This is a genomic window from uncultured Porphyromonas sp. (genome assembly GCF_938023125.1).
Taxonomy (GTDB): Bacteria; Bacteroidota; Bacteroidia; order Bacteroidales; family Porphyromonadaceae; genus Porphyromonas.
This window is the reverse complement of sequence record NZ_CALHDW010000018.1, coordinates 173014-288356: the sequence shown is the minus strand read 5'-3', so window position 1 is coordinate 288356 and position 115343 is coordinate 173014. Positions and strand designations below refer to the sequence as shown.

Here is a 115343-nt window from a genome sequence, read left to right as displayed (position 1 = left end):
AATATCTCAACAAGGTAGCCCGCGAGGGGGCCGAGCGTGCTCGAGAGAGCGCCCGCAAGACCTTGGAGGAGGTTCGTCACATCATTGGCTTCATGCCAACAATTCGCTAAAATTCATACAAATAAGATACAGAACATGGATCTAAAAATTCAAGGTCGCATTATAGCCGTCCTCCCCGAAGTTGGGGGCATAAGCAAGGCCGGCAAGGAATGGAAAAAGCAGGAATATGTATTGGAGACCTTTGACCAATACCCCAAAAAGATCTGCTTCAACGCTTTCGGAACCAAGGTGGATGAGTTCGCCATCCAGGAGGGCGAAACTCTCACCGTCTCTATAGATATTGAGAGCCGTGAGTTCAATGGCCGCTGGTACACAGACATCCGTGCATGGCGTGTAGAGCGTGGTGTAGAACCCACGATGGGCTCCATGGATGGATATGGCGCAGCCCAAGGAATTGCCGGAGGTGCCCCCTCATTCCCCCAAGCTCAGCAAGCTGTTCCTCAAGCTCAGAGTGAGTTTAATGCTCCTGCTGAGGGCGACGACCTTCCTTTCTAACCCTCCCCAACCCCAACAAGGGAGACAAAAGAATCCCCTTCTCCGGAGGGAGAAGAAAGTAGAAACGTCATCAGAAGGCATGCCCTTACTCAGCACGAGGCGGGGCATTGCCTATTTTGACTTAGAGTAGTACTAGAGAGAGACTATATGCAAGTGCGCCTCCTCGTTGTGGGCCCCACAGAAGATCGCCTTCTCACCACTCTCATAGAGGGGTATTGCGGGCGCATCTCTCATTACATCTCCTTCGAAATAGAGGTGATTCCCAATATATCGGGAGGGCAAACTCGGTATGATTTGGCACGACTCAAACAGCTAGAGGGCGAGCAAATCTTACGGCGGATAAAACCCAGTGACGAGGTGGTTTTACTCGATGAGAAGGGCAAAGAGCCCACGAGCCAAGAGCTCGCCACCCTGCTCGAGAAGAAGATGCTCTCGGGCGCCAAGCGCTGGACGTGGGTGGTAGGCGGGCCGTTTGGGTTTTCGCAAGAGGTGTACAATGCCGTCCCTCAGCGTCTCTCTCTTAGTCGCCTCACCTTCACACACAATATGATTCGACTCCTGGCCGTGGAGCAACTCTACCGCGCCCTCACCATACTAAACAACGAACCCTACCATCACAACTAAAACAAAACCCTAGAGAGCCATCGTAGCCTTATGATAGATTTTCTAAAAGAAGCAGACATCGCTATGACTGTATGCGACCGAGAAGGACGCATCATCTACATGAATAATCAAAGCAAAGAGGTAAACCAAAAGCCCGGAATGGACTTGATGGGAAAGAACATTCTCGACTGCCATCCCGAGCCCGCACGCTCTCTCCTCGTACACATGATGGAGAACGGCGAAAAGCACGTTTACACCATCGAAAAGAAGGGAAAGAAAAAGCTTATCTACCAAATTCCTTGGTACCAAGAGGGCGAATACATGGGCTTTGTGGAGCTATCCATGATCATTCCCTTCGAGATGGACCACAAGGTGCGTAGCTAAACCCTTTAGCATCCAGAGTTATGGTCAAATCTTCTCTATCCTCCAAAAAACGAACGCTCCTACTCGTTGTAGGATTGGAGCTTTGGGTAGTAGGGATTGCCCTCTATGCCCTATTCAAAGAGAAGATCGTCCCCTCTTGGGATTTTTACCTGCTCCTCGGGGGGGCGCTAGTCCTCCCCATCATACTTTACTTTGTGCTACGCAAGCGCGATGCCATTAGAGCCCAAAATCGTACTGGTGGCACCAACGCCCCTCACGAAAACCATCTATAAAGAGGGTCTCCAGTGACTAAATCCCCTATTTGACAGGATGAATACCCCGCTCTATCCTCTGCGCTTTGCGCCTATCTTCCGCCCGGTACTATGGGGTGGGTACCGCATTGCGCCCTACAAAGGCATCCTAAGTGATCCGAGAGCGATAGGAGAGAGTTGGGAGCTATCACCCATGGAGGGCAACACCTCTGTGGTACTCGAGGGACCTTTGGCAGGAGTTGCCCTCACCGAACTAATGCAACAAGCCGGGCGCTCCATCCTCGGAGACAAGCATTACGAGCGCTACGGCACACACTTCCCCCTCCTCATCAAATTTATTGATGCCCGAGAAGACCTCTCAGTGCAGGTACACCCATCGGACGCTTTAGCCCCCTCTCTTGGGCTCCCCCATGGAAAAAGCGAGATGTGGTACATTGTAGATGCCACCAAAGGCGCTCGCCTCTCGGCAGGATTTGCCGCTTCCACCACTCGGGAGCAGTACCAACAAGCGATTAAAAACGGCTGCATTACAGATCTTCTCCGCTACGACACAATCTCTCGTGGCAACCTCTTTTACATCCCGGCAGGGCGCATTCACACCATCGGAGCCGGCTCTTTTATCTTAGAGGTACAGCAAGCCTTGGATGTAACATACCGCATATTCGATTATGATCGACTCGACAGTGCCGGAGAGACACGTCCCCTACACCTCGATGCAGCAGAGGGTGCTCTCGACTTTGAAGCCACTCCGCCCTATCGTATCGACTACTGCGAGGAGCGCAATCAAGTAAATGTACTACTAAAGACCCCCTACTTCGTATTCTCCACGCTTCCGCTCACTCAACCTCTACGCTACATGCCTCCCTCGGGAGATAACGAGTGCGTAGTCTTTGTGGCTCTTGAGGGAAGTCTCTCGATAAAAGACAGCTCCGGCTACGATGTAGAGTTGCCATGTGGGCACACTCTTTTGTTCCCGGCCTCATGTCTTCCCGCCCATATTACCCCTCGAAAGAAAGCACGTCTTGCCGCCATCACCATTAGTAGCACCACGCCTTCTACACTCTAAACAACATTATATATGCCTACCATTCCTCCCATTATAGACACAACTGCTACAACGCCCCCTCCCATTACCGAAGTACTCGCTCCCGACAAATGGGGGCACATCGACTACAAGGGTCTTCTCTCAGACTGGCTAGAGAAGGGGATCAACTTTGGCGTTCGAGTCCTTATTGCGATCATTATATTCTATGTAGGACGCCTCGTTGTAAAGTGGCTACTTCGGATAGCCGATCGTGCCATGGAACGCCGCAAATTCGAAGTTGCGGTACGTGGGTTTCTGCATTCCATCCTCAGGGTAATCCTACTCATTGCCGTAGTGGTTGCTGCCATTAACTCCCTAGGGGTAGCGCCCGTATCATTCGCCGCTCTTATGGCCGCTGCGGGGATCACTATCGGAGCTTCGCTCGGCGGACAACTGCAAAACCTAGCCGGCGGTGTTATCATCCTGCTCACACACCCCTTCCGGGTAGGCGACTACATCTCCACGGGTACGACAGAGGGGATTGTAAGCCGTGTGGCTATCTTCTTTACCTCACTCACCACCGTAGACAACAAAGCCATCTATATCCCCAACGCAAAGATCACCAGCGAGGCCCTCATCAATTACACCGAAATGAAGTTGAGGCGCTGCGAGTGGTTGGTAACTGTAGATTACGACACCGACTACGAGCAAGTACGGGCCCTTCTCGAGCAGATTGCCAACAACGAGAGTCGCATCCTACCCGAGCCTGCCCATCAGGTGGCTCTTAGCCAACTGAGTGCCAGCTCCGTAGATATATTCTTACGAGGATGGTGCCACACCGAAGAGTATTGGCAGTTGTATTGGGACATCAATCGGGAAATTTACACGCGCTTCAACAAAGAGGGCATTGGCTTTGCATTCCCTCAGCTACGCGTCCATACGTCTTGATCTTTCGAATCTTATTTACTACCTTTGTCTAGTTATTTTAGGGGAAATTTATAGGGATGGATAAAGAAAATCCGAATAGAGAAGAGAATTCGATCACGGGGGATTCTAAAGAGGCTCCCTATGGAGAAACTAAATCCGCCCCCGAGAGAGCCACTCATTTTCGCGATAGTTATTTTATAGACGAAGACGAGGAAGAGACCCTCGAGACCTCTTTTTCGGAGAGCGAAGTAGCTCCGGAAGAAAAGAGAACGCAAGAGAGAGAGTCACAGCCTTCTACCCCTTTTACTCGTGAGAGTATGGGCACCTCTGTAGCATCGTCTGAGCCCCAAGCAAAAGCCGCCTCTACCGCAAAAGAGGAGACTCCCCGGCCTTCCACCTCATCCCAACAGAAGAAAAAAACGTCACAAGACTCTGTGGCAAAGACCATCGGACGCCTTCTTGGTCGCTCCCTCATGGGCTTCAAGGGGGATCGTTTTGTAGCTATCCTGACGGGGCCTTATCGTCTGGTGTTTGTCACCATATTGATCAGTCTTATTTTCAACATCACGCTGCACTACATTCTTGCCGGGCAGCTCAAGGAGGAAGAACGGCTCCAAACCGAGATGGACGACTACACAAAGCGTCAGCAATTTATCTCATCGGAGCTTACACATGCCCTCACACAAGAAGACCTTTTGGAGCGACTTCGCCAGCAGGGCATCACGCTAGCCCCCGCAGACTCTGCCCCCTATATTATTTACGTTCCCATCCCCAATGATCTAAGAGAGGAGTAATTTATCTCGACTACCCTTGTTTATGGCACAGACACACCCCAGCGACAAAGAAAGCACCTCTAAGGCCAGGCGAGAGCCACGCTCTGTGCAGGAGCGTCGGGAGCATCAAGCTCAAGAGAAGAGCAAACGCTCCTCTATGCGTATTTGGCATACCCTCTTTGTTGTTTTTTCTTTGGCCTCCCTCATTGCGATTGTTATCAGCGCTACAAAAACGGGGTGCGTAGAAGGGGATAAGTGGGTTGCCCTGAGCAAAACCCTAGATGGGCCTCGCGAAAAAAAGGAGATAGCGCTACGAGGCAACATCTACGCCTCCACGGGAGAACCGCTGCGCGTAACCGTGGCCTACTACAAGATTGATCTGGACTTAAAAGCCGAGGGACTTAAGAAGTTGTACGAGCAATGCGGCGAGCGAAAAGTACTCGACACCCTTGCCGATGTCGTACTGCGTCACTTCCCCGACATTAAGGAGAGAAAATCGCATAATCAGCTCGTCAACGAGTGGACCCAGAAGATCCAAAAAACGAGAAACACCAAGGTTCATCCTATCGTAGACCCTATTGGCCGTCTCATCACCTACTACGAGTACAATGCATTCTTCACCGATTCGCTTGTAATGTACCGCTACGATAGGAAAGGGAACAAGAAGAGAAGTCCCTACTACCGAGGCTTTAAGTCTCAAAATCGCTACGTGCGAGCTTGTCCCTACAACCACCTAGCCGATGCGACCATAGGCTCAATAAACAAGGAAACCGGGGTTGGAAATAGTGGGCTCGAAGCCTATTACGACGATGTGCTCTCCGGAGCCGACGGACGCTCCCAAGTGGCCTATGCCTCACGTAAGGGTACTCGTATCATCACCACAGCCCCTATTCACGGCTACGATCTCTACACAACCATAGATCCGGAGCTGCAGCGTGTGGCCACCAACGCCCTCCGCGAGGTGCTAGAGGCCAGCAGTGCTCTCTACGGCACCGCCATCTTGATGGAGTCTTCCACAGGGCGCATTGTGGCTATCAGCAACCTCAAACGACTCGCCGAAGACCCCGTCTACAAAGAGCGAGACAACTCGGCTTGCATCGACTTTGTAGAGCCCGGGAGTACCATTAAGCCGGTAAGTATGATGATTGCCTTAGACAGAGGCATCGTCACTCCGGAGCAAACGGTAGATGTTGGCAACGGAGTTTGGGAGTATGGCAAGAGGTTTGTTCGCGACCATAATGCCAACAAAGGGGGCTATGGGGTCATCACCTACGAAGAGGTTATGAAGTACTCTTCGAATGTGGGTATCGCCAAAATGATTGTGGGCGGCTTCCATGATTCGCCCAACGACTTCCGCAAGGCGTTCTTAGATCTTGGTTTCGATGAACTTTGCTGCCAAGAGATTCCCGGAGCGCAAAAGAGCGGAATCAAGCCGGTAGATACATGGGATGCTACGACTTTGGCGTGGCTCTCCTTCGGATATGTATCCCGCCATCCACCCATCAACATCCTGGCATTCTATAACGCTATCGCCAACGGAGGGAAAATGCTTAACCCCTATCTGGTAGATCGTATCGTGGATAAGTCGGGGAGAGTGATTCATTCGGCTCAACCCAAAGTGCTACGCGACTCGATCTGTAGCGATAGAACCATCGAACAACTACGCCATATGCTCCGAGGGGTAGTCGTAGACGGAACCGGTAAGGCCGTTAATTCGCCCCTTGTCTCCATTAGTGGCAAGACGGGTACAGCCCAAACCCTCAATCCTAAGACACGGACCTACGAGCACTGTGGCCACTATGTTTCTTTCTGTGGTTACTTCCCTAGCGACAACCCTCGCTACTCTGTAATTTCTACCGTGATGCTACCTCCCGGAGTCCCCTACTCGGCCGGACACCAACCCGGAGCGGTAGTTCGTGCCATTGCTGAGGCAGTTGCCAGCCGTGGGACCGCCCGCAGTGTAACCGAGATACCCCCGAAGCAGGACAAACTCAAAGGGGTACATATCACCTCCGGCAGACTTGGAGCCATCTCCAAATTTGCCGCACAAGAGAAGGCCGACTTAGAGGTAGGCAAGGGCATACAGCACGACACTCCGGTGGCGGTAGAAGAGGTATCCGAAGGCAAGTGGAGGGTACGAGCCTACAGCAACGTACCCAAGAATGTAATGCCCAACCTTATAGGATTCTCTGTAAGCGAGGCCCTATACCAACTCCAGATCCGTGGGGTAAAAGTGCACTTAGTAGGGCAAGGGCATGTAATCGCCCAATCTCACGCTTATGGCACGGAGCTCAAAAAGGGAGAGGTTATCGTGCTCACCCTAGGTTATCGCTCAGCATCTCAACCCAAGCCCGCCACCCCCGAAGTAAAGGAGGAAACCCCACAAAAACGTTAGAACAACTCCTCTTAGGCAGCTATGCCCAAAGAATGATCTTTGCTAAACTATTCCCTCATGAAATCTGATCATCCCCTCAATACAGCTCTGCAACCCGCCTCTCTATCCCGGGAGATACTGCTCCAGACCATTGCAGCCTGGCACCTCCCTCAACAAGATTTTGAGGCAAAAACGTCTCCTTCGGTAACGCATATTACCAACGACTCTCGCAAGGTAACCTCGGGCAGTCTCTTTGTTGCCATACCGGGCGCCGAGCTGGATGGTTGGCAATTCGTACCCAAAGCCCTAACGGCAGGAGCCAAATACATTGTTGGGGAGCACGTGCTCTCACAAGAGGAGCAAGCCCTATTCGAGCAGGCAGATGCCTCGTATATTGCCGTATCTTCGGCACACGAGGCCCTTGCCGCCCTAGCCCAAGCCCTCTGGCACTACCCGAGCAAGCACCTTCGCTTGGTGGGGGTAACGGGGACCAACGGCAAGACCTCTACAGCCACCATGCTCCATCGTCTTTTTGAGCGTCTCGGCTATAAGTCGGGGTTGATAGGTACGGTAGAAAACCGAATAGGCAACGAGGTTGTCCCCGCCACGCACACAACGCCGGATCCGATAGCCTTGGCGCAGTTGCTCTACCAGATGCAACAAGCGGGGTGTAGCCACGTTTTTATGGAGGTTTCGTCTCACGCAGCCCATCAGCGGCGCATAGGTTCGCTTGACTTCGCAGGGGGGCTATTTACCAACCTCACCCGCGATCATCTCGACTATCACGGCACCATGCAGGAGTACATACGTGCGAAGAAAATGTTTTTCGACCAACTCTCGCCCAACGCCTTTGCCCTTGTGAATGCAGACGACCGCAACGGCTCCGTAATGTTGCAGAACACCTCCGCCAAGAAGTACACCTACGGGCTCAAGAGCTTTGCCGACTTCAAAGCCAAAGTAGTAGAGGGAGACTTCCGAGGCACAGAGCTACTGCTTAACGATCGCCCCGTATGGATCCCTCTGGTAGGGGCGTTCAATGCCTACAACATCACCCTAGTATATGCTGCGGCACGGCTCCTATTGCCGGATCTCGAGCAAGAGGTTTTACTCCAAGCCCTCAGCACCATCGAAACGGCAGAAGGCCGATTTGAAGTCATCTCCGAAGGAGGGAGAATCGGCATTGTAGACTATGCGCATACCCCCGATGCTCTTATCAAAGTATTAGAGACCATTCGTCCTTTGGTACCCCGGGGCGGACGAATTATCACCGTAGTAGGAGCCGGGGGCAATCGAGACCGAGGGAAACGCCCCATCATGGCACAGGAGGCCTTCCGCAGAAGCGACCTGCTGATCCTCACAAGCGACAACCCCCGAGGCGAAGATCCCCAAGCCATCATAGACGAAATGATGACCGGCCTCACTCCCGAGGAGCAGGCACAATGCCTTACCAATGTGGATAGACGCAGCGCCATTGCCACCGCTTGCCGCCTCGCTACCCCATGCGATGTAATCCTCGTTGCCGGCAAAGGACACGAAACATATCAAGAGATTCAGGGGGTGCGTCATCACTTCGACGACCGTGAGGAGCTACGCCTTGCTCTCTGCCACTCCACACCCCAAACCCACTAAATACAGCCTCTATTTATATGATTTACTACCTAGCCGATTTAATGCAAGACTGGCACCTCTCAGGGGGTCGCCTGCTCCATTATGTCTCCTTTCGAGCCGTACTTGCCTTCGTCTTTTCGCTCCTTATTGCCACTCTGGTAGGGAGTAAGATTATCGACAAATTGCGTCAGAAACAAATCGGAGAGACCATACGATCCTTGGGTTTGGAAGGCGAAGACTCCAAAAAGAACACGCCCACCATGGGGGGGATCATCATAATAATCTCGATACTCGTACCTACCCTTCTGTTTGCCCGCCTCGATAATATCTATGTTATCTTGATGCTTATCACCACAGTAATGATGGGGCTTCTCGGCTTTATCGATGACTATATCAAGGTCTTTAAGCACAACAAAAAAGGGCTATCCGGCAAATACAAACTCATCTGGCAGGCTCTCTTCGGGATCATTTTGGGACTTGTCCTCTACCTTAACCCCGAGACTTCGATCCGTGAGAATAGGGAGGTGCGATACGAAGGAAAGATCACCAATGTGACCTATTCCTATGCAGAAACCAAAAGCACCAAGACAACGATCCCCTTTGTCAAGAACAACAACTTCGACTATGCAGACCTTCTCCCCGTCAAGCCGGAGCACAAAGAGGTCGTGGGATGGATCCTATTCATCGTTGTTGCCACCCTCATTGTGACCTTTATCAGCAACTGCGTCAATCTCACGGATGGGCTGGATGGACTGGCGGCAGGCTCCTCGGCTCCGGTGGGCGTTGTGCTGCTTATCTTTGCTTACGTATCCAGTCATATCAATATGGCTAGCTACCTCAATATTATGTACATACCGGGGGCAGAAGAGTTGGTGATCTTTGCGGCAGCCTTTGTTGGTGCTACCATTGGGTTCCTTTGGTACAATGCCAATCCGGCACAGGTCTTTATGGGCGACACCGGGAGCCTCACGCTGGGCGGGATCATTGCGGTATTTGCCATCTTGGTGCGCAAAGAACTCCTCTTACCCATCCTCTGTGGGCTCTTCGTCGTAGAAGGGCTCTCTGTAATGCTCCAGACCGCTTACTACAAACATACCAAGCGAAGAGCGGGCGGACCGGTACGTATCTTTAGAATGGCCCCCCTGCACCACCACTTCCAGAAGGCCGTGCAAAATGTAGATACAAGGGTGCTTATTGATGTACCCAAGAAGCTCGTAAAGGAGAATAAGTTAGTGGTTCGCTTTTGGATTATAGCCCTCCTACTTGCCGCATTCTCTTTGGCTACGCTCAAGATGCGCTAAGCGATACGCCCCCCTCTCAGCCTCCCATAGGCTCAGATATAGTAAACGCCCTCTATCTCCATTGCATTCGGAGCTAGAGGGCGTTGCTCTACCATTGGATGGGCTGTTGCCCATGGCGGCGGAGGTACTCGTTGGCTTTGCTAAAGTGGCGGCAGCCTAAGAAGCCGCGATGTGCCGAGAGGGGTGAAGGATGAGGCGCCTCTAGTACAAAGTGCCTCCCCGGGGGTATCATGGCAGCCTTACGCCGTGCAGAGCTTCCCCAGAGCATAAAGACAAGCCCCTCACGCTGCTTGGCAAGCGCCTCTATCGCCGCATCGGTAAAAGTCTCCCAGCCATGCCCCTGGTGCGAAGCCGCTTTGTGCGCCTCCACCGTAAGGGTAGCATTGAGGAGTAATACCCCCTGCTCTACCCAAGGCATGAGGTGACCGCCCCGTATGATGGAGGGGCGCCCCAAGTCGCTTGCAATCTCTTGCAGAATATTGCGTAGACTAGGAGGCGGAGTAATCCCCTCGGGGACAGAAAATGCCAGCCCCTCGGCTTGGCCGGGTTCGTGGTAGGGATCTTGCCCCAATATCACGACGCGTACCCGATCGAAAGGGCAGCAATCAAAAGCCCTAAAGATCAGGCCGGCGGGGGGATAGGCCGCTCCTTGCTGATATTGCTTGCGCACAAAGTCGGTCAGCGTCTCGAAGTAAAACTTATCAAACTCAGGGGCAAGCACCTTTTTCCACCCCTCTTCGATACGTACATTCATAGGCATGTTCTATTTCTCCGGCTACTAATAAAGAAGCAGCACCCCTCCCACCCTAAGGGGAGAAGAGTGCTGCCACTATGGATGGGGAGAGCAGTCTCTCTCCTTAAATTAGCTTATGCTTCTTCCGTAGACTCTTCGTTTAGGTTCTGGAAGAGCTTTTCGAACTCTTCGGAAGTAACCTCTTTCTTTTCGAGAGTCACCTTATTTTGAGCATCAAGAGCCACAAGACGGATCGTAGCATTTAGCTCGGTCTCAGCACGCTTGTTTTCGTCTTCGAGGTGCGACTTTACAAGTGTTTCGAAGATAGAATCGGGTAGACCGCTATAGCCATAAGCAGCCATTTGCTGACGAATTTCAGCAAGAGCTTCTTGACGGATAATCTCGTCCGTAACCTCTACGCCCTGTGCTTTTGCCATCTGACGAAGGGCTGTAGTAAAGAATACATAGTCTATGATAGACTGGAAGCTTTCCTCTGTGAGCTCTTCGTTATTCTTCTTCTGAATGTTAGCAACGAAGGGGCGGAAGGTTTCCTTATCAAACTCGGGAGTACCGATATTTGCCTTTACATACTCAATAAGCTTATTGGCGAATAGGTTGTTAGAACCCGAAGCATACTCCATCTCACGACGCTTTGCCAACTCAGCACGGTAGGCAGCTTCGTCTTTGATCTCAGTATCTTCGCCAAAGGCCTTCTTATAGAGCTCTTCGCCGGGTGTAGCCTCTACAAAGTGATTGATCTTCTCTACTTCGAAGTTAAAGTCGCCCTTGTGATCTGCCACTTCTTCGGGCTTGATACCCAAGAGATTGCTGGTAATAGCATCCGTTTCGCCATCGGCCTTGTAGGGGTTGAAACGTACTACCGAGTGGAGAGCCACCCCGTTGAACTTAGCCTTTTCGGCCTCATCCTTGAAGCTCTTGGGCAAAAGGAGGCAATTTTCTTTACGAAGACCGTTTTCTTTAGGATTACCCTCTTCGTCTAGCTCTACGAGGAGTCCATAGAGAGAGTCGTCCTCTCCCATTACCTCAGCTTGTTGCATGCTACCATAAGCTCTACGCATGTAGCTATCTGCCTCATCGATATCTTTTTCTCCCACTTTTACGGTGTAATAGGGAAGTTTCACATCCGCAGAGAGGGGTATATTGAAGTCGGGAGTAAGGGCAAGATGGAAAGAAAAAGTGAAGTCTGACCCCTTCTCTAGATCTTGATCGTTGGGTTGAATCATGGGCTGACCGAGGAATTCCACATTGTTTTCTCGGAGGGTTTCAAAGAGCTTGTCGCCCACCATTTTGTTGATTTCTTCGATCTTTACAGAAGCTCCGTACTTCTTTGTTACAATATCCTGGGGTACCATGCCCTTACGGAAACCGGGCATATCCATACGCTGACGGAGGTTGCGGAGTTGTTCTTTCACTGCCTTTTCGTAGTCGGCAGCTTCGATAGAGACGGTTACGATGCCTCTGCGAGGAGCTTCTGTGGTAAACGTACTGTTCATTTGTATCTCTTGTCTATTTCTATTTCACTTATAATCTATGACCACGCAAAAGTAGCACAAATCCCGCTATCGGGCAAATCTTAGCCTAACCCCTCCCCAACGTATGCAGGCAGAAATGGGATTTTACGTGAGAGTAAAAACCTACAAAAAGACGGACAATAATCCCTTCTCGGATAAAATGTTACGAAGAAGTCACTCAATTGGAGGCATTACTTCTATCCGAATCCAGCGGAAGAAGTTACCGCCCCCTTGGGCATAAAGCTAGGAGCGATGGAGACTCCACGAGACGCCCCCCCAGGGAGGCCGAGGGGCAACCAAGGCTTTTCCGGCTACACGCCTCCCCAAAAGCAGGCAAAAGGCGATGTTTATCCAGCCAAAGTGACTACTTTTGTAGGAGGCAAGCCCATACGGCGAAGGCTCTCTTCTCCGTGCAAGGGCGAGTGCGAATAGAATCAACGAGTTAGTCAGTAGTCTACAGAAATATGGGTATAAGAATAGCAATTGTAGGAGCCTCGGGAGCCGTAGGTACGGAATTCATGCGCCTGATTGAGCAGCGCAACTTCCCGGCAGCAGAGATTCGTCTTTTCGGGTCCTCTCGCAGTGCCGGCAAAGAATACAAGGTGGCAGGGAAGTTGTGCAAGGTCGAAGAATTGCAAGACAACGATGCCTTCCGCGATATCGATATAGTCTTCGTCTCCGCAGGTGGGGATACCTCTCGCAAGTATGCCGAGGTGATCACTCGTCATGGAGCGCTTATGATTGATAATTCGAGTGCCTTTCGCATGGCAGAGGATGTACCTCTCGTTGTACCCGAGGTGAACCCAACCGACGCCCTCGTTACTCCTAGAAATATCATTGCCAACCCCAATTGTTCTACGATACAAATGGTGGTGGCCCTACATGCCCTCAACAAGATAACCCCTCTGCGGCAGGTGCATGTAGCTACCTACCAAGCAGCCAGTGGAGCAGGCAACCTAGCCATGGAAGAGCTACGCCAGCAGGTACGAGACGAGGCCGAAAACAGACCTCTTGAGGTTAATAAATTTGCCCATCAGCTTCTATACAATGTGATCCCTCATATTGATATTTTTGCCGATGAAGACTATACCAAAGAGGAGCTCAAGATGTACCACGAGACGCAAAAAATCCTCCACAGCTCAGTGGCCGTAAGCGCAACGTGTGTGCGAGTACCGGTCCTCAGGGCACACAGCGAAGCTATCTGGGTAGAGGGCGAGCGTGCCATCACACCCGAGGAGGCTCGTCGAGCATTTGAGACTCAAGAGGGTATCGTGGTTGTGGACGATCCCAAACAACTCCGCTATCCGATGCCCCTTTTTGCGGCCGATCAAGACCCCGTATATGTAGGGCGTATCCGACAAGACATTGCCCATCCCGGAGGTATCACCTTCTGGTGCGTTGCCGACCAAATCCGCAAGGGTGCAGCACTCAATGCCGTGCAAATTGCCGAGTGGCTTATCGCCCAGGGCCGGTTTGCCAAATAACCCATTCCCTCTCTTCTGATGAAACAATCTCAAACTGCACTCACGCCGGAGGTCCTCGAATTTGCCACGGTAGCCGTGCCCTTTTGCACCCTCTTGCACGAGGCCGCTCAGATGGCTCCGGCCGAGCTTACCGACAAATTACTGAGGATTCTTCCCCTGCTCTATATCAAGACGCTGCCCCTACTCTCCTCGGGCGGTGACGATGCCGTGCCCTTCGAACAAGAGGAGGAGTACTTCCTCCCGGAGTATGTAAGCGAGAGGGAATACACCCTTGTGGAGCGAGGTCTGGAGCAACAATTTGGCCGAGGCGACCTCTTCCTTGAGGCGCTATCGCCCGAGATGCAATACAGCGACCGCCCTCTTACGGCACGCCTCTCGGAGACCCTTACGGACATTTATCAACCTATCGGCAACTTCGTAGGGCTCCTGCGCGACGAAGTCTTTGACCTTATTCCGCTCGCTCTCCACGACCTTTCTGAGCAATTTGGCGCCTACTGGGGCGATCGTATCTTGGCCGCCTTACGTGCCCTGCATCACCTCAAGTTCACCGAGAGTCTTGAGCCCAACGAAGAGGCCTCGCCAGAGGAAGAAAGAGAGGATTTTTAATCAAACACAAATGGAATCCCTACAAGAGCATATCACAAAAGAGGAGATCGCAGCTCTCCCTCACACCGCATTTTTCCCGGGGAAAATACACCTTATCGAAACGGAAGAAGAGGCCGAAGCCATCTTTGACCAGCTGGAGCAGCACTCCGTTGTGGGCTTCGACACCGAGTCTAAGCCCTGCTTCACTCGAGGCGAAATAGCAGAGGTAGCCTTGGTGCAGATCTCTACACTCGAGGATGCTTACCTCATCCGTGTAAATAAAACAGACTTTCCACCCCGCCTCAAAGCCTTCCTTGCCAACCCCAACATACTAAAAGTAGGGCTGAGCCTGCGCGATGATTACAAAGTAATGCGCCGCCGAGCCGAGGTGCAACCCGAGGGTTTTGTAGAGCTACAAAGCCTATGCCCCGCCTACGGCATACGAGATGCCGGATTGCAAAACATCTATGCCATCATTTTTGGGGAGCGCATTAGTAAATCTCAGAGAGTGACCAATTGGGAAAGCCCCACTCTCACCTTCAAACAACAACTATACGCCGCCCTCGATGCCTATGCCTGCCTGCGCATTTACAACGCACTGATGGCCCGCCCCATTCCGCACCCCTCCCGTTTTGCTTTACTTTATATCCCGGGGAATACAAAAGCGAACTAAAATGGCTACCTTTGTCCTCAAACAAAGGGCGCACAAACAGAGAATTATAAATACAATACTATAAATAAGCGTACTCGAACATGAATACCGACTCTAAATTCCGCCTAGAGAGCGACCTTTTGGGCGAACGCCAAATCCCCGCAGACAAGCTCTATGGGGTACAAACGCTACGCGGTATCGAAAACTTTCAGATCAGCCGTTTCCGTCTAGATCAGTATCCTCTATTCATCAATGGTCTAGCCTACACAAAGTGGGGCGCTGCCATTGCCAACCATGCTCACGGCTTGCTCACCGATGAGCAGTACAAGGCTATCGTTGCTACCTGCAAAGAAATCCTCGAAGGTAAGCACCACGATCAATTCCCCGTGGATATGATCCAAGGCGGTGCCGGCACTACTACCAATATGAATGCCAATGAGGTGATCTGCAACCGCGCCCTACAAATCATGGGACACGAGGCCGGGGAGTACAAATACCTACAACCCAACGATCACGTTAATTGCAGTCAATCGACCAACGACGCTTACCCCACGGCTATTCACCTTGGGCTCTACGCCACACACCTCACACTACGTCCCCACCTCGAAGAACTCATCGCATCTCTACGCAAGAAGAGCGCAGAGTTTGCTCACATTCTTAAGATGGGTCGTACCCAACTTGAGGACGCTGTGCCCATGTCTCTAGGACAAACATTCGGTGGCTTTGCCGCTATCCTAGAAGAAGAATTGGCATACCTAGACTTCGCCGCCAAGCAATTCCTCACCATCAATATGGGGGCTACGGCTATCGGTACAGGTATCTGCTCCGAGCCGGGCTACGCAGAAGCCTGCATCAAGGCTACGGCCGAAATCACCGGTTGGGACATCAAACTCACAGAAGACCTCGTGGGAGCAACCAGTGACACCTCAGTAATGATCGGTTACTCTAGCGCCCTCAAGCGTATTGCTGTAAAACTCAATAAGATTGGCAACGACATCCGTCTTCTTGCTTCGGGTCCTCGATGCGGTCTTCGCGAAATCAACGTACCCGCCATGCAACCCGGCTCTTCGATCATGCCCGGTAAGGTTAACCCCGTAATCCCCGAAGTGCTCAGCCAAGTTTGCTACAAGGTGATCGGTAACGACCTCACCGTGACTATGGCCGGTGACGCTGCCCAGATGGAGCTTAACGCAATGGAGCCCGTAATGGCTCAATGCTGCTTCGAAAGCTGCGACCTCCTCATGAATGGTATGGATACCTTCCGCACACTTTGTGTTGATGGCATCACCGCCAACGAAGATGTTTGCCGCGACTATATCCGCAACAGCATCGGCATCGTAACCGCTCTTAACCCCGTAATTGGGTATAAGAACTCGACCAAGATTGCCAAGGAAGCTATGGAGACCGGTCGTGGCGTTTACGACCTCGTACTCGAGCATGGCATCCTATCGAAGGAAGACCTCGACACCATCTTGAGTCCCGAAAATATGATCAAACCCGTAAATCTCCAGCACATCAAACCGCTGAAGTAATACCCAAAGGCACTTGAAGGGGGGCGGAGCATTGCGTGTGCTTAACGCCTCTCTTCAAGACTTTTTACACCTCAAGGCCAAGCCCCTCACACCCCTTTACGACAACCCATCCACTAGAAGAGTTGCCGAAAACAAGAGCAGGGACTTTTTTTATTTACCCCCTATTCACGTTAGAAACAGAGATGTCCATGAAAACAAAAAACCTCTTATTCGCTCTGTTATGCGTATCACTTGCCGTTCTCTCTTGCGGCACAAAAAGTTCGTCGCAGCAGGATGACAAGGAGAGAGAAGCCCTAATGGCAGATACCCTCCAACTCTCTTTTCTCACCTTACACGAAGAGCATCCCTACGAAGTATTCCTAAATGATGGCAAAGTGTCCCTACGCCTCCCCTTGGCGACACGTCAAATGCTGACCCTCGGTGATAAGATATACCTCCCCGAAGAGGGCCAAGATGCCAACTCCGGCGACCTATTCGATGTGACACGCCTCGCAGCTCCGTGCGTCAAGATCTTTGTTGGCGACATCGGACAAGACACAAGTCCCATGCTCTGCATGCTACTAAACGATGGGCGAGTGCAGCTACTCAGCATCATCGAAGCGGTGCGATACAAAGATTTTAATGCCAGTGCCCCAATCAAGCAACTCCAAAACATAAAAAGCTTTCAGTCTAAAGTGGTGGACAACTCCTACGTAACCATTTTTGCCAAAGACGCTGCGGGCAAAGAGTTTGAGATCCGCCCCTTTATGGTAAAGCACGAGTTGGAATACCCCGTATTGGACGAAGAGGGTAACCCTCGTCTCGTAATTATACTCACCCCCGACTATAAAATACAACTCCTCATGGATCGTTACGAAGGCTCTTGGGGCCAAATCTATCAAGGTACCTTCGAGGGGCCCGATTGGCTTGATGAGGGAGAAACGGGCAATTACAACTTCAAATTGTACTCTGCCAGGTTCGAAGATGACATGGGGATTGAGACGCAAGAGATTGACGAGATCGGGGGCTTCTCACTCACGCCTAAGGGAGAGATCCAGAGTCCCATTGAGCTAACCTCCGCCAAAATTGCAGCTTGGTGCAACGTCGATACAACTCAAACATATAAATAAGATAGGTACTATGAAACTCACAAACAGTCTTATCATCACAGCCCTTTTGGGACTTTTTATCCTACCCGCCTGCGGTAGCAATCACTCAAGCAATGAAAAAGACTCTGCCAATGCAGAGCAATCTGTAGCCTCCGGCAAAGAGGATGTCCAACAGTGCGCATTGGGCCTCATTCGCATTGAGGAGGAGATCGCTTTCGAAGCCATCCTAAGAGACGGAAAGGTATGGCTGCGTTTCCCCCGCTCCCTTCGTGAGAAGATCTGGGACGCCTACCCTATCGAAGAAGCTCCCGTGCCCCCCTTCCACTACTCTGCCAACGACGAGTACGAGGTTTCCGGGCTTACCGATTGCGCCAAGATCGTCTTTATCAATAGGGGTCAGCACCAGGATAACCCGATGCTTTACTTCATCCAAAAGGATGGTACCGTCAAGGTGCTTTCCTTCTTGCGTGCTATTTGGTTCGGCGACTTCGAGGCTCTTCGGCACCCCACGCCCCAAAGCGAAGTGGCAGACGTGGTAAGTCGTGACGAGGGGGAGACCGGTTATCGCTCCGCTTTTGCCATCCTAAAGAATGGCGAAGAGGTGGAATTGGATACGTCTCACTTCATAACAACCCTTGCCGAAGGACAGAAAAACTCCGATGGCTCGCCCAAAAGCGTGCTTGTAGGCACCGACGACTTTCGCATTTTCTTCGTAACGAAGAGCAAAAACGGGCTCTGGCAAGAGGCTCTTGCAGGTAGCTTCGTTGCTGATACTGAGAGCCAAGAAGCCGAAGATGTGCTAAACTATCACTTCTCACAGCGCAAGACCTACAGCTCCGATGCTATAAAGGATGCTCCAATTGACATGCGTGGCATCCTGCTTGGCAAGTGGAACGAGACGACTTATATCGTTAAATCCAAAGGCAATACAGCGCCCTTTGATCGCCCCCTTCACTACCCCATGGAGCTCTAAGGGCGCAACACACATACAATATCAACCATAATAACTACTAAATGAAACGACTTTTTCTGATCACAGCTGCCCTCGTGGCAAGCCTTTTTACACTACAAGCCCAAACGTGGGTACGCTTTGGGACTGACAATACCTCCTCGGGGCTTCCTAGCGACGAAGTCTACGACTTGGAGTTCGATGGCCAAGGAACCCTATGGGCAGCCACCAACAAGGGGGTTGCACTTCTCCAGGGTGGTGTCTGGACAATGCTCCAAGGGATGCAGGCTCTGGAGGGAAAGGCTGTAAACCAACTCTTCCTAGACAAGAACAAAAACATGTGGCTCGCAGCCAACGAAGAAGGGATTGCCATGCGTTCACCACAAGGAGAATGGACTTTCTATACCACGGAGAGCGGAGACCTGGAAGGAGGCTTATCTCAAGATATCCTAGAGGACGATAAGGGTGGCTACTGGGTGGCCGACGGAGCTACTCTCACCTACATCAAAGGAACGGAGCGCACTCATTACCACCCCTCTCCTAACCCCTTTACCACCTTCACTACCCTTGCAATAGGCACGGATGGTAAAGTGTGGGCAGGCTGTGAGAGCGGCGTTTACTACTTCGAAGGCGAGGAGTGGAAGCTGCTAGAGGAGTCTAATACATTTGGATCTATCCAAGACATTACCACCCGCGAAGGGCACGTGTGGATTGCTTCGCAGAATGGTCTGCAACACTTCGATGGCATCCGTTGGGAGACCCAAACAACCGAAAACGGATTGCCCGACAACTTCCTTACCACGGTAATGTTTGATACAAAAGGTAGACTTTGGGTCGGCACCGATGGCTCCGGAGTATGCTACAAAGATGGGATAAAATGGCTCCTTATCGGTGAAAACGAAGGGCTGCTGGCCAAAGACATCTTTGACATTACATTCTCTCCCGAGGGCAAGGCCTATCTCGCCACGCACAAGACGGGCGTAGCCTACCAGACAGAAAGCAATACCTGGGCACTCTACTCGGGCGATGGACTCGTGGGCAACGTCTGCAAAGACATTCTGCTCTCCAAGGGCGGAAGCTTCTGGGTGGCAACTACCTCGGGCATCAGTCACTACGATGCCGACGGCAAGAAATGGAAAAGCTTTACCCAAGCAAACGGCGGATTGATCGGTCTAAACGCTCGCCGTCTCTCACTCGACGGCAAGGGGCAACTCTGGGCAGCCTTCTACGATGGAGGCGTCTCGGTTTACAACCCAACTATGGAGATGTGGACCAACCATGGCGTAGGAGAGGGCAAACTACCGGTACCCACCGTCACCGATATATGGGTAGATACAGAAGGGGTAGCATGGGCCTCCACCTTCGCTGGCGGGCTGGCCAAATATGCCAACAACAAGTGGGAAAGAATAACAGAGGCGCAGGGTTTGCCTAGCAAATCGCTCTTGGGCCTCACCCCCGGTGCCGATGGATCGCTCTGGATCTCCTCGGTAGCCGGAGCCATTCAGTACAAGGAGGGTAAGTTCACTACCCTTACCAAGAGTGCGCATAAGCTCCCCGACGACAACGTGCGCAACGTACTCTTCGCCCCCGATGGCTCTATGTATATCTGCACGAATTCGGGGCTACAGGTGCGCAATCTAACTACCAACGAATACACCAACTACGGTACTTCCAATGGCTTTATCTCTAGCTACGTCAATCATGTTGCCTTTGATGCGGAGGGAAATCGCTGGATCTCTTGCTGGACAGAAGGATTCTATTTGATGACTAAGGAGGGAACATTTTACAAGATCGAAGAGAGCGAAGGCTTTACGCCCTCAGATGTATATACGGCTCGCTTTAACGAGCAAGGAGAGCTCTACGTCTGCACCAATGATGGTATTTTCATTCTCAAAGATCCTGAGACTTTGGTGCAAAAGCTAACGGCTACAGAGCCTACTCTCCCCGCTCATTTGCTTGTTGTTGCGCCCAACCCTGCCACCAAGCACACCGAGGTGCAAGGAGCCAATGCCCATGCTGAAGTGCGCCTAACCACGCTCGATGGGGTACTATTGCGCAAGATGCAGTGCGATGCTCAAGGCTCTCTACACATTGCTCTAGAGGGAATAGCACCCGGCACTTATATCCTCGTTGTAGACGCTAAAGCCTATCGCCTACTCGTAAGCGAATAAAATCATCCGCTTTAGGCAATCTAGTCTAGGGGGAGGGAGTGGATCCGGTCTACTCTCTCCCTTTTTGTTTTGGAGAGGATCGGCTCCCGCCCCTCGTTGGATCGTCCATTCCCCCCTCCCCTATCCTCTCGGGAGCCAGGGGGAGAACAAGTTGCACAAAAAGGGTGCTATTGCGCTGGTTTGCGCTACCTTTGTGGGCAGAATAGCTTTGTCAAAATAAAATAAGAGATGAATCAATCAAACGAATTGACCCCTCTAAAAAAGGGTATTGTAGGTGTACAGTATCTTTTTGTAGCCTTTGGGGCAACGGTATTAGTACCCTTATTGGTGGGGCTAGACCCCTCTACGGCCCTATTTTCAGCAGGTATCGGAACACTGCTTTTTCACCTTGTAACAAAGGGTAAGGTACCCATCTTCTTGGGGAGTAGCTTTGCCTTTATTGCCCCCATTGTCAAGGCAACAGAGTTATACGGATTGGAGGGAGCTCTTTTCGGTTTGATGGGTGTATCGGCCGTCTACTTTGTGATGGCAGCATTGGTTCGCTGGCAGGGCACTAAGCTACTCAATAGGCTTTTCCCGCCCATCGTGATAGGGCCTGTAATCATGCTCATTGGGCTATCGCTCTCCCCAAGTGCTGTTAATATGGCATCGACCAATTGGTGGCTGGCTGCGGCATCGCTCGCTACGGCCATTATCGTAACCCTCTACACCCGCGGTCTTATCAAGCTCATCCCAATCTTTTGCGGTATTGTCGTGGGATATATCTTAGCTCTCATATTCTTCCCCAGCGAGGTCGATCTCACCAAAGTAGCTGAGGCAGATTGGTTCGCTCTTCCGAAGCTAATCTTCCCTTCCAAGATCTCTTGGGAACCGATTCTCTTCATGATTCCGGTAGCCATTGCACCGGTTATTGAGCACATTGGAGACGTGTACGTGGTTAATAGTGTTACGGGGAAAAACTTCGTCAAAGACCCGGGGCTACACCGCACCATGCTCGGGGATGGGCTTGCCTGCCTCGTGGCAAGCGTGATCGGGGCACCTCCTGTTACCACCTATAGCGAGGTGACGGGGGCTATGTCTCTGACCAAGGTGAGCAACCCTTCGGTCTTCCGCATTGCAGCCATTACGGGTATTGTCTTTTCGCTCGTGGGCAAGGTGAGCGCTCTTCTTAGCAGTATTCCACAGGCCGTACTAGGCGGTATTATGCTTCTTCTCTTCGGAACGATTGCCGGAGCCGGCATCTCCAACCTCCTCAACAGCAAGGTAGATTTTGGCTCGTCTCGCAATATTGTCATCATTTCTGTGACGCTTACCACCGGCATTGGGGGGGCCATCATGCAATTCGGCAACTTCTCTCTAGCAGGGATTGGGCTCTCGGCCCTCATTGCGGTTGTCCTCAACCTGATCCTGCCCGAACCCAAGAAATCAAACGAAACAACAGAAACAAAAACTAATAAGGAATGAAAAAGCTTCTACTCTTTGTGGCAACGGCTGTTGCCCTTTGTGCCGTGCCTCAACTAGCCAAGGCGCAAAACGTTCAGTTGCATTACGACTTTGGTCGCCATATCTACAGCAAGGAGGCTCCTAGTCGCCCTCGTCTTACCACTACGGTAGAGATGTTCCGCCCCGACAAGTGGGGTAATACCTTCTTCTTTATTGATATGAATTACGGCGCTAGTGGCGTACGCGATGCTTATTGGGAGATTGCGCGTGAGTTTAAGTTCTGGCAAGCCCCCTTTGCTATCCACGCTGAGTACAACGGAGGGCTCACCAACAAGTTCTCATTCCACAGTGCTTTTCTCCTCGGGGGCACGTATGCTCTCAATGCTTCCGACTTCTCGTATGGGTTTACCGTTACCCCTATGTATAAATACATCCGCGGCAATAAGAGCCCCCATTCGGCACAACTAACCGGTACTTGGTACTACCACTTCGCAGAGGGACTCTGCTCCTTCAATGGGTTTATGGATCTCTGGTATGATGGGGACATCACAGAAAAAGCTCCTATTGTATTCCTATCCGAACCCCAATTCTGGCTCAACCTAAACAAGATCGAAGGCGTGGACGACGACTTCCGTCTGAGCGTAGGTACAGAGTGGGAGTTGAGCTACAACTTTGCAGGAAATCGCTTCTTCCTAATGCCGACCCTAGGTCTTAAGTGGACCTTCTAAAGGATCGGGATTCTTTGTTTTCCCCTCTTTTTGTCTTTCTTCTCCCTGCCCATCGGAGTAAGGAAGTGCAGAAAGAGGGGTTTCTTTTGCCTCTACTCCAAGCGCCCCACTCTCCGGGTGAAATAGGATCCTCGGGAAAGGTGCTCCGGATTCTAGGGTGATATTTTTCCCGATTTAGGGCAGAAATGCCTCGTGCTATTGGCTGAAAAATAAAAAAGAATAGCCCAAAACTTACTATCGTTTTAGGCTATTTTCTGATGGGAAATTAGGGAAGAAAAAGTGCTCCCTTACTCTACTTTGCTTTTCCCTTTGCAGGAGAGGAGCCCTTTGGAGGAGCCAGAAGACTCTTGTAACGAGCGGGATTGCCCAGCACCTCGCAAGCGGCTTTCACCTGAGAATCTCCGGGCATGATGAAGGCGAAATAGCCCTTTCTATGATAGCGACGCAGCATGATCTGCGACTCAATATACTCCTTAATATCTCGCTTAAACCGCGCACCATCCCTCTTGATATTCGGCTCAAGTACTTTGCGCAACGCCTCCAGCTCCTTAGCGGCATTCTCGGGCACTTGCTCGTAGGATATTAGCTCCTGCATCTGCTCGAGATACTTAAGGCTTCGGGGTTGATAGGTAAAGCCGTGGCTTGAGAGATAGGTAATAAAATCGTTGTACTCGGCCTCGGTCAAGTGGAACTGCTCGGGCGAAGCGAGGTTTTTGTGGGTTGCCTCGTAGCGTGTTAGGTAGTCGAAAACAAGAGTATCCACACTCATGTAGGCAAGCATGCTCGCCATAGTATCGGCCTCCACCTTGAGGTCGGGCATAATCCCTCCGGCATCGTACACGGTGCGTCCTCCCAGGGTAGAGAAGGCTGCGCCTAGGCTATCATTTTCGGCAATCTGAGTGCGGTCTCCGAGGTGGTTGTAGGCAATCTTTTGGATACAACGCCCACTGGGGATATAGTAGCGAGCCGTGGTAAGTTTGAGCAAGCCATCGCCCGGAGTTTGTATCGTGCTCTGCACAAGCCCTTTCCCATAGCTCTTCTCGCCTATAATTACGGCCCTATCGAGGTCTTGCAACGCACCGGCTACGATCTCAGAAGAGGATGCACTCTCTTCGTTGATAAGCACAGCAAGCGGGAGGTCCAAGGCAATAGGCGCAGACATGGTGCGGTAGGTGTCGTTGGCCGAGGCATCACGGCCTTTCACGTGCAGCACCTCCGTATTATGCGGAACAAAGAGACTTACAACCTCGATGGCAGACTGCATCACCCCCCCGCCGTTGCTACGGAGGTCAATGATAAGGCCTTTGAGAGGAGCAACCTCCGTAAGAGAGGTAAGCGCCTCACGGATATCCTTGCCCGAGTCTTGGGTAAACTGTGAGAGGCGGATAATACCGATATCGCCGGCCAATCGCCCGGCATAAGCAACCGAATTGATCGAAATCTTTTTTCGCATAAAGCGGAACTCCCGGGGCGCAGGCTCTCCGGCACGTTGTACCACGAGGTGAATCTCCGTACCCTCTTTGCCCCTTAGGGCATTGCTAACCTCGGGTGTAGTGGAGCGGGCGTAGCTCTTGCCATCAATCCGCAAGATACGGTCTCCGGGCTTGAGCCCTGCCCTCTGGGCAGGCTGTCCCTCGAAGGGCTCGTTTATAATTACCGTGCTATCGGGGCGCTGACTGATGATGGCTCCGATACCGGCATAGACCCCGGTAGTAGCCTCACGAAAGGCTTGTGCCTCCTTCGGTGTCATATACTCGGTATAGGGATCGAGGCGAGATAGCATCGCATTCATACCCAGAGCGTGGATGGTGGGCAGGTCTATCGTATCCACAAAATAACGCTGCACACTCGAGAGGATAGTACCCGTTGTTTGTAGGGCATCGAAGTAGATTTGCTTGTCGTTTCGAGACTGGGCATAACTAGAGAGTCCCCCCTCAGCAAAAAGACAAAAGGCGAGAAAGGGGAGGAGAATAAGTCGTTTCATAGACATATTTCGAAGGAGATTAGAAGTTTTCTTCAAGAGCCAGACGAAGCTCTTCTGTGGTTATATCTTGATGTATCTCACCACGATAAGCATAGGATATTTTGCCACGCTCTTCGCTTACGATAATCACCATGGCATCAGTTTCTTGGGAGAGCCCGAGGGCGGACCGGTGACGCAAGCCCAAGTCTTTATTGAGATCGTCCACCCCCGATACGGGCAAGATACATCCTGCTGCACGGATACTGCCTTCGGCTATAATCACCGCTCCATCGTGCAGGGGGCTGTTTTTGAAAAAGATATTTTCGAGCAGTCGAGCATTGACCTCGGCGCGAAACATTTCGCCCGTATGGATGTAGTTGGAGAGATCCATGGCGTGCTGAATGGCAATAAGGGCTCCTGTTTTCTTTTTGGCAAGGTTAAGGCACGCCAAAACCACCGGAGCAATATATTTTTTCTCCTCCACCTCGGCGGCGCGCGCCTCCTTATTGAACCAACGGCGTACCGTACGCCATCGGCGGGTAGAGCCCATCCCCACAAGGAACTTTCGGATCTCGTCTTGGAAAATGATGATGAGCGTCAAGGCTCCTACACTCACAATTTTATCGAGGATAGCCCCCATGAGGCGCATCTCGAGTATCTGAGAGACCAAAACCCAAATGGCCACAAAGGTAAACAGACCCACGAAGATCGCTTTGGAGCCGGAGCTTTTGAGGATGCGATAGGTGTAGTACAAAAAGACGGCAACAAGCAGCACGTCTATGCCGTCTTTGAAGGAGAAGGTGAGCCAGAGTAGAGGCATGGGCATTGTCTTTAGTAGGGAATTATCTCTAGGGGGAACGCTAAGAGGGTCATAAGGTGAGGTAGGGTCGCATCCGCTCTACAAGGCGGATCGCCTCCACAGCGGCGCGCACATCATGCACGCGTAGGATATCTGCCCCCCCTTGCAATAGAGCGATGGTGTGAAGTACAGTAGTGCCGTTGAGGGCCTCCGCAGCGGAGGATTCGAGTAACTGCCAGACCATGCGCTTACGAGAGACGCCTATAAGAATGGGCAGTTGTAGGGGCGCAAGGGCTTCTGCACAGCGTGCCAAAAGGCGGTAATTATCATCGGGGGACTTAGAGAAGCCGAAGCCGGGATCGAGGATAATGTCCTTGGCTCCGAGTTGCCTGAGGGCATCTACCTTACGCACGAAGTAGTCGAGAACAGCCGTCTCCACATCGGGTTGGTAAGTCGCCTCGTGGTGCATCCCCGCAACACGCCCCTCTAGATGCATCAGGATATAGGGCACGCCCAAACGAGCTACCGTAGAAAACATCTTGTCGTCTTCGCTCCCTCCGGCAATATCGTTAATGAGGTTGGCACCATATTCCTCCACAGCCATGGCAGCTACATCGGCACGAAAGGTATCGACCGAGAGGGGAATGTCGCTATACTCATCGCGCCAGAGCTTGAGGGCAGGACGCAGCCTATCCATCTCCTCCTGGCTACTCGGCATCGTGCATCCCGGGCGTGTGGAGCAGCCACCTAGGTCAATCATCGTACCCCCTTCGCGCACAATCTCCTCAAAGCGAGCGCGCAGAGCGTCTTCTCCCGAGACGCGGCTCCCCGAATAGAAGGAGTCGGGAGTTACATTAACGATACCCATTACTTGGGGCTGAGCGAGGGAGAATAATCGTCCCCCGAGGTTAAGGGTAGTCTGCTTCATTGGCTGTTACCTCCGGCAAAGAGGGTTGTATTCTTTATCCGAACCCAAAGGTAACAACTTTTTTGGGGAGGGGCGCGAAGGCAGCAACCCAGCTACCCAAATAATCCTCTCTACCTAAGCATCTTCGCACATCTCCTCTCCTTCCCAAAATTCAACAGAGGAAAACCCAACGAGAGTCCCCTACCAATCATTTTCTCCTTGGGGGGGGGTACCCAAAAAGATTGACACCCGAAGAGGTCATACTTTTATCTTCTCAGGATGCTCTAGCTCTTCTACAAGGATATCAACCATCGTGCAGGGATTATGTTCTGCATAGTTGTCATCACCATATAATGCACGTAATTTTTTAGCATGAGCCTTGGCAGAATCCTCATTACCATAAGCCTTAAGCATCTGGTAAATATCAGGGCTACCCTTCTTGTACTTAAAGTTATTATCCCCCTTTCCCTTACTAAAAAAACCTTCAAGTTTTTTGATGTAATCAGATCGACCTATAGGTGTATGGAGATACTCAAAATGCAGACAAAACCAGAGCTCAAAAGACTCATTTGACCAAGCACTTTTAAACTTCAACTTATTAGCTTTCTTAATAGCCTCATTAAAATCCCCTCTGTCATCCTTGTCAAAAACAACCCAGACGTGGTCAAAAGACATGTCATTCTTTCGTTCCAAATCCTTCTTTATTCTTGACGCTTTATCGACCAAATCCGACGCCCCCTGGCCTTCTCCCCTTATCTCTACAGCAATAACCGTAGACGTGTTATTCCTAAGAAGGGCTCTAAAATAGTTCGGTTCTGTCTTGGTGCCTTCACAGACAATTAAAAAACGTACCTGTCTCTCACGAACATTCTTCTTGCGCCTTTGGGGGCTCTTACCTCTCCCTCGTTTTTGCTTTACCTTTTCTAATTCGTCTTTTCCCGTAGCTCCCATACAAAACCTCTATTTCCCGATAAATGGTATCGCCCCGTAACGTCCACGAATGTAATCACGCTTGATGTCTCGGTCATTACGAACCTTTTTCCCATCTTCATCTTTAAATTCTACAAGAGAGTAGATATCGGTAGACTCTACCTTATCCTTCTCTGCAAACCAAATTTGGTCACGACGGATAATTTCCAAGTCAAGCAGATTGGTATCGTGCGTGGCGAATATAAGCTGTGCTCCATTCTTATTCTTCTCCGGATCCATAAATAGAAGTACGATATTCCGAGTCAAAAGAGGATGAAGCTTTGCATCTAGTTCATCTATAATGAGCGTCTCACCTTCTCTCAGTACGGTAAAAATCGGTCCGGAAATCTCTATCACTTTTTTTGTTCCCTCCGACTCCATTCGACCCTTATTGAAATCGCGTTCCCCAATCACCAAGCCACTCTCATCGTAAATCTTGTGGGTGGTTATTGATTCAATAACCTTGCCTTCTGCCTGAGCTTGTTCTAGTTTAGCTTTTATCGACTCCGGAGCTTTATCCAAAACTTCTTTAGGTATATCACTCCTCTCAACAGAGAAATGAGAAAAGCCTAATTGCAATGTCTTGAAGAACTCCTGAGCCTCATCCGCCCCATCCAAATGTTCCAAAAACATCTTGTCCGTAAAGCCCCCGTAAACGTCAGTATCAATACCCGAAAGCACATTACATCGTCTGAACCAAGCCAGTATTAAGTTAGACTTCTCCCCTTTTAACTGAGCCACAAGGGAAAGGAACAATCGATTTGAGTTGGTCAAACTCTCCTTTTCCTTGCCCTCTGGGAATCTTGTTGATGACACCTCTATTCCATCTTGAGAACGTACAAATAGTTCATACTCTCTCTCTCCAAAGCGCTTCTCGTATAACCACTCTGAAATAATTTCGGTTTTATTGTATTCGAAGCCATAGCGATAAAGAGCCTTATCAATTATAAACTGCATCTCAAACGACGTAGGCAATGAATCGGAGTTCTCGTCCAACGCAAAAGGGTCGTAAGATAGAGCTTCACCCTCATTTAGGCGCACAGAACCCATGATGATACGCAACATAGTGGCAATAGCTTGAATAAGATTGCTCTTGCCACTAGAGTTCGCCCCATACAAAATAGCCAATGGGAGCAAGTTATACTTACCCTTGCTGATCACAGACTCTTTGTGCTCCTTTATCGAACATGCCTCCATACTAAAGGTTCGTTCCTCTTTAAAAGAGCGATAATTCTCGACCGTGAAGTTTACTAGCATATCTTATGTTTTTGTTTTTCGCAAAGATACAACAACCTTTAGACATGCTATGTCAAAAACGTGATTTTCTCTCATTTAAACACACAGACAAAAACGCCCCGGATCCCGACGGCCGAAGCCGAAGGGAGCAGGGGCAAGAAGGGGACAGGGCTCGCCCTAAAAGGAGAGGCGGCAACCTAGGTAGAGCGTCCGAGGGAGGGTAGGCCCGTAGATATAAGCACTATCCCGACCGGCACCTTGGTCGTAATCCTTTTGGCGCGCATCTAGGAAGTTATTGATACCGCCGTACAACTCAATCTCGCTGTGGCGAAAAATATCGAAGTGGTAAGAGACTTTCGCACCCAACTCCACGAAGGTGGGCGTAGTCGTCAGCTCGTCAATACGTACAATCCGATCTTCGGGCGCAACGCCATGGCTCTTGAAATGCTCGGTAAATATGCCGGCATCGTGCTTGGCCTCCCTATCGCTTTGGGCGCTACCGGCTCCATACTCTATCGTATGGGGTGCAAGCATCGGTCCCGTTATAGTACCTGTGAAGGAGAAAGAGAGGGCATGAATCGGCTCGTAGCCAAGGGTAAAATAACCATATGCATTGGGTGTTCGCATCATCCGGCGGTCGGTCAATTTACGGTTCTGCACCTTCTTATCCGCGTCAATTATCGGCATTCCCGAGGCATCGAACTCGGTATACTCTCCGTATTCCACGGCCTTGTCGTAGAGGTTCTGGGTATAGGTAAAGCCTGCCTGCAACTGGAGATTGCGCCATGCTAGCTTGCCCTCTATATTGCATCCATATACACGCGCTCCTTGACTATTGGTACGCAAGAGGCGCATCACGCCATCGTTTTGCGAAGGTTGCTCCTCATTCACAAAGACGTCAATAATGCGATTGTAAAAGCCCTCTATAAGAAGATTTCCGCTAATTCCCTTCCAACGGTGGTAGAGATCGGCACTCATATTGAAAGAATGGCTGGTTTCGGGTCTTAACCCCTCTCCATTGATTACCCTTTTGGCTTCCCCCCCTACGATGCTCACGTGTAGGTCTTCGTCAAAAACTTGAGGAGCACGGAAACCCTTAGCGTACGAAGCACGTAGATTGACCTCCTTAGTCGGGTTGTAACGCAAAGTGGCTCTCGGGCTTAAAATCGGCTTACCCACAATCGAATGCTCATCAAGGCGTGTACCCAAGAGGATGGAGAGGTGCTGATTTTTCCATTCTACCTGAGCAAACTGACTCGCATTGTGCACATGCTGATGAATACCGGGGAATGCCGAGAGGAGTTTGCCCCCTTCGAGGATGTCGTTTCCCTTGTCGTCTTTCCGTTGCTGCCACGAGCGGATGGGCATTTTGTCATCGAGGAAGTCATACACATACTCCGCACCCAACAGGATCTCAGCAGGCATAAAGAGCAGACGATCTGCACTATAATTGTACTGCACTCCTCCCATGTAGGTACGTCCGCGAGTAACTCCGTAATTATCGCCATACAGTTCTTTAGGTACGGGAGCTCCGAGTTTGCCGAACTCCTTCCCTAGCTCATCCGCACGATCTGCGAGCCCCCCATAGTAACTATTACGGTCCACAGATTGCCCCGAGGCAAAAGCCTGAAAGTGGTGTTTGAGGTTGCGTGAGAAAAGGTCGTACTTGAGGTTGCCACTGTAGATGCTGTGGTCGAGATGCTCCGAAACGGCAGCGACATGATCGGGCAAATCGAAGTGATCTCCCCCACGGCGATACTCTTGAATGGTATGAATATCTGCCGAAATCTTGCTGTAATCATCGGGCTTGAGGTAGAAGTGGGCTCCCACGGTGCGCGCATTAAGTTTGCCAAGTTCGCTAAAGCCGTCGCCATTGGCATCCCAAGGCGTTCGGTAGCGAGCCTGACCATAGAGCATGGCTCCCATTCTATTGTCGGGGGAGACGAGAGAGGCATTCATACCAAGGTTATTGTCGGGGCGGTTCATACCGGTAAACGATACGGACTCATTGATGGAAAAACTATTGCCATTAGGCTCCTTGGTAATAATATTGACCACACCGCCAATAGCCGAAGAGCCAAAAAGAGCCGAACCACCACCGCGTACCACCTCCACGCGGTCTACCATGTTCGTTGGTATCTGCTCAATACCGTACACGCCGGCTAGGGCACTAAAGATAGGGCGGCTATCGATAAGGATCTGCGAGTAACGCCCATCCAAACCATTGATACGCACCTGATTGAATCCACAGTTCTGGCAATTGTTCTCCACGCGCACCCCGGGCTGAAACACGAGACCCTGGAGTAGATTATTCGCGTTCACTTTACCAAAAACCTTCTCGTCCACAATCGTTACAACAGTAGGAGCCAAACGGCGGAGCGTAGTTTGGCGGTTAGCAGAGACTACCACTTCGTCAATGGCTACAGCATCTTCCTGAGCTTCGAAATTGACCTCCGCAATTTTATTGCGCACCACGGTTACCTTTTTTTCTTGCGTGAGGTACCCCACACCTCGCATTACAAGGGTAACCTCCCCGGGGCGTAGGTGGCGAAGGAAATAGTGCCCCGAGGCATCCGTGGCGGCACCTATATTCGTTCCTTTTACAAAGACGGAGATACCGGGCAGGTGCTCTCCGGTTGCTTGATCCACAACATGCCCGATGATATTCGCATCACTGGGCGGAGGGGTAATAGCCGATGCTCTAAAGCATACGAGCAACGAAATCAAAAATAAAATGTACTTATTCATATTATGCGTTCTATATATCTGTGTACAACAGAGGAAGGCGGCGTTGGGTTCCCTACTCCCCAAGAGAGCCCTTCTCATGCACTCTTTTTCTTGGCAGCAAAGGTACTCTCCGGGGCATTCCCATGCAATCCCCAGTTATTAGGAGGGCATCCCTAGGTTTCCATCCCGATTTGTAGTCCCCCAAGAAATAGGGAGAAAGGCATACATAAAGGGCTACTTTTCTCAGACTTTGTGGGTAAAAATTAGGCACTATGATGTATAATGTATAACTTTGTGGGGTATGAAGACGCCGAGTAAGAACAAGATAAGGCAATCGAGCCTACGCACTCGCGAGTTGCTTATTGACGCAGCTCGCCAGCTCTTCGCGCGTTTTGGAGTCGAAAAAACCACCATGAACGATATTGCCGAGGCCTCCAAGCGGGGCAGGCGTACCGTCTATATGTACTTCAACAGCAAGAGTGATGTCTTCTATGCTGTAGTAGGGCGAGAGTTGGATCTACTCTGCAAGCGACTCGAGGCTGTGGCAGAGTCTGACAAATCTGCCCCGGAGAAATTGATGAGCCTCATCTACACCCACATGGATACCATCTTGCAAGTGGTCATGCGCAACGGCTCTCTCAAGGCCCAATTCTTCAACGATATTGGCCGTGTGGAGCGAGTTCGCTACAAATTCGACCTCCGCGAGCAGGATATTATTGCCTCCATCCTAGAGGAGGGCAACCGGGATGGTGTTTTCTCGGTGCGTGACGTCAGTATGACTTCCAATATCCTACAACATGCCTTCAAGGGGCTGGAGGTGCCCTATATACACCGACAAACGCGCCGTATGGGGAGCCAAGAGTTCGACTCCTTACGCCGAGCCGCCGAGTATTTAGTATTCCGAGGCGTTGGCTACAGAGGTGAGATACACCACATCCCCGCACAAAAACAAGATCAAAACAACAATAATACAGAGAAATCATGAACTTATTAGCAGGAAAAACTGCCCTTATAACGGGTGCCGGTCGTGGTATCGGTCGTGCTATTGCACTCCGCTTTGCCCAAGAGGGAGCAAACGTTGCCATTACAGATATTCGGATCACAGACGAGGTAGAAGAGTTCATCGCTCAACTCAATGCCATGGGCGTAAAAGCCAAGGCATATACCTCCAATGCTGCCGATTTTGACGATGCTCACAAGACGGTAGAAGCCGTAGCTGCTGATTTTGGCGCTATCGATATTCTGGTAAACAATGCAGGGATTACTCGCGATGGGCTACTCATGCGCATGACCGAGGAGCAATGGGATATGGTGATTAACGTCAATCTCAAATCCGCATTCAACCTAACCCACGCCGTAACTCCCATTATGATGCGCCAACGTAGCGGCAGCATTATCAACATGGCATCAGTAGTAGGGGTGAGCGGTAATGCAGGGCAAGCCAACTACTCCGCCTCCAAGGCCGGTATGATTGGTCTCGCCAAAAGTACCGCTAAGGAACTCGGGTCTCGTGGCATCCGTGCCAACGCCATTGCCCCCGGTTTCATCATCACCGATATGACCAACGCACTCTCAGAAGATGTAAAGAAGCAGTGGGCTGCCCAGATCCCTCTACGCCGCGGTGGTACGCCGGAAGACGTGGCCGGGGTGGCAACATTCCTTGCTAGCGACCTCTCCGCCTACGTTTCGGGGCAAGTTATTCATTGCTGTGGCGGCATGAATTGCTAATGAAAGTCGTATACGAAGACAATCACCTTCTCGTCGTAAGCAAACTGCCGGGCGAGATTGTTCACGCAGATAAGACGGGCGACCCTTCCCTAGAGGATATGGTCGCCCTCTACCTTAAAAAGAAATACAATAAGCCGGGGAATGTATTCGTAGGCGTGGTACACCGGCTCGACAGACCTGTGGGCGGATTGGTTCTTTTTGCCAAAACCAGCAAGGCTCTGGCTCGCATGAATAAACTCTTTGCCGAGGGCGGAGTACACAAAACCTACCGTGCTGTGGTGCAAAACAGCCCCAAAGGCACACAAGGAGAGTGTATAGATTGGCTCTGGCGCAATGCTAAACAAAACAAAACCTACATCGTAAAAGAGAATCACCCCGATGCCAAGCGAGCACACCTCCGCTGGCGACGAATTGCCACGGCAGAGCGCTACCAAATGCTGGAGATAGAGCTACTGACGGGGAGACACCACCAAATACGAGCACAACTTGCAGGGATGGGATGCCCGATCAAAGGCGACCTAAAATACGGAGCTCCACGCTCCAACCCCGACGGAAGCATCTCCCTCCTAAGCTACTCCATGGTCTTTGAGCACCCCGTAAGCCACGAAAAGATAGAGCTGCATGCCACTCCGCCCCACGACAAGCTCTGGCAACTCCTCTTCTCCCTTGCCGAGAAGGACTCCAAGGGGGCTACTCGCCTTTAGACTACCGAAGAGCACCGCTCTCCACCCCTCTCAAGAGACCTCAAAAAAAAATTAGCCCTACACTCCCAAAAGTGCAGGGCTAAAACAAAATATTTTTCAGGCAGAAGCACTCTCCCTTTCTGGGTGAAAAATGGAGAAAAATCAGCTGATTTCCAAGAGAAAACTAGGCAAGGAAATTCTTCTCTCTCCCTACCAAGTGGCTCCGGCCCGATTGTGACAGACGACTCCTACATTCTCTATTCCCCCTATCGAAGGGCGCTCACTGCAGGGCTCTAACGTAAGTGTATATATACCCGAGGTGGGGAATTTCACCCCTTGTAGATAGGGAAACGAGAGTTCCGTAAGGGCCACCCCCGATCCCCGCCATAGGCCTACTTGCTCCGAGAGCAGGAGATGCAACGTATCCCTCCGCTCATAGGATGCGCTATCGCTAAGCGTGGCCAGCACATCAAAACCACAATACTCTACATTGTTATTATGCCGAATAAGAAGGTCGAAATAGTAGGGACGGTGCGCTTCCGTTACCAAGAAGCGATACGAAAGCTGTTGCCCACGATTCCACTTCGCATTGGGCACCTTTTCGTACTCAATACAGGCTTCGCGCGTAGGACGGCAACCCACGACAGCAATAGGCAGGGCAACGGAAAAGAGGCAAAGTAGAGCCAGAATCCCCCGATAGAACCTTCGAGACATAGTACGCAGAGCCCCTCGCTAGTCTAATTACTCCGGAGCCGAATCACCCTCTTTACTCGCGGGGCGGGCTTCGCCTCCGGAGCGGGCAAAACGCCTATCACGCTGCGGGCGATGCTCACGGCGAGCTGTTGGTTCACCCTCGGCACTTACAGCGCCATCTCCCATAGGGCGGTTGCTATTCACCCTCGGTGTACGTCTCTCACGGCGAGCGCCTCCCTCAGACTCGGGCTGCGAGCCCTCTCCGCCTTCGAGCACCCCCTGTGGTGCACGGCGGCGATTATTGGAATAACGATCCCCCGATGGGCGACGGCGATTATTCGGACGAGTCTCTTCGGCCCCCTCTTCTCTAGAGAGATTCTGCTCAGGAGCAGCTCCCTCAACAGGCTCTTTTGCCCCCGCATTACGAGAGCGACCGGCACGGTCTCCCCGGTTATTGTTGCCGTTGCCCTTGCGACGCTTACGCCCCTTATCATCGAAGCGGGTAAGGAGATTTTCGTCTAGAATATCTAGCGAGACAGGCTTCTGTATGTAGCGTTCCTCGAGCAGGGTTGCGGGCTTCTCGCCTCGGCGATTCATCTCAATCACCTCTCGAGCACGTCGGGTAGTAATGGTACATGCATTGGTAGAGCGATTCTTCTCCGCAGTGTACGTCACCTCCCCTTTGAGGAGATCCCACTTGAAGAAATAGAAGCTTCCCTCCTCCGTCTCTAGCACCAGATCACGAGGCGGCATACGCTTTTGAGCCTCCACGTAGGTATTTACCTCAAAGTTGGTGCAGCACTTGAGCTTGGCACATTGCCCCGTAAGTTTCTCGGGATTCAGGGTAAGATCTTGGAAACGAGCCGCAGCCGTATTCACACTCTTGAAGGTAGTCATCCACTGAGCACAACAGAGCGGACGACCACATGGGCCAATCCCCCCGATACGCCCGGCCTCCTGACGTGCTCCAATCTGCTTCATTTCGATGCGCACATGGAAGGTATCAGCCAACACTCGGATGAGTTTACGGAAGTCTACACGCCCATCGGCTATATAGTAGAAGATGGCTTTGCTCCCATCTCCTTGATACTCTACATCGCCTATCTTCATCTCCAAACCCAGCGCCTCAGCTATCTGACGCGCCTCAATCATGGTACCATGCTCCCGGCGCTTCGCCTCTTCGCAACGATCGAGGTCACTCTGGGTAGCTAGGCGGAAAAGCTGACGGATGGGCTCTCGACTATGGGCTTCTTGGCGACGAAATCGGAGAGCAGCCAATGTTCCTGTGAGTACCACTCGCCCTATATCCACACCGGGAGAACCCTCCACCGCCACTATGTCATCTTTGTGTACCTCTATCCCTAGAGGGTTCGTAAAGACTACTTTGCGGGTATTCTTAAACTGAACCTCTACGTATTTATTACGGTCTATATCATCGGCATAGCCCGAGAGCCAGTCGTAGCTATTAAGGGGCTGTTTGCCACACCCTTTGCAACCCGCTGAGTCTATCTGAGCCGCTCCAATGTACTTTATATCGTCTTTATGCATTATCTAATCTCTTTGTTATCAGTCGGTAAAGGTACAAGTTTCTCGTTGAATAGGCGATAAAACAGCCTTCGAAGCCGGTATAAAAGACTCCGCCACCCTCTCAACTAGAGAGAAGGTAGCGGAGCCATAATATAGAGTTGTGGTATTTCTTTTCCTTAGCGAGCCGGGAGCTTGCGGGTGAGTGTAGAGCCATCCGACAAGCGAACACTCAGGAGCGTCATGGCCTGACAATAAGCTCGATCTACAACAAACTCAAGAGCATTAACCCCTTCACCCATCGTAAGTTGCTTCCCATCTACGCCATAGAGAGTATAACTCTCAATCCCTACAAGACTCTCCACTCGATAGCCGACCTCTACGGGGATCACTCGAAGAATTTCACCATCCGTATGAGGTGAGGTCACAGACTTCACCCCGGGGTACTCCATACGAAGCTCAAAGCGGGTGCCCTCATTCGCCCCATTCTGATAGGTGTAGCGAGGATTCGCCAAAAGGTCATGCTCCTGACGAGTAGCTCGGTCGTAGAGAGCAATGCGGGTAAAGTGGTGACTCGTAAGCGATGAGAAGTCCAATTCGATCGGACCTATCAGCGAGCTATGTACCCCCATAGGCACCACTGCAAGTGAGGAGCCCGACTGGATTACATTGGGCGATCCCGCATCCGCATCCACAAAGAAGACCGTAGGCACTTCGTCAATCGTAGGATAGAAGAGTGCCGGAGCCGATACAAGTTCCGTATCGGGGAAGAGAATGGACTCGCCACTCTTACCTGCACTATTCGTAGCCACCACGGAAACTTTGCGCATGGGGTCACTCATGTTTATCGTACGGCTCTGGAGGCTCCAATCCTTGTTGGGTGCAAGAAGCACATTATTGGAGCCCTCCGTGGGAAAGAGTAGCGGACCGCTAGCCTTCTTCTTGATCACAATAGCTTGGAGCGGAAGGATCTCCTTCTGAAGCGTGCTAGCGGGAGAACTCACTCCTGAGTAGTAAACCTTCCAGGTATTGTTCGTAAAGATATAGTAATAGGGCTCGATAAGTGTGCTATTTACATTTACCAACTTATCGAAGTCAATGGCACTCATAAAGGGATTACCCACCATCCGCAACTCGGTGCTCGTATCCCCCGCTAGTTGGAAGGCATAACCCTCTACGGGAGCTCCAGATAGCGTGATCGCACCAATCGCTTTAGAAGCCGTTGTCTCGAAGGCAAAGCGGAAGTCCTCCTCCGGCTTACGCACATAGCTATCAACCTTGCCCATAGGCGCAAGCGTAGCCATATCGTAGTAACGGAAGAGAGAAGTATTATTAGCCGCCGTATATCTATGTAGAGGATAGTAGGGATCTACATCTCTATTGAGATAGAAAGGAAGGCGGATAATACCCTTCAGACCATCAAGGTTCTTGTGGTCTTTGTACCCGACCTTGCTTGCATTACGACCTGCCACCTTGAGAGCAATCGCATGGTTGAATGAATCCATATTGTCCACCAGCGTATTCACCGGCTTATCAAAAGAGGCATCGGTAAGAGTCGCTGCATTCCTAATGCCCGACTTGAAATAACGCTGATAGGTCATGGGATAGCCCGCCAAACCAAAGTCGCCCGAGAGGATATTCTTAAGCGGAGTGGCAAGCATGTACCAGCGGTCACGCTCCATCATTCGCTTATCGCTCTTGGGGAAGTGAGCCTCCGCATGAGCCTGGAGCGTACCATCGGACTGCATCTTACCGAAGTTGTAATCCACATACGCACGCTCATAGCGGAGAAGCTGGGGGCGCCCCAACTGACTGCCGTAGTGGAAGTAGATATCCTGACACTCGGCGGCGCCATAGGTACCCTGCACCGAAACCGAAGGGTCTAGGTCGGGGAAGAAATTATCCACCTCGGAGGGGATATGCACCGTAGTACAAGCTGCAGGGATGGCATTGACTGCAACCCCATTAGTATTGCGCCAGTTGCTCTTGTCGAACCAGTTCGCATTGGTCGCATCAGACGCCCACCAAAGAACAGGAGGAGCCACCGACAAATCGAAGGGAATCTCTACAGAAGTGGGAGCTCCCTCACAAACTACATTGATGGCCTCCAACTTGTATCGTCCGGAGTGCTTTGTGGCTTCGCTATGGGCAATCTCCACTACGCGTCCATCCAACGTGGAGCCATCCGGCAAATGCCATTTATAGAGAATGTTCCCACCCAAGGAGACCGCCTCGAGGGTAATAGGTTCCCCTTCGCAATACTTGCTCTTGAGGCGCGTGGTACGAACAATGCTCGTAGAACTCAAGTCGTAGAGCGAAATAGGGGTACCGGCCTTATTATCGTTCCGGCATTGTCTATCCTTGAGATAGAGCAAATAACGATCCTCCGTGATAGGGGTTCCCGGTGTCAATTCTATGGTAATGGAGCCGCCATTAGCTACCACATCCACATCCGATAGGGTCTTTATAGCCGCGCCTCCATTAGCGGGACGGAGCTCCACATCAAGATGCCCTATATAGTTGGTAGGCTCGAAATTGATGTAAGCATAGGACCCCGATGGGCACTTATAGCCCACATAGGTATCTCGCTCATAGGAGAGGTTTAGATCATTCAGATCGATGGAAACGGTAGGAAGGCAAATTATATTATCATTACTATAATAGCTACTAGAAGTCCAAGAGACTCTCAAGCCTAGTTTCCCTTGAGCCAAAGGCATATCAAAGTAAATCTTCTTAGGATCTACACCCGAACTGGCAACCACATAGGAGCCACGAGAGAGTGTACTGCCATTAAAGACTTCTATATCGTTTTCGCTTAACCCATTAGGATACTCTTGAATTTGGACGTATGGAGTATCAAATGAAACTCCATCCTTAAGTAAAATATCTGTATGACCGCCGGCAAATGGATAGATGCGCATGCGCCCACATTCCTTAACAACCGCTTTGGGCTGTAGTGTCTTCGGCCCCGGAGTATATTTGGGGATAACGCTATTGATAGGCATCTTGAGCTCTTTCGTACGCCCACAAGGGTCTGTCACCTCAAAGATATATTCACCCGAAGGGAGCACCCAATACTGATCGCAGTAGTTAGGGAAGGCATGCCCATTTAGAGTCTCACAAGAGAAGGGATAGAAACGTTTATTTCCATAGCCCGTAGGTACCACATAGGGAACCCCCACTTGCAAAGCATTAGGAGAGGGAGGCGTATAGGTCGCGGGCGCCTGCTTCAGCGTAACGGTATAACCATCAAATACGACATTGTTATAATACGCTCCGGTACGTTGTCGCGCTTGGATGTAAACAGTATACGACTTGAGCCCCTCACAATTATTGTCTCTTGTATTTCCATACGAGATATAGGGGTCTGGAATCAATTGTTGAACTTCATATTTAACGACATCTCCATTACCATCCCTATAGGTAAAGAGGTAGCTCTTAGATCGAGAGAAGGACGTATTCAGTGCCACGGCCGTCCTAGACTCCATGTTATCTGTCGTAAGGACTACCGACTCTAGAGGTACCGTGGGGTTATCTGCCTCTGCAACCGACACAGTAACAGGGGGACAAAAATCATTTCGATAAGTGCTATATAAGTAGACCTTACGCTTGTAGTCGGCACAGACTCCACCCGGCTCTTCAACTATCTGACTCACCCAGTTCTGATCAATAAAATAGTCTAAGTAATAGGCTTGGAATTGAGTCGTATTCTTCAGACGATAGGCAAGCCAAAGCTTTTCATTCGTGCTTCTTCTTCCCAGTTTAAACCAAGAATCACCTCCCGGATCCCTAAACATAATACGAAAGGCCCCTGGTTTACGAGCTATAACATGAGCTGGATCCGGTGCCGGAGCAACCGTCTTGAGGTCGTACCAAGTGACCCCCGCTGCATTGGCATCAAGGTCGCTCTTCTTTGCGAAGGTAACATCGTAATATTTAGCAATGGTATCGAGATCCTTATAGTAGGGGAAGCTACTATTCCTTGGTTCCCAAACCTCATACCATCCGCAATGCTCTCGTATGGGGATAAGGTCGTTATCGCCAATAGCAGTAACAAAACTTGAAGATGTGGTCTTCACCTCCACCTCCTCGGCAGGATAGGAGATACAATCGTCCGAAACCTGCACCTTATACTTACCGGCAGGGAGATTGTAGAAAAACTGCCAATAGGGAGTAGATGCAAATGTAAACTCGGTGTAGCCCGTATAGCCGGCCGGCTTATCGATAAGCCTTACCGTATAATTCTGTGCACTCCCACTCGTCACTCGCACTCCAATCATACCCGTAGGATCGGGATACCCTTTGAGCGTAGGGCGCTCCTCCTTTATTGAGATGACCGGTCTACGATAACTGGTCGTAACCGTAATCCCCGGCACTCTCTTCTCTACCGTAACCCCATTGGTAAAGAGCACCTTTACCTTGAGCGTGTACTTACCGGCACGAAGGCCCGTAACGGTTGGGAGAGTGTTATTTTGACTCGTCACAAGGGCGTGCGTAGTCTCATTTTCGTAGGTATAGACGCAGCTCTGTATAGTGTAAAGCGGATTCTGAGAAGTAACCGTACTCGTAATCTCTCCATCACTTTCGCACCGACCATTAGTGACCGTGGGCACCACATTTATATCAGAGGCTTGTTGCGCCCGAAGCGAGAAGGTCGAGAACAGACAGAGGAGGGTGAACAGTCCTAAAGAGGCCGTCCCTCTCTTAGAAAGGAATGATAATATAGACTTCATGTGTAGACTTATAATTGAGGGATTACTCCTTAAAGCGAACTGTAATACGATAGCAACTATTGCGGTAAACACTATAATCGCCGGTGGCAACCAGAGAGCCGCCTCGCAGGGCGACTACCTCCTGCAGATACTTACGGGCATCTGCAACATTCGGGTTCTGCATCGGATTCTTAGAGACCTTCTCCACAAGAGACGTGGGGTCCCAAACATCGCTCATATACTTATAGGTGAACTGGAGGAAGGGCTGATCGCCTACTGCAAGAGCCGGCGCCGCAAGATACTCCGGAATATAGAAGGCGAGTTTGTAATCGGCCGTAGCTACACCTCCGATACTCAAATCCTCAAACGTGGTAGGGTCTATCACGCACTTGGGGTTGGGGGCCGTAGGGAGCGGAATGTCGTTGAAGAGTACTCCCGAGGCCACCTCGCTCGCCGGGGTCAAAAGATTCTGCGGCATAAGAGTGAAAGACTTGGACATATTAAGACTCTTGATCGTGTAGAGACGATCGAACGGGCCAATACCAATCCAGGCATAACGCTTCTGGTTGTTCCCCTGAAGCTGCACCTCCACCATATCTTTGAGCAAAAGCTCCACCTTGGCCATCCCACGGAGCAACTCTACCCCATGGGTAGGCGTCGGGAGCAGGATCGCATGGGGCGTTGCCTGCGTCCCTGCTTGCGTCATATCCACATTCGAATACTCCGCCGTCATCGGGCTACGAAGCTTGATCGTAGGCAGTGCGCCCTCCTTATACAGATCGGGCATAGCCACTCGAATATTATTGAGATCGCTGCGCTGCGTTACCGCATTCAAGGCCGTGGTAATAGTGGGGCCCTGCGTTGCATCCACACGCTCATTGGCGATCACGACCATATCATAGATACCCGGCTTGGGCACGCGAAAGACGGCTCGGCGAACCGTAGGATTGCCATCAAAAGCAAACGTAGTACTACTCCCGCCCGGCACGTTATAGCACAAATTGTACTTAAGCGTCCCGCTCTGGAAGAGCATGATACGCAACTCATGAACCTTGTCCTCTTCATCCAATAGGTCAGCATTGAGCGTATTCTGACCATCCGCCTGAGCCCTGAGCGTCAAGTCTACCGAGAGATAATTATCCCTCTCGCCACCCGAGGGGGTGGGCGTAGAGCAGCCACTAAGCCCACCCCACAACAGCGTGAGGAGGAGCAACAGTCTGCCCGAGGATATATAGTGCGATAAAACTTTTGATATCATGCGTTCGATAGAGACGTCTATATGTGTGTATATATGTGTTGGAGTGTATGGAGTGGGGCTTAAAACTCTATATCGTAGCTATGGACTACCCAGCCATTGATAGAGATCTCTACCGCCATAGAGGGGGAGAACTTAAGATCTATGGTAAAGAGGTGGTCGCACTCCGGCCTATAACCCGGTAGCTTCTCGAGAAGATCTTTCTTCAGATCGAACCGGAGAAGATCGGCCCCCGTATCCGTGCGAACCAGAACCAACTCGGGATGCGTCGAGGCATCATCGAGGCGGAGCGTTCGGAACGTTGTCTCACGCTGTGCTCCTCCCGTTGGAACATCGCCGGCATATACAACCGGAACTTGAGGAATGGAGAGACGCCCATCCATTTGGTAGCGCGCAGTATTGTCGCGAATCTCCACTCGGCAAGGCATCGCCCCAGATAGCCCTGTCAGGCGCACTATAAATTCATTGGAGTATTCGGTAAGGAGCGGCTTACTATAAAGCACTGTTGAGGCTCCGGCTATGTGACCACTCGGTGGGGTTATGGCGACCTCTCCATGATAGAGAGTGTGAAAGACGGGGCGATCAGGCCGATTGTCCGCCGTGAGCCGTAGCCCAAAGGTCCCCTCCAAGAATCTCGGAAGAGCCATGAGCTCGGGAGCATACGAGTAATCCTCTGCTACATCGCCCGCCCAAAAGTAACAGCGATACGTCTGCTCCTTATTATCCGAAAGGGCTATCTCAAACTCACTCCCTTCGGAAAGTACAACATCCTTGAAGCTCTTATAGCCAAGAAGTTTTCCCTCCTTATTAAAAACCACTACGGTCATGCGATCTACCCCCTCCGGGTAAGTCGGGCCATCCATACAGGGAGTCTGCACGTAAGGGGTAAAGCGAAGCAAGGTGGGACAATCGTCGCCCTGTTCAAAAATCAATCCACTGCAGCTCGTCAGTACGAGCGACAAAAACAGTAGCGGGATGATGCGCTGTAGGAACTTCGTCATTCAGAGGAAATTGTTTGTTTACATGGAAGGGATAATCTCCCCTATTCAACGCTCTCAGCATTGATGGCAAGAGAGAATATGTGCCCCCGAGGGAGCCCCTACATGCCTCAAGAGATAAGGTAAGAGGCATGTGGAGCTACCCAAGGAGCGGTTGTTTAGTCACTAAAAACAGAGAAACTTAGAGAGAGAGCTCAATATCGTAAGTATGGACTGTCCAAGCGAGCACTGACATCTCAACGCTCATCCAAGTTTCCTTTGGAGTATTAGGATCTTGAGGATCGAAGGGGTTGGGATTTACAGGATCGTCATTGGGTTTGGGGTCAGGGTTGTTAGGACCACCGGGGTTAGGATTGCTGGGATCTTCGGGGAAGAGGGGATTCCAGTTTGTACCGATAGTCTTGAAGCCTGTGATATTGATGCGGTAGATATTGTTACGGAATACAGGAGCATCGAGTGTATTGGGTACGCGATCGGGGTTTACAAATGCATAGTAAAGAACCTTACCATTCTCATAAGTGCGGAACCTCTGGCCGGCAACACCACCCTTAGTAGGATCGGTTACGTTAGCCTTCGTAGTGTAGAACTTGTTGTTTGCACCGAGGTAGAAAGTTTGACCTTCGTGATAGTTACCACCCTCACCATCAGCAAAAGCAGTTGCTTCGGGCACGAAGAGAGCGCGAACAAGTACATAGGGAGTGTTACCACGACGGAAGTCCCCATCGTAGCTATTTACATCTGTATTCGTAGAAACAGTTTGGTACTTGTGCGAAGCTTCGAACATAAAGAGGCTGTGCTTGAGAGACTCTTCACCGATCTTCTTTGCATCAACAGGACCTGCAATCGTCGTAACAGAACGAGGATTCGTGGTAAAGGTGTGAGCCAAGAGGTCGCTATAGTCGTAGTGCGTGCTACCTGTCCCCCAGATATCTGCAATTGCCGTGGGCACATAACCATACGCAGGGGTCTGGATGAGATTAGAAACTACCTTCTGACCGATATAGAACTTCTTCTCACCTTGAGCACCGGCATAAGAGATGTTCTTTACAGTACCCATCTTGGTTACGCCATCGCTATACTTTACTTCATAAGTATCTGCGTTGGAGGTTACAAGTACGCGGGCAACTACACGCTTCATCTCTACCGAAGCACGGTTTGTACCGGCAAGAGCCTGAGCCTCAGTTACGCCGGCAGCAACGTAGATAGTGCATTCCTTAGCGTTAGAAGCCATGATAACATCCTTGCCCGCAGTGTGCGTTGCTACAGAGGTAACAGCCAGCTCGTGAGCTACCGTATTGTAAGCACTCTCGAAGGCTGCAGCAGTTGCCTGAGAAAGAGCGAGGGTTACATCTGCCGAAGCATTAACAACGGCATATACCTTCTTCGGGCCGGGATTAGTACGGATAGCAGTTTGGGGCACGATCGAAATAGAAGCGGCACCATCTGTCTGCGTAATCGTAAAGTTACTCTTATTGTACGCACCGGTAGACACAACACCAGAGGCCACATCTACAATATATACATCGATTGTTTTGATCTCGTCTTTTCCGTTCCAAGTACCTACTTTGCTGTAGTTATCGTCTTCGGCACGAAAATCGTTTGCCCCCATATTGAGGGTAACGCCTACATACGTAGACCCCTCCTTATTGGGGTCTTGTACTTCTCTCCCAGACTTTGCACATGAGGCAAAGAGGCCGAGGGTTGCGAGCATAAGGCCCGCCATCATCTTCATTTTCATTGTAATTCTTGTTGATTTAATAATGTAATTGATATGTTGTTTTCTATGCTTGAGCCATATTCTTCATGCAACATCCTCTCTCCAGTCGAAAGCCACACAAGGCGTTCAGGAAAGACAAAGCAATGTCAACCAGCTTCAAGCGAGCAAAAAATCGATGCGCCCCGAACAGTAGGTATAGAGAGCAGATAAGACTCATCCTGGAGAACTAAATCTATTATACGCCTACCATAGACTAGCACACATACTATCCATGATACAAAGAAATAGAAAAAAACGAGACAAGGGAAAAAGACAAGATTGTTTACATTTTATTCCAAACAAAAAACACTTGGCTCAGATAGCCAGATACAAGCGAACTTGCTGAAAATACCAACTATCCGTCAACAATAGGGGTATAGCGAGGAAAAGTAAAATTGTAAAGAAGTCTTTATTAAAAAACAACCCTCCCGCACCAAAAAAAGGAGATGCCCCTCCACTTGGAGCATCTCCTGAGATCGCGATCTCCTCTCAACTAACAAGAGGAGGATAGATCCCTCTCTCTCAAGAAGAGATTAGTCTTAGAAACGGTAGGTTACACCCAAGTTTAAGGGAGAGTAACCCAAACCTACCTCACCACCAAGAGCAAGAGTAGGAGTCACATAGTAGCGAGCACCTACAAAACCTTGATAGATGAAGGCTCCGGCAGTCCCACTGTAGGCATTACCTCCATAGAAACCCCAACCTAGACCAAACCCGGCATAGGTATCCAATTTGGATACGAGCTCATAGTGCAAGGCACCACGAGCACCTACGAAGATGCTGCTAGCATGGGTTTCGGGAGCAGTACGGATAAGCTGATACCCGCCTTGAGCACCAACACCGATAGTACCCTTACCGTTGCCAAAGAGGTTGCTTACAATACCTCTCTCATACACGGCTGTAAGAGGGGGTACGACAATGCCAGAGAATGCCCCTGAGCCGGGCAAGCCAACCATAAGGCTTGCAATCTGCGTTCCTTTTTCAAACGTCTTTTGGGCGTTAGCCTCTCCCAAAGAGGCAAATCCGGCGAAAGCTACGGCTAGCCCGAGAATCAAATTTCTTACTTTCATAATCAGTTTTTTTAGATCGTTAATATTATTGGTCCCTCCTCCAAAGTGGACAGGAGGGAAGAGAACCCTTACTAATCTTCACTACGAGAGCGACGCTTTCGCTCTAGTTCGTCGAGAATAATCTTGCGCATACGCATACTATTGGGAGTAACCTCTACGTACTCGTCTGCCTTGATATACTCCAAAGCATCCTCAAGGCTAAAGACAACGGGAGGGGCCAGAGCCACCTTATCATCGCTACCCGAGGCGCGCATATTGGTCAGTTTTTTGCTTTTGCACACGTTCACTACGAGATCGTTGTCTTTGGTATGCTCCCCAATCACTTGGCCTGCATACACCTCGTCTTGCGGTGCAATGAAAAATCGGCCTCGGCTCTGGAGGTTGTTGAGGGCATAGGCAAAAGCCGTCCCACTCTCCATCGCTATAATAGAGCCATTGAGGCGCCGTTGTATCTCACCTCGCCAGGGTGCAAACTCGATAAATCGGTGCGCCATTACCGCCTCCCCTGCCGAAGCCGTGAGTACGGAGTTGTTGAGCCCGATAATACCTCGAGAGGGGATGGTGAACTCCAGCATGATGCGATCGCCCTTACTCTCCATAGAGGTCATCTCTCCACGACGGCGGGTAATTAGGTCGATTACACGGCTCGAATACTCTTCGGGCAGATTGACCGTAAGCTGCTCTATCGGCTCACATTTGACCCCATCTATCTCCTTTATGATTACTTGGGGCTGCCCCACTTGGAGCTCATACCCCTCGCGGCGCATCGTCTCGATAAGCACACTAAGGTGCAGAATGCCTCGCCCATAGACGAGCCACGAATCTGCCGAGTCGGTAGGCTCTACACGTAGCGCAAGGTTCTTATCCAGCTCTTTGACCAAACGGTCGTGGATATGACGGCTGGTGACAAACTTGCCATCTTTGCCAAAGAAGGGGGAGTTATTGATGGTAAAGAGCATACTCATCGTAGGCTCATCCACACGGATACTCGTAAGAGGTTCGGGAGCAGAAGCATCGGCCACCGTCTCCCCAATCTCAAAGGACTCCAACCCGATAATGGCGCAAATATCGCCTGAGGAGACCGATTCGGCCTTAGCACGCCCCAACCCCTCAAAGGTGTTGAGCTCCTTTATTTTCTGACGTACTACGGAGCCATCGCGGCGACAAAGTACAATATCGCTATTCTCGGAGATCGTACCTCTGTGCACGCGCCCCACGGCAATTCGCCCCACGTAAGAGGAGTAGTCGAGCGAAGTGATAAGCATCTGCGCCGGCCCCTCCAGCATGGGAGGTGGGGGTATATGATCTACAATCGCATCCAATAGGGGGGTAATGGTGTCGGTGGGATTGTTGTAGTCCTCACTCATCCAGCTCTGTTTTGCCGAACCAAAGAGGGTGGGGAAATCCAACTGCTCATCACTGGCATCGAGGCTTGCCATCAGGTCGAAGACCATGTCTTGTACCTCACCGGGGCGGCAATTGGGTTTGTCTACTTTATTGATTACCACAATGGGCTTGAGCCCTAGGTTTAGAGCTTTTTGGAGCACAAAGCGCGTCTGTGGCATGGGGCCCTCGAAGGCATCCACCAAGAGAAGGCATCCATCTGCCATATTAAGTACACGCTCTACCTCGCCTCCAAAGTCCGCGTGCCCCGGGGTATCTATAATATTGATCTTAACACCGCGATAGCGAATACTCACGTTTTTGCTCACAATGGTAATCCCACGCTCTCGCTCGATAGCGTTGTTATCTAGATAGGTATCTACCTCGGTAGCTTTGTCGTCTCGGAAAAGTTTGCCCGCCAGTAGCATCTTATCAACAAGTGTTGTCTTGCCGTGGTCTACGTGGGCGATAATCGCGATATTGCGTATTTCTTGCATACTGCTCTATAATAACCGGCTACAAAGGTAATGAAAAAGCATCGCCCCCTCTACCTAAGTAGTACAGTTTAAGTAAAAAAGCGGGGAATTACCCCTCATAAGAGCGGCGAATAGCCCCAAAAGAGGAGCAAATAAGGAAGTAAAGGAGAGCCCCTTACAACGAGCTAGAGCCAAGGAAAGAGAGGGCCTTCCCCTCTGCTTGGGATGGAGAAAGGGGAGGAAGGGAATAAAAAAGGCCTCCAAAACCCTAGATGAATTTTGGAGACCTTTAATGCGTAGTATAGAGTTGCGGGGAGAGGACTCGAACCTCTGACCTTCGGGTTATGAGCCCGACGAGCTACCACTGCTCCACCCCGCGATATTATCTCAATTGCCCTGCAAAGGTACAGATTCTTTTTGAATTAGCCAAATGCCTGCCTCGCTCCACCTAGAGAGTAGCCCCCATGATAGTCCTTCTCTTATCGGCTCTCGCAGAACAAACGCTCACAAAAGGCTCTCTCACGAGCACCAGACATGGATATTCAGTCCACGAAAATAGCGCAAGAACTCCCCTTTAGATTCAAAGGGGGCTCCTCACCTCTCCTCCTTAGAGAGGGGGAGAGGGAGGTGCAACTTCATTTCTCAGAGGGCTTGATCGGGCGTTTGGGGAGAAGATCTTCCGTTACCCTTTGGCGTTTGAAGACTATCCTCCTAAAGGAACTTTGTGGTCCTAGATAGAGAGTATCCCCCTTCACCTCGTACTCCTCTACAATATGAGAGGGAGCACTCCAGCTGAGACCTGCAGAAACGCTGTACAATCCACTACCCTTGGTGTAGTAAACTCCTGTATACTCCCTCGTGAGCTTTGGTATTTCACTTCCGTCTTCATACTTGGCATACACACCAACATCATCCCCATTTGCAAGAAAAGCGACTCCCACACAAAAATCAGAATGCGTCCGAATCGTATTTTCAAAATATTCGGCATCGGTATGCATCCTTTCTATTTCATCAATGTCTATCCACTCCCCAAAAAGAGCAGGGTCTCTATACTCCTTACGGTAGGACTGTGGACCTCGATAGCAAGAGGTGAACCAGAACAGCCCCACTAGAAACAGAACAAGAGAAGCTGTAAACGTACGGCACTTCATAATAAGCTAACAATTCAAATATTGGGTAGCACCAGCCCGTGCAACATCTCTCCTTGAGGTGCAAAACCAGATGTCTGACGGCATTCCAATGCCACCCTTCTTGGCGTCAAAGATACTTGTTTTTTCTAATTATACAACACAAATCAATACATATCCCTTAATAGCATAGCAACAAAAACGGAAGACACGCAAGTTTTAAAAGAAACTGCGTGCATAAAACAGAGAAAAAAATACCAGGTGAAAAGCATTTCCCCTCTTGGGTGAAAATAAAATATTTCTTGCCCAAAATATGAGGGTAAAACCAGCTGAAATAAAAATATTTCTAGGGTAGTTTTCTCCGCGATTTTAGCCAACGACCCACACGCTGCTCCCCCGAGGGCGAAAACGGCACCAAAAACAAGCTGAGAGAGAGCTATACCCGAATCCCCTCGTCCCCTCCCTCCTCTCGAAGAACATCCCTCAAGAGGGCTCTTTTATCCTCAGCCAAATCGGAAAGAGGAAAATATCTACGAAAAAATCGTTGATTATCTACGAAAAGTTCGTACATTGCGCTCGATAAGCAATACAAAGAGCTATGAACAAGACAAAACTCGCCCCATTAACCCCTCAAGAAGAGAGTGTTATGCAGATCATTTGGGAGCTAGGGGATGGAGCAGCCATACGGCAGATATTAGACAAAATGCCCGAACCCAAGCCCCCCTACACCACCCTGGCAAGCATTGTAAAGAACCTGCACACCAAAGAATACATTCACCCCGAAAAAAGCGGAAAGACCATGCTGTACAGGATCGAAGTAACGCAAGAGCAATACTCCGCCTCCTCTCTCCAGCACATCGTACGAAACTTCTTTGGAGGAGATTACAGGCAAGTCGTGCAGTTTTTTGCACGCAAAGAGAGCATCTCACCTCGGGACCTCAAAGAGATAATAGACTTGATTGAGCAGAAGAAGTAACCTCACCTCTTAGCCACCTTTACCCCATGGAAGTACTACTCTACTACCTACTCATCAGCGGAGCATCCCTCGCCCTCGGAGCCTTGCTCGGGCGGTGGCTCTTCCTCCCCCTTACGTGGCATAAGGCAACTCGCGCCTTTTACCTTATCATCCTCGTCTCGGCGTGGGTGATACCGCTCGTTGGCATTGTAGTTCCCTATATCGACTGGTCAATACTCTTCTCACCCTCCCAAGAGGGAGTGGCACTCGCCCCATTCCCCCTAGAGTTATCGCCCATGACGGAAGAGGTCTCACCCTCCATTTGGGGATTGCTACTGCCCCTAGCTTTGAGCTGCATTTGGGGGATAGGAGCACTCGCTCGAGGGATTCGCCTCTTGGTCGCCCTGCGAGCTCTGGTCAAACTCAAACGGCACTGCACCCCCTATCTTCTCCCCAATGGACGGAAAATACAGCTTCTCCCCCAAGGGTATACCGCGTTTAGTGCCTTTGGAGAGATATACATCTCCCAAAAGATGCTAGAGGAGGGTGAGTGGACTATGGTCTACACACACGAAGAGGAGCACACCCGGCAGCGACACTACATTGACCTCCTACTCGCAGAAGTATCCCTTATCCTCTCGTGGTGGAACCCCGCCATGTGGCTACTGCGTAGAGACCTCAGCCTAAACCTTGAGCACCTAGCCGACGACGCCGTGCTAGCCCAAGGCATTGAGGGCAAACCCTATCAATACCAACTCCTAAGATGCGCTACAGACGGCTCTGTAAGCCCTCTATACAACCCCTACAATGGATCTAACAACTTAAAAGAAAGGATCAAAATGATGAACAAGAAAAACTCACCCAAGCGAGCTATCCAACGCCTATGGCTCGCCCTACCCATGGCTGCCCTTACCCTCTTAGGCGGTAATTACCTACTGGCTCGCCCGGTTGCGGAGCGTCTCCCCCTCCTACAAAACATAGGGGACGAAGACCCCGTCTACGAAATGTGCGAGGTACTCCCCCAATTCCCCGGAGGGAATGACAAACTCTTCCTCTGGCTCGCCAAGGAGGTACGCTACCCCAAAGAGGCAGAAGAAAAGGGTATCGAAGGCAGAGTACTTGTACACTTCATTGTGGAAAAAGATGGCAGCGTAAGCAGCCCCACCATCATGCAAAGTGTAGACCCTCTGCTCGACGCCGAAGCCCTACGTGTAGTGGGCAAGATGCCCAAGTGGACACCCGGGAAGCTCAAAGGAAAAGTCGCACGCGTCTCTCTCACCCTCCCCGTCCACTTCAAACTAAGTGCAGATAACGCCAAATCTTCCTCAGCAAAAAGCTCGGACGCGCCTAAAGTCCTCTATGTATTGGACGGCAAGGTAGTAAGTGACGTAAGCAACCTGCCTAGCGAGAAGATCGCAGAAATGCGCGTAGACAAATCTCAAACGGAAGTAGTAACCATCGGAGGGAAGAAGTACGACCTCAAAGCCCTCGGATTAGAAGGAGTTGTCTACATTACGACGAAGTAACGCCGCCCCCTTATAGCGGAATACAACTATTTTTCATCTCTTACAGCCCTCGTCTCTTACAGGAGTCGGGGGCTCTTCGTTTGTATGCAAAGAGGGCGCATGGGAAGAGGAGAGGGCTCCTCCCCAAAGAAAGAGGCGTAGTATTAGAGAGAGAGGAGCCCCTCTTTTTGCAGAGAGTGCTCCCTGTATAGAGAATCCGTAGTACCTTCGTGGTCGGAATGAACAAAGTGCATCTATTGGTGGCAGATAGCCACGATTCGTTTGTCTACAATCTCGTAGAGATCCTTAGGAAATGCCCTAATTGCACCTTCGATGTTGTGTCGACAGAGCATTGCCCCACCCTTCCCCTAGAGAACTACCGAGGGATACTGCTTTCCCCGGGGCCGGGGCATCCTGAGGAGGTGAAAGGGCTCATGCCCCTCATTGCTCGCACTGTGCATACACACTCTCTTTTGGGGGTTTGTCTCGGGCATCAAGCTCTTGCCCTACACTTTGGCGGGCGACTATTGCAAATGCCCCACCCCCTACATGGGCACGCCGAAAGACTAACGATAAAAGAGATAGAGGGGCACACCCTCCTCGAGCAGCTCCCCGCCGATAGCTCGGTAGGGCGTTATCACTCGTGGTGCGTGGCAGAAGAGCCTTTCCCCGACGTATTAGAGATTACGGCAACGGCACTAAGCGATGGGGCTATCATGGCATTCCGTCACAAAACACTCCCCCTATTTGGGGTACAATTTCACCCCGAGAGCTACCTATCGCCCCACGGTGCAAGCATCGTACAAAGTTGGCTATCCGGACTCTAGAGTAGACGCACGCTCTTGTAGCGCACCTCTTTGTTTTTGTTTTTCTTGAGGGGGAGGAGGTAAGAGACCGCCAGCTCGTGGCTACCCCAATTCCCCTTAGCCATTTGATTGATAGGCATCTCAAAGGCATACCCTACCGCTACACTCCCAAACTTCATCCCGAGGGAAAAGCCTGCGGCATTCATCGGCCGGAACATTACCCCTGCCCTGAAACGCTCGGCATACTCCAGTTGCAAATTGGCATCAATGCGCCATGCCTTAAGGTCCGTAAGCACCAAGAGAGAAGGCTTCCAAGTAAGCAACGAGGTCTCCGAAGAGAACTTATAAGAGGTATGAAAGGTATAATTCCGCTTTAGCTCAATAGAGTAATTATTACTGAGCCGAACACGTGGAGCTAAAAGATGATGCGACGCCACGCCTATATACATGCGCTTATTGCGCCACGAAAGCCCCACAGCAGAATCAAACGACTTACCGGACACTCGCGTAAGGGGTAAAGCAGGGTCATTAGGGGTAATGCCCTCACCATCGGGCAGAAAAAGCTTCGTTCCATCAAAGGCACTATTGAACAAACCGGCTTGCAACCCTATGCCCAATTGCCCCTTAAACAAGGGCAAAAAGAATGTATATTGTCCGGCCAAGTCGGTATTGACAAAAAGCCCTTTCTTCTGCGTAAGGAAGGCTATTCCCACCCCATGCTTTCGCTCTAAAAAATCGACCTGCGTATTGGCAAGAAGGGAGATATTGGCAGGTGCCCCCGGGATACCTACCCATTGCTGATGGTATATGGCGGTTATATCCAGCTCCTCTTGCCCTCCGGCGGCGGCAGGGTTATAGAAAGTGGCCGCCCTATCGTACAGCGAAAAAACGGCGTCGTATTGCCCCATCAGCGGTAAAGCCTTTACCCCTAACAGCAACAAAAACGCCCCTTTGAGGAGCCACCACGAGGTCGCTCTACGCCTCAATCCTTTCTCGTACATACTACAGAAACGAATAGAGAGGGGCGATTAGTATGTAGGGGGAGCCTTTGACCGCTAGGATTTGGCGATACAGAAAGAGGCAAGGGAGGAACGGGAGTCGGGGCTATTGGTCCCAAGAGATCGCATCGGGTAAGGCACGTAAAGGGCGAGAGCGAGGTGGGGGCTCCCCCTGAAGCGGTACAAACCTTCACCTCTCAGCAAACAAAAAGTCCTACCCCAACACATCCGTGGGGTAGGACCTTAGTATTTGAAAGAATGGAGGTTCTATATCATTCGAGGCTCCTCATTACAAGGGTCCTTCTCATGCCACCTCCCTTCTTCGAAGCTCTACAGAAAAGCGATTAAGCTTCTGCAGGAGCTGCAGTTTCTGCTTGAGTAGCCGAAGACTTGCGCGAACGGCGAGTACGCTTCTGAGGAGCAGCCTTCTTGCTTTCGCCAAGCATAGCCTCGTTGAAGTCTACAAGCTCGATAATGCACATAGCAGCGTTGTCTCCAAGACGGTAGCCCGTACGAAGAATACGAGTATACCCACCGGGGCGATTGGCAACCTTATCTGATACTACACCGAAAAGCTCCTTCACAGCCTCTTTGTTTTGAAGCTCAGAGAAAACCATACGGCGTGAGTGAAGATTGTCATTCTTAGAGCGTGTGATGATAGGCTCTACATACACACGCAACGCCTTTGCCTTAGCCACCGTAGTAGCGATACGCTTATGCATAATAAGCGAAGTGGCCATGTTAGAAAGCATAGCCTCGCGGTGTGCCTTCGTGCGACCTAAATGATTGAATTTCTTATTGTGTCTCATCTTTTACTCTTTATCTAGGTTATACTTACTCAAGTCGGTAGCAAACTCCAAGCCAACCTCTGCGAGGAATCCCTCAAGTTCTTCAAACGTCTTCTTACCGAAGTTGCGGAACTTAAGGAGCTCTTGGCGATTGTGCTTCACGAGATCGGCTAGAGTGAAGACATTGTTGGAGCGAAGACAATTGCGAGCACGCACCGAGAGATTGAAAGAGTCAAGCTCTTGTCTTAGCATCTGACGTATGCGGAGCGTTTCTTCGTCCATTACATCCCCCGTCTCGTCGCCGGCTTCTTCCATATGCATCTCCCCATCACTAAAGAGAGAGAAGAGATCGATAAGGATCTTTGCAGCCTCGCGAAGAGCCATCTCCGGCTCGATAGTACCATCGGTAACTACCTCCAAGATAAGCTTCTCGTAATCGGTCTTCTGCTCCACACGGAAAGACTCTTCCTTGGGCATTACCCGACGAATAGGGGTGTAAATAGAGTCGATAGCAATCGTATTGAGCGGATCACCCTCACGAGTATTCTCGTCGCTGGGTACATAACCACGCCCCTTATTGATGCGGAACTCTATCTTGACATTGCTAGCTACCTGAGGGTCGAAACTACAGATATGTTGATCTAAGTTCGTTATCTCGAAGTTGCTAAGAGCGGCATTAAGATCCTCTGCGGTAAAGACATCTTTATTCGCAGGGAAAGCTACTGTTACCACCTCTTCGTCTGCATTGTCAACCTTTTGCTTGAAGCGAATCTTCTTGAGATTGAGTATAATGTTTGTAACATCTTCCGTTACACCAGGAATAGTAGCAAATTCGTGCTCTACACCATCAATGCGAATAGAGGCGATGGCATACCCCTCAAGAGAGGACAACAAGATCCGACGCAGGGCATTACCAATCGTCTTGGCATAGCCGGGTTCTAGAGGTTTGAACTCAAAACGACCGACAAGTTCGTACGGTTCGCATTCGTCAAGGACATACTGAGGCACCTCTACCTTTACTACGTTCTCGGGTTTTTGAAATGCTAATATTGCCATGATGTTAGGGATTATTTAGAGTACAATTCAACGATAAGTTGTTCCTTAATGTTCTCGGGGATATCAGCACGCTGAGGTATGTTGAGGAACTTACCGGACATTGAGCTGTTGTCCCACTCGATCCAAGAATACTTACCGTGGTTGAAGCCTGCCAGTGAGTTGGCTATTACTTCCATGCTCTTATCGCGCTCACGAACAGCAATAATCTGCCCGGGCTTTACAGAGTAAGAAGGAATATTTACCACATTGCCATCCACCGTAATGTGACGATGCGACACAATCTGACGAGCTGCAGCACGCGTAGGAGCAATACCAAGACGGTAAACGATGTTGTCGAGACGGCACTCCAAAAGCTGGAGAAGCACCTCACCCGTTACCCCTTTAGAGCGTTGAGCTGCCTTAAAGAGATTGCGGAACTGACGTTCCAACACCCCGTAGGTATACTTTGCTTTTTGCTTTTCTGCGAGCTGAATACCATATTCGCTCGACTTACGACGGCGACCTTCACCATGCTGCCCCGGGGGGTAGTTCTTTTTGCTAAGTACCTTATCGGGGCCAAAGATAGGCTCGCCAAAGCGACGAGCGACTTTTGATTTAGGACCTGTATATCTTGCCATAATATTTAATGAGTAATGGGACTTTTACCCTGCATCCTCTACTTCAAGAGAAATGGGTCTCTGTGCTATAATAATAATCTCTTTGCTTGCAAAGCCGTGTATTTTCTTGTCTCCGAATCTCTTTCTCTTCTTCCCCACACCTTGGAGAGTAGACAGCCGCAGTCCTATTCGTAAGAGAGGGAAAAGTGAATAGGTCAAAAACCTCCAAACGAGGATGAAAGAAACGATATGGGAGTTGCTAATGCACGCTTGCACTACACAAGAGAAATACCACAGGGCATCCGAGATGCAGTCAGTATCCCTATTCTTATCTTTATGCCGTAAAACTTATACTTTGCGCTTCTTGGGAGGACGACAACCATTGTGTGGCAATGGCGTAACGTCGATAATCTCTGTTACCTCGATCCCGGCACCATGGATAGTACGAATAGCCGATTCACGACCATTACCCGGCCCCTTTACATACACCTTAACGCGACGGAGACCAAGATCATAAGCCACTTTGGCACAATCTTGAGCTGCCATCTGAGCTGCATAGGGAGTGTTCTTCTTAGAACTTCTGAACCCCATCTTACCAGCACTAGACCAGCTGATAACCTGCCCCTCGTTGTTGGTGATAGACACAATGATGTTGTTGAAAGAAGAGTGGATGTGTGCCTGACCGGTAGCCTCTACCTTTACCACCCTCTTCTTGGCTGTTACTTTCTTTGCCATATCTTATCTATGATAATCGCCTTATTACTTAGTAGCCTTCTTCTTGTTTGCAACGGTCTTCTTCTTACCCTTGCGTGTACGGGCATTGTTTTTGGTGCTTTGCCCTCTTACAGGAAGACCAGCACGATGACGAATACCACGATAGCAACCAATATCCATTAGACGCTTGATATTGAGCTGAACTTCGCTGCGGAGGTCTCCCTCTACCTTAAACTCAGAACCAATAATCTCACGGATTTGGGCAGCTTGGTCGTCTGACCAATCTTTTACCTTGATGTTTCTGTCGATACCCGCCTTATCAAGGATGTAAGCGGCTCGGCTGCGGCCTATACCAAAAATATAGGTCAAGGCAATTTCACCTCTCTTGTTTTGCGGCAAGTCAACGCCGACAATTCTTATAGCCATAGTCTATATTTGTATTATTCTTTGGTTGCGGATCACCCTTGGCGTTGCTTAAACTTAGGGTTCTTTTTGTTGATCACGTACAGACGCCCCTTGCGACGTACTATTTGACAATCGGGCGTACGCTTCTTTAAAGATGCTCTTACTTTCATATCTCTTGAAGTCTCTATTTACTTATAACGATAACTGATACGCCCCTTAGTTAGATCGTAGGGCGACATTTCTACTTTTACCTTATCTCCGGGGAGAATACGGATGAAGTGCATACGCATCTTCCCCGAGATATGAGCCGTAATAACGTGCCCATTCTGCAATTCGACCTTAAACATGGCGTTGGAGAGGGCCTCCAAAATTACGCCATCTTGCTCTATCGCTGTTTGTTTTGCCATATTAAAACTCTCGATCTCCCAAAACCTCTTTTATAAAATCAAATGAAGAAAGAATCTGCGCCTTCCCCTGTACGATAGCAATGCAGTGCTCAAAATGAGCAGAAGGCTTTCCGTCTCTCGTACGTACCGTCCAACCATCATCTTCGAATACTACATTCTTGCTTCCCATATTGATCATGGGCTCGATGCAGATACACATACCATTGCGCAACAATGCGCCCGTGCCTCGGCGTCCATAATTGGGCACCTCGGGAGACTCGTGCATGTCATGACCAATGCCATGCCCCACAAGCTCTCTCACAACGCCATAACCAAGGCTTTCTGTATATCGCTGTACAGCCTCGCCAATATGCCCTACTCGATTACCGGCTACCGCCTGCTCTATACCCTTGTAAAGAGAGGTCTTTGTAGCCACAAGTAGAGCGCGCTTCTCCTCCGAGATCTCCCCTACAGCAAATGTATAGGCGGAGTCTCCGGTGAAGCCATTGAGCTTGGTACCACAATCCACAGAGATGATATCTCCTTCTTGCAGGAGCACATCAGCACGGGGGATACCATGCACTACATGATCGTTTATCGAAGTACAAATACTCCCAGGGAAACCTCCGTATCCTAGGAAGGCCGGCGTTGCTCCGTTGTCGCAAATAAAGTCGTGCGCTACCTTATCTAGTTGCAAGGTAGATACACCCGGAGCAATATGCTTAGCAACCTCAGCCAAGGTGCGACCAACCAATTGATTGGCCGCCCTCATGAGGCTAATTTCTTCTTCTGTTTTGAGAGTAATCATTCTCTAAATTAATATGCCGAAACGCTCCCCGAACGCCCTTTGATTCGACCACTCTTGAGCAAACCGTCATAGTGACGCATCAAGAGGTGGCTCTCCAATTGCTGCAACGTATCAAGCACTACACCCACAAGGATGAGCAACGAAGTTCCCCCAAAGAATTGAGCAAAACCTGCGCTAATACCAAGCAACTCAGCAAAAGCAGGAAGGATGGCAACAATGGCAAGGAAGAATGCCCCGGGGAGGGTAATTCTATCCATGATCGTGTCAATGTAGTCACGAGTCTGCTTGCCAGGCTTTATCCCTGGGATAAAACCATTATTGCGCTTGAGGTCTTCTGCCATCTGCGTTGGGTTAATAGTAATTGCAGTATAGAAGTAGGTAAAGAGCAAGATCAAGACGGCAAACGTAAAGTTGTACCAGAAGCTTGTGTTATCCGTAAAGGCACGCACAAAGGCACTTCCCTCTCCTACTCGAGCCATGTTCATCACAGAGATAGGGATAAACATGATAGCCTGAGCAAAGATGATAGGCATTACGTTCGCAGCATTCACCTTAAGAGGAATATACTGACGAGCGCCTCCAAATTGTTTGTTACCTACAATGCGCTTTGCATATTGTACAGGCACCTTGCGAGTACCTTGTACCAATAGGATAGCACCTGCAGAAACAAAAAGGAGGAAAACAATCTCGGCCAAAAAAGCAACCATACCGCCGGCAGCACTATTCAAACGGAATAGGAACTCCGCAGATAGAGCTTGAGGCAAACGTGCGATAATACCTACAAGGATGATGAATGAAATACCATTACCAATACCCTTGTCTGTAATGCGCTCTCCCAGCCAAAGCACGAACATACTACCACCGGCAAGGATGATTGTAGCATATGCTTGGAACCAGAATCCGGCAGGGAGTTGAGCCCCCGTTGCGGCAAGTTGCGAACTAAGGTTCATGAGGTAAGCAGGAGCCTGAAGCAACAAGATTAAGACCGTAAGGTAACGTGTCCACTGGTTTATCTTACGACGTCCACTCTCTCCCTCACGCTGCAATTTCTGCATAGAAGGGATAATGATGGCAGCAAGCTGCATTACAATCGATGCGGATATATAGGGCATGATACCCAACGCAAAGATTGAAGCATGCGAGAATGCTCCACCAGAGAACATATCCACTAGAGCCAATAGACCACCCTCAGTCTGAGTCCGGAGTGCGCTCAATGCTTCGGGATCGATCCCAGGGATCACCACAAAGGATCCTAAGCGGTAAATAACCACATACAATATGGTGACAAGAAGCTTCTTGCGAAGATCCTCAATCTTCCATATGTTCTTCAATGTCTCTACTAACCTCATAAAGTTTACAGTTTTACAGCAGAACCGCCAGCAGCCGTGATAGCTTCTTCTGCCTTCTTAGAGAAAGCATCAGCTTCTACAGTAAGAGCGGCACGCACTTCTCCACATCCAAGGATCTTAACCAAATCCTTAGCAGAAGCATAACCTGTCTCTACAAGTAGCTCCTTGTTGATGGTAGTGCAACCCAGCTTGTCTGCGAGATCTTGTACCACTTCCAAGTTTACCGGACGATATTCTACACGATTGATATTCTTGAATCCGAACTTCGGGAGACGACGCTGTATAGGCATCTGACCTCCTTCGAAGCCGACCTTATGCTTATAGCCAGAGCGCGATTTAGCCCCCTTATGACCGCGAGTAGAGGTACCGCCAAGCCCCGAACCGGGACCGCGACCAATACGTTTGCGAGCATGAACAGAACCAGCAGCTGGCTTCAAACTAGACAAATTCATAGTTCTCTATTCTCTTATGCTTATTACTCTACTACTTCCACCAAATGGCTAACCTTGGCGACCATACCCCTAATCTGAGGAGTATCTTCATGCTCTACGACCTGATTGAGCTTCTTAAGCCCAAGGGCATCAAGGGTTAGCTTTTGGTTCTTGGGGCGACGGATACGACTCCGTACTTGTTTGATTTTGATTGTAGACATAGTCTATCTTCTCCTTTCCTATTAACCTCTAAAAACCTTTTCTACTGAGATGCCACGAGACTTAGCAACCATAAGGGGATCTCTAAGTTCAGCAAGAGCTGCGATAGTAGCCTTTACAAGGTTGTGTGCATTAGACGAGCCTTGGCTCTTTGCAAGAACGTCGGTAATACCTACACTCTCCAATACGGCACGCATAGCACCTCCGGCTACCACTCCGGTACCTTGAGATGCAGGACGAATAAGGACACGAGCGCCTCCAAAAGCCGCTTTCTGTTCGTGAGGGATAGTCCCCTTGTGAACAGGTACACGGATGAGGTTCTTCTTTGCAGCTTCTACACCTTTTGCAATAGCAGTGCTTACTTCACCTGCCTTGCCGAGCCCTAGTCCGATAACGCCATCTTGATTACCAACCACAACGATAGCGGCAAAAGTGAAGGTACGCCCCCCCTTAGTCACCTTAGTTACGCGGTTGATATCCACCAAGCGATCGGTTAGCTCTAAGTCGTTGGTAGACTTTACTCTATTGAATGCTGTTGCCATTGTTCCTTAAAATTTAAGACCACCATTGCGAGCGGCATCTGCCAACTCTTTGATACGACCATGATAGAGATAACCATTGCGATCGAATACTACAGATTCAACGCCGGCTTCCTTGGCACGCTGAGCGATAAGCTCACCCACCTTGGCGGCAATCTCCTTTTTAGCTCCGGCAGCCTCGATAGCGAGAGAAGAAGCACTAGCAAGAGTGCGACCTTCTACATCGTCGATAAGCTGAGCATAGATCTGTTTATTACTACGGAATACCGTAAGACGAGGACGCTGCTTAGTACCACTAATCTTACCACGCACACTCGTCTTGATACGAAGTCTTCTAAGTTCTTTTCTTGTCATGATAATCTAGAGTTACTTGCTGGCTGTTTTACCCGACTTACGACGAATAATCTCGCCTTCAAACTTAATACCCTTACCCTTATAAGGCTCTGGCTTACGGAATGAACGAATCTTAGAACATACCTGCCCGAGAAGTTGCTTATCGCAAGACTCGAGATAGATAAAAGGATTCTTGTTACGTTCACTCTTCGTTTCCACCTTTATCTCAGCGGGAAGCATAAAGAAGATAGGGTGCGTAAAACCAAGAGAGAGCTCAAGGAGCTGACCTTGATTAGAAGCACGATAACCTACCCCTACGAGTTCCAAAGTCTTCTTAAAGCCTTCGGATACCCCTACAATCATATTGTTGACGAGTGAACGATAAAGCCCGTGAAGAGCTCGATCTTCCTTATCGTCAGTTGCACGAGAGAGCTTTACTTCACCCTCTTCGATAGATACACTAATACGAGGATCTACATACTGCGTAAGCTCGCCTTTGGGGCCCTTTACGGTTACTTTATTATCAGCAAGAGTAACTGTAACGCCTTTAGGTAGTGCTATGGGCAATTTTCCTATTCTTGACATAACCTGTTTCTCCTGAAGATTAATAGATGTAACACAATACTTCGCCACCTACCTTGAGGTCGCGAGCTTCTTTGTCAGTCATCACACCCTTAGACGTAGACAGAATGGCAATACCAAGGCCATTGAGTACGCGAGGGAGATCACGATAACCTACATAACGACGAAGACCGGGACGTGATACACGCTTTAGTGCCTTGATGGCATTGGTCTTCTGAGCAAGGTCATACTTAAGAGCGACCTTGATAATAGCACGACACTCATCTACATCCTCAAACTTGTAGTTTAGGATGTAACCTTTGTCGAAGAGAACCTTCGTAATCTCCTGCTTGAGGCGAGAAGAAGGGATCTCTACAACACGATGTCCTGCGCTGATTGCGTTGCGCAATCTTGTCAGATAATCTGCAATAGGATCAGTCATATATATTCTGAATTAAATTGATCTGGCTACCCAGACAATATTTAAATACTCTTTCTTTCCAAAGGACCTTACCAGCTGGCCTTCTTTACACCGGGGATAAGACCCTTAGATGCCATTTCGCGGAACTGAATACGCGAAATACCAAACTGGCGCATATACCCTTTGGGACGCCCTGTCATGCTGCAACGATTGTGCAAACGTACAGGAGAAGCGTTGCGAGGAATTGCTTGGAGTGCTTCGTAGTCGCCCTCTTTCTTGAGCTGAGCGCGCTTCGCAGCATACTTTGCAACCATTCTTTGGCGCTTAACCTCACGGGCTTTCATCGATTCTTTTGCCATAACTCTTCTTACTTAGCAGTGCTCTTAAAGGGAAGACCAAACTCTTTGAGAAGTTCGAAACCTTCCTCATCAGTTTCCGCAGTGGTTACAAAGGTAATATTCATCCCCAATATTTTGGTAATCGTATCAATATTTATTTCGGGGAAGATGATCTGCTCATCAATACCAAGGGTATAATTACCACGACCATCAAGCTTGCTATTGATACCTTTGAAATCTCGGATACGAGGCAAAACGACACGCACGAGACGCTCTAGGAACTCATACATACGATCACGACGAAGAGTAACCATAACTCCGATAGGCATCTTGCGACGCAACTTGAAGTTTGAGATATCCTTCTTCGAATAGGTAGGTACGGCCTTTTGCCCTGTAATAGCAGAAAGCTCTTCAATTGCAACATCAATGATCTTCTTATCACCCGTAGCAATACCCAAACCTTGATTGATCACAATCTTAGAAAGCTTTGGCACCTGCATGATGCTAGAGTAACCAAAGTGCTTCATCAACTCGGGAGCAATGCGCTCCTTATATTCAGTCTTAAGACTCGTTGTATTGGCGCTCATTACTTAATCTCCTCTCCTGACTTCTTAGCGTAACGAATACTCTTGTTATTGGCATCCTTCTTACGACCAACGCGAGTAGCTTTCCCAGACTTGGGATCTACAAGATTGACGTTAGAGATGTGAATGGGTCCTTCTTCTTCGATGATACCGCCTTGAGGATTCTTTGCATTGGGCTTCGTATGCTTCTTGATCATATTAAGCCCTTCTACAATAACACGATTCTTTTCGGCCAACACCTTAAGGACGCGACCCGTACGACCACGATATTCGCCGGAATTGACAAATACGTTGTCGCCCTTCTTTATATTCAACTTGCTCATAAATTCAAACTGGTTTTAGAGCACTTCGGGTGCTAGTGAAACAACCTTCATATTAACGGCACGAAGCTCACGAGCAACGGGACCGAAAATACGAGTACCACGGAGATCCCCGGAAGCAGAAAGGAGCACACAGGCATTGTCGCTGAAACGAATGTAGGAACCATCGGCACGACGAATTTCCTTTTTCGTACGAACAATGAGAGCCTTAGATACGGCACCCTTCTTTACATCACTCGAAGGCACAACGCTCTTTACCGAGACAACGATAATATCGCCCACTGAAGCATAGCGACGACGAGTACCGCCAAGTACACGGATACAAAGTACCTCACGAGCACCACTATTATCAGCGACTTTGAGTCTTGATTCTTGCTGTATCATAGTCTATTACTTCGCTCTTTCGATGATTTCTGTTAGTCTCCAACGTTTAAGGCGACTCAAAGGACGAGTCTCCATAATACGTACCTTATCGCCCACATTGCATTCATTCTTTTCATCGTGGGCATAGAGTTTCTTTGTCTTATTTACAAACTTGCCATAGATGGGATGCTTTTCCTTCCAGCGGATAGCAACCGTGATGGATTTCTCCATCTTGTTGCTAGTCACAATCCCGACACGTTCTTTTCTATGATTTCTCATCATTCTTGTGAAGTCTCTTATTATTGATTTTCTACACGGCGCATAGCCAGTACCATCTCGAGACGAGCGATCGTTTGGCGCTGAGCGCGAAGCGATGCAGGATTCTCAAGAGGAGAAACAGAATGATTGATGCGGTCAAGGTCGTAGCTCTTGCGAAGAACTTCAAGCTTTTCCACTATTTCGGGAGTTGTTAGCTCCTTAATCTCAGACATTTTCATAGGTTCTCTCTCTTACTGATTACGCATTTTCTTTCGTAGCATCGAAGTCTCGACGCACAACAAACTTAGTAGTAACGGGAAGTTTCTGAGCTGCAAGGCGCAATGCTTCCTTAGCAATCTCGTAAGAAACACCCTCTACCTCAAAGATCATACGACCTGGGGTAACAGGTGCTACGAAACCTTCGGGATTACCTTTCCCCTTACCCATTCGCACTTCGGCAGGCTTACTGGTAATAGGCTTATCGGGGAAGATACGAACCCAAACCTGACCTTGACGCTGCATGTAACGAGTAACGGCGATACGCGCAGCCTCTATCTGAGCCCCTGTGATCCATTTGGTCTGGAGAGACTTGATACCGAAGGAACCGAAAGCGAGCTGATTGCCACGCTGGGCATTCCCCTTCATGCGACCCTTCTGCTGCCTTCTAAACTTTGTTTTCTTTGGCTGTAACATAATTACTTTCCTTCTTTTCTTTAGCGGTTAGGTTTACGATTGTTGCGACGGCGACGATCGTTGCGACCGAAGGAATCTTGACGGCGTTGGTTGTTCTGAGAGGCTTGTTGGAAGTTAGGCGCCAAATCACGCTTCTCATAAACTTCTCCCTTCATGATCCAAACCTTTACACCGATCATACCCACCTTCGTGAGAGCTTCCTCGTGCGCATAGTCAATATCGGCACGCAATGTGTGAAGAGGAGTACGCCCCTCCTTAAACATTTCGCTGCGAGCCATTTCTGCACCATTGAGACGACCAGAGAGGTGCACCTTGATACCTTCGGCTCCCGAACGCATCGCAGATGCGATAGCCATCTTAACGGCACGACGATAAGCAACGTTACCTTCGAGCTGACGTGCTATACTAGAGGCTACAAGAGAAGAATCGAGCTCAGGACGACGGATTTCGTAGATATAAATCTGTACTTCCTTCTTCGTGAGTTTCTTGAGTTCTTCCTTGAGCTTATCTACTTCTTGACCGCCCTTACCAATAATAAGACCTGGACGAGCAGTGCAAATCGTAACTGTTACGAGGTGAAGAGCACGCTCAATAACAATACGAGAAATACCGGCCTTGGCGTGACGTGCATTGAGATATTTGCGGATACGGCTATCCTCTAGAAGAGTTGGACCGTAATTCTTTCCACCATACCAATTTGAATCCCAGCCACGGATATAACCTAGACGGTTGCTTATAGGATTAATCTTCTGTCCCATCCTGCTTCTGTTTATTAGCGTTATTAAGCGAACTTACATAAAGGGTCACATGGTTGCTGCGCTTACGAATGCGATAACCGCGCCCCTGAGGAGCCGGACGAAGACGTTTAAGCGTTGCACCTCCATCGACAAAAACGCGAGAGATATAAAGCTCTCCCTCCTCGGTCTTGCGACCATTCACCTGCTCCCAATTGGCAATAGCAGACTGGAGAAGCTTCAAAAGACGAGTAGCAGAAGCTTTGCGTGAAGAAAAACGAAGGATACCCAATGCTCGGGTTACCTCCATACCTCGTATATTGTCTACCACCAAACGCATCTTGCGAGGAGATGTCGGCACATTGTTTAGCTTCGCAAAGCAATCGATTGTACCGTCGGTGGCCATAGTTTTATTCTTATCACTCATTGTACTTTGTATTGTGTCTACAACTTGGACCAATTACACTCTCTTACTTACGATTACCAGAGTGACCTCTAAAGGTACGTGTAAGAGCAAATTCGCCCAACTTATGACCTACCATATTTTCCGTAATATACACGGGAATAAACTTATTCCCATTGTGTACGGCAATCGTATGCCCTACAAAGTCGGGGGAGATCATAGAAGCACGAGACCAAGTCTTGATCACGGACTTCTTGCCGGACTCATTCATTTCGAGTACCTTCTTCTCCAACTTTACACTGATAAAGGGACCTTTCTTTAGCGAACGACTCATATTATCTTGTTCTTATCAGAGTTACTTTTTCTTGCGTCTTTCTATAATGTACTTAGAAGAGTGCTTCTTAGGAGCTCTCGTCTTAAGACCCTTAGCATAAAGACCCGTACGTGAGCGAGGATGGCCCCCAGAGGCACGTCCTTCACCACCACCCATGGGGTGATCTACAGGGTTCATTACGACACCACGGTTGCGAGGACGGCGTCCAAGCCAGCGAGAGCGACCAGCCTTACCCGACTTTTCGAGAGCGTGGTCACTATTCCCTACGCTACCAACCGTAGCCTTACACATAGAAAGCACACGACGAGTTTCGCCAGAAGGCATACGCAACACGACGTACTTATCTTCACGTGCAACAAGCTGTGCAAATGTTCCTGCCGAACGGGCGAACTTAGCACCCTGACCGGGACGCAACTCAACGTTGTGCACCACGGTACCAACAGGGATCATCGACAAGGGAAGCGAGTTCCCTACTTCGGGAGCTACATTCTCTCCCGAGATCACAGTTTGACCAACTTCTATACCATCAGGAGCGAGGATATAAGCCTTTGCCCCATCGGCATAGTAAAGAAGGGCAATACGAGACGAACGATTAGGATCGTACTCGATACTCTTCACCGTGGCGGGAATGCCATCCTTGGTTCTCTTGAAGTCGATAAAACGGAATTTCTGCTTGTGACCACCACCGATGTAACGCATGGTCATCTTACCCGTATTGTTACGACCGCCGGTCTTACGCTTACCTTCTACAAGGGATTTTTCTGGTGTGCTGGCTGTGATCTTGTCAAACGCACCAATAATCTTGTGTCTCTGCCCAGGAGTTGTGGGCTTGAGTTTTCTAATTCCCATTACTCAATCAAATATTACTGAAGAAGTCAATAGACTGCCCCTTTTCAAGAGTTACAATTGCCTTTTTGTAGGCAGCTGCACGACCGCTAATAATACCACCTTTGGTATAGCGAGTCTTGAGCTTTGGAGTAACCTTGATAGTGTTGACATCTACCACCTTCACATTGTACATCTTCTCAACAGCGTTCTTGATCTCGATTTTATTTGCCTTAGGAGAAACACGGAAAGCGCAACGCTCGGGTTGCTTGTCCGTGATCGCTGTCATCTTCTCCGAAATAACAGGCTTGATAATAATACTCATTGTACTCTCCTAGTTTAAGCCTTAAACATTTCGTTGGCTGTAGCAATAGCCTCTTCCGTAAACACGAGCTGAGTAGCATCCAACACGCTGTACGTATTAAGAGATACTGCGTTAGCTATGCGAGCACTAGGCACGTTACGAGCCGAGAGGTACACGTTGGCAGGGATATTGTTCATTACGAACAAAGTCTTCTTGCCGGCAAGACCAAGTGCAGATGTGAGTGCTACAAAATCTTTTGTCTTAGGAGCTGCAAAGTCAAAAGCCTCTACAACCTTAATCTCCTGAGCTTGCGCTTTGTAGGAGAGAGCAGAGCGACGTGCAAGGCGTACGAGCTTCTTGTTTAACTTAAAGCTATAGCTGCGAGGACGAGGCCCGAACACACGAGCTCCTCCCACGAGAAGAGGAGAGTTAATGTCCCCACGACGTGCTCCGCCACCGCCCTTCTGGCGACCGAGCTTACGAGTAGAGCCACTCATTTCACTACGCTCTTTCGATTTGTGCGTACCTTGACGCTGATTGGCGCGATAAAGCTTTACAGCAAGATAGATAGCGTGGTCATTGGGCTCGATACCAAATACGGCATCGTCCAAAACAACCTTGCGCCCTGTATCTTCGCCCTTTACGTTATATACAGATACTTCCATACTTTAGATCTCCACTGCTACAATTGAACCTTTGTGCCCGGGAATGCTACCCTTGATGAGCAACAAGTTGTGCTCGGGCATTACCTTAATTACTTCGAGGTTCTGAACCGTTACGCGTTCGTTACCCGTCTGACCAGCCATGCGAGTACCCTTGAAGACCTTTGCAGGGTAAGAACAAGCACCTACAGAACCGGGAGCACGTAGACGATTGTGCTGACCATGAGTAGACTGACCTACACCGCCAAAGCCGTGACGACCAACTACCCCTTGGAAACCCTTACCTTTAGAAGTACCTATTACATCCACATAGACTACATTCTCAAAGATGTCGACCTTGATAGTGTCGCCCAACTTGTAGTCTCCAGAGAATCCTTTGAACTCGGCCAAGTGTCTCATAGGGGCTACTCCTGCCTTTTTGAAGTGACCCATGAGAGGCTTTGTTGCATGCTTTTCAGTAGTTTCTTGGAAACCGAGCTGAAGAGCATCGTAGCCATCATGTTCACTTGTCTTGACCTGAGTAACCACACAAGGACCCAATTCGATAACAGTGCATGGCGTATTTACACCATCGGCACTGAAAACGGAAGTCATTCCGATTTTCTTTCCTAATAATCCTGGCATTTCTTGTGTTATTTACTACGTTTATAACTTGACATTAATCTCAACCCCACTGGAGACTTCGAGCTTTGTAAGAGCATCTACAGTCTGCTTAGAGGCATTATAAATGTCTATAAGTCTCTTGTACGACGATAGTTCGAACTGCTCGCGAGATTTCTTATTCACGAACGTAGAACGATTCACCGTAAAGATACGCTTGTGCGTAGGCAGGGGGATAGGACCACATACCATAGCACCGGTAGCCTTTACTGCCTTTACGATCTTCTCGGCACTCTTGTCGAGGAGCATATGATCGTAAGACTTAAGCTTGATTCTAATCTTCTGACTCATCTTTTTATATAGAGCTTATTACTTAATCAAATCTACACGACCATCAACTTCGGTAAGCACTTGCTTAGCAATTGACGAAGAAACTTCTGCATAATGCGAGAAGGTCATCGTACTAGTAGCACGACCTGAAGAGATCGTACGCAAAGCAGTTACATAACCAAACATCTCAGAGAGGGGCACATCTGCCTTTACGATACGTGCTCCAGTGCGGCTAGTTTCCATACCGCCTACTTGACCACGACGCTTGTTCAAGTCGCCAATAACATCACCCATGTTCTCTTCGGGAGTAACTACTTCAAGCTTCATGATAGGCTCAAGCAAGACAGGACCAGCCTGTGCAGAAGCATTCTTGAATGCTTGGATGGCAGCAACTTCGAACGAAAGTTGGTCTGAATCCACGGGGTGGAACGAACCATCCACGAGAGTTACCTTAAGACGATCGAGAGGATAGCCTGCCAACACACCATTCTTCATAGCACGTTGGAACCCCTTCTGAACAGAGGGGATAAATTCCTTAGGCACGTTACCACCCTTCACTTCGTCTACGAACTGAAGATCGCCTTCGAAGTCGTCATCGGCAGGCTCTACGCGTACGATAATATCGGCGAACTTACCACGCCCCCCGGTCTGCTTCTTGTACACTTCGCGAAGTTGAACAGGCTTTGTAATAGCTTCTTTGTAAGAAACTTGAGGACGACCTTGGTTACACTCAACCTTAAACTCACGCTTAAGACGGTCGATAATGATCTCGAGGTGAAGCTCACCCATACCGCTAATTACGGTCTGACCCGTTTCTTCGTTCGTCTGAACGCGGAACGTAGGATCTTCTTCTGCAAGCTTAGCAAGACCAACTCCGAGACGATCCAAGTCCTTTTGAGTCTTAGGCTCTATGGCGATACCGATCACGGGATCGGGGAAGTCGATAGCCTCAAGAGTCATAGGAGCGTTTTCGTCACAGATTGTATCTCCAGTACGGATATCCTTGAAACCTACACCGGCACCGATATCACCACAGCCGATCACCTCCATGGGATTCTGGCTATTAGAGTGCATCTGGAAGAGACGAGAGATCCGTTCCTTCTTACCCGTACGTGAGTTGTAGATATAGCTACCAGCTGTAAGAGAACCCGAATAAACGCGGAAGAAGCAGAGACGACCTACATAGGGGTCGGTTGCAATCTTAAATGCGAGAGCACAAAGAGGCTCATCGGGAGAAGTCTTGCGTGTAACGACTTGATCCGGATCATCAACAGCCGTACCCGTAACCTCAGGGGTGTCGATAGGGCTGGGGAGGTATGCACAAACAGCATCAAGAAGTGTTTGTACTCCCTTATTCTTGAAAGAAGAACCACAGAGCATGGGGAAAATCTTCATTGAGAGCGTACCCTTACGGATAGCAGCACGAATCTCATCTTCTGTGATAGTAGAGGGATCGTCGAAGTATTTTTCCATGAGTGCATCGTCACACTCTGCGAGCTTTTCAAGCATTTTGTCGCGCCATTCTTCAGCTTCGGCCTGAAGCTCAGCGGGGATGTCCAACACATCATAGTCAGCCCCCATCGTTTCATCGTGCCAAAGGATAGCTTTCATACGAACGAGGTCCACTACACCCTTGAAGGTTTCTTCAGCCCCTACGGGGATCTGGATAGGACAAGGATTAGCACCAAGAACCGTCTGCATTTGGTTGTAAACTTCGAAGAAGTTAGCACCAGAGCGGTCCATCTTATTTACGTATGCAATACGAGGAACATTGTACTTGTCAGCCTGACGCCATACAGTTTCACTCTGAGGCTCAACACCACCTACAGCACAAAATGCAGCTACGGCACCATCGAGAATACGAAGAGAACGCTCTACCTCAACGGTAAAGTCAACGTGTCCCGGGGTGTCAATAAGATTGATTTTGTAGCGATTGCCGTTGTATTTCCAAAAAGTAGTAGTAGCAGCACTCGTGATCGTAATTCCTCGCTCCTGCTCCTGCTCCATCCAGTCCATGGTAGCTGCACCATCGTGCACCTCACCAATCTTGTGCGTAAGACCGGTATAGAAGAGAATACGTTCTGAAGTCGTAGTCTTACCGGCATCGATGTGCGCCATGATGCCGATATTGCGAGTTAATTCGAGATGTTTTTCGTTTGCCATGATGCGTTATGTATTAGAAACGGAAATGGGCAAACGCACGGTTGGCTTCTGCCATACGGTGCATATCTTCTTTACGTTTGAACGCAGCACCTTGATTGTTGTAAGCATCAACAATCTCTGCAGCAAGCTTATCTGCCATAGTCTTACCACCACGCTTACGAGCGTAGATGATGAGATTTTTCATTGATATAGATTCCTTGCGTTCAGGACGGATCTCCGTAGGCACTTGGAAGGTTGCCCCACCAATACGACGGCTCTTCACCTCTACTTGAGGGGTGATGTTATCCAATGCAGCTCTCCAAATCTCAAGCGAAGACTTTTCTTCATTCGCGAGCTTACCCTTTACGATCTCAAGGGCGTTGTAGAAGATGCTATAGGCAAGGTTCTTCTTGCCATCATACATCAAGTGATTGACAAACTTAGTCACTTGACGATCACCAAATACAGGATCAGGAAGCACCTGACGCTTCTTAGGCTTTGCTTTTCTCATTGTTGTCTAAAATTCGTTCGAATCGAATTGGTTGTCGGTAATTTACGTCTTCAACGCCCACGCAAGGGCATTTACTCAACCTATCTCTAAGGATAGCCTATCCAATTGAACCCGAAACTGGTTCTTTTTTTCTTCTTTCTCTAAGCCACTCTTTGGCTTAAAACAACTGTAGAACAGGAAAGGAGGACGAGAGATCTTCGAGGCGGGGTGGTTTTCTTTGGAAACCCCTACACTCTTGCGTCTCTCCAAAAACAAAGGGAATTACTTCTTTGCAGCAGCCTTAGGACGCTTAGCCCCATACTTACTACGACGCTGGAGACGGCCATTAACGCCGGCAGCATCAAGAGTTCCACGTACGATGTGATAACGCACCCCTGGCAAGTCCTTTACACGACCACCGCGAACAAGCACGATGCTGTGCTCTTGGAGGTTATGACCTTCTCCTGGGATGTACGCATTGACTTCCTTACCATTAGTAAGACGCACACGTGCCACCTTACGCATAGCCGAGTTAGGCTTCTTAGGCGTAGTGGTGTACACACGTACACAAACCCCACGGCGTTGCGGACAAGCCCCCAAAGCAGGCGACTTACCAACTTCGTTGAATGATTCCCTTCCTTTTCTAACTAACTGTTGAATCGTAGGCATTTCTTATTTCATTTATTAATCAATCTACTTATGTAGTTGCCACCGTATAATTATACGTATAGCGCGGCAAAGGTAATAAGAAATTCTCACCTGACAAAAGTTTCCTCCCTATTTCTCAAAATAATAGAATCCAAGTTAGCAGGAGAGTCCAGGGAGTGTGGGGCAAAAGTCCTTATAAGCCCTTCTTGCATTCAAAGCAGAAAGGGCATCTCGCAAAGGGAGTGTCACCTCCTTTCACAAGACGCCCTAAGACGAGGTCTCCCAGCCTCTTGTGCAAAGAGACTGGAAGAATATGGTTTAGCGAGCTACGACAAAACGCTCAATGCGATTAGCCACATGCAAGAAGTAAACTCCCTCTGAGAGAGAAGATACATCTATAGTAGTCTTAGACGAAGTAGCTACAGTGCTAAGAACGAGTGTACCATCCAAAGCATAAATCTGTACTCGAGCACCCTCTTTGTTGGGGATAGAGAGCGTAATAGCTTCGGACGCTACCGTAGGATAGAGAGCCGCAGCCTCTGTCTGTAGCAACTCGACAGCACCAGGCTTACCGGCATAGGGATTCTTTCCCTTGTTCTCGCCATCTTGCCAGTCGTAGGTATCCCATCCCTTGCTACGAGCCACATCAGCAGCGTACACAGAGACAAAGTTGCCTTCCTCACTATTGCTCGTATTTATGGCATAGAGGCTACCTGCCTCAAACTCCTCCGTATTTACCTTATAGCGGTCACAGAGACGATCAACAAGGCCTCGTATAGTCTGTTCGTCCAATTTGTTGCTGTAGCAACTTACCAAATGCAAGATATTCTCTTTAGGGATAAGGAGCTTGGTAAGACTAGCTTCGCTACAATCCAACTCATAGATAGCGGGCATATGTGTAACATCCAACTCGGTAAGTTTTTTCGTCCCGCAGTAGAGCTGATATAGATTTACGAGATTCGAAAGGTCTATAGGCTCTAGATCATCATTGTTTTCGTAGCGAAGGACCTTAAGGGCCGTATTGTTGCGTAGGTCCAAGGTCTTGAGTTTGTTGCTACCACAGCTGAGAAGGTAAAGCTTACGAAGGTCTGCCAAATTAAGCGACTCTATTCTATTCCCCTCACAGACGAATTGAGACAAATTCCTATTCGCTCTAAGGTCTATACTTGTGAGGTTATTGTTGGATACAATCAACATCTCCATCTGAGAAGTCTCGGGAAGCGTGAGTGAAGAAATCTCGTTGTTCATCGCAAAAACAGCCTTCAATTCTTCACATGCAGAGAGATCCAGTGAGGTGAGATTATTCTCCGAAAGCTCTACTACTTGCATCTTGGCAGACTGCGAGAAGTTGACCTTTGCGATCTTATTCTTTGCGCAGCTAACCTGGGCCAAATTGGGATTATTGGTAACATCCAATTCGGTGAGCTCGTTGCTATAAGCCGTAAGCACAGCGAGAGAAGGAGCATGACTAATATCGATAGAGGAGATGCTATTATCTGCCGTTTGTAGGCTACCGCAGTCGAAAGCCGAAAACTTACCGTAGGCAACAATAGTGGGAACGCTCTTCTTTAGATAGATAGGCATACCATTCTCTTTAATGATTTCGTTCGTATCTTTAACTCCATTGCCGTTAAAGTCGATCCAAGCCTTACCTGCATCTTCGTTATTGGCAAGTACGGCTTTGACACCCCAAGTGTCTGAACCTTGACCGGTTGTTTTACTTGTTGTTAGAATGATATACTCATCTTCTCCGGCAGCAATCTTGAGGGAAGAGCCTTCATAGGCAACACCCTTCTTTCCTCCCTTATTATCAAAGACTTTCCAATTCTTTTTGGTGGCTTCCTTCACAATATCAGCGCTATAGCGTCCATTAGGGAACTCTTCTGTATCTACCATATAGAGACGACCGGGATTTTCGGCAGTGCGGCTTGGGAGAGACTCTATGAGGGCCATCATCTTCCCAGGAGCAATGAAATTGCCAAAGCAAGCAACCTCATCGAGCTGAGTATAGCCGGCTGCACTCCAACCGATGAATTGGTTACTGCTCAGGTTTACTTTCTGGAGAGGAGCAGAAGAGTTCAATTTAAGCTCCGCAATGTTGTTGATTGCGCAATCAAGCGTTTGCAACTTATTGTTAGCGGAGAGGTCAAGGCGGCCAAGTTGGTTATTGCGGCATACAAGTTGTGTCAGCTCCTTATTTTTAGAGAGATCTAGTGAGGTGAGTTTATTCTTGTAGCAATTGAGAACTTGTAGATTTTCATTCCCGGAAACATTCAAAGAGGAGAGTGCTTGGAAATTGACAACGAGCTCACGAACGGCCCCATATATCGTAACGGTTCCTCCCATTTTGGGGTATTCGTCCGCTCTATCGGTATTGACTTTAGCCTCCTCGCCTTCGTCGAATTTTTGGTTATTATTTAGGTCGATCCAAATAGACTCCGCATCGGCAGCATCAGCTTTTATCATGATGGACCAGGGGACAAAAGAGGAAATTGCCTCCGTTGTCATCACGATCTTTGGGCCATCGGTAGTGTATGTTGCGGGGTCTGCAGCCGTAGCACGACTTGTTGCAGCAAGGGAAGATAGAAGAAATCCTCCCCCAAGAATAAGGTAGCGAAAGGCTTTCATTTTTTGATTTTGTGATTAGTATTCTATAGATAAAACTAGGAGTTCCCAGTCCATATAGGCGAGAACTCCTAGTATCATCGGTTATTAACGAACTACGAAAGTCTTAGAAACAGATCCAATGGAGAGTACATATACTCCTGCATTGAGATCTTCTACGGAGAGATGCATAGAGGTGTTGGTAGCAATAGTTTCACGCACCTTCGCCCCTGTTGCATCAAAGATAGCAACGGTCTTTCCAACCAACTCGGCAGGAATAGTGAGCGTCATATCTACATCCGCAGGTACAGGATAGAGTGTCACCTTTTCGGCAAGAACAGACTCAACAGCACGAGGCTCTCCGGCATATTTCAACATGGACTCGCCACCATTGTTGTTATATACGGTCCAAACTCTATCGGCAGCAGCCTTCACTTGATCTTCGTAGATCTTGTTGTTGTCTCCCGTGAGAGTAAGATCCACAAAGAGAAGAGCACCAGTGGAGAGGTCGGGATCTTGCTCGGGGAGGGAAGCAATAAGAGCATCTACAGCTTCACCCTTCAGATTGTTTTGGAAGCAAGAAATCACAGAAATTGCCTTACACTTAGAGAGATCCAACGACTCAACCTTATTGAATTCAATAAATAGGCTCTCTAGCTTCTTACATCCGCTGAGGTCAATTGTCTTAAATTCATTGTGTCTAACGTCAAGTTCGCGGAGAGCCTCGGCCGACTTCACATCGAGCTGAGACAATTTGTTGTTGTCCAACCAAACATCGGTTATATTCTTAAGACCGGAGAGGTTAGCCTCGGTGAGTTGAGCACGATGAGCGTGAAGCACTTCGAGAGCGGCACAGTCAGAAAGGTCCAATTTACCTAGGGGATTGTCGTTGCAGTGCAAGACGCGCAATTTGCCAGTACCCTTTAGGACGAGCTTCTTAAGGCCGGTACCTGCACACTCAAGGCGGTCAAGCTCAGGATTATTAGAGAAGTCTAGTTCTTTGATGGCTGTTGTATCGCAGAAGAAGGTGGTAAGCTTCGTATTCTTTGAGAGGTCAATCTCCTTAAGATCGCTTAGGAAAGCTACATTGAGGATACGAAGGTCGGTATTGGCAGTAACGTTCAACGACTTGAGGTTCTTACAAGAAGAAACGTAAAGTTCCTGAAGAGCGGTGTTCTTTGAGAGGTCCAACGTAACAATATCGGTGTGACTTACCATAAGCTCCTTGAGGTTAGAGAGTTTGGTCATGTCTACCTTCTGGAGAGGACTGCTGGTACAACGCAATACCTTGAGGTTAGGATTAGCCGATGCATCTACCTCTGTAATATCGTTGCTTCCGCAGCTGAAAGAGGTAATGTTACCATAGATCGTTACAGAGTTGCTGTTACGAGTATAGTGATTGGCATCCAGATACATGCTCCAGTTGTTGATTTCTTCTCCGGCATCCTTCTTGCCATCGCCATTAAGATCGACAAAACAGTTTGCTTTGTCTTCCTCGTTGGCCTCGAAGAGGAATCTCCATCTTCCGTCGTTTTTATTTGCAGTAACGGTCATTTTGGCAACGGTTTCCTCTACAGGATCAGAGCCTTCGTACTTGTTATAGCCTTCGTCTCCCATACCATTTTGCCAGTCGTAGGCGGTCCAACCAAGTTCCTTTGCCTTGGCAACGGCATCCTTAGTACAAACATTCTTGTCGTCCACCTTTGTATTTATAACAAAGAGAGAACCTTCGTCGTACTCTTTCTTGGGGAGTTGCTCAATGAAAGCCATCATAGCTTTTGCGCTCAACTTATTGTTGTAGATGCTAACATCGTAAAGCTTGGTCATCTCTTTGCCCACTACGATAGACTCCAAGAGGTTATCTTGCAAAGAGAGCTTTGAGATCTTTAGAAGCTTTGATACGTCTATCTTTTTCAACTTGTTGCCATTAGCAGAGAAAGCCTGAAGTAGGCTGATATCTCCCAAAACAAGTTCCTCTATCTCGCTGTTGTCACACTTGAGAGAGAAGAGCTTTTTGTTATTGCTAACATCGAGCTTGGCAAGTTTGTTCCCATTGCAGCTAAGGTTCGTAAGCTTGCTCAACATAGAGACATCAAGCTTTGTAAGGCCTAATTCGCCACACATGAGGGCGGTCAAATTTTTTAGATTCGTAAGATCAAGGTTCTTGATGCCAGCCTTTCCGCAAGACAAAAGCGTAAGCTTTGACCCCTCGGGGAAAGAGAGCTGAGTAAGAGCCTTACAGCCATCCAACTCGAGGGTTTCTAGCTGAGCGCTCTTCGAGAGGTCCAAGCTAGCGAGCTCTTCATTACCGTTAAGCAAAACCTCTATTAGAGAAGCAGGGTTGTGAGTAAGATCAACATTTACAAGGTTAGTACGATTGGCAGATAGCGATTCCATATTACCATAAACACGTACCGTGGCAAGGGTCTTTTCGAGGCGACCAAAGAAGCGAGGAGCATTTTCACTTTCTCCATCATACTGGTTATTCCCATTAAGGTCTATCCAACAAACATCGTCATAGGAAGCCCCCTTTACCGTAATTTCCAAGGGGTCGTTGGCGTTTTTCGTGGTAAGCTCAACGTAGGAATCCGATACGGTAGGAGTTCCACTTTGAGCATACGCAGCCCAACAGCTTCCACTTAATGCGAAAAAGGCGGAGAAAAAGAGATTTCTCCCAACAAGTAATTGTTTCTTCATTACATCATCTGTTTAATAAAATCCGGTGTCTATCAACGTTTATCAAGGAGTGGAGCCAGAATGGCAACTTTGCCCTCTCAGTATTTTTGCATCCTTCCTTGATCCTTGGCAGCAAATGTACGAAAACATTCCTATCATGCGAACTAAAAGAACATAAATCGGGGATACTTAAGCATCCGAATAGAAGAAAAAGGCAACTTTCGTACCAATTAATAGGTACAAAATCTCCCCATAGAGCTATTTGTAGGTAGGCAACTCCCTTGAGTATCCCTCTCTTTGGAGAAAAAGAAAGAGGATGTATCTCCGAGAGAAGGAATAGGTTGTAATTTCCTATTTCCTCCACTACGGGAGATACATCCTCTAGGCAGAAAGGAGAAATCTTTAGGTCAGACTCCCCTCTCTATACTAGGCTGAAAAATTACTTTTTCTGGTCAGCTTCTGTTTGGTTGCTGCGGAAGTAAAGTTGCAAGCGATTGCCGCTGGTAACAATTGACTTGAGCAGAGCTTGTACATCGGCAGGCTTGATAGAGTCGAGTACTTTGTCGTAGTCATCGACCCAGTTCTTACCATTGAAGAAGTACTCTTCGATATTGCCAAGCCAGTAACCATTCTCGCGAATACGTTCTGCATGACGCTTCTTCATATTCACAACGGTCTTGTCGAAATACTCTTGACTTACGCCATTCTTAACGATAAGATTCAACTCGTCGTATACAACCTGATTGAGCTGAGCAGCACGCTCGGGAGCGCAGAAGAATTGAACCGTAACAGAACCTTCTTGAGTTGGGAATTCGTCTACCTCAGCAGCGGCAGAGGGAGAATAGGTTCCGCTCTCACGCTCACGGATAGAGGCGATAAGAGTCTGATCGAGTACGCCGTTGAGGATCTGAGCTGCAAGTATCGTCTTATGATCGTAAACAGCCTTACCCTGGAGGTAGTCCATAACGATACCGGTAGGCGTATTCATATCCTTGTACACTTCCATGGTCTTTTCGCCCTTGCGGAAGCCAGCTTGTTTGGTTCTATCCATCTTAGGAGTAGCCTTACCCTTGGGTACAGATCCGAGATATTTTACGATAAGTTCCTTAGCCTTAGCTTCGTCAATGTTACCAACAAAGAAGAACTGGAAGCCATCAGCAGAAGAGAGGCGCTCACGAGCCATCTGAAGAGCACGCTCATAGCTTACCTTTTCCATATCATCAGCTTTTACCTTCTTACGCCAGATATCATTGTCGAAGAGGAGGTAATTTATAGAGTCGCTGAGAGAAGCGAAGGGCTGACGCTCAGCCATCTTGAGGGCTTCGATAGTCTTTTCTTTGTATGCAGCAAAGGCTTCTTTGTCTGCACGGATGTCGGTCATATAGAGGTAGGTGAGCTGGAGCATTGTCTCAAAGTCAGCCACCGTAGAGTTACCGCTAAAGCCTGAAGTAAAGTTACCAAAAGCAGGAGATACGCTTACGGTACGGCCGGTAAGAGCCTTGCCAAGAGCAATAGCATCGAACTTACCCAAGCCACCAAGCGTTACGATATCGCCTACAATCTTAGTATTAAGGATGTCGCTGGGCTTTGAGTAGAGACGGAGACCTCCGTTCGTAGTACCGGACATTAGGATCTGATCTTCCTTAAAGTCGGTCTTCTTGAGGTAAACCTTGATACCGTTTTGGAGGGTGAGCTCGGTTGTTCCAAACTTCTGATTCTTCTTTTCCTTAACGATCTTGCCACCCTTGAGGTCCTTGTCGATGAGGTTCGTATCAACTACTTCTTCTTTCTTTGCCTCTACGGGTTTGGCAACACACTCATTGTAGAGCTTGATTATTTCAGCCTCGGTAGGATAGGTAATGCCATCCTTCTTGGGACCGGTAACTGTGATAACGAGGTTTTTGCCATCGGTAGTAATCATCTCTTGGATGTACTGAGCTACCATCTCGGGCGTAACCTGCGAAGCAATCATATCCATGAGTTGCTTTTCTACTTCGATACCGGGGATATAGCCACCATCGAGGAAGTAGTCTTTGTATTCTTCGCTGAACGAACCATTTTTGCGGTCAGCACGAGCCTTGAATTGATCTTCGAATCTTTTGAGGACATCCGTACGAGCACGGTCATATTCACTCTTGAGGAAACCATGTTGCTTCACACGTTGGATCTCTGCTACGAGAGCTTCAAAAGCGGGTTTGAATGCACCATCCTTAGCAATAGCCATAAAGGTGAAGGCATTTTTGGTCTTGGCAATACCCATGTAGTTGTAGTCGAAGGCACCACCACGGAGGAAGGGAGCATTAGGCTTGATGGTAATTTCCTCAAAACGCTCGTTGATGATCTGAGTGGCAACAGCCTCCATATAGTTTACCAATGCACCGGCAATAGAGCCTCTTTCCTCTCTCGTGAGGACGTCATGCTTGAACATTATAGAGATATTGGTAGAGGTAGCTTCTTTGTCGGTAGCGATGGAAACAATAGGAGTTGCATTGTCTTCTACTTGTACAAAGTAGCGTTCGGCAGGATTTTTGGGAGCAGGTACGTCAGCAAAAATCTCTTTGAGTTTCTTTTCTACATAGTCTACATCAATATCCCCAACGACGATAATTCCTTGGAGATCGGGACGATACCACTTGTGATAGAAGTCGCGGATTTCGTTGTGCTTGAAGTTGTCTACTACTTCCATTGTACCAATAGGCATGCGCTTTGCATACTTATTGTTGGGGAGTACGATAGGGAGCTGAGCTGTAAGCATTCGCATACCGGCATTGTCTCGCGAACGCCATTCTTCGTGGATCACACCACGCTCTTCGTCAATCTCTTTGCCGTCGAGTGTAATGTTGTTGCTCCAGTCGTGCATGATAAGAAGACAGCTATCGATAATATCGCGCCCCTTGTCTGTAGGAGCATCCATTACGGTATATACAGTCTCATCAAATGCGGTATAAGCATTAAGGTCTGCTCCAAACTGGCAACCAATGCGCTCCAAGAATCCGATAAGATTCTTCCCGGGGAAGTTCTTCGTTCCGTTGAAAGCCATGTGCTCAAGGAAGTGAGCAAGACCCGCTTGTGTATCTTCTTCGAGAATAGAACCCACCTTCTGTGCGATGTAGTAATTAGCACGATTCTTGGGGTTTTCGTTGTGACGAATAATGTAGGTCAAACCATTAGGCAACGTACCCATACGTACAGCCGGATCAATGGGTAACTGCTGCATCATTGGATCTTGGGCTCGCAAACTCGCGGGTACGAGGCAGCCAAAGATCAGGAGCACACCTAGTGCAAAACGTTTCAGTTGCATACTAAACTCAATTATTATTCTAGAATTGTATTGATATTTCTACCTGGTTCTAACAAAAAGGGAGGAGGCGTTCTATCTCCCCATAACAGTGCAAAGGTAGGTACATTCCACTACACTTTGTATGTTTTCCCACATATATTATCCTTATTTCAGAAACTTAACGTGGCTCCGACCACACCTACGATATAGTTGGGATCTCGGTAAGCCAAGGGATATTCACTACGAAGAAGGAAGGGGGCCGTGAACTCCCCGTGCAGGGCAAGCCAGTCTGTAATGAGCCATGCACCCGTGATGCGCACCACACGTTGTGCCGTGGTAAGGGTCGTGGTGGCATCGTGGGGAGATACAAAGGATATGCCCTCTCTCAAAGAGGCTTGAGCCGAGAAGTCGAGGTTTGTAGTGGGGCTATAGGTAAGAGAGAAGTCAATCGAACGAATAGGCTTCCCCTGCGCTACGCCTCCACCATCGAGCTTGTAACGGCGCTCAGTCCATTGCAAAGCAGTTTGCAACTTAGCTCCCAAAGCATACCCAATGCGGCCCGAAACGAACCAAGAGTGTGACTTGGCATACCGGGGGGTAAAGGCCAAGAAGAGGGGGGTGCTATTATCGTCCTTCTCGCCAAAAAGGAAGGGTTGCCAGAAGTGTGTATTACGTGTGCGCTCATAGCCTCCCGAGAGGGAGAGAGACACACCTCCGGGCAGTTGTGCTCGTATGCCCAACTCGCTATCCACAAACTTCATCTCAGGACGGAGGAGCGAATCGGGGTGAAAATAGCGATTCTCCCGAGCCAACTCATGCAAAGAGGGCATGTTTAGTCCACCGTCCACACGGGCAAACACCTCCAGATTATTACGCCAGCGGAGTGAGCCTCTGAATACCGGAGAGAGAGGGAGCACGTTCACACCCGCCGTTACTTGCCACTCGGTATTCCCCAGCCAGCCATTGAAATAAATCTTGGGCGTGAGGTTGAAGTAGAGAGAAGGCAACGGACCGCCCGGCACGTAGAGGCCGCCCTTCATAGAGTCTTTGGGGGTTCTTTGCCAGTCTTGATAGAGCACCATACCGGCAAGCCCCCAAGCGAAGTCTTGCTTAGACGAAAAGAGAAGATCGAAGTCGCCTACGACGCGAAGTTCGTGATGCTTCCACTTGCTAAAGAAGGCGGGAAGTTGCGAGTACTTACGCCCCGTATGCTCCACAAGAAAGCCAAACGAGGTCTGATTATCAAGGCCAAACAGATTGGCTCGCCCGATATTGCCGGGACGGACATAACGATAGATAGCGGCTTCGTAGTCCTGCTTCACCTCCATGGGAGGGCGATTGCTCGTCAAGAAGGCTGCCGTTTGTACATCCAATCCATAGTAATTGAATTGGTCGTAGTCTCCAAGAATCTGGAGGGAGTGAGTGAACTCTTTCCCCCTATACTCATAGTTGAGGTCCCAGTCGGAGAGATGGCGATAGGTGTAAATCCGAGCAGGGAACCCTTGATAGAAATAAGAATTATTGGCGAACGTAGAGGTATGACGCAGGTGCAGGTCCACGACATGCTTCTCATTGAAGCATTGTGTATAACCGGCCTGAGCTCGTACCACCGGCTCTAGTCCTAGAGAAAGATCTAGGTAACCGGCCTTATTCGAGCGAGGCACCCACGACGCCATATTGCTCAGAGCAGGATACTCCGGCAATAGTACAGGAGGGGTAAAATCGCCTGTAGAGCGAGGGGGGATAGGCTCTAGCCGTGTTACTTTAGGCTTATCAAATTGATATGTGGAGGCCAAAGGTTGCACTGTGCCTAGGTGTACTTCGGCATCACTTACCACGGTAAGTTCGCGACGGAGCGTATCTGCCCTTTGCGGTTTTGAGGGTTGCTGGGCTTGAGCAAGACCGCTTGTGAGAAGTCCGAAGGTGGCAAATGCCACAAAAAATAGTGTACGGGAATATCGTTTCATCACTTATCTCTATCTCTTTGGGGTACCTGTTTGCTGGTCTTGATAGCGTGCAATGCGCTCAAGAATATCGTCTTCACGCTTAGGATAATTGTTCTTTAGACTCTCCACATATTGGTCTGCCGTCACCTTGTCGCCCTCTGAGCGATAGATCTCTGCTAGTGCCAAGATCCCCCGAGCGAGCCAATACTCGTGCGGAGTTCCCTTCTCAATAAACTTATTGAGTAGCTGCTTGGCTTCGTGTCTTTCTTTGTTCGAGCCCTTTGCTAGCAGGGTGGCATAATAGACGGTCGCCTCAGCACCTGCCGAGAGATCCGTCTTAGAAAGAATTGTCTTGTACTCTGCCAAAGCCTTAGCACGCTCACCGAGTTCGCTATGGGCCATACCTCGAAGGAGGTGAAGCCTCTCAGCGCCCTCTTCGCCCAAAGTGGTGAGAGCCTCCGTAGTCATAGCCACGGCACTCTTCCATTTCTCCATCGCAAGGGCCATCTCTGCCGCCTTCTCAGCCGCCTGCATTCGCAACGAACGATCCGAACTTTGTGCGTAAAGGGTATGGTATGTGTCGTATGCTGCTTGCTTATCGTCTCGCTCCAATTGCAAGGCTCCTAGACGTTGCAGTACCGAAGACTGTGCGGCACGAGGCAACTGCCCTACCTCTGTAGCAAGGGCGGTATATAGCGTATAAGCACGATCCTTATCCCCACGCTCAAAGGCCATATCTGCAAGGTACTTTTGGATGGTGGAGACATCACTACCCACACGATATCGGGCTACAAAGGCCTCCATCTTGGGTTCTGCCTCCTGCGAGCGACGCTTATACTCTCCCTCCAGTGCCTTAAATTCGAGTTCTCGACTCTCGCTTTCGCTCAAAGAGAATGCCCCACCCGTCTTCTGTACAGCACGCTGTAAGTAGTCGGTGCGCCCCTCTTCGATGCAAATGCTCTTTAGGTGCGTAAAGGCCGTAGCCGCCTCAGCACTCTTGGGATAGCGGTGCATCAATTCCGTGTAGGTATCGAGCGACTTATCGATCCGTTGTGTATTGTAATAGAGAAGAGCCAACTGCAGCAAGGCAAGACGCCCCTCCTCACTTTGGCTGTACCTTGTAGCGGTGGCAACAAAGGCTTTTTCCGCAGCATCATTATTCCCTTGCAGGAGGTAAGCACGCCCCTTTTGGTACTCTGCCTGCGCAGCCGCAGGGGTGTCGGGGAAAGTGCTTATAAGTCTATCAAGCAAAGCGATCTGGCGAGAATATTGCTTACGAAGCCCATTAATCTCGGCCAACCGAAAGAGCGCATCACTGCTTTGTGAGGGGGCTAGACTGATGGCATGCTCATAGGAAGCAAAAGCAGCATCTAGAGCATTGGTCGCATACTGGCAATCCCCAAGGCGAGTATAAGCATCGCTCTGACGCAACGCCCCTTGCTTCGAATCTTGTACAGAAGAGGCGAAGTACCCCTTGGCTTCGGCATATCGTCCGCCATTGAATAGGGCATACCCGAGATAGTACTGAGCCTCCGATTGGTTGGGTCTCCGTGCACTCTCCGGCAAAGCGAGGTAGGCGGTAAGCGGGCGAATAGAGCCGGCATAGTCACCTTGAGCTCGTAATATATCTGCCTGAATGAGCAGCGACTCTCCCTTGTATAGGGAGCTTACGGCTTGCTTATCGAGGGCCTCTTCGGCATACTTAGCCGCTTGTGCGTACTTGCCTTGTGAGAGGGCATCAAGAGCCAAATGGTTAAGAACATATTGGCGCGCCTCCTCTATGGCCGGAGTCATTTGCTTGAGGCGGCGGATCGAGGCCAACGAGGTGGCATAGTCCGTATTGGAAAGATAAAACTCCGTTAGGAACTTCTCCATCGTGGGCCGATGCTTAGACGTGGGGAAGGTATTGAGGAAGCGCTCGGCAATACGCACGTCTTGCCCGAAGTTGGACTGACCCGAGGAGCGCATAACCAATGCCATCTCGTACATGGCAGCCTCCCGCACTTGGGTGGGGGCAGGCTCCTCTACGGCCCGCTCATAGGCCACAATAGCTTGGGGGTAATTCCCCTGATCTCGTAAGGCTCGACCTAGGTAGAGGCTGGCAGCATAGCCCGTAACGCCCTTTCCTTGGGTAGCCTGCTTGAGAGGCTCGATAGCCTCATTGTATCTCTGTTGCTCCATGTAAGCGGCTCCCAATAAGAGGTAATCTTCGGGGGAGGCAAACTCGGAGGAGTTTTCGATAAAGCGCTCAAGATATTTACTGGCGTTGGGGGCATCCCCCAAACGATAATAGGCATTACCGGCCACTTGCAAAAGCGAAGGATTAGAAGCAAGACGAGGCTCTACACGCTCAATCTCACCCACCTCGGCCACGGCCTTGGCATAATCTCCCGAGTAGTACGAGAGTGCAGCCATACCGATGCGCGTCTCGGGAGCCAATTCACGGTCCCCCGAAAGGGAGCGATAGATAGCCTCCGCCGCTTGCAACTCACCCTTTGCCATCTTGCTGCTGGCCACATAGAGTTTGGCAATGCGCCCCCAGCGATTATTTGCTTGGGCAGCCTCGGCAAACAAGGGATCCAACTTGTCCCCGCCTCGGTTGGTACGCAGGAGGGCATAGGCGGTACGCACCTGCCACTCGGTACGCTCGGCACTCGAGAGGGCACTTTCGTCCACCTTTTCGAGGAGGTTGCGTGCCCGATGGAAATCACCCTCCGCCATATACAAAGCGGCCCGCTCCAGCGATAGGATGGGGCGGCGCTCATCTACGGGCACCCTTGTCAAGAAATAGTCAATCGTCTCTGCCGCAAGAGTTCGTCCCAAGCGATAGTTTTCGTGAGCATTCCTAGCTAAAAGGTCGGAAAGAATAGCACCTTGAGGTGACGCGATGAAAGGAGCCGTCAGACGAGGATTATACCCTCGAATAGCCCCACTATGTGCCAGAAGAGTTTGATTTTGAAGCTGCTCGTGCCAGTGTAAAGAGCGCTCTTCTTGAGCTTGTACAGCAGCTGTAGAGAGCATCAAGAGGGCGGTAGCCCAAAGGGGAGTATTTTGTTTCATACTATCTCTGCTAATCGTTTAGCACAACAATCCAAACTCTCCGGGGGCTCGCAAAATCCCAAGAGAGTGGACGGATATTCTCCCGCCAAAGATACATAACATTCCCATAACGACGTAGAAACGAGCCGCTCTACACGACCTTACAAGAAGAAAGAAATGCTTAAATTTGCAAAGAAAATCTCCTATCTAAGCCCTAAAGATGAAACCATCAGTGCCAAAGGTATCTCCTAGTGTAGGGAGAGTGATACCACTCATAGCGATGCGTACCGTAAGATCTACCGCAAGACTTTGTCTCGCCCTAGTGCTCGTCTTACTAACCCTAGGCCCGATAAAGGCTCAGGAACAGATTGTATTCGCCGATTCGACTACGCTATCCTGCCCACCATGGCAGGGCACACTTACAAAGTTTTCCCTCACCCCGGAAGGGGCTACGCTCTACGACACCGCACCCAAGAAGACTCACAACAAGGCGGCCCTCCTCCACACCCCCACACTATCCGGCATACATACGTGGCGGGGCGAGATCTCGTTTCGCTTTGCCATCACCTCTGCCAATACCTTTGTTGTGCTCATAGCTCCACTGACTGCCCCCACACAAGAGAAGGGATATACCACCTGCCGCTATGCCTACCTCTCGGGAGAAGAAAGCGGAAGTATTGGGCTCTTTGAGGGCATTTTCTCGGTCGGAAAAGAGGGCGAGATCGTACACAAAAACAAGAATGCAGACAAACCTATCATCACCTCCAACGCAAACGACGCCATCCGATTTACCTCTGCCAACCTCCACCACCTCGCTTGGCATATCACTTACTCGGGCTCGGAGGGATGGCAACTTTACCTCAAGAAGAGCCTAGAGCCCCGGCAGAAGTTTATCTACATAGGGTGCGACTCAACAAGTCTTCCCCCACAAGATTACGCACAAGGCTCCTTCTCGGGCATTGCCCTACGGTACTCGCTCAAAAACGCACAGCACTTTACGCTTCACCGGCTCCTCTATGCCCAAGAGCGACTCAGCGCAAACGAATCGCCCATAACCCCCACAGAGTCCATCTTTGCCGACTTCGATTTTACCCCTCAAAGCATCCGTCTCATAACGCATAGCCTGGTAAGCATAGAGGGCGCAGAGTTTGATCTACAACCCTCTTGTGGCACCCTTACCCCCGGCATCAAGGGGAAAACCATCACGCTCGATCTGGAAAAGCCATTCAAATCGGGCAACTACAGTCTTTTTGTTCGGGGCATAAAAAACCTCGATGGCGCTCTCGCCCCCTCGGAGCGGATCGATTTTGAAATAACCCTCCCTAGCGACTCCATAGGACTCGGCAAGCCCGACGAAGAGCACCTACCCCAAGACCATCTGCTCCTTAGCGAGGTACTCCCCCACCCTACGGCCCACGCAGCGGAGTTCGTTGAGGTATACAACCCCACCACGCACCCTATTGACATTCGAGACTATGCGCTAGCCGTGCGCACAGAAGGCCGGCGAAGCAAACTATACCCCCTCACAGTAGAAGAAAATCATCTGATTCAGCCCAACGAATACCGAGCCATCACCCCCTGGAAGCGAGGCCTTGCCGACTACTACCACTGCTCAATAGACAGCCTTAGTGAGATCGAAAAGTTCCCGGCACTCCCCAATCGGGAGGGGCAAATCGTGCTCTACTCCCTCTGCGATTCGGCCGTTGTGGAAGAGATGTTCTACGGGCCCAAAATTGCATCTCGAGGAGAAATGAGCGAAGGGGTATCCCTAGAGCGCATCCTATTCACCCGACCCGCACTCACCCTCGACAATTGGCATGTAGCACGCCCCGAGCAGGGCAATGCCACCCCCGGTAGACCCAACTCCGTGCGAGTAGAGTGCGATTTGCCCATCGAAGAGCGCGAGGGAGAAACCCTTACTCCGGAGCAAATAGCCGCACTTACACTCTATGCGCTACAAGACCCCGCCAATAATGCCACTCTCACCCTCTACACACTCAGAGGGTACCGCGCTGCCATCTTGGGACGCGCTGCCACCCAAGCGTGGTGCCGGATCTTTCTCAAAGGCGAACAGACTCAGCTTCACAGCCTACCTCCCCACACGCCCCATATTGTCTCCATCCGGCTCACTACAGCCCAACAGAGCAAGCGATACTCTTTTATCATTGCTCCATAATACCCCTAGTCAACCCGGGAGGGCCCTTTTTTAGGGCACTAAAATGGCCTTTTATTACGTGGGAAACGCCCCCAAAAGGCAGGGTGAAAAAGATTCCGCCACAGGGCAAGAAAAAAATGTTTCTCGGGCTGGAGGCAGCCAAATCTCGGGCAGAAATCTTTTTCTTTTTAGCCGGTAAGGGAGCGCAGTATTGGGCAAGATAGTCTTAAGAATCAACCTCTAACGGCAAGCCGCTCAACGCAGCGTGATAAGTTGCTTTACCCAAGAGCCATCCTTCAAAAGCAGCATGGCAAGGTAATTGCCACAAGCGATACCCGAGAGATCGATACCCCGATCTAAGCCCTCTCGCTGCGCCCTGATACGTACCCCTTTTGTGTCGAAAAGCCAAAACGACTCCACCACCTCCGGAGCCGAGAGAGAGACAGAGCCCGTAGTCACTTCGGTTGGGAAAATACAGCAACTCCCCTGCAGGGCTGAAGATACCTCCCCATTAGCCAAACTCTTACCATCTACCCAAACATCGTAAATGCCGGAAGGCATAGTCGCCACCTCTCGCAGGTCATACTCCTTCCAATCGCCAAAATAGTCCGTAGTAATAAAGCAAACATGCTTAAAGGCCTCCGCTTCGGATACATGCTCCACCGTAAGAATCGGGCTCGTTGCCCCCTTTATGGGCTCCAGATTATCGGTACGATACCATTGATATTTGCAGTTTCCAATCAACCCTTTCCCTTGGTAGGTAGCATCGAGTTGGAGCTTATCTCCGGCGGCCAGCTCTACCTTTTTATTCTCTTGATAGGCCCTTTGTAACCCTACTCTAAAGATTACATCCCGGCTCGTAGCATACTTCTTCCAATCGGCAAAGTCGGCAAAAGAAAAGCGATTTAGCATCACATTGAGATTGGCAAAGCCCTTGACCTTTTTGTAGAAGGGAGGCACCTTGCCCGACAATTCATTGCCTTGGAGGAAAAGCGAACTCAAGGCGAGAGCCTCCGAATAATTAGGGATGGGCCCCGTGAGTTTGTTGTAACTCAGATCCAATTCTTCGATTTTCGATGGCAAAATGCCAGGCATTGTACCGGTAAACTTATTATTGCCGGCATAGAGCACTTCGAGCCGGACCATCCCCGAAAGGTCTTGAGGAAACTCGCCTTCCAACTTGTTGTTCTGACAAGTAAAGCGCGAGAGGGAGGCGTGCCTTATAGCCCACTCGGGGAAGGGACCCGTGAATTGGTTGTCATTGAAGTAGCAACGCCCAAAAATAAACTCGTTCTTCTCTCCCAAATGGGTGGCTCCCGAGAGATCGGGGATAGCCCCTGAGAACTCATTATCTTGCAGCGAAAGATCCATCAAGGCAATGCAGCGAGTAAAGCTCCGGGGCACCTCGCCGGATAGCTTGTTGTGGGTGACATCCAACGAAAGCATCTTGCTACAATTGCCGATCTCCATGGGCAAGGAGCCCGAGAATTGGCAGTTAGAAAAGTCGGCAATAAGCAGGTCGGGCATCTTAGTGATGTCAGGTAGACTACCCGACACGGCAAGGTCGTTGATGAAGAGAAACTCCAAGAGCACAAGCTGCGAAAGGTCGGGCACTTCGCCCGTAAACTTATTGTTGCCCAAACGGAGCTGCGTGAGGGTTTTGACTTTTCCTATCTCGCTAGGGATAGGCCCCGTAAGCCCATTATTGCCAAGAAGAAGGCCGGATAAGTGTGGCAGTGAGAGCAACTCTTCCCCCGGGAATTTGCCCACAAGCCCGGCATCTTCGAGGAACAACTCCGTGACATGCCCCTCCTTGATGGTAACCCCCTGCCAGGTGGAGGCATCTTTGGACAAGTCCCATCGATAGGGATCATGCCAGTTAGTTCCCCCCGTAGCCTTGTAGATAGCAACGAGAGCAGCTCGCTCAGCCTCCGGAATGGATTGTGCCCCTAGAGAGAGGGACGAAAGGGCTAAAACTCCAATGAAAATTGGAAGAAGTAAATGTTTCCGTACCATAGATCAAACAAAAAGGAAGATGCCTCCCCCCGATCTCCACAACAGGGAGAAACCGCAAGAAGACATCCTCAGATAACCATTATTTACCGCTAAAACTAGCGAACTACAACCTTAAACGATGATGCACCAAGGCGCACAATGTAAAGCCCTTCGGCTACGGCCAAACGCACTGCGCCCTGCACCTCAGCCAGGCGAGCCACACATGCTCCGGAGAGCGAGTAGACAGCGGCAGGCTCCTTGGTGGCACTCTGCAATACGATAGCCCCCTCTAGCCCATAGGCATTACCTTGCGGCATATTCATGATCTCCGTAGAGTCCCAAACCGAAACCTTTTGGAACTCGCGCCAACCCTCAGCCTCTTTGTACTCAGCCCTTGCCTCTTCGCTCATAAGTCGCAACTCGGTATTTTGGAAGTGCCATGGTGAGAATACATTATCACCAAGGTCGGGAGGCGTGAGCGCCTCAACTACAAGGCGCTCGAGATGAGTACAGCCATAGAATGCACGCTCCTTGATCTCGGAGGTAGTAGCAGGTAAGGTCAGAGAGGTAAGAGCTCGACAATTGAAAAATGCCCACTCATCAATATCCGTAGTCTCAGCTCCCAAAGTAATCTTAGAGAGCTTCGTACAATTAGCAAAAACATAGGCCGGAACAAATACAATGGCCTTGGGGAGCTGTACCTCCTTGAGCGAAGCACATCCAAAGAAAGCACGGCTCTCCAACTCCTTGAGCCCCTCTAGCGATGGCAAGGTCTCCAGAGCTTGACAGCCGGAGAAGGCATCTTCGGCAATTTTTTCGAGGCTCGGCATCGAAAGGCTCTTGAGGGACTTACATCCCGAGAATTGCTCCGCATGGATCTCCGTAACACTCTTAGGCAACTTGAGAGAGACGAGAGCTCGACAATCCTTCCAAGAGAAACCCGGGAGCAGATTGTCGGGATCCTCCAGCTCGCTAAAGTCTACCGACTGGGTTATCGATGGGAAAATCTCAAGAGCTGCCTTGGCATCCTCTTCTTTCCAACGCCCGGAGATCTTCACATCCTTGAGCGCAAACTGAGAAACCTTATCCCCTAGGTTTGCAAGATAGTCTGCAAGACTCTGCCCCTCCTCACGGAGGGCAACATAGTCGAGAAGACGCTTCGTATCCGACAAGACAAAGTGCTGCTGAGCAGCTCCCGTCAGGCCTTTAATCTCCTTCCAACCGGGAGCCGCCTTATAGGCTTCGAGGCTCGCCTCCGGCACATGTAGATAGAATTCTTGATCACTATTATACCCCCTAAAAGACTCCAACCCCTTAGCCTTATCAAGCGGCAAGGGCGTAGGCATATCGGCATAAACAAGAGAAAGTTTTTCACAACCGGCAAAGGCCACCTCTCCCAGCTCCTCAAGAGCAGAAGGCAACGTGGCCACCTTTAGATTTTCGCAACGCGCAAAAGCCCCATAGGCAATGGTACGCACCTTGGAGGGAACCATAGCCGCTTCGAGGGCAGTACGAGCAAAGGCCCCTCCCATAATCACCTCAAGCGATGCCGGCAATACCACGCTGGCAAGCGAAGTACATCCACTAAAAGCAAACGGTCCGATATAGTACACATTCGAGGGAATATTAACCTCGGAGAGGGCACTACACTCCTTGAAGAGATTGCTGGGAATAGAGTCGAGCCCCTCGTTGTAGAAACGTACTTTTGCAAGATTTGTACACCCCTCAAAAGCACTATGCCCAAGCGTATCGAGCATATAAGGAAGGTCCACCTCCGTAAGGCCTACACACTTCTCGAAACAAAAAGATCCGATAGAGTACACCTCCTTACTCATCTCTACATTCTCTAGCGTAGAGCATCCCTTAAATAGACCGCTCCCCAACTTGTGGATCCCCTCCGGCAAATTCATACGCTTGAGAGAGGCACACCCACTGAAGGCAAACGGCCCTAAGAAGGAGAGATTCTCGGGTAGCTCGATCTCTTCCAATGCACTACAATGCTCGAAGGCCGACGCCCCAATGCTCTTTACACTCTCAGGTATTGTGATCTCCTCTAATGCCGTACAATAGCCAAAAGCCATCTCGTGAATACTATCGAGCTCCGCAGGCAACGTGATCTTGGTCAATAGCTCCCCATCTTGGAGCGAACGCAAGGATATCACCTTTACCGTCTCGGGCAGAGTGATCTCTTTAAGCGACTTTGCGAGCTCTGATTGGAAAAGCCAAAAGCCGGGCATTACCCTCGGTCGGGTCTCTATTTTGTCGTACATAGGTGTATAACTTCCCCCCGGCACAATCTCTATCCCGGAAAGGTCGAGCACCTCTACCCCCTGCAAATCGCGAAGAAAAGCAAAGTCGTTTGCATTCATTTCTCCACTAAGGATGAGTTGCTTTACATCCTTACCGGTGAGCTGCTCTTTGAGCTTGCCGGCAGTGGTTTCTACACTTGTTTGAGCATACATAGAACTGATGCCAAACGCCAAAAGGCACCCAGACAAAATTTGTCTCAGCATAGCTTTCGTCTTCATAGAACTCTAATTAGTAATTTACAATTTGCCACAAAAATACATATTCTAGACAAAAAAGCTCCTCCTTTTAGATTCATTTCTAAAAAGAGGAGCATTCCAAATTCTAAATAGCGAAGCGGAGGTGTGGAAACCTTCTCGCCACGAACAATTAAAGCGGCATCCGGAGGCGGCTACAAAATTTAATCTACTACTCCAACCCCAGATGGCTACTTACACTCCGCAATAGCCTTTATGAGGTTACCGGCCAAGCTACTTGCCCCTATGCGGAATAGCTTATTGGTCTTCCACTCAGCCCCCAAGACCTCCTCTACAATGCAGTAGTACTTGACGGCCTCTTCCGCCGTACGGATCCCGCCGGAGAACTTAACCCCTCGCAAGAGGCCGGTCTGTTTGTGGTAGTCACGAAGGGCACAACACATCGTATAGGCAGCACGAAGATCGGCTCCGGGATACTCTTTGCCGGTGGAGGTCTTGATGAAATCGGCACCGGAGTAGAGCGAGAGAATGGAAGCCTTACGTACCAGCTCAGGATCTTTGAGAAGCCCCGTCTCCAATATCACCTTGAGGTGCGCCGAGCGACATGCCGCCTTCTGTTCCTCTATCTCCTCCACTACAGCCGAATAGTTACCCGGAAGGAAGTGATTGAGATTCAGCACAATATCTATCTCATCAGCACCGGCAGCCACAGTAAGAGCCGTCTCTGCCAACTTAATCTCTAGGAAAGTTTGTGATGCCGGAAAGCCTCCACTTACAGCAGCAATACGCACCCCGTCTGCCTTCATAAACTCCTTTACAACAGGCACTTGTAGGGGATATACACAGACCGCAGCCACGTTGGGAAGCCCCTCCTCGGGGTGAGAAGCCGTGTGATTTACCGTCTCTACAAGCTTTTGTACACTCTCTTTGGTATCCGCCCCGGCCAGAGTTGTAAGGTCTATGGTGCTGAATAAAAAGCGAAGAGTATCTGCCGAGTAAGCAGTTTTATAGCGACGAGCAATAATCCCCTCAACGATCTTGTCGATCTCTTCGGGGGAAGATGCCGGAGTAAAATGCTCAAAAGTCTCTTGGATTTTTCCTTGTAGTTCCATCTTAATTCGAGTTATTTATTGTCTTCTGATTGCGCGTGATTCGAGGGAGAAAAAGAGCTGTCGTCAGGGCTCTGAAGGCGAGGATTCTGTCGATGCCGCTCCCTATCGCGCTGCGTCTTTTTCTCCAGATTAGCATGCAGAGCCGCCTCAAGGTCGATGCCGGTTTGGTTGGCAATGCAGGTTGCTACCCATATAAGATCGGCCAATTCGTCGCCCAAATCTCCGAGGGTAGCACCCTCCTTCAGGCTTTGCTCTCCGTAGCGGCGAGCCATGATACGAGCCACTTCTCCCGTCTCTTCGGCGAGAATTGCCATATTCGTTAGCTCATCGAAGTAGCGCACCCCGTAGGTATGAATCCATTCATCCACGGATTTTTGCCATTCGTTTATAGTCATAGCTCTCTCCTATCGATCCCTAGCCGTATCTATCGTGATGGTCACTGGACCATCGTTGAGTAGCTCGATTTGCATATCGGCCCCGAAGCATCCTCGTGCCACTTTTTTACCGAGTAGCTCCTCCAAAGCGAAGCAAAACTCGTCGTACAAAGGGCGACTGATCTCAGGGCGTGCAGCATGTATATAGCTAGGTCTATTCCCCTTCTTTGTGCTAGCCATTAGGGTGAATTGGCTTACAAGCATCACCTCTCCGTCTATATCTACCACGGATCTATTCATTACCCCCTCCTCATCATCAAAGATGCGCAGGGCGGCCAGCTTCTTACAAAGGTAGCTAATTTCTTCGCGACCATCCTCCTCCGCAATACCGACCAATACCATCAAACCTTGGGATATTTGGCTGATAAGCTCTCCTCCAACAGAGAGGCGGGCATACCGTACCCGCTGTATTACAACTCTCATTTATATACTCGTATCTATGATTTCTCGTCTGTGGGATGCAGTGCTTTGTACACAATTGCCCCTCGTTTCTTTCCAATAAGAGACTCCAGATCGGCCAGAGTAGCCGATTTAATCCGCCTTACACTCTTAAAATGCCGGAGCAATGCCTCCTTGGTTTGCTTTCCAACCCCCTCTATATCATCGAGTGCCGAATGAATCTGATTCTTGCTCCGAACCGCACGATGGAAGGTTATACCAAATCGGTGAGCTTCGTCTCGAATATGCATAAGTGTACGGAGCGTTTCGCTATCTCGAGAGAGAAAAAGAGGATTCTCCTCACCCGGGAAATAAATCTCTTCCATGCGCTCTGCCAAACCGATTATGGTAGTGTCGGGTGCTCCTATCCCCATGGCAGAAAGAGTTTCCACCGCAGCCTCTAATTGCCCTCGCGCTCCATCGATTACGATCAACTGCGGCAAAGGAAGTTCCTCCTCTTGCAAACGGCGATAGCGGCGCTCTACAATCTCCCGCATAGAGGCCAAATCGTCGGCTCCTTCTACAGTTTTCACGTGAAACTTTCTATACTCTTTCTTGTAGGGTTTTCCGTTGCGAAAGACCACACATGCAGCCACTGGAGCTGTTCCCTGTAGATTGGAATTGTCGAAACACTCAATATGTCGTGGTGCCACAGGCAAGTGCAAATCTTGCATCATCTTATTCATCAGACGCTGTACACGCTGCTCCGGATTCAGTTTTTCGGCACGCTTTAGTTGATCCAGTTTATACCGCTTCACGTTATCTAAGGATAGCTCCAAAAGCTTCTTCTTCTCGCCTTGCTTCGGAATAGTAACGGAGAATTGGCCCAAAGAGTCCCAACCTAAGGAATAGGGCAAGATCACCTCCTTTGCTTTGCTTTCGTAACGGCCTCGCAACTCTGTGATGGCGGTGGCAAAAATCTCCTCAGCCTCCTCGTCTATTGCTTTTTTATACTCCACCGTAAGGGCTCTCACGATAGCGCCCTCATGCACCTGCATCATATTGACGTAGGCCATAGCTCCCTCCTCCTCGTAGGAGAAGACGTCAATATCGTGGCGCGTCTCGGGGGCTACGATATGTTTTGTACTATACGCTTGCAGCATCTCAAGGCGGGTCTTTTCTTGTCCCGCCTCTTCGTAACGAAGCTCCTCGCTAAGAGCGAGCATCCGGCTGGTTGTTTGCTGTATCACCTGCCGTAGATTTCCCTTTAGCAACTCCACCGCAGCGGCAATATTATTGAGGTACTCTTCTCTCGACACGAGACCCTCGCAGGGCGCTTCGCAGCGCTTAATATGATACTGAAGGCAGCGAGCGTACTTACCCCTCTCTATTGCCTCCTGGGTAAAGTGATGCCTACAAGTACGCACTTTGTACATCTCTCGTATAATCCCCACCATGCCATGCGCCATAGCCACACTGGTGTAGGGTCCGTAATAATCGCCCCAAGAGGGGTCAATGGTGCGGGTTACGAATATCCGAGGGAAGGGCTCTCTTGTTACCACAATACTTGGGTAACTCTTATCGTCTTTGAGGAGTATGTTGTACTTGGGTTGATAGGTCTTGATCAGATTGTTTTCGAGCAGAAGAGCATCACTCTCGCTTGCTACAACAATGTATTTTACATCTACAATCTGGGCAACCAACTGGCGTGTTTTTCGATCGGCGTGCTCCTTCTGGAAGTAGCTACTCACCCTCCGCCTTAGATTCTTTGCCTTACCCACATAGATAATCTCCCCCTCGGCGTTGTAGTATTGGTAGCAACCCGGGGAAAGCGGAAGGGTGGGAAGGATCTTTTTTATCTCCTCGAGCGTCATAAATCTTAGGGGCGGTTCTTTTGTTTCACGTGGAACAAAACGCAGCTAATTACCTACCACAGAGCACTAAAAGCACGCTAATATCGTGAGGCGACACCCCGGGAATACGTGCTGCCTGGCCTATCGTTTCGGGGCGGATGCGGTCGAGTTTCTGTCGGGCTTCGGTGGAGAGCTGCTCCAGCGTGAGGTAGTCGAATCGGTTCCCCAGCGTAATACTCTCGAGGCGCATGGCTCTATCCGCTTGCTGTTTCTCCCGCTCTATATAACCGGCGTACTTGACATCAATCTCCACACGCTCTAAGATCTCCTCGCGCTGTGAGGCTATCTTCTCTACAAACTCACGGAATTGTGGCAAGACCTCTAGCAAAAGATCGAGGGTCAATCTGGGGCGAAGCAATAACTCCCGAAGGCGAATTGCATGTTTTAAGGGCTGCTCTCCCTGCTGCTCCAGAAGGCTATTAACTCTCTCGGGACGAACCGAATATTGAGCCATAAAGGCCTTCACTTCTTCAATCATTTGCGCCTTATAGGTAAAGCGATTTCTTCTCAATTCGGAGGCTAATCCCAGCTTCATGGCATAGGGCGTAAGGCGATCGTCCGCATTATCTTGACGTAAGAGGGTACGGAATTCGGCCCTCGAAGTAAACATTCTATAGGGCTCATCTACTCCTTTTGTTACGAGGTCGTCTATCAATACTCCTATATAGGCCTCACTGCGTTGTAGTACAAAATCGCCTAAGCCGTGGACGTCGTTGTGGGCATTTATCCCGGCCAAAATACCCTGACCGGCAGCCTCTTCATAGCCCGTAGTACCATTGATTTGGCCTGCCATATATAGCCCCCCAAGGAGCTTATGTGCCAGAGTTGGATAGAGCTGTGTAGGGTCAAAGAAATCGTATTCTATGGCATAACCGGGGCGATAAATACGCACATTGCTTAGGGCCGGGAGGGTACGTAGCGCCGCCAATTGCACCTCCAGAGGAAGGCTCGAAGAGAAGCCATTGAGGTAGTATTCGTTGGTGTTTTCGCCCTCGGGCTCAAGGAAAAGCTGGTGCTGTTCCTTATCGGCAAAGGTTACGATCTTAGTCTCTATACTTGGGCAATATCGTGGGCCAATACTTTGTATCTGACCATTGTAGAGGGGAGAATCGGCGAGCGAGGCGCGAAGTATCTCGTGGCATTCGGGCGAAGTGTAGAGAATATGACAAGGCAATTGACGCAGGGTATTCGCACCCTCCGTGCAGTAGGAAAAGTGATGGAAGTCGCCTTCGTCGCCCTTTTGCTCTGTAGTGAGGGACCAGTCTACGCTGCGTCCATCGATGCGAGCCGGGGTACCCGTCTTCATTCTGTCGGTACGGCACCCTAAGTCCCTCAGCTGCTCGGTGAGTCCATACGAAGCGGGTTCACTGATGCGCCCGCCCGGTATCATGGTACGCCCAAAGTGCATCATTCCTCCCAAAAAGGTGCCTACAGTGAGCACTACAGAGTAAGAGTAGAACTCTTTGAGCAACAAGGTTTTAACCCCAATTACTCTCCCGTTTTTTACGAGTAGCTCTGCTACACCATCTTGCCAGATGTGAAGATTAGGAATTGTGTCGAGCGTTTCTCTCCAGTGCTCCATAAAACGCATACGATCGATTTGGGCACGAGGGCTCCACATGGCAGGGCCTTTGCTTCTATTGAGCATGCGAAATTGTATGGAAGAAGCGTCGGAGATCCATCCGGACCATCCCCCAAGGGCATCCACCTCTCGTACTATTTGCCCTTTGGCAATTCCGCCCATAGCCGGGTTGCAACTTAGCTGGGCTATCTTATTCATGTCGTGCGTGATAAGTAGCACACGTGAGCCCATTGTAGCAGCAGCGGCAGCAGCCTCGCAACCGGCATGCCCGGCACCGACCACAATTACATCATACTCTTCGCGATTCATAGTGTAGTCCTATATTTCTTCCCACAAAGGTATAAAGAAGCCATAGAATGCTCGTTTGGGAAGATGATATCTATCTGATAAAGAAGGGAAAAATACCTTTGGCACTCCCCTACCCTACTCTCTTTTATGGTTTCGGAAAGACTTAATAGGTGCGCTTGCCGAGGTATTCTGCAAGCAAAACAAGGGACTGATTAGCCGGAGAATTGGGAAAACTTCTCAGAATATCTAAGGCCTTCGAGAGCTCCTCTTCCAGCCTCTTTTGGGCATAGGCAACCCCTCCGAATTGGTGTGCCATCCGGAGCAACTCTGCAATGGCTTTTTCGTCGCTTTCCACCCTCTCGAGTAGGCTCTTTATTCGCTCTTTTTGGTCGCAATCAGCTTGTTTATAGATATATATGAGTGGGAGCGTTATCTTACCCTCTTTAAGGTCGTTGCCCACGGGCTTACCCACCTCTGCCTCCATTGTATAATCAAAGATATCGTCTCGGAGTTGAAAAGCAATCCCAAGATGCCTACCTAACTGCATCACCTTCAGTAGCTCTTCGGCCTCAGCATCTACACTATACATACCCAAGGCGGCGCAAGCTTCGAAGAGGGTTGCCGTTTTCTTTTCTATGATAGAGAAGTAATTCTCTTCGTCTATGATGCAATCTGTAGCCACTTGTATCTGCAACAGTTCTCCTTCTGAGAGGTGCTTCCCAAGGTTGGCCACGGTGCGTATCAGGCTGGAGCCACCAATCTCTGCCGCACGCAAAAAAGCTATGGAGAGGATATAGTCGCCCACCAATACAGCGGAATGGTTGTCGTAAAAGGCATTGAGGGTAGGTTGGCCCCGCCTCAAGGGTGCTTGATCGATCACGTCGTCGTGGATCAAACTTGCCATATGGAGCATCTCGATAAGTACGGCACACGAGACTGTACGCTGGCTGGGCACCTTGCCTTGTAATGAGACAAGGAGGCCCATCAGGATAGGGCGAATATGCTTACCCCGGGTTGCTGTGATCTTCTCTATAGACTGAGCAACGATAGGACTTTCGGCAACAAAGGCTCGGGCATACTCCTCCTCGAAGGCCAAACGATAATCCGCAATCGGCTGAACTATTTGCTCTATTATATTCATGCTCCCATATCTCTAGGCGACACAATCTCCGCACTATATCTACTTGTTTCCGATAAACAAAAGTAGTACTTCTCGTGATGATATCAAAGATATATGGAGCATGAATTCGGAAGTTTCTATTCCGAAATATTGCAAATATCGCCCAATAAGTGATACATTGAAGCACAAATACGCATATCTTTGCGAGTAGGATAGCAAACCAAAGCCATCATTATCTGATCGCTCAAGAGCTATACCAGATAGATAAACAAACTAACAGAGAAGAAAATGAAACAAAAAAGCATTAACTATCTAGCCTCACTACTACTAGCAGTTGTGGGGTTCATGGGCTTCCAAAGCTGTGATAACGGTAACAAACCTCAACCACCGATCGTAAAAGAGACACTCTCCATTACACCCAAAGAAGCCTCTATCAAGATGGGCGAAACACTTACCATCAAAGTATTGTCCGGTACAAAAGAGGTAACTACCCAAGCTACCTTTACCACGGTACCCGAGGGCATCATATCCATCTCCAAGGAGGGTAAAATCACCGCTCTCAAGGCAGGAAAGAGCATTCTTAAGGCAACTTACAACGGCAAGCAAGCCGAAGCAACCATCACTGTAACCGAGAATGGAAATCAAGAGGTACAAGGCGACTTTATGTTGCCCTACCTACGTTGGTTCGATTCTGCCGAAGAGCTCATTGCCTTTGAGGTAGCTCGTGGCAATACTCCTCTGGAAAAAGACGAAAACATGCAGTACTACTCTTTTAGTACCAAGAGCAAGAAAATGCCTGTGATTAAGTATATTCTAGGGCAAGCTATCCAGATCGATTTGACTCCCGAAGTAGCTCAAAGCGAAGAGTTGAAGAGCTTCTTGGAGAAAAATGGATTCACCTATGGAAGCAATGACTGGACGCCCAAATTCATGAACCTCATGACGGATAAGTACAAAATAGTTACCGGATTTATCTATTCGGAATATCCCGGAGTTGGTACCTTCCTCGGCTTTAATCTAAAAGAACCCACTTTCGAAACTCTTCCCTTCCCCTTGCTCGACTGGAATGCTTCGGAAGACGCCATCAAAAAATTTGAAGAACAAGCCGGCCGTAAATACCTCGAACAGAGAACTGACAAACTTGGAAGAACAGAAATTATCTATGGCTCACAAAAACTCGGAGACGAATACGAAGAGATGTTTATAGCTCGCTACCTAATGAAAGAAGGTAAGCTCCTAAAAGTTCTCTTACAGGTAACTCCCGCCAACTACATCATCAAACCGGCAGGAGAAGGCTTTGGTATCATGGCTACTTTCGATACTTATGCTAAGGGATTGGGCTATACAATCTCCAAAACAGGGGATAAAAAGATAAACCTCTACAGCCATACTGAAAAGGGCAATAAGTTTACTTTGGGTCAGTGGACGATCAAAATGAAAGATGGACGCAAGCGCATCTTTGCGACTATGAACTTCGTTCCTATGGATGGTCCCGACATCATTGACTAATATTCCAAGGATAAGTCCTAAGTTAAGAAGAGGGGTGCTCAAAGTCTATTTGGGTACCCCTTTTTGCATGCTAGGCTATATTTTCCAGATTTTTAGAGCTTAAGATCCTAGATTGGTGGAGAGGAGAAAGGGGAGTTTACGATATATATTCTATTTGTAATCAACGATTTAATATGAGAATAGAAGGTTGTCAAAGGGCTCAATTTTCTCGAATTTGAATCCGTATTGTACCTCCCATCAGAAAATCTTGAAATTGGAAACCTTATTATGTTCGATTGGTGGAGGGTATGGAGGTTCGCCTTTATGTTCGTATTTTTGTCTCGGATAAAGAAAGTAGATTCGTATGAAAACAGAACCATCTGGGAGGAACCTCAGAACCCTTATCATCCATCGCGCACTCACTCCCTACCGCATAGATCTTTTCAATGCTCTCTACTCTCGCTATGGGTGCGACATCTACTTCGAAGAAAAAGAGGCCGAGAATCATCGTTTCAATCAAAGCCTACTAAAGTCGCGAGTTCGCTTTCCCTATAAATACCTATCCCCCGGAGTGGCCGGAATAAAAAACCTGCGATGGGATATTTTTAAGCTCGTAGCTCGGGGGCGATACGACCTTGTTCTCACCAGCGAAATTAACCTCACTACCCTACTCGCTCTTGCCGCTCGCTATATAGCTTCTCCCCATAGTCGCATCGTCTCCATGGTAGACGATAGTTATTCCCTTGCCCAAGAGACCGTAAGAAAGCAACTCAACCTAAAAGAGATTATCCTCGAGAGCGGTATGCTCGATGGGGTGATACTGTGTGACCGGAGGGCTCAAGAGGTATATTCTCACAAGTTTGGAAAGGGGCACCGCTACCACACCTTGCCTATCCTACAAGAGGAAGAAATGATCCGAGAGATATTGCCGCCGCTCTACCCCAATGCAGCTGCGCTTCGTAACCATTATACCCATCACCCCTCCGACAAAATACTACTCTACGTAGGGAGACTCTCGCCGGAAAAAAATCTAGACAGCCTTATTTCTGCCTTCTCTCGTGCCTTTGAGCTGCAAAATGACGTACACTTAGTACTCGTAGGCGATGGTCCTTTAGAAGGCTTCTTACGCGCCAAAGCGGAGAAAACTCCTTGCCGGCAACGGATTCATTTCGCAGGGAGAAAAGAGGGCGAAGAGCTTTATAGCCATTACCTTATGGCGGATGCTTTTGTACTTGCCAGCACCCTAGAAAGATTTGGTGCGGTAGCCAACGAAGCTCTTACCATCGGGCTACCTAGTGCCATCAGCAGGGCTACCGGTATTGCCAGTATGCTGCAAGGGACACGAGGGGTAGTACTTTTCGATCCCTTCTCTCTAGATCAAATCGAGGAAGCTCTCAAGGCTACTCTACGCCTTGCCGACACTCCTTGGCATCCCGATCGCAGCTCCCTCATGCCTCAGACGTTCGGCGATATTCTTCCGGCTCTCTACTCCTTTTTAGAGCGATAGGCCGTTCATAACTTCTCTACAAATAGGGGGTAATCTATAGATTATAGACTACCCTTTTCTTTTCCGTTAGCAAAATAAATCGACCTAAACAAGGCGACTTAGCACGAGTTATAAGTGGATTATCACCCTCTTATCAACCTATAATTGCAGAGGGTTTCTGCTCCGGAACGACCTCTTTGGTAGACCCTATTGTTGAAAAGTAGCATAATCCCTAGATTTTATCAGCTAAATCTATGTTCATAACTAGGTAAACAATTCGTCTATATAGCGTATATAACGAGTAGATATAGCTGTTGGTAAGTACAGAATGAGCCTAGGATGAGAACACAATTGATCCACCCTCTACTACTACTATATGTTCTATTTATAAAGAATATAGAATAAGAAGAAAGGTCTATTACCTACTCTCAGCAATGGCTGCCAAGAGACCGGTCGTAAGCTTATGGAGCTGCTCCCGATTGATAATGTAGGGCGGCATCAGGTAACACAGACGCCCAAAGGGACGCACCCAAACCCCATGCTCTACCAAAAGACGCTGCATCTTTGCCATATCTACCGCTTCACGCATCTCCACTACCCCAATGGCTCCCAATACACGTACCTCGGCAACCGTATCGAATGACGTAGCCGGACTTAATTCCTCCCTTAGTTGGCACTCTATTGCTTTTATGCGCTCCTGCCAAGGAGAGTTGAGCAAGAGACGTAGACTTGCGAGTGCTACGGAGCAAGCAAGCGGATTAGCCATGAATGTAGGTCCATGCATAAAACATCCTGCCTCACCACTACAGATTTGGTCGGCAATGCTCTTGTGCGTACAAGTGGCCGATAGGGTCATGTAGCCCCCTGTTAGCGCCTTGCCAATACACATAATATCGGGTACTACCCCGGCATGCTCGGCAGCAAAGAATTTGCCCGTCCTACCAAAGCCGGTGGCAATCTCATCAAAAATGACCAATATACCTGCCTCATGCGCCTTTCGTATCGCCTCCACTAGATATTGAGGATGGTAAAAATACATTCCTCCGGCACCCTGTACAATGGGCTCCAAGATGAGTGCTGCAATTTCATCTCCATGCTCCGTAATAAGATCTGCAAAGGGGGCTATATCCTCAGCATTCCATTCTCCTCCAAAACGACTTTTAGGTTGAGGCAAAAAGTACTGCGCCGGTAACACCGACCCAAAGATGCCGTGCATACCCGTTACCGGATCGCACACACTCATGGCATGCCAGGTATCCCCATGGTAACCGGAGCGAATGGTTGCAAAATGTTTGCGTTTCTTATCTCCTACACTTTCGTGGTACTGAAGAGCCATTTTAAGAGCCACCTCTACAGCTACCGAACCGCTATCGGCATAAAAAATTTGGTCAATACCCTTAGGAAAAAGAGGGAGCAAAAGAGAGGCAAGCTCTACGGCAGGCCTATGCGTAAAGCCTCCAAACATGATATGACTCATGGACTTCAACTGCGTCTCTATCGCTCTATTGAGTTCGGGATTGTTGTACCCATGGATAGCGGCCCACCACGAACTCATACCATCAATCAATACACGTCCATCTTCGAGCGTAATCTCTACCCCTTTAGCACTCTGCACCGGATATACGGGCAAAGGGTCTATGGTTGATGTATAGGGGTGCCATAGATGGTTTCGGTCAAATGCTAGGAGTTCTTCTGTAGTCATCTTAGATATTTATTCTGCGTAGTACATTCACGAGTAGCAAAGGTACTTGATTAAGAAAAATCTCTTGCCCTAAAAAGATTCCGTTTCCAGCCAAAATAGGAGGGCATAATAGGCTAATATATTTTGAAAAACCAGCTACTTTCCGAGTCCATTTTCAGCCAGAAAAAATCGTTGATAAGTTGTAGAAAAGCCGTTGTAAACCTGTCAGCAAAAAAGAGGCAGCTACCCATAGGTAGAGCCAATATCCCCCCTCCCTTAAGGAATTAATTCGAGCTATACAAGGGAAGTTAGCACGAGTTATTGTTTCGTTATTGAGTTAGTTTTCTACGATCCAAAGGGGGAGAAAACCAAAAAGAGTAATCTAGACTGAGAATACTTATTGTTGATAATGGCTGCAAAGGCAGAATAAACCAAGGAAAATCCATGTTAATAATATCCTTGATAACTCGTTAGTCTGGCGTTGGTATCCCGGTTTATAAGTAGAACTTCATCTGTATGGTAGAGAGCTTTATCTACACTATGAACAGCCTTTTTTCTACCTCTATGTAATTCTATATTTTTATAATCAATAAGAAGATAGGAAGCAGAAAAGTTGGGGGCTAAAAGAGAAGCCGGCAATCTAAATTGATGGGAATATGATTATCTTTGCTTGTGCTAATTGTAGCGACATTAAATCATTATAATACCATTATAGCTCATTGCTTGGTTGTACTACGCTGAGGGATGTTCAGCTCTTGAAAGAACCCTCTTCGTCTTCCCCCGTCTCCATACGTATTGGGGCGGATGTTGTGGTTCATCCTATGGCCATAAAAGGTGAATGGGTAAAAGTAAAACATACGAATAGTAGCAACAAGAGTTTTACGGGATGGGTCAAAGCGAGTTCGCTTTGTGGTAATCCCATCACCCTTTGTTCGAGATAGAGGGGTAGACTTTATAGCTTTTCCGGTATAGGAAAAGTTACTCCTAATACTTAGGTGCGCTACCCTTATAATTTTTCGGTTTGAGGGTAGCGTTTTTATTCCTTTGGGCTCATCCCCCAATGGGTACTAGATTGTATAGATTCTAACTTTCTTCTGAGAGATAAAAAATAGTATCTTTGTATTGAGTGATTTTGGGACCAAATGAAGCGAAAGCTATGGGTTTGGTATGATCTCCCAACGGCCCCCGAATGCACGTAAGATTTGGTATTAGATTTTACATTAGACAATGAAACACCTCGTCTCTATTAGCCATTGTAGTGCAGAAGATATTATGCGTATTTTGGATAGAGCTGCTCTATTCGAGCGTAATCCCAACCGTGACTTTTTGCAAGGGCGTGTGGTAGCTACCCTATTTTTTGAGCCATCTACCCGCACCAGATTGAGCTTCGAGACGGCAGTTTGTCGCCTAGGAGGCAAGGTGATTGGCTTCTCAGATGCTAGTACTTCTAGCAGTACTAAGGGAGAGACCCTCAAGGACACTATTAAGATTGTTTCTAACTATGCCGATGCTATTGTGATGCGCCATTATCTTGAGGGTGCAGCGCAGTACGCTACGGAGGTGAGCCCTGTGCCTATTATCAATGCCGGGGATGGTTCCAATCAACATCCTTCGCAGACGTTGCTCGATCTCTACTCTATCCGTCAAACTCAAGGCTCACTAGAGCAGAAAACCATAGTGATGGTGGGCGATCTGAAGTATGGGCGTACCATCCATTCGCTGATAGAGGGAATGCAACCCTTCTCCCCACGATTTATTTTTGTGGCACCCAAAGAGTTGGCTTTGCCTGAGGAGTATCGCTCCTATTGTAGGGAGCACAATATTCCCTTTGAAGAGGTAACAGAGTTTACCTCTGAGGTAATTGCCGAGGCGGATATACTCTACATGACACGCGTACAACGGGAGCGATTTTCGGATCCTGAGGAGTATGAACGAGTCAAAAACGTCTATATACTCGACAGAGAGTTGCTCTGCATGGCTAAGCCGAACCTGAAAATATTGCACCCATTGCCCCGTGTGCAGGAGATTGCTCAAGAGGTAGACGATCATCCGGCAGCCTATTACTTCCGGCAAGCACTCAACGGATTGTATGTTCGCCAGAGCATTTTGTCCGAAGTATTGGGTATTGAGGTAAAAAATTGAGTCTCTAAGAGTAAACGCAAAGTATGAAACAATATTCAGAAGAGATGCCTGTTGCCTCTATCTGCAATGGCACCGTTATAGATCATATCCCGAGTGATAAACTTTTTAAGGTGGCTGCTCTTTTGCATTTAGACACCATGGGAAGCCCTATTACAATTGGTAATAATTTCCCTAGTAAAGTACTGGGCCGTAAGGGAATTATCAAGATAGCCGATCACTTTTTTGATGAGGATGTAGTCAATAGAATAGCTCTCATTGCTCCCAATGTACACCTCAATGTAATACGAGATTATAAGGTAGTAGAAAAGAAATCGGTAGAGCTACCGATAGAAATTGTGGGCATTGTACGCTGCTCTAACCCCAAATGTATTACCAATAACGAACCTATGGCTACTCGATTTTCGGCTCTACAAGGGCATGAGAAGGGAGTAATACAGTGTGCCTATTGTGGCCGTAAGGTGGTAGGTACCGAGGCCGAATTGAGATAAGAGAGAGACTTAGTAAGCTATGAAACAACACTGGAAACCCGGTACGATGATTAGTCCCGTACCGGCTCTACTCGTTACGAGTGCAAGTCCGGATGGTGAGCGAACCAATCTTTTTACGGCCTCTTGGACAGGTATTGTTTGTACCAATCCTGCAATGTGTTATGTAAGTATTCGCCCCGAGCGGTATAGTTATGAGCTTATCAAAGAGAGCATGGAGTTTGGGCTCAACCTCACTACCCTATCTATGGCAGAAGCCACCGACATGGCCGGCGTTATTAGTGGTAGGGATGGAGATAAATGGGCAAAAACGGGTTTGCATCCCGAGAAAGCTCAAGTGATACAATGCCCTTTGGTGGCTGAGAGCCCCCTCAGTATGGAGTGCCGTGTGCGTGAGATCTTGCCACTTGGCTCACACGATATGTTTTTGGCAGAGATTGTAAGTGTATCGGTAGATGAGTCTTTGCTCAATCCCGAGACGGGTAAGTTAGATCTCCATAAAAGTGAACTTCTTGCTTATGCCCATGGAGAATATTTTGGATTGGGGAGCTTTATTGGTTACTTCGGCTGGTCTGTAAAGAAAGGAAAAGAGCCTATTAAACAGAGAAAATAAGTACTAACTTTTAATTGAATAAAACTATGACAGAGAACAAAACACCCTTCGTTCTTATTGGGATTGTAGCTTTCGTTATCCTCATTGGAGGTTGGCTTATGAGCAGCTACAACGGTATGGTAAACGAAGATGAAAACGTAAATCTTCAATGGTCTGAGGTAGAGAATCAGTACCAACGTCGTCTCGACCTTATTCCAAATCTGGTAAACGTGGTAAAGGGATATGCATCCCACGAAAAAGAAACACTCGAAGGCGTAATAGAAGCTCGTGCCAAGGCTACCCAAACTACCATAGACCCAAGCAACATGACCGAAGAGCAACTTGCTAGCTTCCAGAAGGCTCAAGATGGTCTCTCCGGAGCCTTGAATAGACTTATGGTGGTAGTGGAGAAATATCCCGACCTTAAGGCAAACGAAAACTTCTTGCAACTACAAGCACAACTTGAGGGAACCGAAAACCGCATTACGGTGGCTCGTAAGGGCTACAACGATGCCGCTACCATCTACAATAAGAAGGTGCGTCGCTTTCCCAATAATATGCTAGCAGGGATTTTTGGCTTCTCGGTACGTCCCCAATTTAAAGCCCAAGAGGGAGCCGAATCCGCTCCTACGGTACAATTCTAAGTCCCTAAAAAAGGGTCGATAATACCATGAATTTGAAGAGACTTTTAGTTCCCTTATTAGGGATATTTCTGGCTCTCTCGACCCTCCTTCCAGTGGAGGCGACGGAGAGTCGAGATGTCTTTGAAGTAAAGGATGTACCTAATGTACAGATAGGGGATAGTCTACGTTTTGTATCTGATCCTGGCCATTTCTTGGATAGTTCGGAGGTGGAGGAGTTGGATAATAAGCTCCATCAACTTCGCTTAAATTTTGGGGTAGATGCTGCCCTTGTGGTGCTGCCTTCCATAGGAGATCGGACGATAGAAGATTTTAGTGTGGAGCTCTTTCGCTCGTGGGGATTGGGCAATAAGAAAACCGATAGCGGCTTGCTCATCCTTCTTGTGATGGACGTCCACAAGATTTTTATCACCACGGGCTACGGCATAGAAGGGGTATTACCCGATGCTACTTGCTCTAGTATCATTCGAAATCGTATGATACCCCACTTCAAAGAAGACGCCTATGCAGAGGGGCTCATGAGTGGAATAGATGCCATAAGTGAGATATTTAAGACGGGAGATTTTGAGGGATCAGATGGAGAAAATAGCACTGAAGATGAAGGAGGGGACTATATTCTTTTCATTTTCTATCTCTTAATTGTACTTTATTATGCCATTAAATCCTACGGTAAACTGACGAATATTTTCGAGAAAAAGGGAGAATACAAATACAAGAGTGCGCCAGAGCGATTGGCTCGCTTGAAGTCGAAAAATAGAACCTATAGTGTGATATTTGCCATTGCTTGTCTGCCTATTGGGATTGTGATTTACCTCTTAGGAAAGAATCTTTGTAAGAAGCTCGATAGGGAGAGTAGGCGTTGTCCTAATTGCGGAAAGGAAGCAATGCTACCCATTAGTGACCGAGCAAAAGTGCGTGCTCTACTCAATCCGCAGATGCTTCTAGAGACGGATATAAAGTCACGTGAGTACGGAGCGATGCAATGCAGTAGCTGTGGGTATGAGCATGTTTTTCCGGTGCGAGAACTTCCTTCGCGTTATTCCCGTTGTCCCAAGTGTGGTACTTATGCCTACTATGTTGTCCGAAGAGAAGAGACGACTAACCACTATATAACCCATTACAAATGTCTCTATTGTAACCATGAAGATAGGAAGAAGAGACAGAAAGAAAGTCCGGCAAGAGATATCGCTACAGCCGCAGCTGTAGGCAGTATTTTTGGAGGATTATCGGGTAGAGGAGGCTTCGGCTCTTCCAGAGGTGGCTCTGGCGGCGGCTGGGGTGGAGGTTCTACCGGAGGTGGTGGAGCCGGCGGCTCTTGGTAACTTATAGGAAGATAAGATGGGATTGCCCTGTGGATGAGATAACCATTCATAGGGCAATTTTTTGTTGAGTTGGGGGGGAAGGAGACGGCTAGCCGGCCGAAAAAGGAATAATAGACAGTTCTTTTGTATTGCGGAATTTCAAATAAAAATCTTACATTTGCGTCGAATAGGGTTAATGACGTGGAGATATAATTATTCCATTTCTTGAAGACCTTGATTATAATGAAGAGTGTAAATAAATCAAAGTGTAGGATATGAAAAAGAATTTATTGCTTATTGTAGGGTTGCTTTCTTGCCTATCTCTTCTTTTTTCGGGATGCGATAATGGAACTAAATCTCCCTCTATTCAGAAGGTTTCGGAGATAAAATTTGAGCAGGAGACAGTCAGTCTCTCCGTTGGTGAGAGTCTCATGTTAAAGCTCAATGTAGCTCCCAAAGAGGCTACTCTTGATGGGAAAAGTATCGTCTGGATCTCTAGTGATCCTAATGTTGTCTCTGTAAAAGAGGGAACCATTACGGCAGTAGCAGAAGGAAAAGCATCCATAACGGCTAAGCTAGAGGGACTAGAAGCTAAGTGCTTGGTTGAGGTAAAAGCTAAGGGATTTGAGGTCGATTTTCAGATCGTAACGCTGGAAAAAACGTCGGCTACCATCAAGATTGTTCCCAAAGATCCTACTATGCGTTACTACTATTATGCCATGACTCGGGAGAAGTACCAGACAGAAAGCTCTCGTACTGAGGCCGGTATTTATGGTTTCGAAAAGAGCTGGTTTATGTTCTTGAGCGAGGCAAATCCCGGCAAGACTTGGCAAGAATTGTTCTTGGAAGACTGCACAACGGGCCCTGCTACACTGAAGTTACCTAAGCCGGGCTGCCTCTCAACGCTGGATCCCGATTCTACTTATGTGGTATATGCTTATGCTGTAAACGACCAGGCTGAGCAGGTGGGAGGTGTAAAAACCTTGGAGTTTACAACAAAGTCGTCGGAGAAAAAGAACGTAACATTTGACGTTCGGATTGAGAATGTTTACATGAATGGTGTAGATGCCCTCATCAAACCCACAACCCACGACAAGTATAGTGTAACGGTACAGAAGAAGAAATTTGTGGACTTTTATAGGGAGAAAAATATGGAGTATAAGATGGCCAAGATGATAATAGAGGCCGATCTTTTGAATAATTTTACTCCCTATCTTGTTCAAGGAGAGTTTAAACTAACTCCGGAATATCGCCAGGCCTTTATGAAAAATGCGGACTATTACGTTGTGGTCTTCGCCTATGACGAAGAGAATGGTGTAGGCTCCGATCTCACCTATGTGCCCTTCCATACTAAGGCAGAATAGCTAGAAAGACGAAAAGCACTGTTATAAAAAGCCCCATCGTTGCCTGTAAAGGGACGGTGGGGCTTCGTTATTTTATCTCGCCTCGGGAGTAAGAAAAAGAATCTTACGAGAGGGAGATGGTAGACTAATTGAGAGCTCTATTCCTTAGAAAGAGTAGAGAGAGCTAATAGACTCGTGGCTGCAAACGCGCTTGATAGACTCTGCGATGAGTTCGGCTACTGAGATAATCTTTACTTTGGGAGAGCCCTTGGTGTAGGGGATAGAGTCTGTAAAAATCATTTCGGAGAGCCCGGATTCATTTACCCGCTCGGTAGCAGGGTCGCTCATTACGGCGTGGCTTGCCATAGCGCGCACGCTCTTGGCTCCGTGCTTGAGCATCAAGTCCGCACTCTTGGTAATGGTGCCGGCTGTATCTACAATGTCGTCTACGAGTAGTACATCTTTGCCTTCTACGTCCCCAATGATGCGCATTTCGGCCACTTCGTTGGCGCGCAAACGAGTTTTGTGGCAAATAACCATGGGTACCCCTAAGTGGCGAGCGTAGCTGCTGGCACGCTTAGTTCCCCCAACGTCGGGAGTAGCGACTACGAGATTATCCAGAGGCATCGTCTTTTCGATATAGTCCATAAAGACAGACGAAGCATAGAGGTGATCTACGGGTACATCGAAGAATCCTTGTATCTGATCGGCATGGAGGTCCATTGTGATAAGGCGCGTAATCCCGGCCGTGCTTAGGAGGTCTGCAATAAGTTTTGCGCCAATAGACACACGGGGTTTGTCCTTACGATCCTGGCGTGCCCAGCCGAAGTAGGGTACTACCGCTGTGATGTAGTGGGCGGATGCACGCTTAGCGGCATCGATCATAAGGAGTAGCTCCATTAGGTTGTCTGCAGAGGGGAAGGTCGACTGAACGAGGAAGACATCTCTACCTCGGATGCTTTCTTCGTACGAAACTGCGAACTCGCCATCGGCAAAATGTTGCGTTGTCATTCGCCCCATAGAGCATCCCAAACTTTTACAAATTTGCTCAGTGAGGTACTGGGATTTAGACCCCGAAAAAACCAAATAGGGATTTTCTGAAACCATTACAATAGTTGTTAGTAGATTATTCGTTGCACCTTGGTTCGTAGTAGCTACCGTCTCAGGCTTTTCTTTGCCCTCGGCAAGATAGCTCTCTCATTTACTTCTGCAAAAGTACCCCTTTTTACCTAATGGAGCACTCCGTTTAGGTGGCTTTTTTCTTAGATCTCTCTGTTTACAATCTAGGGGCGGGATATTCTTGGGAATTTACTAGGGAACCTACCTTCCAAAAATCAGGTAATAATGGCTTCCTTTTCTGCCTGATTTTTTCTTTTTTCTCAGCCTAAATCTCGCGGAATTTTGCCCGGAAAATAAAAAAATCTAGGGCAGTAACCGGAGAGGTTTTTAGCCAGAGTTTTTTTGCTTTCGGTGCAGAAGGGATTCTAAAGTGAGATTTTTGGCTATTTGGGAAGGGTTGGTTACATAGTTTAGGATTCGGCAGGTTTGAGGTTTCATTAGATTGTCGTAAATTTACGAGCCCTACTATTTGGGAGCGGCTTGCTCCCTATTTTTTGGAAGATATATTGCCGTGAAAGTAGGGGATAAGGTAGCTAGTGCGATCGGTGCGAGAGCCTCTGGTCGGAGTACCTTTTGAGAGAATAAAATAGAACAATATAATGACGAACAAATGGATTTGGAAGCCTCTAACAGACGAAGAGATTTCTACCAGCAACGACCTCATTGCGGAGCTAAAGTTGGCTCCCGTAGTGGGCCGATTGCTAGTTAAGCGCGGTATTACAACGGCCGACGAAGCACGTCATTTCTTCTCTCCCAAGCTCGAAGATCTCCACGATCCCTTCTTGATGAAGGATATGGATAAGGCTGTGGAACGCATCAATAAGGCGTTGGGGAAGAAGGAGAATATCTTGGTGTATGGCGATTACGACGTAGATGGTACTACGGCTGTATCCTTGGTATATAAATTCTTGCGCCAGTCGGGTTGTAGCGATCACCAGTTGCATTACTATATCCCGGACCGCAACGACGATGGCTACGGGGTATCGAAGCAGGGAATTGACCGCGCACACGAGTTAGGGGTTAAGCTTATTATTGTACTCGATTGTGGCATCAAGGCGATTGAAGAGATCGCTTATGCCAAGTCTTTAGGGATCGATTTCATCGTATGCGACCACCATACGCCGGATGGCGTTTTGCCTGATGCTGTAGCGGTGCTCGACCCCAAGCGCTCGGATAATACCTATCCTTTTGGGGAGCTATCGGGGTGTGGTATTGGCTTCAAACTGATGCAAGCCTTTGCCATAAACAACAGCATACGCATGCGTCGTCTTTACTCCTTGCTAGACTTGGTAGCCGTGAGCATTGCCAGCGATGTGGTCTCCACCTTGGGAGAAAACCGCATATTGGCCTACTTTGGTTTGCAGCAACTTAATCGCAATCCGTCGCCGGGTTTGAGAGGGATTATCAATATCTGCAACCTGGCGAATGAGGAGATTGACATGAGTAGCATCGTCTTTAAGATTGGTCCCATGATCAATGCTTCGGGGCGTATGATGGACGGCAAAAAGACGGTCGATCTGCTTATTAGTCGGGATATAGAGGAGGCAGAAGAGAAGTGCCTCGAGATTGTACAGTACAACGAGCAGCGGCGTGAGCTTGACAAGAAAATTACCCGAGAGGCCGTGCGTTTTATGGAGGATTTTAAGCCCCATAAGAAGTACAAAATCATAGTGATTCACAAGCCAGAATGGCACAAGGGGGTGATTGGCATTGTAGCCTCTCGCCTGGCTGAGCAGTATGCTCGCCCCGTGGTGGTTTTGAGTGGAGAAGGGGACAAAGTCTCCGGTTCTGCGCGTAGCTATGGGGGCTTCGATATGTACCATGCCATAGAGCATTGCCGCGATCTCTTGACCAACTTCGGGGGGCATCCCTACGCTGCCGGTCTCACCCTGAGTGAGGATAAGGTGGAGGAGTTTGCCGAGCGCATCCAGCACTATGCCGAGGAGAACGTATATGCCAAGCAGTTTAATCCGGAAATCGAGATTGATGCGGTGCTCAGCCTTGTGGAGATAACGAAGAGTTTGCACAAGAACTTGCAGAAAATGGGTCCCTTTGGTCCCGATAATCCCAAGCCCATCTTTATGACACGTTTCCTCTTCGACACCGGTACGAGCAAGGCTGTGGGCAAGAATGGCGAGCATATCAAGCTGGAGATGACGGACTCTCCGCAGATGTTCCAAGTCAAAAGCGGTATTGCTTACGGGCTCTCTTCGCATATATCCTATATCAAGAGTTACCGACCCTTCTCTATCTGCTACACGGTGGAAGAAAACGATTATTACGGCACTTCGTCGATACAGATACTGGTCAAGGATATCAAGCATGAGGATAATTTCTCTGCATAGAGTCGCTTAATGTTTTACCCGGATACGCTGTGAGTACATCTTCCGAAGAGGCAAGAGTGGAGGGTGCGCCAGCCTTTGATGAAGAGGAGGAATGGCGATCCTATTGCGATAAGTACGGCTATGAGCTAGACTCTGTTGCCGGTTTTGCGGATGAGCCGGAGGCCTCGTCCTACTCCCAAGGGGAGGGAGAGGAATTTATCTCTTCGCAAGAGCCGGACGAAAAAGAGGAGGGTAGAAGAAAATCGCACTTCGAAACTCCCGAAGAGGTCTTGCAGTACTATTGGGGCTACTCTGAGTTCCGACCCAAGCAGCGTGAGATCATCGATTCGATCCTTGCCGGGCGCGATACCCTGGGTTTGCTCCCAACGGGGGGCGGCAAGAGCATCACGTTCCAAGTCCCGGGTCTTATGATGCGGGGGGTTACCCTGGTTGTAACTCCTCTCATTGCGCTTATGAGGGATCAAGTAGAGCACCTCAAGGAGCGTAAAATACCTGCCGTGGCGATCCACTCCGGTATGGCGAGTTTTGAGATCCAGCGCACGCTCGACAATGCCATCTTGGGGGCCTACAAGTTTTTGTATCTCTCGCCCGAGCGTATTGCTTCACCCCTATTTCGCTCCATCTTACCGCAGCTCAAGGTGAGTATGATTGTGGTGGACGAGTGCCACTGCATTAGCCAGTGGGGGTACGACTTCCGCCCCTCCTACATGCGCGTGGCTGAGCTGCGTTCTTGGCTCCCAAAGGCGCCCGTACTGGCGCTTACGGCTACGGCTACCAGGTTGGTTGCGGAGGATGTGATGCGTATTCTGCATTTCCCCGAACCCAATATTATCCAGAGAAGTTTTTTGCGCCCCAACGTTGCCTATGTGGTACGGCACACCGGCGACAAGGCAGCCACGATGCTGCGCATTCTCTCGGGAGTGCCCGGCACCTCCATTGTCTACTGCCGCAACCGCAAGCGTACCGAAGAATTGGCCGAGTATCTGAGGGGGGAGGGAATAACGGCAGATGCATTCCATGCCGGGCTTACGCATGCCGAGCGCAACGAGCGACAGCGGCGTTGGATGGCCGGTGAGGTGCGTGTGATGGTGGCAACCAATGCTTTTGGTATGGGTATTGACAAGCCCGATGTGCGCTCCGTAATCCATTGGATGCTCCCTTCATCGCCCGAAGAGTACTTCCAAGAGGCGGGGAGAGCCGGCCGAGATGGCGAGAAGTCGTTTGCCGTGGCACTTGTGGATAAGCGAGATCCGATGCTCGTCCGTAGGCGTATTAGTGAGGAGTTCCCGCCCCGTCAGTTCCTTTCGGAGGTGTACGACCAGCTTACGAGTTTTTTGGGGATCGGCATGGGCGAAGGGTTTTTGCGTACATTCTTAGTCGATATTGAGAGATTTATCAAACTCAATAAGCTACCGCCTATTTATACGATGAGTGCCATTCGTCTGCTCGATACCGCAGGTGTGTGGGAGTATCGCGACAAAGAAGATCAGCACTCACGCCTTCTCTTTACCATAGACCGCGAGGCTTTGTACAACAATGCAAGCCTATCGCCGGCGAGTGATTCCCTCATTCAATTTTTGCTCCGTCGCTATACGGGTATCTTTACCGAGTATGTTTTTATCGAAGAAGATACCATTGCAAGGGCTCTTAACTGCACGGTAGAGACAATCTATCTGATGCTGGTTGATCTCTCTCGAAGCAACATTGTACACTATATTCCCCGCTCGTCTCTACCCAAACTCTTCCTTCTAACCCGACGCGAAGAGGGGCGCCACCTGCTCGTCTCCCGAGAGGTGTACGAGGTGCGCCGGGAGCGTCTGGCAGAGCGTATTGAGGCCATGATAGCCTATGCATCTGCGTCCGACACGTGCCGTAGTCAGCTGCTTCTCCGCTACTTTGGCGAGGAGGAAAGTGCGCCTTGTGGCATGTGCGATGTCTGTCTTTCGCATCGAAAGGGATCCCCCACTTCCTCTATTTCCCTCTCCGAGGCCGTGGCTTTGCTACAAAAAGAGTCTGAAGCACTGATCCCCAAAGAGGGGCTTTTGCCGCTCGTCTCTTGGCGAGAGCAGAGTAGGGTACCTTCGAGTCTTTTT

At 49.2% G+C, this 115343-nt stretch carries 104 protein-coding genes and 1 tRNA gene (2 of these 105 only partly in view); 38 read left to right on the top strand and 67 right to left on the bottom strand.

The features are described 5' to 3' along the window. The 11 genes from trpS to mraY all read left to right on the top strand — a co-directional run. Positions 1–110: the end of a tryptophan--tRNA ligase gene (gene trpS / locus Q0090_RS07355; protein ID WP_297949256.1), read on the top strand. 886 nt of this gene lie to the left of the window's left edge; only the last 110 of its 996 coding nucleotides appear in the window; the start codon falls outside the window, past its left edge; it ends in the stop codon at positions 108–110. Positions 111–135: 25 nt separating this feature from the next. Further along, positions 136–555, top strand: coding sequence for a DUF3127 domain-containing protein (locus tag Q0090_RS07350; protein WP_297949254.1), 420 nt, complete (start codon positions 136–138; stop codon positions 553–555). Positions 556–702: 147 nt separating this feature from the next. After that, complete coding sequence (locus Q0090_RS07345) at positions 703–1179, top strand: 23S rRNA (pseudouridine(1915)-N(3))-methyltransferase RlmH (RefSeq protein ID WP_297949252.1); 477 nt, start codon at positions 703–705, stop codon at positions 1177–1179. 30 nt (positions 1180–1209) lie between these two features. Continuing rightward, entirely contained in the window at positions 1210–1542 is a 333-nt protein-coding gene (locus Q0090_RS07340; RefSeq protein ID WP_297949250.1) for a PAS domain-containing protein, read from the top strand. 20 nt (positions 1543–1562) lie between these two features. Next, positions 1563–1814: a hypothetical protein gene (locus Q0090_RS07335; protein WP_297949248.1), complete on the top strand. Its 252-nt coding sequence runs from the start codon at positions 1563–1565 to the stop codon at positions 1812–1814. Between the two features lie 37 nt (positions 1815–1851). Further along, positions 1852–2859, top strand: coding sequence for a type I phosphomannose isomerase catalytic subunit (locus tag Q0090_RS07330; RefSeq protein WP_297949245.1), 1008 nt, complete (start codon positions 1852–1854; stop codon positions 2857–2859). Positions 2860–2871: 12 nt separating this feature from the next. Next, complete coding sequence (locus Q0090_RS07325; RefSeq protein WP_297949243.1) at positions 2872–3765, top strand: mechanosensitive ion channel domain-containing protein; 894 nt, start codon at positions 2872–2874, stop codon at positions 3763–3765. 56 nt (positions 3766–3821) lie between these two features. Next, on the top strand, positions 3822–4538 hold the full coding sequence (locus Q0090_RS07320) for a hypothetical protein (protein WP_297949241.1): 717 nt from the start codon (positions 3822–3824) through the stop codon (positions 4536–4538). 22 nt (positions 4539–4560) lie between these two features. After that, entirely contained in the window at positions 4561–6912 is a 2352-nt protein-coding gene (locus Q0090_RS07315) for a penicillin-binding transpeptidase domain-containing protein (RefSeq protein WP_297949239.1), read from the top strand. A 57-nt stretch (positions 6913–6969) separates the two neighbouring features. Beyond that, entirely contained in the window at positions 6970–8520 is a 1551-nt protein-coding gene (locus Q0090_RS07310) for a UDP-N-acetylmuramoyl-L-alanyl-D-glutamate--2,6-diaminopimelate ligase (RefSeq protein ID WP_297949237.1), read from the top strand. 17 nt (positions 8521–8537) lie between these two features. After that, entirely contained in the window at positions 8538–9800 is a 1263-nt protein-coding gene (gene mraY, locus Q0090_RS07305; protein WP_297949235.1) for a phospho-N-acetylmuramoyl-pentapeptide-transferase, read from the top strand. An 88-nt stretch (positions 9801–9888) separates the two neighbouring features. On the opposite strand, the gene ung is transcribed toward mraY, so the two are convergent. Both ung and Q0090_RS07295 read right to left on the bottom strand, forming a co-directional pair. Further along, positions 9889–10554 (bottom strand): uracil-DNA glycosylase, encoded by a 666-nt coding sequence (gene ung, locus Q0090_RS07300; RefSeq protein ID WP_297949233.1) that lies wholly within the window; start codon positions 10552–10554, stop codon positions 9889–9891. A gap of 113 nt (positions 10555–10667) precedes the next feature. After that, positions 10668–12047 (bottom strand): trigger factor family protein, encoded by a 1380-nt coding sequence (locus Q0090_RS07295; protein ID WP_297949231.1) that lies wholly within the window; start codon positions 12045–12047, stop codon positions 10668–10670. A 488-nt stretch (positions 12048–12535) separates the two neighbouring features. On the opposite strand from Q0090_RS07295, the gene Q0090_RS07290 reads away from it, so the two are divergent. From Q0090_RS07290 to Q0090_RS07250, 9 genes are all read left to right on the top strand, one after another. Then, the gene (locus tag Q0090_RS07290; RefSeq protein WP_297949415.1) at positions 12536–13549 is read left to right on the top strand and encodes an aspartate-semialdehyde dehydrogenase; all 1014 of its coding nucleotides are present in this window, start codon (positions 12536–12538) and stop codon (positions 13547–13549) included. Between the two features lie 18 nt (positions 13550–13567). Further along, a complete protein-coding gene (locus Q0090_RS07285) occupies positions 13568–14155 on the top strand; it encodes a DUF5063 domain-containing protein (RefSeq protein WP_297949229.1) in 588 nt (195 codons plus the stop codon). 10 nt (positions 14156–14165) lie between these two features. After that, positions 14166–14807, top strand: a complete 642-nt coding sequence (locus tag Q0090_RS07280; protein WP_297949227.1) for a 3'-5' exonuclease — start codon at positions 14166–14168, stop codon at positions 14805–14807. A gap of 80 nt (positions 14808–14887) precedes the next feature. After that, on the top strand, positions 14888–16318 hold the full coding sequence (locus Q0090_RS07275) for an aspartate ammonia-lyase (protein ID WP_297949225.1): 1431 nt from the start codon (positions 14888–14890) through the stop codon (positions 16316–16318). A 188-nt stretch (positions 16319–16506) separates the two neighbouring features. Next, entirely contained in the window at positions 16507–17427 is a 921-nt protein-coding gene (locus Q0090_RS07270) for a hypothetical protein (protein ID WP_297949223.1), read from the top strand. Between the two features lie 10 nt (positions 17428–17437). Next, positions 17438–18379, top strand: a complete 942-nt coding sequence (locus tag Q0090_RS07265) for a hypothetical protein (RefSeq protein WP_297949221.1) — start codon at positions 17438–17440, stop codon at positions 18377–18379. A gap of 41 nt (positions 18380–18420) precedes the next feature. Then, entirely contained in the window at positions 18421–20526 is a 2106-nt protein-coding gene (locus Q0090_RS07260; protein ID WP_297949220.1) for a two-component regulator propeller domain-containing protein, read from the top strand. A 228-nt stretch (positions 20527–20754) separates the two neighbouring features. Beyond that, a complete protein-coding gene (locus tag Q0090_RS07255; protein ID WP_297949218.1) occupies positions 20755–21990 on the top strand; it encodes a uracil-xanthine permease family protein in 1236 nt (411 codons plus the stop codon). Continuing rightward, the gene (locus tag Q0090_RS07250; RefSeq protein WP_297949216.1) at positions 21987–22697 is read left to right on the top strand and encodes a DUF5020 family protein; all 711 of its coding nucleotides are present in this window, start codon (positions 21987–21989) and stop codon (positions 22695–22697) included. The genes Q0090_RS07255 and Q0090_RS07250 overlap by 4 nt, the downstream gene beginning before the upstream one ends. 292 nt (positions 22698–22989) lie before the next feature. Here Q0090_RS07250 and Q0090_RS07245 read toward each other — a convergent pair whose 3' ends face one another. From Q0090_RS07245 to Q0090_RS07220, 6 genes are all read right to left on the bottom strand, one after another. Next, on the bottom strand, positions 22990–24681 hold the full coding sequence (locus tag Q0090_RS07245) for a S41 family peptidase (RefSeq protein WP_297949214.1): 1692 nt from the start codon (positions 24679–24681) through the stop codon (positions 22990–22992). A 19-nt stretch (positions 24682–24700) separates the two neighbouring features. Further along, positions 24701–25480, bottom strand: coding sequence for a diadenylate cyclase CdaA (cdaA, locus tag Q0090_RS07240; RefSeq protein ID WP_297949413.1), 780 nt, complete (start codon positions 25478–25480; stop codon positions 24701–24703). Between the two features lie 49 nt (positions 25481–25529). Beyond that, entirely contained in the window at positions 25530–26387 is an 858-nt protein-coding gene (folP, locus tag Q0090_RS07235) for a dihydropteroate synthase (protein ID WP_297949212.1), read from the bottom strand. A 237-nt stretch (positions 26388–26624) separates the two neighbouring features. Continuing rightward, positions 26625–27317 carry an RloB family protein gene (locus Q0090_RS07230; RefSeq protein WP_297949210.1) on the bottom strand — a complete coding sequence of 231 codons (693 nt, stop codon included), beginning with the start codon at positions 27315–27317 and terminating at the stop codon, positions 26625–26627. Positions 27318–27326: 9 nt separating this feature from the next. Next, positions 27327–28592: an ATP-binding protein gene (locus tag Q0090_RS07225; RefSeq protein WP_297949208.1), complete on the bottom strand. Its 1266-nt coding sequence runs from the start codon at positions 28590–28592 to the stop codon at positions 27327–27329. A 156-nt stretch (positions 28593–28748) separates the two neighbouring features. Beyond that, positions 28749–31319, bottom strand: a complete 2571-nt coding sequence (locus tag Q0090_RS07220) for a TonB-dependent receptor (RefSeq protein ID WP_297949206.1) — start codon at positions 31317–31319, stop codon at positions 28749–28751. A gap of 280 nt (positions 31320–31599) precedes the next feature. On the opposite strand from Q0090_RS07220, the gene Q0090_RS07215 reads away from it, so the two are divergent. The 3 genes from Q0090_RS07215 to Q0090_RS07205 are packed head-to-tail and all read left to right on the top strand — an operon-like array spanning position 31600 to position 33730. Continuing rightward, the gene (locus Q0090_RS07215; RefSeq protein WP_297949204.1) at positions 31600–32283 is read left to right on the top strand and encodes a TetR family transcriptional regulator; all 684 of its coding nucleotides are present in this window, start codon (positions 31600–31602) and stop codon (positions 32281–32283) included. Then, a complete protein-coding gene (gene fabG / locus Q0090_RS07210) occupies positions 32280–33026 on the top strand; it encodes a 3-oxoacyl-[acyl-carrier-protein] reductase (protein WP_004333645.1) in 747 nt (248 codons plus the stop codon). The genes Q0090_RS07215 and fabG overlap by 4 nt, the downstream gene beginning before the upstream one ends. Next, positions 33026–33730, top strand: a complete 705-nt coding sequence (locus Q0090_RS07205) for an RNA pseudouridine synthase (protein ID WP_297949201.1) — start codon at positions 33026–33028, stop codon at positions 33728–33730. Before fabG ends, Q0090_RS07205 begins: the two co-directional genes overlap by 1 nt. A gap of 189 nt (positions 33731–33919) precedes the next feature. Here Q0090_RS07205 and Q0090_RS07200 read toward each other — a convergent pair whose 3' ends face one another. From Q0090_RS07200 to Q0090_RS07155, 10 genes are all read right to left on the bottom strand, one after another. After that, positions 33920–34423 carry a hypothetical protein gene (locus Q0090_RS07200; protein ID WP_297949199.1) on the bottom strand — a complete coding sequence of 168 codons (504 nt, stop codon included), beginning with the start codon at positions 34421–34423 and terminating at the stop codon, positions 33920–33922. A 27-nt stretch (positions 34424–34450) separates the two neighbouring features. Next, a complete protein-coding gene (ricT, locus tag Q0090_RS07195; protein ID WP_297949197.1) occupies positions 34451–35950 on the bottom strand; it encodes a regulatory iron-sulfur-containing complex subunit RicT in 1500 nt (499 codons plus the stop codon). Positions 35951–36105: 155 nt separating this feature from the next. Further along, positions 36106–40659, bottom strand: coding sequence for a hypothetical protein (locus tag Q0090_RS07190; RefSeq protein WP_297949195.1), 4554 nt, complete (start codon positions 40657–40659; stop codon positions 36106–36108). A gap of 22 nt (positions 40660–40681) precedes the next feature. Next, positions 40682–41896 (bottom strand): fimbrial protein, encoded by a 1215-nt coding sequence (locus Q0090_RS07185; protein ID WP_297949193.1) that lies wholly within the window; start codon positions 41894–41896, stop codon positions 40682–40684. Positions 41897–41955: 59 nt separating this feature from the next. After that, complete coding sequence (locus Q0090_RS07180; RefSeq protein WP_297949191.1) at positions 41956–42894, bottom strand: FimB/Mfa2 family fimbrial subunit; 939 nt, start codon at positions 42892–42894, stop codon at positions 41956–41958. 178 nt (positions 42895–43072) lie between these two features. Beyond that, positions 43073–44629, bottom strand: a complete 1557-nt coding sequence (locus Q0090_RS07175; RefSeq protein ID WP_297949189.1) for an Mfa1 family fimbria major subunit — start codon at positions 44627–44629, stop codon at positions 43073–43075. 557 nt (positions 44630–45186) lie between these two features. Then, positions 45187–45717: a hypothetical protein gene (locus Q0090_RS07170; protein WP_297949188.1), complete on the bottom strand. Its 531-nt coding sequence runs from the start codon at positions 45715–45717 to the stop codon at positions 45187–45189. Positions 45718–45788: 71 nt separating this feature from the next. Further along, positions 45789–47597, bottom strand: coding sequence for a translational GTPase TypA (gene typA / locus Q0090_RS07165; protein ID WP_297949185.1), 1809 nt, complete (start codon positions 47595–47597; stop codon positions 45789–45791). 286 nt (positions 47598–47883) lie between these two features. Continuing rightward, a tRNA-Met gene (locus tag Q0090_RS07160) sits at positions 47884–47955 on the bottom strand. 256 nt (positions 47956–48211) lie between these two features. Then, on the bottom strand, positions 48212–48727 hold the full coding sequence (locus Q0090_RS07155; protein ID WP_297949182.1) for a hypothetical protein: 516 nt from the start codon (positions 48725–48727) through the stop codon (positions 48212–48214). Positions 48728–49301: 574 nt separating this feature from the next. Between Q0090_RS07155 and Q0090_RS07150 the strand changes: the two genes are divergently transcribed. From Q0090_RS07150 to Q0090_RS07140, 3 genes are all read left to right on the top strand, one after another. Further along, entirely contained in the window at positions 49302–49679 is a 378-nt protein-coding gene (locus Q0090_RS07150; RefSeq protein WP_297949180.1) for a BlaI/MecI/CopY family transcriptional regulator, read from the top strand. A gap of 26 nt (positions 49680–49705) precedes the next feature. After that, positions 49706–51184 carry a M56 family metallopeptidase gene (locus Q0090_RS07145; RefSeq protein WP_297949178.1) on the top strand — a complete coding sequence of 493 codons (1479 nt, stop codon included), beginning with the start codon at positions 49706–49708 and terminating at the stop codon, positions 51182–51184. A gap of 218 nt (positions 51185–51402) precedes the next feature. Beyond that, positions 51403–51990, top strand: a complete 588-nt coding sequence (locus Q0090_RS07140) for an aminodeoxychorismate/anthranilate synthase component II (protein WP_297949177.1) — start codon at positions 51403–51405, stop codon at positions 51988–51990. On the opposite strand, the gene Q0090_RS07135 is transcribed toward Q0090_RS07140, so the two are convergent. From Q0090_RS07135 to Q0090_RS06945, 39 genes are all read right to left on the bottom strand, one after another. After that, positions 51987–52970 (bottom strand): PorP/SprF family type IX secretion system membrane protein, encoded by a 984-nt coding sequence (locus Q0090_RS07135; protein ID WP_297949175.1) that lies wholly within the window; start codon positions 52968–52970, stop codon positions 51987–51989. The two genes, Q0090_RS07140 and Q0090_RS07135, sit on opposite strands and share 4 nt — an antisense overlap. Positions 52971–53311: 341 nt before the next feature. Continuing rightward, the gene (rplQ, locus tag Q0090_RS07130) at positions 53312–53776 is read right to left on the bottom strand and encodes a 50S ribosomal protein L17 (RefSeq protein ID WP_297949173.1); all 465 of its coding nucleotides are present in this window, start codon (positions 53774–53776) and stop codon (positions 53312–53314) included. A 3-nt stretch (positions 53777–53779) separates the two neighbouring features. Then, positions 53780–54811, bottom strand: coding sequence for a DNA-directed RNA polymerase subunit alpha (locus Q0090_RS07125; RefSeq protein ID WP_297949170.1), 1032 nt, complete (start codon positions 54809–54811; stop codon positions 53780–53782). Positions 54812–54822: 11 nt separating this feature from the next. Beyond that, positions 54823–55428, bottom strand: coding sequence for a 30S ribosomal protein S4 (gene rpsD / locus Q0090_RS07120; protein ID WP_040580746.1), 606 nt, complete (start codon positions 55426–55428; stop codon positions 54823–54825). Positions 55429–55755: 327 nt separating this feature from the next. After that, a complete protein-coding gene (rpsK, locus tag Q0090_RS07115; protein WP_004333829.1) occupies positions 55756–56142 on the bottom strand; it encodes a 30S ribosomal protein S11 in 387 nt (128 codons plus the stop codon). 24 nt (positions 56143–56166) lie between these two features. Beyond that, on the bottom strand, positions 56167–56547 hold the full coding sequence (gene rpsM / locus Q0090_RS07110) for a 30S ribosomal protein S13 (RefSeq protein WP_004333525.1): 381 nt from the start codon (positions 56545–56547) through the stop codon (positions 56167–56169). A 32-nt stretch (positions 56548–56579) separates the two neighbouring features. After that, positions 56580–56696: a type B 50S ribosomal protein L36 gene (ykgO, locus tag Q0090_RS07105; protein WP_004333565.1), complete on the bottom strand. Its 117-nt coding sequence runs from the start codon at positions 56694–56696 to the stop codon at positions 56580–56582. Positions 56697–56714: 18 nt separating this feature from the next. Next, a complete protein-coding gene (gene infA, locus Q0090_RS07100; protein ID WP_004333810.1) occupies positions 56715–56933 on the bottom strand; it encodes a translation initiation factor IF-1 in 219 nt (72 codons plus the stop codon). Position 56934: 1 nt separating this feature from the next. After that, positions 56935–57720, bottom strand: coding sequence for a type I methionyl aminopeptidase (map, locus tag Q0090_RS07095; protein ID WP_297949164.1), 786 nt, complete (start codon positions 57718–57720; stop codon positions 56935–56937). A gap of 8 nt (positions 57721–57728) precedes the next feature. After that, the gene (secY, locus tag Q0090_RS07090) at positions 57729–59069 is read right to left on the bottom strand and encodes a preprotein translocase subunit SecY (protein WP_297949162.1); all 1341 of its coding nucleotides are present in this window, start codon (positions 59067–59069) and stop codon (positions 57729–57731) included. A gap of 5 nt (positions 59070–59074) precedes the next feature. Then, complete coding sequence (gene rplO, locus Q0090_RS07085) at positions 59075–59521, bottom strand: 50S ribosomal protein L15 (RefSeq protein ID WP_297949160.1); 447 nt, start codon at positions 59519–59521, stop codon at positions 59075–59077. Between the two features lie 23 nt (positions 59522–59544). Further along, positions 59545–59721 (bottom strand): 50S ribosomal protein L30, encoded by a 177-nt coding sequence (gene rpmD / locus Q0090_RS07080; protein WP_004333535.1) that lies wholly within the window; start codon positions 59719–59721, stop codon positions 59545–59547. 21 nt (positions 59722–59742) lie between these two features. Next, complete coding sequence (rpsE, locus tag Q0090_RS07075; RefSeq protein WP_004333653.1) at positions 59743–60261, bottom strand: 30S ribosomal protein S5; 519 nt, start codon at positions 60259–60261, stop codon at positions 59743–59745. A 6-nt stretch (positions 60262–60267) separates the two neighbouring features. Beyond that, positions 60268–60612: a 50S ribosomal protein L18 gene (gene rplR, locus Q0090_RS07070; RefSeq protein ID WP_297949157.1), complete on the bottom strand. Its 345-nt coding sequence runs from the start codon at positions 60610–60612 to the stop codon at positions 60268–60270. A gap of 12 nt (positions 60613–60624) precedes the next feature. After that, a complete protein-coding gene (gene rplF / locus Q0090_RS07065; protein WP_297949155.1) occupies positions 60625–61176 on the bottom strand; it encodes a 50S ribosomal protein L6 in 552 nt (183 codons plus the stop codon). Positions 61177–61195: 19 nt separating this feature from the next. Beyond that, positions 61196–61594: a 30S ribosomal protein S8 gene (gene rpsH, locus Q0090_RS07060; protein WP_004333663.1), complete on the bottom strand. Its 399-nt coding sequence runs from the start codon at positions 61592–61594 to the stop codon at positions 61196–61198. Between the two features lie 68 nt (positions 61595–61662). Further along, the gene (rpsN, locus tag Q0090_RS07055) at positions 61663–61932 is read right to left on the bottom strand and encodes a 30S ribosomal protein S14 (protein WP_004333502.1); all 270 of its coding nucleotides are present in this window, start codon (positions 61930–61932) and stop codon (positions 61663–61665) included. Between the two features lie 8 nt (positions 61933–61940). Next, on the bottom strand, positions 61941–62498 hold the full coding sequence (gene rplE, locus Q0090_RS07050; protein ID WP_004333655.1) for a 50S ribosomal protein L5: 558 nt from the start codon (positions 62496–62498) through the stop codon (positions 61941–61943). Then, positions 62498–62818 (bottom strand): 50S ribosomal protein L24, encoded by a 321-nt coding sequence (rplX, locus tag Q0090_RS07045; RefSeq protein ID WP_004333623.1) that lies wholly within the window; start codon positions 62816–62818, stop codon positions 62498–62500. Before rplX ends, rplE begins: the two co-directional genes overlap by 1 nt. Before the next feature lie 15 nt (positions 62819–62833). Then, the gene (gene rplN, locus Q0090_RS07040) at positions 62834–63199 is read right to left on the bottom strand and encodes a 50S ribosomal protein L14 (protein WP_004333691.1); all 366 of its coding nucleotides are present in this window, start codon (positions 63197–63199) and stop codon (positions 62834–62836) included. Positions 63200–63205: 6 nt separating this feature from the next. Further along, positions 63206–63460 (bottom strand): 30S ribosomal protein S17, encoded by a 255-nt coding sequence (gene rpsQ, locus Q0090_RS07035; RefSeq protein ID WP_004333615.1) that lies wholly within the window; start codon positions 63458–63460, stop codon positions 63206–63208. A gap of 17 nt (positions 63461–63477) precedes the next feature. Continuing rightward, positions 63478–63675 (bottom strand): 50S ribosomal protein L29, encoded by a 198-nt coding sequence (rpmC, locus tag Q0090_RS07030; protein ID WP_297949149.1) that lies wholly within the window; start codon positions 63673–63675, stop codon positions 63478–63480. Positions 63676–63694: 19 nt separating this feature from the next. Further along, the gene (gene rplP, locus Q0090_RS07025) at positions 63695–64129 is read right to left on the bottom strand and encodes a 50S ribosomal protein L16 (RefSeq protein WP_004333770.1); all 435 of its coding nucleotides are present in this window, start codon (positions 64127–64129) and stop codon (positions 63695–63697) included. A 20-nt stretch (positions 64130–64149) separates the two neighbouring features. Beyond that, the gene (gene rpsC / locus Q0090_RS07020) at positions 64150–64887 is read right to left on the bottom strand and encodes a 30S ribosomal protein S3 (RefSeq protein ID WP_004333616.1); all 738 of its coding nucleotides are present in this window, start codon (positions 64885–64887) and stop codon (positions 64150–64152) included. Continuing rightward, a complete protein-coding gene (gene rplV / locus Q0090_RS07015; protein ID WP_297949146.1) occupies positions 64871–65290 on the bottom strand; it encodes a 50S ribosomal protein L22 in 420 nt (139 codons plus the stop codon). Before rplV ends, rpsC begins: the two co-directional genes overlap by 17 nt. 43 nt (positions 65291–65333) lie before the next feature. Next, a complete protein-coding gene (rpsS, locus tag Q0090_RS07010; protein WP_004333700.1) occupies positions 65334–65600 on the bottom strand; it encodes a 30S ribosomal protein S19 in 267 nt (88 codons plus the stop codon). A gap of 21 nt (positions 65601–65621) precedes the next feature. Then, on the bottom strand, positions 65622–66449 hold the full coding sequence (gene rplB, locus Q0090_RS07005) for a 50S ribosomal protein L2 (RefSeq protein WP_004333537.1): 828 nt from the start codon (positions 66447–66449) through the stop codon (positions 65622–65624). A 7-nt stretch (positions 66450–66456) separates the two neighbouring features. Further along, positions 66457–66750, bottom strand: coding sequence for a 50S ribosomal protein L23 (rplW, locus tag Q0090_RS07000; RefSeq protein WP_004333657.1), 294 nt, complete (start codon positions 66748–66750; stop codon positions 66457–66459). A gap of 14 nt (positions 66751–66764) precedes the next feature. Continuing rightward, complete coding sequence (gene rplD, locus Q0090_RS06995) at positions 66765–67394, bottom strand: 50S ribosomal protein L4 (protein ID WP_004333510.1); 630 nt, start codon at positions 67392–67394, stop codon at positions 66765–66767. Positions 67395–67397: 3 nt separating this feature from the next. Beyond that, positions 67398–68015: a 50S ribosomal protein L3 gene (gene rplC / locus Q0090_RS06990; protein ID WP_297949143.1), complete on the bottom strand. Its 618-nt coding sequence runs from the start codon at positions 68013–68015 to the stop codon at positions 67398–67400. Positions 68016–68036: 21 nt separating this feature from the next. Continuing rightward, positions 68037–68342 carry a 30S ribosomal protein S10 gene (rpsJ, locus tag Q0090_RS06985; RefSeq protein WP_004333583.1) on the bottom strand — a complete coding sequence of 102 codons (306 nt, stop codon included), beginning with the start codon at positions 68340–68342 and terminating at the stop codon, positions 68037–68039. A gap of 18 nt (positions 68343–68360) precedes the next feature. Next, entirely contained in the window at positions 68361–70487 is a 2127-nt protein-coding gene (gene fusA, locus Q0090_RS06980) for an elongation factor G (protein ID WP_297949411.1), read from the bottom strand. Between the two features lie 10 nt (positions 70488–70497). Further along, the gene (rpsG, locus tag Q0090_RS06975) at positions 70498–70974 is read right to left on the bottom strand and encodes a 30S ribosomal protein S7 (protein WP_276773313.1); all 477 of its coding nucleotides are present in this window, start codon (positions 70972–70974) and stop codon (positions 70498–70500) included. 261 nt (positions 70975–71235) lie between these two features. After that, complete coding sequence (gene rpsL / locus Q0090_RS06970) at positions 71236–71622, bottom strand: 30S ribosomal protein S12 (protein ID WP_004333797.1); 387 nt, start codon at positions 71620–71622, stop codon at positions 71236–71238. 297 nt (positions 71623–71919) lie between these two features. Continuing rightward, on the bottom strand, positions 71920–74229 hold the full coding sequence (locus Q0090_RS06965) for a T9SS type A sorting domain-containing protein (protein WP_297949139.1): 2310 nt from the start codon (positions 74227–74229) through the stop codon (positions 71920–71922). Between the two features lie 84 nt (positions 74230–74313). After that, positions 74314–76902 (bottom strand): T9SS type A sorting domain-containing protein, encoded by a 2589-nt coding sequence (locus Q0090_RS06960; RefSeq protein ID WP_297949137.1) that lies wholly within the window; start codon positions 76900–76902, stop codon positions 74314–74316. 418 nt (positions 76903–77320) lie between these two features. Then, the gene (locus Q0090_RS06955) at positions 77321–80182 is read right to left on the bottom strand and encodes an insulinase family protein (RefSeq protein ID WP_297949135.1); all 2862 of its coding nucleotides are present in this window, start codon (positions 80180–80182) and stop codon (positions 77321–77323) included. Between the two features lie 149 nt (positions 80183–80331). Continuing rightward, complete coding sequence (locus Q0090_RS06950; RefSeq protein WP_297949133.1) at positions 80332–82128, bottom strand: hypothetical protein; 1797 nt, start codon at positions 82126–82128, stop codon at positions 80332–80334. Between the two features lie 9 nt (positions 82129–82137). Next, a complete protein-coding gene (locus Q0090_RS06945; protein WP_297949131.1) occupies positions 82138–85167 on the bottom strand; it encodes a tetratricopeptide repeat protein in 3030 nt (1009 codons plus the stop codon). A gap of 259 nt (positions 85168–85426) precedes the next feature. Between Q0090_RS06945 and Q0090_RS06940 the strand changes: the two genes are divergently transcribed. Further along, entirely contained in the window at positions 85427–87322 is a 1896-nt protein-coding gene (locus tag Q0090_RS06940; protein ID WP_297949129.1) for a lamin tail domain-containing protein, read from the top strand. A 234-nt stretch (positions 87323–87556) separates the two neighbouring features. On the opposite strand, the gene Q0090_RS06935 is transcribed toward Q0090_RS06940, so the two are convergent. The 8 genes from Q0090_RS06935 to Q0090_RS06900 form a co-directional block, all read right to left on the bottom strand. Continuing rightward, positions 87557–89317: a hypothetical protein gene (locus Q0090_RS06935; protein WP_297949127.1), complete on the bottom strand. Its 1761-nt coding sequence runs from the start codon at positions 89315–89317 to the stop codon at positions 87557–87559. Between the two features lie 95 nt (positions 89318–89412). After that, on the bottom strand, positions 89413–91824 hold the full coding sequence (locus tag Q0090_RS06930) for a leucine-rich repeat domain-containing protein (protein WP_297949125.1): 2412 nt from the start codon (positions 91822–91824) through the stop codon (positions 89413–89415). A gap of 206 nt (positions 91825–92030) precedes the next feature. Then, on the bottom strand, positions 92031–92912 hold the full coding sequence (gene deoC, locus Q0090_RS06925) for a deoxyribose-phosphate aldolase (RefSeq protein ID WP_297949123.1): 882 nt from the start codon (positions 92910–92912) through the stop codon (positions 92031–92033). Between the two features lie 11 nt (positions 92913–92923). Then, positions 92924–93307, bottom strand: coding sequence for a nucleotide pyrophosphohydrolase (locus Q0090_RS06920; protein ID WP_297949121.1), 384 nt, complete (start codon positions 93305–93307; stop codon positions 92924–92926). 9 nt (positions 93308–93316) lie between these two features. Continuing rightward, a complete protein-coding gene (dtd, locus tag Q0090_RS06915) occupies positions 93317–93769 on the bottom strand; it encodes a D-aminoacyl-tRNA deacylase (protein WP_297949119.1) in 453 nt (150 codons plus the stop codon). 14 nt (positions 93770–93783) lie between these two features. After that, positions 93784–95598: an excinuclease ABC subunit UvrC gene (uvrC, locus tag Q0090_RS06910; protein WP_297949116.1), complete on the bottom strand. Its 1815-nt coding sequence runs from the start codon at positions 95596–95598 to the stop codon at positions 93784–93786. A gap of 49 nt (positions 95599–95647) precedes the next feature. Beyond that, complete coding sequence (gene mnmG, locus Q0090_RS06905; RefSeq protein WP_297949113.1) at positions 95648–97528, bottom strand: tRNA uridine-5-carboxymethylaminomethyl(34) synthesis enzyme MnmG; 1881 nt, start codon at positions 97526–97528, stop codon at positions 95648–95650. A 142-nt stretch (positions 97529–97670) separates the two neighbouring features. Then, a complete protein-coding gene (locus tag Q0090_RS06900; protein WP_297949111.1) occupies positions 97671–98648 on the bottom strand; it encodes a polyprenyl synthetase family protein in 978 nt (325 codons plus the stop codon). A gap of 267 nt (positions 98649–98915) precedes the next feature. On the opposite strand from Q0090_RS06900, the gene Q0090_RS06895 reads away from it, so the two are divergent. Both Q0090_RS06895 and Q0090_RS06890 read left to right on the top strand, forming a co-directional pair. After that, positions 98916–100136: a hypothetical protein gene (locus Q0090_RS06895; protein ID WP_297949109.1), complete on the top strand. Its 1221-nt coding sequence runs from the start codon at positions 98916–98918 to the stop codon at positions 100134–100136. A 343-nt stretch (positions 100137–100479) separates the two neighbouring features. After that, the gene (locus Q0090_RS06890; protein WP_297949107.1) at positions 100480–101622 is read left to right on the top strand and encodes a glycosyltransferase family 4 protein; all 1143 of its coding nucleotides are present in this window, start codon (positions 100480–100482) and stop codon (positions 101620–101622) included. 397 nt (positions 101623–102019) lie between these two features. Here Q0090_RS06890 and bioA read toward each other — a convergent pair whose 3' ends face one another. Further along, entirely contained in the window at positions 102020–103303 is a 1284-nt protein-coding gene (gene bioA, locus Q0090_RS06885) for an adenosylmethionine--8-amino-7-oxononanoate transaminase (protein ID WP_297949105.1), read from the bottom strand. 698 nt (positions 103304–104001) lie between these two features. On the opposite strand from bioA, the gene Q0090_RS08010 reads away from it, so the two are divergent. The 7 genes from Q0090_RS08010 (at position 104002) to Q0090_RS06855 (ending at position 109807) form a co-directional block, all read left to right on the top strand. Beyond that, positions 104002–104223 (top strand): SH3 domain-containing protein, encoded by a 222-nt coding sequence (locus Q0090_RS08010; protein WP_366136547.1) that lies wholly within the window; start codon positions 104002–104004, stop codon positions 104221–104223. Positions 104224–104509: 286 nt separating this feature from the next. Continuing rightward, the gene (gene pyrB, locus Q0090_RS06880) at positions 104510–105424 is read left to right on the top strand and encodes an aspartate carbamoyltransferase (RefSeq protein ID WP_297949103.1); all 915 of its coding nucleotides are present in this window, start codon (positions 104510–104512) and stop codon (positions 105422–105424) included. 23 nt (positions 105425–105447) lie between these two features. Beyond that, positions 105448–105912 carry an aspartate carbamoyltransferase regulatory subunit gene (locus tag Q0090_RS06875; protein WP_297949100.1) on the top strand — a complete coding sequence of 155 codons (465 nt, stop codon included), beginning with the start codon at positions 105448–105450 and terminating at the stop codon, positions 105910–105912. Between the two features lie 19 nt (positions 105913–105931). Next, positions 105932–106522, top strand: coding sequence for a flavin reductase family protein (locus tag Q0090_RS06870; RefSeq protein WP_297949098.1), 591 nt, complete (start codon positions 105932–105934; stop codon positions 106520–106522). 26 nt (positions 106523–106548) lie between these two features. Next, positions 106549–107145 carry a LemA family protein gene (locus Q0090_RS06865; protein WP_297949095.1) on the top strand — a complete coding sequence of 199 codons (597 nt, stop codon included), beginning with the start codon at positions 106549–106551 and terminating at the stop codon, positions 107143–107145. Between the two features lie 92 nt (positions 107146–107237). Next, on the top strand, positions 107238–108464 hold the full coding sequence (locus Q0090_RS06860) for a TPM domain-containing protein (protein ID WP_297949093.1): 1227 nt from the start codon (positions 107238–107240) through the stop codon (positions 108462–108464). Positions 108465–108718: 254 nt separating this feature from the next. Then, complete coding sequence (locus Q0090_RS06855) at positions 108719–109807, top strand: Ig-like domain-containing protein (RefSeq protein WP_297949090.1); 1089 nt, start codon at positions 108719–108721, stop codon at positions 109805–109807. Between the two features lie 144 nt (positions 109808–109951). Here Q0090_RS06855 and Q0090_RS06850 read toward each other — a convergent pair whose 3' ends face one another. Next, positions 109952–110893 carry a ribose-phosphate pyrophosphokinase gene (locus Q0090_RS06850; protein WP_297949088.1) on the bottom strand — a complete coding sequence of 314 codons (942 nt, stop codon included), beginning with the start codon at positions 110891–110893 and terminating at the stop codon, positions 109952–109954. 611 nt (positions 110894–111504) lie between these two features. Here Q0090_RS06850 and recJ point away from each other — a divergent pair. After that, positions 111505–113250, top strand: a complete 1746-nt coding sequence (gene recJ / locus Q0090_RS06845; RefSeq protein WP_297949085.1) for a single-stranded-DNA-specific exonuclease RecJ — start codon at positions 111505–111507, stop codon at positions 113248–113250. Between the two features lie 29 nt (positions 113251–113279). Next, positions 113280–115343 carry the 5' portion of an ATP-dependent DNA helicase RecQ gene (locus tag Q0090_RS06840; RefSeq protein ID WP_297949080.1) on the top strand. 72 nt of this gene lie beyond the right edge of the window, so the window shows 2064 of its 2136 coding nt (coding positions 1–2064); its start codon is at positions 113280–113282; its stop codon lies off the right edge, out of view.

Excerpts from the sequence above, each read along its gene's own strand:
- Q0090_RS07150 (WP_297949180.1), top strand. The coding sequence starts at position 49,302 with ATGAACAAGACAAAACTCGCCCCATTAACCCCTCAAGAAGAGAGTGTT.
- Q0090_RS07215 (WP_297949204.1), top strand. The coding sequence starts at position 31,600 with ATGAAGACGCCGAGTAAGAACAAGATAAGGCAATCGAGCCTACGCACT.
- rplC (WP_297949143.1), bottom strand. The coding sequence starts at position 68,015 with ATGCCAGGATTATTAGGAAAGAAAATCGGAATGACTTCCGTTTTCAGT.
- rplO (WP_297949160.1), bottom strand. The coding sequence starts at position 59,521 with ATGAATTTGTCTAGTTTGAAGCCAGCTGCTGGTTCTGTTCATGCTCGC.
- Q0090_RS07315 (WP_297949239.1), top strand. The coding sequence starts at position 4,561 with ATGGCACAGACACACCCCAGCGACAAAGAAAGCACCTCTAAGGCCAGG.
- Q0090_RS07140 (WP_297949177.1), top strand. The coding sequence starts at position 51,403 with ATGAACAAAGTGCATCTATTGGTGGCAGATAGCCACGATTCGTTTGTC.
- rpsD (WP_040580746.1), bottom strand. The coding sequence starts at position 55,428 with ATGGCAAGATATACAGGTCCTAAATCAAAAGTCGCTCGTCGCTTTGGC.
- Q0090_RS07275 (WP_297949225.1), top strand. The coding sequence starts at position 14,888 with ATGAATACCGACTCTAAATTCCGCCTAGAGAGCGACCTTTTGGGCGAA.
- infA (WP_004333810.1), bottom strand. The coding sequence starts at position 56,933 with ATGGCAAAACAAACAGCGATAGAGCAAGATGGCGTAATTTTGGAGGCC.
- rplW (WP_004333657.1), bottom strand. The coding sequence starts at position 66,750 with ATGAGTATTATTATCAAGCCTGTTATTTCGGAGAAGATGACAGCGATC.
- Q0090_RS07270 (WP_297949223.1), top strand. The coding sequence starts at position 16,507 with ATGAAAACAAAAAACCTCTTATTCGCTCTGTTATGCGTATCACTTGCC.
- Q0090_RS07170 (WP_297949188.1), bottom strand. The coding sequence starts at position 45,717 with ATGAAAGTAAGAAATTTGATTCTCGGGCTAGCCGTAGCTTTCGCCGGA.
- Q0090_RS06935 (WP_297949127.1), bottom strand. The coding sequence starts at position 89,317 with ATGGTACGGAAACATTTACTTCTTCCAATTTTCATTGGAGTTTTAGCC.
- Q0090_RS06960 (WP_297949137.1), bottom strand. The coding sequence starts at position 76,902 with ATGAAGAAACAATTACTTGTTGGGAGAAATCTCTTTTTCTCCGCCTTT.
- typA (WP_297949185.1), bottom strand. The coding sequence starts at position 47,597 with ATGCAAGAAATACGCAATATCGCGATTATCGCCCACGTAGACCACGGC.
- recJ (WP_297949085.1), top strand. The coding sequence starts at position 111,505 with ATGACGAACAAATGGATTTGGAAGCCTCTAACAGACGAAGAGATTTCT.
- Q0090_RS07295 (WP_297949231.1), bottom strand. The coding sequence starts at position 12,047 with ATGAACAGTACGTTTACCACAGAAGCTCCTCGCAGAGGCATCGTAACC.
- rpsL (WP_004333797.1), bottom strand. The coding sequence starts at position 71,622 with ATGCCTACGATTCAACAGTTAGTTAGAAAAGGAAGGGAATCATTCAAC.
- rplE (WP_004333655.1), bottom strand. The coding sequence starts at position 62,498 with ATGAGCGCCAATACAACGAGTCTTAAGACTGAATATAAGGAGCGCATT.
- rpmC (WP_297949149.1), bottom strand. The coding sequence starts at position 63,675 with ATGAAAATGTCTGAGATTAAGGAGCTAACAACTCCCGAAATAGTGGAA.
- dtd (WP_297949119.1), bottom strand. The coding sequence starts at position 93,769 with ATGAGAGTTGTAATACAGCGGGTACGGTATGCCCGCCTCTCTGTTGGA.
- rplF (WP_297949155.1), bottom strand. The coding sequence starts at position 61,176 with ATGTCAAGAATAGGAAAATTGCCCATAGCACTACCTAAAGGCGTTACA.
- rplQ (WP_297949173.1), bottom strand. The coding sequence starts at position 53,776 with ATGAGACACAATAAGAAATTCAATCATTTAGGTCGCACGAAGGCACAC.
- secY (WP_297949162.1), bottom strand. The coding sequence starts at position 59,069 with ATGAGGTTAGTAGAGACATTGAAGAACATATGGAAGATTGAGGATCTT.
- deoC (WP_297949123.1), bottom strand. The coding sequence starts at position 92,912 with ATGGAACTACAAGGAAAAATCCAAGAGACTTTTGAGCATTTTACTCCG.
- Q0090_RS07330 (WP_297949245.1), top strand. The coding sequence starts at position 1,852 with ATGAATACCCCGCTCTATCCTCTGCGCTTTGCGCCTATCTTCCGCCCG.
- Q0090_RS06865 (WP_297949095.1), top strand. The coding sequence starts at position 106,549 with ATGACAGAGAACAAAACACCCTTCGTTCTTATTGGGATTGTAGCTTTC.
- Q0090_RS07185 (WP_297949193.1), bottom strand. The coding sequence starts at position 41,896 with ATGATATCAAAAGTTTTATCGCACTATATATCCTCGGGCAGACTGTTG.
- Q0090_RS07245 (WP_297949214.1), bottom strand. The coding sequence starts at position 24,681 with ATGAAACGACTTATTCTCCTCCCCTTTCTCGCCTTTTGTCTTTTTGCT.
- rpsN (WP_004333502.1), bottom strand. The coding sequence starts at position 61,932 with ATGGCAAAAGAATCGATGAAAGCCCGTGAGGTTAAGCGCCAAAGAATG.
- Q0090_RS06930 (WP_297949125.1), bottom strand. The coding sequence starts at position 91,824 with ATGAAGACGAAAGCTATGCTGAGACAAATTTTGTCTGGGTGCCTTTTG.
- Q0090_RS07125 (WP_297949170.1), bottom strand. The coding sequence starts at position 54,811 with ATGGCAATATTAGCATTTCAAAAACCCGAGAACGTAGTAAAGGTAGAG.
- Q0090_RS07250 (WP_297949216.1), top strand. The coding sequence starts at position 21,987 with ATGAAAAAGCTTCTACTCTTTGTGGCAACGGCTGTTGCCCTTTGTGCC.
- ykgO (WP_004333565.1), bottom strand. The coding sequence starts at position 56,696 with ATGAAAGTAAGAGCATCTTTAAAGAAGCGTACGCCCGATTGTCAAATA.
- Q0090_RS07265 (WP_297949221.1), top strand. The coding sequence starts at position 17,438 with ATGAAACTCACAAACAGTCTTATCATCACAGCCCTTTTGGGACTTTTT.
- rpsQ (WP_004333615.1), bottom strand. The coding sequence starts at position 63,460 with ATGATGAGAAATCATAGAAAAGAACGTGTCGGGATTGTGACTAGCAAC.
- Q0090_RS07155 (WP_297949182.1), bottom strand. The coding sequence starts at position 48,727 with ATGAAGTGCCGTACGTTTACAGCTTCTCTTGTTCTGTTTCTAGTGGGG.
- rpsG (WP_276773313.1), bottom strand. The coding sequence starts at position 70,974 with ATGAGAAAAGCAAAGCCTAAGAAGCGTCAGGTGCTTCCTGATCCTGTA.
- rplX (WP_004333623.1), bottom strand. The coding sequence starts at position 62,818 with ATGAGCAAGTTGAATATAAAGAAGGGCGACAACGTATTTGTCAATTCC.
- rpsS (WP_004333700.1), bottom strand. The coding sequence starts at position 65,600 with ATGAGTCGTTCGCTAAAGAAAGGTCCCTTTATCAGTGTAAAGTTGGAG.
- rpsM (WP_004333525.1), bottom strand. The coding sequence starts at position 56,547 with ATGGCTATAAGAATTGTCGGCGTTGACTTGCCGCAAAACAAGAGAGGT.
- Q0090_RS07280 (WP_297949227.1), top strand. The coding sequence starts at position 14,166 with ATGGAATCCCTACAAGAGCATATCACAAAAGAGGAGATCGCAGCTCTC.
- Q0090_RS07190 (WP_297949195.1), bottom strand. The coding sequence starts at position 40,659 with ATGAAGTCTATATTATCATTCCTTTCTAAGAGAGGGACGGCCTCTTTA.
- Q0090_RS06895 (WP_297949109.1), top strand. The coding sequence starts at position 98,916 with ATGAAACAAAAAAGCATTAACTATCTAGCCTCACTACTACTAGCAGTT.
- Q0090_RS07145 (WP_297949178.1), top strand. The coding sequence starts at position 49,706 with ATGGAAGTACTACTCTACTACCTACTCATCAGCGGAGCATCCCTCGCC.
- Q0090_RS06920 (WP_297949121.1), bottom strand. The coding sequence starts at position 93,307 with ATGACTATAAACGAATGGCAAAAATCCGTGGATGAATGGATTCATACC.
- Q0090_RS07345 (WP_297949252.1), top strand. The coding sequence starts at position 703 with ATGCAAGTGCGCCTCCTCGTTGTGGGCCCCACAGAAGATCGCCTTCTC.
- rpsE (WP_004333653.1), bottom strand. The coding sequence starts at position 60,261 with ATGGCAACAGCATTCAATAGAGTAAAGTCTACCAACGACTTAGAGCTA.
- Q0090_RS07335 (WP_297949248.1), top strand. The coding sequence starts at position 1,563 with ATGGTCAAATCTTCTCTATCCTCCAAAAAACGAACGCTCCTACTCGTT.
- Q0090_RS07220 (WP_297949206.1), bottom strand. The coding sequence starts at position 31,319 with ATGAATAAGTACATTTTATTTTTGATTTCGTTGCTCGTATGCTTTAGA.
- rplR (WP_297949157.1), bottom strand. The coding sequence starts at position 60,612 with ATGACAAGAAAAGAACTTAGAAGACTTCGTATCAAGACGAGTGTGCGT.
- Q0090_RS06875 (WP_297949100.1), top strand. The coding sequence starts at position 105,448 with ATGAAACAATATTCAGAAGAGATGCCTGTTGCCTCTATCTGCAATGGC.
- Q0090_RS06940 (WP_297949129.1), top strand. The coding sequence starts at position 85,427 with ATGCGTACCGTAAGATCTACCGCAAGACTTTGTCTCGCCCTAGTGCTC.
- ricT (WP_297949197.1), bottom strand. The coding sequence starts at position 35,950 with ATGCATAAAGACGATATAAAGTACATTGGAGCGGCTCAGATAGACTCA.
- Q0090_RS07325 (WP_297949243.1), top strand. The coding sequence starts at position 2,872 with ATGCCTACCATTCCTCCCATTATAGACACAACTGCTACAACGCCCCCT.
- rpsC (WP_004333616.1), bottom strand. The coding sequence starts at position 64,887 with ATGGGACAGAAGATTAATCCTATAAGCAACCGTCTAGGTTATATCCGT.
- rpsH (WP_004333663.1), bottom strand. The coding sequence starts at position 61,594 with ATGACTGATCCTATTGCAGATTATCTGACAAGATTGCGCAACGCAATC.
- folP (WP_297949212.1), bottom strand. The coding sequence starts at position 26,387 with ATGAAGCAGACTACCCTTAACCTCGGGGGACGATTATTCTCCCTCGCT.
- mnmG (WP_297949113.1), bottom strand. The coding sequence starts at position 97,528 with ATGAATCGCGAAGAGTATGATGTAATTGTGGTCGGTGCCGGGCATGCC.
- Q0090_RS07230 (WP_297949210.1), bottom strand. The coding sequence starts at position 27,317 with ATGGGAGCTACGGGAAAAGACGAATTAGAAAAGGTAAAGCAAAAACGA.
- Q0090_RS07350 (WP_297949254.1), top strand. The coding sequence starts at position 136 with ATGGATCTAAAAATTCAAGGTCGCATTATAGCCGTCCTCCCCGAAGTT.
- rplP (WP_004333770.1), bottom strand. The coding sequence starts at position 64,129 with ATGTTACAGCCAAAGAAAACAAAGTTTAGAAGGCAGCAGAAGGGTCGC.
- Q0090_RS07260 (WP_297949220.1), top strand. The coding sequence starts at position 18,421 with ATGAAACGACTTTTTCTGATCACAGCTGCCCTCGTGGCAAGCCTTTTT.
- Q0090_RS06890 (WP_297949107.1), top strand. The coding sequence starts at position 100,480 with ATGAAAACAGAACCATCTGGGAGGAACCTCAGAACCCTTATCATCCAT.
- mraY (WP_297949235.1), top strand. The coding sequence starts at position 8,538 with ATGATTTACTACCTAGCCGATTTAATGCAAGACTGGCACCTCTCAGGG.
- Q0090_RS07200 (WP_297949199.1), bottom strand. The coding sequence starts at position 34,423 with ATGTCTCGAAGGTTCTATCGGGGGATTCTGGCTCTACTTTGCCTCTTT.
- rplD (WP_004333510.1), bottom strand. The coding sequence starts at position 67,394 with ATGGAAGTATCTGTATATAACGTAAAGGGCGAAGATACAGGGCGCAAG.
- rplV (WP_297949146.1), bottom strand. The coding sequence starts at position 65,290 with ATGAGTGATAAGAATAAAACTATGGCCACCGACGGTACAATCGATTGC.
- uvrC (WP_297949116.1), bottom strand. The coding sequence starts at position 95,598 with ATGACGCTCGAGGAGATAAAAAAGATCCTTCCCACCCTTCCGCTTTCC.
- Q0090_RS07255 (WP_297949218.1), top strand. The coding sequence starts at position 20,755 with ATGAATCAATCAAACGAATTGACCCCTCTAAAAAAGGGTATTGTAGGT.
- Q0090_RS06900 (WP_297949111.1), bottom strand. The coding sequence starts at position 98,648 with ATGAATATAATAGAGCAAATAGTTCAGCCGATTGCGGATTATCGTTTG.
- cdaA (WP_297949413.1), bottom strand. The coding sequence starts at position 25,480 with ATGCCTCTACTCTGGCTCACCTTCTCCTTCAAAGACGGCATAGACGTG.
- rplN (WP_004333691.1), bottom strand. The coding sequence starts at position 63,199 with ATGATACAGCAAGAATCAAGACTCAAAGTCGCTGATAATAGTGGTGCT.
- rpsK (WP_004333829.1), bottom strand. The coding sequence starts at position 56,142 with ATGGCAAAGAAAGTAACAGCCAAGAAGAGGGTGGTAAAGGTAGAGGCT.
- Q0090_RS06945 (WP_297949131.1), bottom strand. The coding sequence starts at position 85,167 with ATGAAACAAAATACTCCCCTTTGGGCTACCGCCCTCTTGATGCTCTCT.
- Q0090_RS07175 (WP_297949189.1), bottom strand. The coding sequence starts at position 44,629 with ATGAAAATGAAGATGATGGCGGGCCTTATGCTCGCAACCCTCGGCCTC.
- Q0090_RS07320 (WP_297949241.1), top strand. The coding sequence starts at position 3,822 with ATGGATAAAGAAAATCCGAATAGAGAAGAGAATTCGATCACGGGGGAT.
- rpmD (WP_004333535.1), bottom strand. The coding sequence starts at position 59,721 with ATGTCTACAATCAAAATCAAACAAGTACGGAGTCGTATCCGTCGCCCC.
- fabG (WP_004333645.1), top strand. The coding sequence starts at position 32,280 with ATGAACTTATTAGCAGGAAAAACTGCCCTTATAACGGGTGCCGGTCGT.
- Q0090_RS07225 (WP_297949208.1), bottom strand. The coding sequence starts at position 28,592 with ATGCTAGTAAACTTCACGGTCGAGAATTATCGCTCTTTTAAAGAGGAA.
- rpsJ (WP_004333583.1), bottom strand. The coding sequence starts at position 68,342 with ATGAGTCAGAAGATTAGAATCAAGCTTAAGTCTTACGATCATATGCTC.
- Q0090_RS06955 (WP_297949135.1), bottom strand. The coding sequence starts at position 80,182 with ATGCAACTGAAACGTTTTGCACTAGGTGTGCTCCTGATCTTTGGCTGC.
- Q0090_RS07205 (WP_297949201.1), top strand. The coding sequence starts at position 33,026 with ATGAAAGTCGTATACGAAGACAATCACCTTCTCGTCGTAAGCAAACTG.
- Q0090_RS07180 (WP_297949191.1), bottom strand. The coding sequence starts at position 42,894 with ATGACGAAGTTCCTACAGCGCATCATCCCGCTACTGTTTTTGTCGCTC.
- rplB (WP_004333537.1), bottom strand. The coding sequence starts at position 66,449 with ATGGGAATTAGAAAACTCAAGCCCACAACTCCTGGGCAGAGACACAAG.
- Q0090_RS06855 (WP_297949090.1), top strand. The coding sequence starts at position 108,719 with ATGAAAAAGAATTTATTGCTTATTGTAGGGTTGCTTTCTTGCCTATCT.
- Q0090_RS07340 (WP_297949250.1), top strand. The coding sequence starts at position 1,210 with ATGATAGATTTTCTAAAAGAAGCAGACATCGCTATGACTGTATGCGAC.
- bioA (WP_297949105.1), bottom strand. The coding sequence starts at position 103,303 with ATGACTACAGAAGAACTCCTAGCATTTGACCGAAACCATCTATGGCAC.
- Q0090_RS07135 (WP_297949175.1), bottom strand. The coding sequence starts at position 52,970 with ATGTACGAGAAAGGATTGAGGCGTAGAGCGACCTCGTGGTGGCTCCTC.
- pyrB (WP_297949103.1), top strand. The coding sequence starts at position 104,510 with ATGAAACACCTCGTCTCTATTAGCCATTGTAGTGCAGAAGATATTATG.
- ung (WP_297949233.1), bottom strand. The coding sequence starts at position 10,554 with ATGAATGTACGTATCGAAGAGGGGTGGAAAAAGGTGCTTGCCCCTGAG.
- Q0090_RS06965 (WP_297949139.1), bottom strand. The coding sequence starts at position 74,229 with ATGAAAGCCTTTCGCTACCTTATTCTTGGGGGAGGATTTCTTCTATCT.
- Q0090_RS07285 (WP_297949229.1), top strand. The coding sequence starts at position 13,568 with ATGAAACAATCTCAAACTGCACTCACGCCGGAGGTCCTCGAATTTGCC.
- Q0090_RS06870 (WP_297949098.1), top strand. The coding sequence starts at position 105,932 with ATGAAACAACACTGGAAACCCGGTACGATGATTAGTCCCGTACCGGCT.
- Q0090_RS07310 (WP_297949237.1), top strand. The coding sequence starts at position 6,970 with ATGAAATCTGATCATCCCCTCAATACAGCTCTGCAACCCGCCTCTCTA.
- Q0090_RS06850 (WP_297949088.1), bottom strand. The coding sequence starts at position 110,893 with ATGGTTTCAGAAAATCCCTATTTGGTTTTTTCGGGGTCTAAATCCCAG.
- Q0090_RS06950 (WP_297949133.1), bottom strand. The coding sequence starts at position 82,128 with ATGAAACGATATTCCCGTACACTATTTTTTGTGGCATTTGCCACCTTC.
- map (WP_297949164.1), bottom strand. The coding sequence starts at position 57,720 with ATGATTACTCTCAAAACAGAAGAAGAAATTAGCCTCATGAGGGCGGCC.